The 104,687-nt window shown below is 71.0% G+C and carries 88 protein-coding genes, 1 tRNA gene and 2 pseudogenes; 42 read left to right on the plus strand and 49 right to left on the minus strand.

Going from position 1 to position 104,687, the window contains the following annotated elements; all coding sequences use genetic code 11:
• Positions 1-181: 181 nt before the first annotated feature.
• The 4 genes from ACFY6U_RS28815 to ACFY6U_RS28830 all read left to right on the plus strand — a co-directional run bounded on the left by ACFY6U_RS28815 (position 182) and on the right by ACFY6U_RS28830 (position 4,949).
• Complete coding sequence (locus ACFY6U_RS28815) at positions 182-1,174, plus strand: carbohydrate ABC transporter permease (RefSeq protein ID WP_123976749.1); 993 nt, start codon at positions 182-184, stop codon at positions 1,172-1,174.
• A gap of 14 nt (positions 1,175-1,188) precedes the next feature.
• Positions 1,189-2,109, plus strand: a complete 921-nt coding sequence (locus ACFY6U_RS28820; RefSeq protein ID WP_390042818.1) for a carbohydrate ABC transporter permease — start codon at positions 1,189-1,191, stop codon at positions 2,107-2,109.
• 230 nt (positions 2,110-2,339) lie between these two features.
• Positions 2,340-3,797 carry a GH1 family beta-glucosidase gene (locus ACFY6U_RS28825; RefSeq protein ID WP_390042820.1) on the plus strand — a complete coding sequence of 486 codons (1,458 nt, stop codon included), beginning with the start codon at positions 2,340-2,342 and terminating at the stop codon, positions 3,795-3,797.
• A 96-nt stretch (positions 3,798-3,893) separates the two neighbouring features.
• Positions 3,894-4,949: a LacI family DNA-binding transcriptional regulator gene (locus ACFY6U_RS28830; protein ID WP_390042822.1), complete on the plus strand. Its 1,056-nt coding sequence runs from the start codon at positions 3,894-3,896 to the stop codon at positions 4,947-4,949.
• Between the two features lie 52 nt (positions 4,950-5,001).
• Here ACFY6U_RS28830 and ACFY6U_RS28835 read toward each other — a convergent pair whose 3' ends face one another.
• From ACFY6U_RS28835 to ACFY6U_RS28845, 3 genes are all read right to left on the minus strand, one after another.
• Entirely contained in the window at positions 5,002-6,024 is a 1,023-nt protein-coding gene (locus ACFY6U_RS28835) for a methyltransferase (protein ID WP_390042824.1), read from the minus strand.
• Between the two features lie 57 nt (positions 6,025-6,081).
• Entirely contained in the window at positions 6,082-6,876 is a 795-nt protein-coding gene (locus ACFY6U_RS28840) for an SDR family NAD(P)-dependent oxidoreductase (protein WP_390042826.1), read from the minus strand.
• Positions 6,877-6,970: 94 nt separating this feature from the next.
• On the minus strand, positions 6,971-7,546 hold the full coding sequence (locus ACFY6U_RS28845; RefSeq protein ID WP_390042828.1) for a TetR/AcrR family transcriptional regulator: 576 nt from the start codon (positions 7,544-7,546) through the stop codon (positions 6,971-6,973).
• 118 nt (positions 7,547-7,664) lie between these two features.
• Between ACFY6U_RS28845 and ACFY6U_RS28850 the strand changes: the two genes are divergently transcribed.
• Together ACFY6U_RS28850 and ACFY6U_RS28855 are read left to right on the plus strand one after the other, a co-directional pair.
• Positions 7,665-10,379 (plus strand): AAA family ATPase, encoded by a 2,715-nt coding sequence (locus tag ACFY6U_RS28850; RefSeq protein ID WP_390042829.1) that lies wholly within the window; start codon positions 7,665-7,667, stop codon positions 10,377-10,379.
• A gap of 93 nt (positions 10,380-10,472) precedes the next feature.
• Positions 10,473-13,256, plus strand: a complete 2,784-nt coding sequence (locus ACFY6U_RS28855; protein WP_390042831.1) for an AAA family ATPase — start codon at positions 10,473-10,475, stop codon at positions 13,254-13,256.
• A 269-nt stretch (positions 13,257-13,525) separates the two neighbouring features.
• On the opposite strand, the gene ACFY6U_RS28860 is transcribed toward ACFY6U_RS28855, so the two are convergent.
• From ACFY6U_RS28860 to ACFY6U_RS28885, 6 genes are all read right to left on the minus strand, one after another.
• Positions 13,526-14,359, minus strand: a complete 834-nt coding sequence (locus tag ACFY6U_RS28860; RefSeq protein WP_390042833.1) for an alpha/beta fold hydrolase — start codon at positions 14,357-14,359, stop codon at positions 13,526-13,528.
• A 40-nt stretch (positions 14,360-14,399) separates the two neighbouring features.
• Positions 14,400-14,897, minus strand: coding sequence for a cupin domain-containing protein (locus tag ACFY6U_RS28865; RefSeq protein ID WP_390042835.1), 498 nt, complete (start codon positions 14,895-14,897; stop codon positions 14,400-14,402).
• Positions 14,894-15,883, minus strand: coding sequence for an alpha/beta fold hydrolase (locus ACFY6U_RS28870; protein WP_390042837.1), 990 nt, complete (start codon positions 15,881-15,883; stop codon positions 14,894-14,896). Before ACFY6U_RS28870 ends, ACFY6U_RS28865 begins: the two co-directional genes overlap by 4 nt.
• 71 nt (positions 15,884-15,954) lie before the next feature.
• A complete protein-coding gene (locus ACFY6U_RS28875) occupies positions 15,955-16,782 on the minus strand; it encodes an SDR family NAD(P)-dependent oxidoreductase (RefSeq protein ID WP_390042839.1) in 828 nt (275 codons plus the stop codon).
• Positions 16,779-17,588: an alpha/beta hydrolase gene (locus ACFY6U_RS28880; RefSeq protein WP_351497591.1), complete on the minus strand. Its 810-nt coding sequence runs from the start codon at positions 17,586-17,588 to the stop codon at positions 16,779-16,781. Before ACFY6U_RS28880 ends, ACFY6U_RS28875 begins: the two co-directional genes overlap by 4 nt.
• A gap of 186 nt (positions 17,589-17,774) precedes the next feature.
• Positions 17,775-18,026 (minus strand): hypothetical protein, encoded by a 252-nt coding sequence (locus ACFY6U_RS28885; protein ID WP_390042841.1) that lies wholly within the window; start codon positions 18,024-18,026, stop codon positions 17,775-17,777.
• 401 nt (positions 18,027-18,427) lie between these two features.
• Between ACFY6U_RS28885 and ACFY6U_RS28890 the strand changes: the two genes are divergently transcribed.
• Both ACFY6U_RS28890 and ACFY6U_RS28895 read left to right on the plus strand, forming a co-directional pair.
• Positions 18,428-20,461 (plus strand): hypothetical protein, encoded by a 2,034-nt coding sequence (locus ACFY6U_RS28890; protein ID WP_390042843.1) that lies wholly within the window; start codon positions 18,428-18,430, stop codon positions 20,459-20,461.
• A gap of 1,409 nt (positions 20,462-21,870) precedes the next feature.
• Complete coding sequence (locus tag ACFY6U_RS28895) at positions 21,871-24,699, plus strand: ATP-binding protein (protein ID WP_390042845.1); 2,829 nt, start codon at positions 21,871-21,873, stop codon at positions 24,697-24,699.
• A 37-nt stretch (positions 24,700-24,736) separates the two neighbouring features.
• Here ACFY6U_RS28895 and ACFY6U_RS28900 read toward each other — a convergent pair whose 3' ends face one another.
• On the minus strand, positions 24,737-26,683 hold the full coding sequence (locus ACFY6U_RS28900; RefSeq protein ID WP_390042847.1) for a BTAD domain-containing putative transcriptional regulator: 1,947 nt from the start codon (positions 26,681-26,683) through the stop codon (positions 24,737-24,739).
• Positions 26,684-27,001: 318 nt separating this feature from the next.
• On the opposite strand from ACFY6U_RS28900, the gene ACFY6U_RS28905 reads away from it, so the two are divergent.
• From ACFY6U_RS28905 to ACFY6U_RS28950, 10 genes are all read left to right on the plus strand, one after another.
• Positions 27,002-28,108 (plus strand): radical SAM protein, encoded by a 1,107-nt coding sequence (locus tag ACFY6U_RS28905; RefSeq protein WP_390042849.1) that lies wholly within the window; start codon positions 27,002-27,004, stop codon positions 28,106-28,108.
• 80 nt (positions 28,109-28,188) lie between these two features.
• The gene (locus tag ACFY6U_RS28910; protein WP_390042980.1) at positions 28,189-28,941 is read left to right on the plus strand and encodes an iron-containing redox enzyme family protein; all 753 of its coding nucleotides are present in this window, start codon (positions 28,189-28,191) and stop codon (positions 28,939-28,941) included.
• Positions 28,931-29,146, plus strand: a complete 216-nt coding sequence (locus tag ACFY6U_RS28915; RefSeq protein WP_390042851.1) for an aroma-sacti cluster domain-containing protein — start codon at positions 28,931-28,933, stop codon at positions 29,144-29,146. Before ACFY6U_RS28910 ends, ACFY6U_RS28915 begins: the two co-directional genes overlap by 11 nt.
• A 167-nt stretch (positions 29,147-29,313) precedes the next feature.
• Positions 29,314-32,847 (plus strand): adenylate/guanylate cyclase domain-containing protein, encoded by a 3,534-nt coding sequence (locus tag ACFY6U_RS28920; RefSeq protein ID WP_390042852.1) that lies wholly within the window; start codon positions 29,314-29,316, stop codon positions 32,845-32,847.
• 4 nt (positions 32,848-32,851) lie between these two features.
• Positions 32,852-33,748 carry a S8 family serine peptidase gene (locus ACFY6U_RS28925; protein ID WP_390042854.1) on the plus strand — a complete coding sequence of 299 codons (897 nt, stop codon included), beginning with the start codon at positions 32,852-32,854 and terminating at the stop codon, positions 33,746-33,748.
• The gene (locus ACFY6U_RS28930; RefSeq protein WP_390042856.1) at positions 33,745-34,308 is read left to right on the plus strand and encodes a GAF domain-containing protein; all 564 of its coding nucleotides are present in this window, start codon (positions 33,745-33,747) and stop codon (positions 34,306-34,308) included. Before ACFY6U_RS28925 ends, ACFY6U_RS28930 begins: the two co-directional genes overlap by 4 nt.
• 270 nt (positions 34,309-34,578) lie before the next feature.
• A complete protein-coding gene (locus ACFY6U_RS28935) occupies positions 34,579-34,758 on the plus strand; it encodes a hypothetical protein (RefSeq protein ID WP_390042858.1) in 180 nt (59 codons plus the stop codon).
• Positions 34,759-34,870: 112 nt separating this feature from the next.
• Entirely contained in the window at positions 34,871-35,050 is a 180-nt protein-coding gene (locus ACFY6U_RS28940) for a hypothetical protein (RefSeq protein ID WP_390042860.1), read from the plus strand.
• Positions 35,051-35,211: 161 nt separating this feature from the next.
• Positions 35,212-37,977, plus strand: a complete 2,766-nt coding sequence (locus ACFY6U_RS28945) for a hypothetical protein (protein ID WP_390042862.1) — start codon at positions 35,212-35,214, stop codon at positions 37,975-37,977.
• A 38-nt stretch (positions 37,978-38,015) separates the two neighbouring features.
• Entirely contained in the window at positions 38,016-39,278 is a 1,263-nt protein-coding gene (locus tag ACFY6U_RS28950) for an MFS transporter (RefSeq protein WP_390042863.1), read from the plus strand.
• A 120-nt stretch (positions 39,279-39,398) separates the two neighbouring features.
• Here ACFY6U_RS28950 and ACFY6U_RS28955 read toward each other — a convergent pair whose 3' ends face one another.
• Positions 39,399-39,743, minus strand: coding sequence for a hypothetical protein (locus tag ACFY6U_RS28955; protein ID WP_390042865.1), 345 nt, complete (start codon positions 39,741-39,743; stop codon positions 39,399-39,401).
• A gap of 120 nt (positions 39,744-39,863) precedes the next feature.
• On the opposite strand from ACFY6U_RS28955, the gene ACFY6U_RS28960 reads away from it, so the two are divergent.
• Positions 39,864-40,406, plus strand: a complete 543-nt coding sequence (locus tag ACFY6U_RS28960; protein WP_390042867.1) for a hypothetical protein — start codon at positions 39,864-39,866, stop codon at positions 40,404-40,406.
• 74 nt (positions 40,407-40,480) lie between these two features.
• A complete protein-coding gene (locus ACFY6U_RS28965) occupies positions 40,481-41,263 on the plus strand; it encodes a tetratricopeptide repeat protein (protein WP_390042868.1) in 783 nt (260 codons plus the stop codon).
• Here ACFY6U_RS28965 and ACFY6U_RS28970 read toward each other — a convergent pair.
• The 3 genes and pseudogenes from ACFY6U_RS28970 to ACFY6U_RS28980 form a co-directional block, all read right to left on the minus strand.
• Positions 41,244-41,435 carry a hypothetical protein gene (locus ACFY6U_RS28970; protein ID WP_390042869.1) on the minus strand — a complete coding sequence of 64 codons (192 nt, stop codon included), beginning with the start codon at positions 41,433-41,435 and terminating at the stop codon, positions 41,244-41,246. The genes ACFY6U_RS28965 and ACFY6U_RS28970 overlap by 20 nt on opposite strands.
• Positions 41,436-43,377: 1,942 nt before the next feature.
• Entirely contained in the window at positions 43,378-43,905 is a 528-nt protein-coding gene (locus tag ACFY6U_RS28975) for a hypothetical protein (RefSeq protein WP_390042871.1), read from the minus strand.
• 14 nt (positions 43,906-43,919) lie between these two features.
• A pseudogene (locus tag ACFY6U_RS28980) lies at positions 43,920-44,198 on the minus strand (NucA/NucB deoxyribonuclease domain-containing protein); the annotation flags it as partial.
• 180 nt (positions 44,199-44,378) lie between these two features.
• Between ACFY6U_RS28980 and ACFY6U_RS28985 the strand changes: the two are divergent.
• From ACFY6U_RS28985 to fxlM, 3 genes are all read left to right on the plus strand, one after another.
• Complete coding sequence (locus tag ACFY6U_RS28985) at positions 44,379-45,077, plus strand: phosphotransferase enzyme family protein (protein WP_390042873.1); 699 nt, start codon at positions 44,379-44,381, stop codon at positions 45,075-45,077.
• A gap of 89 nt (positions 45,078-45,166) precedes the next feature.
• Entirely contained in the window at positions 45,167-45,424 is a 258-nt protein-coding gene (locus ACFY6U_RS28990) for a hypothetical protein (RefSeq protein ID WP_390042875.1), read from the plus strand.
• A 122-nt stretch (positions 45,425-45,546) separates the two neighbouring features.
• Positions 45,547-47,880, plus strand: a complete 2,334-nt coding sequence (gene fxlM / locus ACFY6U_RS28995) for a methyltransferase, FxLD system (protein ID WP_390042877.1) — start codon at positions 45,547-45,549, stop codon at positions 47,878-47,880.
• Between the two features lie 522 nt (positions 47,881-48,402).
• Here the strand turns inward: fxlM and ACFY6U_RS29000 are convergent.
• From ACFY6U_RS29000 to ACFY6U_RS29025, 6 genes are all read right to left on the minus strand, one after another.
• Positions 48,403-49,212, minus strand: a complete 810-nt coding sequence (locus ACFY6U_RS29000; protein WP_390042879.1) for a tyrosine-type recombinase/integrase — start codon at positions 49,210-49,212, stop codon at positions 48,403-48,405.
• A gap of 24 nt (positions 49,213-49,236) precedes the next feature.
• Positions 49,237-49,662 (minus strand): hypothetical protein, encoded by a 426-nt coding sequence (locus tag ACFY6U_RS29005; RefSeq protein ID WP_390042881.1) that lies wholly within the window; start codon positions 49,660-49,662, stop codon positions 49,237-49,239.
• Between the two features lie 113 nt (positions 49,663-49,775).
• A tRNA-His gene (locus ACFY6U_RS29010) sits at positions 49,776-49,848 on the minus strand.
• 114 nt (positions 49,849-49,962) lie between these two features.
• Entirely contained in the window at positions 49,963-50,565 is a 603-nt protein-coding gene (gene orn, locus ACFY6U_RS29015) for an oligoribonuclease (RefSeq protein WP_351497616.1), read from the minus strand.
• A 526-nt stretch (positions 50,566-51,091) separates the two neighbouring features.
• Positions 51,092-52,264: a helix-turn-helix domain-containing protein gene (locus ACFY6U_RS29020; RefSeq protein ID WP_390042883.1), complete on the minus strand. Its 1,173-nt coding sequence runs from the start codon at positions 52,262-52,264 to the stop codon at positions 51,092-51,094.
• A gap of 377 nt (positions 52,265-52,641) precedes the next feature.
• The gene (locus ACFY6U_RS29025; protein WP_390042885.1) at positions 52,642-52,962 is read right to left on the minus strand and encodes a hypothetical protein; all 321 of its coding nucleotides are present in this window, start codon (positions 52,960-52,962) and stop codon (positions 52,642-52,644) included.
• Positions 52,963-53,289: 327 nt separating this feature from the next.
• Between ACFY6U_RS29025 and ACFY6U_RS29030 the strand changes: the two genes are divergently transcribed.
• Both ACFY6U_RS29030 and ACFY6U_RS29035 read left to right on the plus strand, forming a co-directional pair.
• Positions 53,290-53,817, plus strand: coding sequence for a universal stress protein (locus ACFY6U_RS29030; RefSeq protein ID WP_123976766.1), 528 nt, complete (start codon positions 53,290-53,292; stop codon positions 53,815-53,817).
• A 154-nt stretch (positions 53,818-53,971) separates the two neighbouring features.
• Entirely contained in the window at positions 53,972-54,538 is a 567-nt protein-coding gene (locus ACFY6U_RS29035) for a GPR1/FUN34/YaaH family transporter (RefSeq protein WP_390042887.1), read from the plus strand.
• Between the two features lie 237 nt (positions 54,539-54,775).
• On the opposite strand, the gene glmS is transcribed toward ACFY6U_RS29035, so the two are convergent.
• Both glmS and ACFY6U_RS29045 read right to left on the minus strand, forming a co-directional pair.
• Positions 54,776-56,593, minus strand: a complete 1,818-nt coding sequence (gene glmS, locus ACFY6U_RS29040) for a glutamine--fructose-6-phosphate transaminase (isomerizing) (RefSeq protein WP_390042889.1) — start codon at positions 56,591-56,593, stop codon at positions 54,776-54,778.
• 30 nt (positions 56,594-56,623) lie between these two features.
• Positions 56,624-56,881, minus strand: a complete 258-nt coding sequence (locus ACFY6U_RS29045) for a hypothetical protein (protein WP_388912219.1) — start codon at positions 56,879-56,881, stop codon at positions 56,624-56,626.
• Positions 56,882-57,046: 165 nt separating this feature from the next.
• Between ACFY6U_RS29045 and ACFY6U_RS29050 the strand changes: the two genes are divergently transcribed.
• Complete coding sequence (locus ACFY6U_RS29050; RefSeq protein ID WP_390042891.1) at positions 57,047-58,612, plus strand: purple acid phosphatase family protein; 1,566 nt, start codon at positions 57,047-57,049, stop codon at positions 58,610-58,612.
• A gap of 17 nt (positions 58,613-58,629) precedes the next feature.
• On the opposite strand, the gene ACFY6U_RS29055 is transcribed toward ACFY6U_RS29050, so the two are convergent.
• The 8 genes from ACFY6U_RS29055 to ACFY6U_RS29090 all read right to left on the minus strand — a co-directional run bounded on the left by ACFY6U_RS29055 (position 58,630) and on the right by ACFY6U_RS29090 (position 67,685).
• Complete coding sequence (locus ACFY6U_RS29055; protein ID WP_390042893.1) at positions 58,630-59,499, minus strand: DUF4429 domain-containing protein; 870 nt, start codon at positions 59,497-59,499, stop codon at positions 58,630-58,632.
• Positions 59,500-59,600: 101 nt separating this feature from the next.
• Entirely contained in the window at positions 59,601-61,370 is a 1,770-nt protein-coding gene (locus ACFY6U_RS29060) for an IucA/IucC family protein (RefSeq protein WP_390042895.1), read from the minus strand.
• Positions 61,367-61,912, minus strand: coding sequence for a GNAT family N-acetyltransferase (locus ACFY6U_RS29065; protein ID WP_390042897.1), 546 nt, complete (start codon positions 61,910-61,912; stop codon positions 61,367-61,369). The genes ACFY6U_RS29060 and ACFY6U_RS29065 overlap by 4 nt, the downstream gene beginning before the upstream one ends.
• Positions 61,909-63,186, minus strand: coding sequence for a lysine N(6)-hydroxylase/L-ornithine N(5)-oxygenase family protein (locus ACFY6U_RS29070; RefSeq protein WP_390042899.1), 1,278 nt, complete (start codon positions 63,184-63,186; stop codon positions 61,909-61,911). Before ACFY6U_RS29070 ends, ACFY6U_RS29065 begins: the two co-directional genes overlap by 4 nt.
• Positions 63,170-64,636 carry a lysine decarboxylase DesA gene (gene desA / locus ACFY6U_RS29075; RefSeq protein WP_390042900.1) on the minus strand — a complete coding sequence of 489 codons (1,467 nt, stop codon included), beginning with the start codon at positions 64,634-64,636 and terminating at the stop codon, positions 63,170-63,172. The genes ACFY6U_RS29070 and desA overlap by 17 nt, the downstream gene beginning before the upstream one ends.
• Before the next feature lie 127 nt (positions 64,637-64,763).
• Positions 64,764-65,636 carry a siderophore-interacting protein gene (locus ACFY6U_RS29080; RefSeq protein ID WP_390042902.1) on the minus strand — a complete coding sequence of 291 codons (873 nt, stop codon included), beginning with the start codon at positions 65,634-65,636 and terminating at the stop codon, positions 64,764-64,766.
• A 50-nt stretch (positions 65,637-65,686) separates the two neighbouring features.
• Positions 65,687-66,733, minus strand: coding sequence for an ABC transporter substrate-binding protein (locus tag ACFY6U_RS29085; RefSeq protein ID WP_390042903.1), 1,047 nt, complete (start codon positions 66,731-66,733; stop codon positions 65,687-65,689).
• Between the two features lie 55 nt (positions 66,734-66,788).
• Positions 66,789-67,685, minus strand: a complete 897-nt coding sequence (locus ACFY6U_RS29090) for a methyltransferase domain-containing protein (RefSeq protein ID WP_390042905.1) — start codon at positions 67,683-67,685, stop codon at positions 66,789-66,791.
• 1,073 nt (positions 67,686-68,758) lie between these two features.
• Between ACFY6U_RS29090 and ACFY6U_RS29095 the strand changes: the two are divergent.
• From ACFY6U_RS29095 to ACFY6U_RS29115, 5 genes and pseudogenes are all read left to right on the plus strand, one after another.
• Positions 68,759-69,362 (plus strand): annotated as a pseudogene (locus ACFY6U_RS29095) (IS630 family transposase); the annotation flags it as partial.
• Positions 69,363-69,383: 21 nt separating this feature from the next.
• Positions 69,384-69,797, plus strand: coding sequence for a cytidine deaminase family protein (locus ACFY6U_RS29100; protein ID WP_390042906.1), 414 nt, complete (start codon positions 69,384-69,386; stop codon positions 69,795-69,797).
• 270 nt (positions 69,798-70,067) lie between these two features.
• Complete coding sequence (locus ACFY6U_RS29105) at positions 70,068-70,565, plus strand: DUF6083 domain-containing protein (protein ID WP_390042908.1); 498 nt, start codon at positions 70,068-70,070, stop codon at positions 70,563-70,565.
• Positions 70,566-70,778: 213 nt separating this feature from the next.
• Positions 70,779-70,949 (plus strand): hypothetical protein, encoded by a 171-nt coding sequence (locus ACFY6U_RS29110; protein WP_390042910.1) that lies wholly within the window; start codon positions 70,779-70,781, stop codon positions 70,947-70,949.
• A gap of 728 nt (positions 70,950-71,677) precedes the next feature.
• Positions 71,678-71,887, plus strand: a complete 210-nt coding sequence (locus tag ACFY6U_RS29115) for a hypothetical protein (protein WP_390042912.1) — start codon at positions 71,678-71,680, stop codon at positions 71,885-71,887.
• 74 nt (positions 71,888-71,961) lie between these two features.
• Here ACFY6U_RS29115 and ACFY6U_RS29120 read toward each other — a convergent pair whose 3' ends face one another.
• The 4 genes from ACFY6U_RS29120 to ACFY6U_RS29135 form a co-directional block, all read right to left on the minus strand.
• Positions 71,962-73,437 (minus strand): sialidase family protein, encoded by a 1,476-nt coding sequence (locus tag ACFY6U_RS29120; RefSeq protein WP_390042913.1) that lies wholly within the window; start codon positions 73,435-73,437, stop codon positions 71,962-71,964.
• Between the two features lie 469 nt (positions 73,438-73,906).
• Positions 73,907-74,113: a hypothetical protein gene (locus ACFY6U_RS29125; protein ID WP_390042915.1), complete on the minus strand. Its 207-nt coding sequence runs from the start codon at positions 74,111-74,113 to the stop codon at positions 73,907-73,909.
• A gap of 162 nt (positions 74,114-74,275) precedes the next feature.
• On the minus strand, positions 74,276-74,551 hold the full coding sequence (locus tag ACFY6U_RS29130; protein WP_390042917.1) for a hypothetical protein: 276 nt from the start codon (positions 74,549-74,551) through the stop codon (positions 74,276-74,278).
• A gap of 666 nt (positions 74,552-75,217) precedes the next feature.
• Positions 75,218-75,886 carry a class I SAM-dependent methyltransferase gene (locus tag ACFY6U_RS29135; protein WP_390042919.1) on the minus strand — a complete coding sequence of 223 codons (669 nt, stop codon included), beginning with the start codon at positions 75,884-75,886 and terminating at the stop codon, positions 75,218-75,220.
• 189 nt (positions 75,887-76,075) lie between these two features.
• Between ACFY6U_RS29135 and ACFY6U_RS29140 the strand changes: the two genes are divergently transcribed.
• On the plus strand, positions 76,076-76,618 hold the full coding sequence (locus ACFY6U_RS29140; RefSeq protein ID WP_390042921.1) for an SUKH-4 family immunity protein: 543 nt from the start codon (positions 76,076-76,078) through the stop codon (positions 76,616-76,618).
• A 149-nt stretch (positions 76,619-76,767) separates the two neighbouring features.
• Here ACFY6U_RS29140 and ACFY6U_RS29145 read toward each other — a convergent pair whose 3' ends face one another.
• Both ACFY6U_RS29145 and ACFY6U_RS29150 read right to left on the minus strand, forming a co-directional pair.
• Positions 76,768-77,298, minus strand: a complete 531-nt coding sequence (locus ACFY6U_RS29145) for a PaaI family thioesterase (RefSeq protein ID WP_390042923.1) — start codon at positions 77,296-77,298, stop codon at positions 76,768-76,770.
• A gap of 52 nt (positions 77,299-77,350) precedes the next feature.
• Positions 77,351-77,857: a winged helix-turn-helix transcriptional regulator gene (locus tag ACFY6U_RS29150; protein WP_390042925.1), complete on the minus strand. Its 507-nt coding sequence runs from the start codon at positions 77,855-77,857 to the stop codon at positions 77,351-77,353.
• A gap of 144 nt (positions 77,858-78,001) precedes the next feature.
• On the opposite strand from ACFY6U_RS29150, the gene ACFY6U_RS29155 reads away from it, so the two are divergent.
• Positions 78,002-79,585, plus strand: coding sequence for an MFS transporter (locus ACFY6U_RS29155; protein WP_390042926.1), 1,584 nt, complete (start codon positions 78,002-78,004; stop codon positions 79,583-79,585).
• Positions 79,586-79,657: 72 nt separating this feature from the next.
• Here ACFY6U_RS29155 and ACFY6U_RS29160 read toward each other — a convergent pair whose 3' ends face one another.
• The 4 genes from ACFY6U_RS29160 to ACFY6U_RS29175 are packed head-to-tail and all read right to left on the minus strand — an operon-like array spanning position 79,658 to position 85,318.
• Entirely contained in the window at positions 79,658-80,818 is a 1,161-nt protein-coding gene (locus ACFY6U_RS29160) for an acyl-CoA dehydrogenase family protein (RefSeq protein ID WP_390042928.1), read from the minus strand.
• A 5-nt stretch (positions 80,819-80,823) separates the two neighbouring features.
• The gene (locus tag ACFY6U_RS29165) at positions 80,824-81,771 is read right to left on the minus strand and encodes a hydroxymethylglutaryl-CoA lyase (RefSeq protein WP_390042930.1); all 948 of its coding nucleotides are present in this window, start codon (positions 81,769-81,771) and stop codon (positions 80,824-80,826) included.
• The gene (locus ACFY6U_RS29170; RefSeq protein WP_390042931.1) at positions 81,768-83,690 is read right to left on the minus strand and encodes an acetyl/propionyl/methylcrotonyl-CoA carboxylase subunit alpha; all 1,923 of its coding nucleotides are present in this window, start codon (positions 83,688-83,690) and stop codon (positions 81,768-81,770) included. The genes ACFY6U_RS29165 and ACFY6U_RS29170 overlap by 4 nt, the downstream gene beginning before the upstream one ends.
• 11 nt (positions 83,691-83,701) lie before the next feature.
• Entirely contained in the window at positions 83,702-85,318 is a 1,617-nt protein-coding gene (locus tag ACFY6U_RS29175; protein WP_390042933.1) for a carboxyl transferase domain-containing protein, read from the minus strand.
• A gap of 86 nt (positions 85,319-85,404) precedes the next feature.
• Between ACFY6U_RS29175 and ACFY6U_RS29180 the strand changes: the two genes are divergently transcribed.
• The 5 genes from ACFY6U_RS29180 to ACFY6U_RS29200 all read left to right on the plus strand — a co-directional run bounded on the left by ACFY6U_RS29180 (position 85,405) and on the right by ACFY6U_RS29200 (position 89,960).
• Positions 85,405-86,004 (plus strand): TetR/AcrR family transcriptional regulator, encoded by a 600-nt coding sequence (locus ACFY6U_RS29180; protein WP_390042935.1) that lies wholly within the window; start codon positions 85,405-85,407, stop codon positions 86,002-86,004.
• A 428-nt stretch (positions 86,005-86,432) separates the two neighbouring features.
• Positions 86,433-87,590, plus strand: a complete 1,158-nt coding sequence (locus ACFY6U_RS29185; RefSeq protein ID WP_294005894.1) for an acyl-CoA dehydrogenase family protein — start codon at positions 86,433-86,435, stop codon at positions 87,588-87,590.
• A gap of 35 nt (positions 87,591-87,625) precedes the next feature.
• Positions 87,626-88,492, plus strand: a complete 867-nt coding sequence (locus ACFY6U_RS29190; protein WP_390042936.1) for an acyl-CoA thioesterase — start codon at positions 87,626-87,628, stop codon at positions 88,490-88,492.
• 9 nt (positions 88,493-88,501) lie between these two features.
• The gene (locus ACFY6U_RS29195) at positions 88,502-89,509 is read left to right on the plus strand and encodes a cation diffusion facilitator family transporter (RefSeq protein ID WP_390042938.1); all 1,008 of its coding nucleotides are present in this window, start codon (positions 88,502-88,504) and stop codon (positions 89,507-89,509) included.
• 124 nt (positions 89,510-89,633) lie between these two features.
• On the plus strand, positions 89,634-89,960 hold the full coding sequence (locus tag ACFY6U_RS29200; RefSeq protein WP_390042940.1) for a hypothetical protein: 327 nt from the start codon (positions 89,634-89,636) through the stop codon (positions 89,958-89,960).
• 97 nt (positions 89,961-90,057) lie between these two features.
• Here ACFY6U_RS29200 and ACFY6U_RS29205 read toward each other — a convergent pair whose 3' ends face one another.
• Complete coding sequence (locus ACFY6U_RS29205; RefSeq protein WP_390042941.1) at positions 90,058-90,846, minus strand: phosphatase; 789 nt, start codon at positions 90,844-90,846, stop codon at positions 90,058-90,060.
• A 65-nt stretch (positions 90,847-90,911) separates the two neighbouring features.
• Positions 90,912-92,462, minus strand: a complete 1,551-nt coding sequence (locus tag ACFY6U_RS29210) for a PucR family transcriptional regulator ligand-binding domain-containing protein (protein WP_390042943.1) — start codon at positions 92,460-92,462, stop codon at positions 90,912-90,914.
• Between the two features lie 123 nt (positions 92,463-92,585).
• Between ACFY6U_RS29210 and ACFY6U_RS29215 the strand changes: the two genes are divergently transcribed.
• The 3 genes from ACFY6U_RS29215 (at position 92,586) to ACFY6U_RS29225 (ending at position 96,770) form a co-directional block, all read left to right on the plus strand.
• Positions 92,586-94,049, plus strand: a complete 1,464-nt coding sequence (locus ACFY6U_RS29215) for a sodium:solute symporter (protein ID WP_351493957.1) — start codon at positions 92,586-92,588, stop codon at positions 94,047-94,049.
• A 67-nt stretch (positions 94,050-94,116) separates the two neighbouring features.
• Complete coding sequence (speB, locus tag ACFY6U_RS29220) at positions 94,117-95,085, plus strand: agmatinase (RefSeq protein ID WP_390042945.1); 969 nt, start codon at positions 94,117-94,119, stop codon at positions 95,083-95,085.
• On the plus strand, positions 95,082-96,770 hold the full coding sequence (locus tag ACFY6U_RS29225; RefSeq protein ID WP_390042947.1) for a thiamine pyrophosphate-binding protein: 1,689 nt from the start codon (positions 95,082-95,084) through the stop codon (positions 96,768-96,770). The genes speB and ACFY6U_RS29225 overlap by 4 nt, the downstream gene beginning before the upstream one ends.
• A 34-nt stretch (positions 96,771-96,804) precedes the next feature.
• Here ACFY6U_RS29225 and ACFY6U_RS29230 read toward each other — a convergent pair whose 3' ends face one another.
• From ACFY6U_RS29230 to ACFY6U_RS29255, 6 genes are all read right to left on the minus strand, one after another.
• A complete protein-coding gene (locus ACFY6U_RS29230) occupies positions 96,805-98,958 on the minus strand; it encodes a trypsin-like serine peptidase (RefSeq protein ID WP_390042948.1) in 2,154 nt (717 codons plus the stop codon).
• A gap of 74 nt (positions 98,959-99,032) precedes the next feature.
• The gene (locus ACFY6U_RS29235; protein WP_390042950.1) at positions 99,033-99,419 is read right to left on the minus strand and encodes a hypothetical protein; all 387 of its coding nucleotides are present in this window, start codon (positions 99,417-99,419) and stop codon (positions 99,033-99,035) included.
• Between the two features lie 67 nt (positions 99,420-99,486).
• On the minus strand, positions 99,487-99,687 hold the full coding sequence (locus tag ACFY6U_RS29240) for a hypothetical protein (protein WP_390042952.1): 201 nt from the start codon (positions 99,685-99,687) through the stop codon (positions 99,487-99,489).
• 51 nt (positions 99,688-99,738) lie between these two features.
• Positions 99,739-99,951 (minus strand): hypothetical protein, encoded by a 213-nt coding sequence (locus ACFY6U_RS29245; RefSeq protein WP_390042954.1) that lies wholly within the window; start codon positions 99,949-99,951, stop codon positions 99,739-99,741.
• Positions 99,952-100,033: 82 nt separating this feature from the next.
• Positions 100,034-100,225: a hypothetical protein gene (locus ACFY6U_RS29250; RefSeq protein ID WP_390042956.1), complete on the minus strand. Its 192-nt coding sequence runs from the start codon at positions 100,223-100,225 to the stop codon at positions 100,034-100,036.
• A 273-nt stretch (positions 100,226-100,498) separates the two neighbouring features.
• On the minus strand, positions 100,499-103,024 hold the full coding sequence (locus ACFY6U_RS29255) for a S8 family serine peptidase (protein ID WP_390042958.1): 2,526 nt from the start codon (positions 103,022-103,024) through the stop codon (positions 100,499-100,501).
• Between the two features lie 279 nt (positions 103,025-103,303).
• Between ACFY6U_RS29255 and ACFY6U_RS29260 the strand changes: the two genes are divergently transcribed.
• Positions 103,304-104,020 carry a BTAD domain-containing putative transcriptional regulator gene (locus ACFY6U_RS29260; RefSeq protein WP_390042982.1) on the plus strand — a complete coding sequence of 239 codons (717 nt, stop codon included), beginning with the start codon at positions 103,304-103,306 and terminating at the stop codon, positions 104,018-104,020.
• Positions 104,021-104,114: 94 nt separating this feature from the next.
• Here ACFY6U_RS29260 and ACFY6U_RS29265 read toward each other — a convergent pair whose 3' ends face one another.
• Positions 104,115-104,471: a peptidase inhibitor family I36 protein gene (locus ACFY6U_RS29265; RefSeq protein WP_351493963.1), complete on the minus strand. Its 357-nt coding sequence runs from the start codon at positions 104,469-104,471 to the stop codon at positions 104,115-104,117.
• Between the last annotated feature and the right edge of the window lie 216 nt (positions 104,472-104,687).

Below are 104,687 nucleotides of genomic sequence, written 5' to 3' on the forward strand. Positions count from 1 at the left end.
GCACCGCGCGCCGTGCCGTACGAGGTTCCGGTGCCCGGCGCGTGGGTAGGGCGCGCCGGACACCGGCGCGCCGCGTCCCCCGGCCGGGTCCGGTGCGGTGTCAGACCCCGACGTCGCCGTCCGGCCCCGCCCTGTCCCGCCCCTGTTCCCCGGCCGAATCCCCCCAGGAAGGAAATCCCCCGTGGCAACGACGACACCCACACGGGGTGCCCCCACCCCGCCCGCCGGCGGCTCCGGTGCCGTGCCGAACGGACGCGGTACCTGGCGCAGCCGGCTGTGGCGCCTCGACGACCTCGCGTCCCCGTACGCGTACATCGCTCCGTTCTTCCTCGTCTTCGGTGCCTTCGGGCTCTACCCGCTCCTCTACACGGGCTGGATCGCCCTGCACCGGGTGGAGATGACGAGCCTCAGCACGTCGGAGTGGGTCGGTTTCGACAACTTCACCAAGATCCTCCAGGACTCGGAGTTCTGGACGGCCGTCACCAACACCTTCCTGATCGGCGTCATCTCGACCGTCCCGCAGCTGCTCGTGGCCCTCGGCCTCGCCCACCTGCTCAACTACAAGCTGCGCGCCAGCACGTTCTGGCGGACGGTCGTGCTCACCCCGTACGCCACCTCGGTGGCGACCGCGGCCCTGGTCTTCGCCCTGGTGTTCCGGGCCGACGGCGGCATCCTCAACTGGGTGCTGCACTTCGTCGGCATCGGCAACACCGACTGGGGCAACGGCGAGTGGACGTCCAAGATCGCCATCTCGGTCATCGTGATCTGGCGCTGGACCGGCTACAACGCGCTGATCTACCTGGCGGCCATGCAGGCCGTGCCGACCGACCTGTACGAGGCCGCCTCCATCGACGGGGCGACGCGCTGGCAGCAGTTCCGCAAGGTGACCATCCCCTCGCTGCGGCCGACGATCCTGTTCACCATCGTCATCTCGACGATCGGCTCCATGCAGCTGTTCGGCGAGCCGCTGCTGCTCCAGGGCGGCACGCTCGGCTCCACCGGCGGCAACGAGCACCAGTACGAAACCCTCAGCATCTACCTCTACAACTACGGCTGGAAGCTGGGGCATCTCGGTCCGGCCGCGGCGGTCGCCTGGGCCATGCTCGCCCTGCTGCTGCTCATCGCCCTGATCAACCTGATCGTCGGCCGGTTCCTGCGCAAGAGCGCGGCCTGACGGGAGCGATATCGATGACCACGACCAGCCCCACCAACACCGCACCGAGCCTCGACCCGGTGCCGCCGGTCGCCTCCCCGGGCAGGAACCGCGTACGACTCAAGCTCGGCGCCGGGCAGCAACTGAAGGGCGGCCCCCTCACCTACCTCGCCCTGGTCGTCGTCGGCCTGGGCTCGGTCTTCCCGCTGTACTGGACGCTGGTGGCCGCCTCGCACGACCAGCAGCGGGTCCTCGACAGCCCACCTCCGCTGCTGCCGGGCGGCAGGCTGTGGAGCAACCTCCAGGACGCCTGGGAACAGGCCCACCTGGGCAAGGCCATCGTCAACAGCGTGATCGTGGCGGGCTGCATCACCGCGGCCACCCTGTTCTTCTGCACCCTGGCCGGCTACGCCTTCGCCAAGATGCGGTTCCGCGGCCGGGGCGCCCTGATGACCGCGGTCATCGCCACCCTGACGATCCCGCCGCAGCTCAGCGTGGTCCCGCTGTTCATGATGATGGCGGACATCGGCTGGGGCGGAAAACTGGAGTCGGTGATCTTCCCGACCCTGGTCGGTGCCTTCGGTGTCTTCTTCATGCGCCAGTACCTGCTGGAGGCCCTGCCCTACGAACTCATCGAGGCGGCCAAGGTGGACGGGGCGACCAACATCCGCATCGTGTGGAACGTGGTCCTGCCCGCGGCCCGGCCCGCGATGATGGTGCTCGGCATGCTCACCTTCGTCCAGGCGTGGAACGACTTCTTCTGGCCCTTCCTCGCCCTGAACCAGGACAACCCCACCCTCCAGGTCGCGCTCGGCCAGCTCAGCGCCTCCTACACCCCCGACCAGAGCATCGTCATGGCCGGCGCGCTGATCAGCACCCTGCCGCTGCTGCTCGTCTTCGTGATCTTCGGCAAGCAGATCGTCGGAGGCATCATGGCGGGCGCCGTCAAGGGCTGACGCCGGGCGGTCCGCCCCACCCGTTTCCGCCGGTCCGCCCCACCGCGTTCCGGCGGTCCGCCCCCGGGCCCGGCGGCGTCCCGCACCGTCCGCCGTCCCGTACGGGTCCGCCCCGGGTGCGGGCCCGTGCCCGCGTGCGACCCGGTCGCCTCCTCGCAGCAAGACCCCTTCTCCGCTTCTCCCCTTCTCCCCTTCCCCCCTTCTCCACGCCACTCCGGGAGCGTTCTCAGATGACCGCCGTACGAACCGAGACCACTGCCCAGTCGGCCTCAGACACCTCCTTCCCGCCCGGCTTCGTCTGGGGGGCCGCCACCGCCGCTTACCAGGTGGAGGGCGCCGCCGCCGAGGACGGTCGTACGCCGTCGATCTGGGACACCTTCAGCCACACCCCCGGGAGGGTCCGCAACGGCGACACCGGTGACATCGCCGCCGACCACTACCACCGGTACAAGGACGACGTGGCGCTGATGAAGGACCTCGGCCTCAAGGCCTACCGGTTCTCCGTCTCCTGGTCCCGGGTGCAGCCCACCGGACGCGGGCCCGCGGTCGAGCGCGGCCTCGACTTCTACCGGCGGCTCACCGACGAACTCCTCGAAGCGGGCATCGCCCCGGTCGCCACCCTCTACCACTGGGACCTGCCGCAGGAACTGGAGGACGCGGGCGGCTGGCCGCAGCGGGACACCGCGCACCGCTTCGCCGACTACGCCGAGATCATGGCCCGGGCCCTCGGGGACCGCGTCGGGGTGTGGACCACCCTCAACGAGCCCTGGTGCAGCGCCTTCCTGGGGTACGGCTCCGGCGTGCACGCCCCGGGGCACACCGACCCGGCCGCCACCCTGCGCGCCGCGCACCACCTCAACCTGGCCCACGGGCTGGCGATCGGGGCGCTGCGGGAGAACCTGCCGTCGACCGCGCAGACCTCCATCACCCTCAACCTGCACCAGGTGCGCCCGCTGACCGACAGCGCCGCGGACGCCGAGGCGGCCCGGCGTATCGACGCGGTCGGCAACCGGATCTTCACCGGCCCGATCCTGGACGGCGCCTACCCCGAGGACCTGCTCGCCGACACCGCGCACCTCGTGGACTGGGCGGAGCTGGTGCACGACGGCGACCTGGCCGAGATCTCCCGCCCGATCGACCTGCTCGGCGTCAACTACTACTCGCCGACCGTGGTCTCCGCGGCCGTCGAGGGCGGCGCCGGCACCCGCAACGACGGCCACGGCGCGAGCGACCACTCCCCGTGGACGGGCGCCGACGACGTCACCTTCCATCTGGCCAACGACCAGCTCACCGCGATGAACTGGGCCATCGACGCGAGCGGACTGCACACTCTGCTGACCGGCCTGGCGGCCTCGCACCCGGGGCTGCCGCTGATGGTCACCGAGAACGGCGCCGCCTTCGACGACTACGTCTCGCCCGAGGGCCGGGTGAACGACCCGCAGCGGATCGCCTACCTCCACTCCCACCTGGACGCCGTCCGGCAGGCCGTCGCCGACGGAGCGGACGTGCGCGGCTACTTCCTGTGGTCGCTGCTGGACAACTTCGAGTGGTCCTACGGCTACTCCAAGCGCTTCGGCGCCGTCTACGTCGACTACGGCACCCAGCGCCGCATCCCCAAGGCGAGCGCACACTGGTACGCGGAGGTGATCCGCCGGAACGCGCTGCCGAGCGCCGGTGAGCAGGGCTGACCCGGTACGGCCCCGGGGGCGTGACGGGGCCCGGAGCGGCCGGGTCCCGGCTGTTACATTTCCTGGCCTGAGGGCTGCGAACGGAAGGCGGCGACCATGACGGTCAAGGGCGAGCGGGGCCGGGGCACTCGGCGGCCGACCCTGGAGGAGGTCGCCGCCCGGGCCGGCGTGGGCCGCGGCACGGTGTCGCGCGTGATCAACGGCTCGCCCCGGGTCAGCGACGCGACCCGCGCGGCGGTGGAGGCGGCCGTCAACGAACTCGGCTACGTCCCCAACACCGCCGCCCGCGCGCTGGCCGCCAACCGCACGGACGCGATCGCGCTGGTCGTTCCCGAGCCGGAGACCCGGTTCTTCGCGGAGCCGTACTTCTCCGACATGCTCAGCGGCGTCGGCGCCGAACTCTCGGAAACCGAGATGCAGTTGCTGCTGATCTTCGCGGGCAGCGACCGCGAGCGGCGCCGGCTCGCGCAGTACCTGGCCGCGCACCGGGTGGACGGGGTGCTGCTGGTGTCCGTGCACGCCGACGACCCGCTGCCCGACCTGCTCGCCCAGCTGGAGATCCCGGCCGTGATCAGCGGCCCCCGCTCGGCGGAGGAGACGCTGACCTCGGTGGACTCCGACAACTACGGCGGCGCCCGGTCGGCCGTGGAGCACCTGCTGACCCGCGGCCGCCGCACGATCGCCCACATCACCGGCCGGCTCGACGTGTACGGAGCCCAGCGCCGCGTCGACGGCTACCGCGACGCCCTGCGCGACGCGGGCCGTGCCGCGGACGAACTCCTCATCGAACCGGGCGACTTCACCGAGGAGGGCGGCCGGCGGGCGATGGCCCGGCTGCTGGAGCGCGAGCCCGGCCTCGACGCCGTGTTCGCCGGCTCCGACGTGATGGCGGCGGGCGCCCGCCAGGTGCTGCGGGTGGCGGGCCGCCGCATCCCCGAGGACGTGGCGCTGGTCGGGTACGACGACTCGGCCATCGCGCGTCACATGGACCCGCCGCTCACCAGCGTCCGGCAGCCGATCGAGGAGATGGGCCGCGCGATGATCGACCTGCTGCTGGCCGAGATCGCCGACCGGCGTCCGGCCGCCGCCCGGGGGCTGGAGCGCCGGCACGCGGTACTGCCGACGGCGCTGGTGGCCCGGGCGTCCTCCTAGTTCTCCGGGCTTTCAGGGTTCTCCGGGCTTTCAGGGTTCTCCGGGAGGCGGGTCACTTGGTGGCGTAGGCGGCGGTGTAGCCGCCGACGAGGGGACGGGCCTCCACCTTGGCGAAGCCGGCGGCCCGGAGCCACTCGGTGACGTCCGCGACCGTGTACTCGGATCCGCCCTCGGTGTCGATGAGCATGTTGAGCGACAGCACCAGGCCGTAGGTGTGGTGGCGCCGCTCGTCGTCGATCATCGCGTCGTAGACGATGAGAGTGCCGCCCTCGGGCAGCGCGTCGTAGGCCTTCCGGAGCAGGAACCGGCGCTGTTCCAGGTTCCAGTCGTGGAGGATCTGCCCCATGACGTAGACGTCGGCCGCGGGCAGCGGGTCGGAGAAGAAGTCCCCGCCGTGGAAGGTGAGGCGGTCGGTCAGGCCGTGGGCGGCGACGAACTCGTCGAACACCGGGCCGACGGGGGGAAGTTCGAAGACGCCTCCGGTGATGTCGGGGTGGGAGCGCAGGACGGCGGCGGGCACGGCGCCGAGGGCTCCGCCGAGGTCGACGACGTGGCGGCGGCCGGTCCAGTCGAAGTCCGCGGCCAGCGCGGCGGCGAGGGGGGTGCTGACGCCGTTCATGCCGTTGAGGAAGGCGCGCCAGGCGACCGGGTCCTGGCTGAGCGTGGCGAAGAACGGGGCGCCGCTGTGCGCTACCTCGTTCTGGAGGGTGCCGGTCCGCAGCGCGTCGGTGAGGTTGTTCCAGAAGCCGAAGAGACGGGAGTTGGCCATCTCGAGGATGCCGCCCACGTACGACGGCTTGGCCCGGTCCAGGAACACGTCCGCGGCGGGGGTGTTGCGGTAGGTGCCGTCCTCGTCGCGGGTCAGCACGTCGAGCGAGACCAGGGCGTCGAGGAAGTCCGTGGCGGATCTGGGGTGCAGGCCCACCTCGGAGGCGAGGGACTCGCGGTCGCGGCCGCCGCCGGCCAGCGCGGTGAAGACTCCCAGCTCCACCGCGCTCAGCAGTGTCTTGGAGGCCATGAAGCCGAGGCCGAGCCGAAGAAGCGGCTCAGGGGTGATCGGGGCGTCGATCGACATTTCTTTTCTCCACTCGGATGTGAAGTCGGACCTTGAACGGCAGGTGACGTGCGGGTCTCAGAGCGTCTTGGTCTGGCCGCCGTCGACGAGGGTCTCGGTGCCGGTGATGTTGGCGGCCAGAGGGGAGGCGAGGAACAGGGTCAGGTCGGCGATCTCGTGCGCCTCGCTGATCCGCCCGGACGTGATCCCCATGCTCTGCGGCACGATGACGTCCAGCGCCTCCTGTGCGGTGGTCCCGGCTGCCGCGGCGGTGGCGTCGGCGAAGCCGCCCGGCGCGGTCCAGAACGGCGTGCGGACCGGGCCCGGAGCGATGGCGTTGACGCGCACGCCCTGCGGCGCGAACTCCTCGGACAGGGACTTGTTCAGGTTGGTCAGCGCCGCCTTGGCCGCCGAGTAGTCGACCACCATGGGGAAGGGCAGCCGGGCGTTGATCGAGCTGATGTTCACGATGGCCGCGTCACCCGCCGCGATCAGGTGGGGGAGGGCGGCGCGGGTGGTGCGGACGGCGCTGAAGAAGGTCAGGTCGAAGATCCGCTGCCAGTCGGCGTCGTCGACCTTGAGGAACGACTCGCGGGGTTCGGCGGCGCCGACGTTGTTGACCAGGATGTCCAGGCGCTGGTGGCGCTCCACGGCCTGCTGGATCAGGGACTCCGCGCCCGCCGTGGTGGACAGGTCGACCGGCACGAACGTGACGTCGTGGCCGGCCGCCAGGGCGTCCAGTTCGGGGGTGGAGGTGCGGCTGCCGGCCACGACCTTGACGCCTTCGCGGACCAGCTTCTCGACCACGGCCAGGCCGATGCCCTTGCTGGCTCCGGTGACGACGGCGACCTTGTCCTCGAGGTGCAGTTCCATGACGGTTCCTTTCTGGATTGATCAATACATAATTACGGTATGACTTCCCGCGAGTGGGGGTGCGGGTGCGGCGATTCGGGGTCGCCTGTGGCGGTCAGTCCAGTGCGCGCATCGCCACGGACAGGGCGTCCTCCGCGAACTCCCTCCCCGTGCGCGCCTGGCCGACTATGCGGATCCCCTGGATGAAGGTGGTGAGGAACCGCGCCAGTTCCCGCGGATCCTTGTCGGGGGAGAGCTCGCCCCGCGCCTGCGCCTGCTCCAGGGCTCCGGCGAGGAAGGACTCGACCTGCCGGACGGCGATGGTGACGCGGTCCGCCGCCGAAGGCTGCTCACCGCACTGTGTGGAGGCGCTGACCACGAGGCAGCCGCGCGTGGGTTCGGCCAGGTCCGCCTCGATCATGGAGGTGAGCACCTTGCGGACCGCGGGCCGGATCCCGGTCGTCCCGTCCAGGGTCTCCTGCAGGTCGCTGCCCTGGAGGGAGGTGTAGCGCTCCAGGCAGCGGACGTAGAGCTGTTCCTTCGAGCCGAAGGCCGCGTAGAAGCTGCCGCTGCCGATGGACAGCTCCTGCAGCAGGTCCTGCAGGGACGTCTCGGCGTAGCCGCGGCGCCAGAACAGGTCCATGGCGCGGTCTGTCGCCTTGTCGACGTCGAATTCCCTGGTGCGTGCCATGCGGCAAGAGTAGCCCACTTTGTGGAATAGTCAATCCACAATGAGAGGGCCGGTCGCGGGGCAGTACCCTGAGCTTCCAGACAGACCGAGTCCGGGGGACCCGGCTGATGGGGGGAACGTGGAGCTCGTCGGTCGGGACGATCAGCTGGATCTGCTGCGCCGGCTGCTGGCCGAGCCGCGGAGCCACGGGAGCGCGGTGCTGGTCCGCGGGGCCCCCGGCATCGGGAAGACGGCGTTGCTCGCCGAGACCGCCGCCCTCGCCGAGGGGCTCGGCCACCGGGTCCTGCGCACCAGCGGTGCCGAGGCCGAGAGCGACATCCCCTACGCCGGTCTGCAGCTCGTCCTGCGCCCGCTGGCCGCGGAGGCCGCCGAGCTCGCCGTCCCGCACCGGCAGGCGCTGGACACCGCCCTCGGGCATGCCGAGGCCGGTGTGCCCGACGTCTTCCTGGTCGGCCTGGCGGTCCTCAACCTCCTGGCCGACGCGGCCGCCCTCGCGCCGGTACTGCTCCTGGTCGACGACGCCCAGTGGCTCGACGACGCCACCGCCAGCGTCCTGGCCTTCGTGGCGCGCCGGGTCGGTACGGAGCCGGTGGTCATCGTGGGAGCCGCACGCGAGGGCTACCGGTCGCGCCTGAACTCCGACGAACTCACCTCCGTGACCCTGGGGCCGCTCACGGACGGCCAGGCCGCGCAACTCCTCGCGGACCGCGCTCCGGACCTGCGGCCGACCGCGCATCGCCGGCTGCTGGCCGAGGCCGCCGGGAACCCCCTGGCCCTGACCGAACTCTCCCGCACACTCGGCGCGTCGGCCGATCCGCACATGTCCCAGCTGCCGCTCACCGAGCGGCTCGAACGGGCCTTCACCGACCGCCTGGAGACCCTGCCCGACATCACCCGCAGTCTGCTGCGGATCGCGGCCCTCAACGACAGCTCGTCGCTCCCCGAGACCTACCGTGCGACCCGGCTGTTCACCGGCGCCACGGCCGGACCCGCGGAACTCGACCCGGCCGTGCGCGCCCGGCTCGTCCAAGTCGTCGGCAACGACATCAGGTTCGGGCATCCGCTGATGCGGTCGGCGATCCACCAGACCATGCCCACCGGCGTCCGCCACGCCGCACACGCCGCGCTCGCCGCCGTGCTCTGGGAACACCCCGACCGGCAGCTGCGTCACCGCGCCGCCGCGGCCGACGACCCGGACGAGACGGTCGCCGCCGCGTTGGAGGACGCCGCTCACCGGGCCGCACACCGTGGCGGCATCGCGGCGGCCGTCACGGCCCTCGAACAGGCCGCCGCACTCAGCGAGGAAGCCGACCGCCGAGCCGAACGGCTGCTGCGCGCAGCCGACTTCGCCGTCGAACTCGGCCGGCCCGAGACCGTGACCCGGCTGCTGGACCAGGCGCTCACCGGACCGCTGTCGCGACGGCAGCACGCCACGGTCGTCTGGCTGCGCGGCAGCTTCGACGAGGGACTGCACAGCCATGCGTCGGGCGCCAACTCCCTGACGGCCCTCGCCGAGGAGATGGCCGCGGAGGACCGTGCGCTGGCGCTGCGGATCCTGTGGAGCGCGGCACAGCTGTGCTTCTGGTCCGACCCGGGCCCGCAGGGCCGCTCCACGGTCCTGCGGGCCGTGGAGCGGATGGAGCTCGACGAACTCGACCCGTGGCGACTGGCCATCTGCGCCTACGCCGCACCGGTCGACCGCGGCACCTTCGTCCTGGAGCGCGCCCGGCACGTCGCCCTGAAGGAGGGCGACGACGGCCGCGCCTACCGCATGCTCAGCACCGCCGCGCTCCTCGTCGGCGGCTTCGACCTGGCGCGGGCGTTCTCGGCGGCCGGCGGCGCCCCGCTGCGTGCCCAGGGACGCCTGGGGCTGCTGGCCCGGACGGTCGGCGCGGACGCGTGGAGCGCTCTCGTGGTCGGCGACCTCGGCGCGGCGATCGCCGCGACCGAGGAGTCACGAAGGCTGGCGCGCGAGACCTGCCAGACGATGATGTACGCGCTGATGACCGCCACCGCCGCCAAGCTGGCCGCATTGCGCGGTGAGGTGGATTCCGCCCTGGCGCTGGCCGAGGAGGCGGAGGAGATCGGGCTGCCGGCCGGGGCCCGTCCGGTGCTGGCCACCGCGTCGATGGCGCGCGGGCTGGCCGCGCTGGGCGCGGGCCGGTTCGAGGAGGCCTTCGGCCAGTTCCGCCGGCTGCACGATCCGGCGGATCCCGCGTTCCAGGTCGCCCTGCGGCTGACGGCCGTGGGCGACCTCGTCGACGCGGCGACGCACTGCGGGCGGCCGGACGCCGTGCTCCCGGTCGTGACGGAGCTGGAGGAGGTCGCGACGGTGACCTCCGCGCCGGTGCTGCACGCCGAACTGCGTCTGGTCCGGGCACTGCTGGCCGCCGACGAGGACGCCGACCCGCTGTTCGCGGACGCGCTCGACGCCGACCTCGGCGCCTGGCCGCTGATCAGGGCCCGTACCCACCTGGCCTACGGCGAATGGCTGCGGCGCCGGCGGCGCAGTGTCGAGTCCCGCGACCACCTCCGCGCCGCCCGCGACATGTTCGACGCGCTCGGCGCGATCCCCTGGGGGGAGCGGGCCCGCCGGGAGCTGCGCGCGGCGGGCGAGACCAGCCGCCGCCGGGCCCCGGACGCCCGGGACCGGCTGACCGCCCACGAACTGCAGATCGTCCAGCTCGCCGCCGAGGGCCTGACGAACCGCGAGATAGGCCAGCGGCTCTACCTCTCGCACCGTACCGTCAGCTCGCATCTCCACCGGATCTTCCCCAAGCTGGGCGTGGCCTCGCGCGCCGAACTGCGGACGGTGGTCAGCGCCCTGCGGTGACCGGCACACCACCGTCACATGACGCTCGCTTCCGCCGGCGCGGTGCTCCTAGCGTCCCCATGTCAGGACAGCGACAAGCAGGGGAGCGGTCCCATGAGGGGGAACGGCGTCCAGCACGCATCCGGGCTGCCGATCGTCGGCCGTCATATCGAACGCGAGGCCATCGGGCGACTGCTCGACGCGGTACGCGACGGCCTCAGCGGAGTCCTGGTGCTGACCGGCGAACCCGGGATCGGCAAGACCCGGCTGCTGGAGTACGCCGCGGACCGGGCCGCGGAGCTCCGCGTGGTCCGGCTGACCGCGGCCGAGACCGAGACCGGTCTCGGCTACGGCGCGCTGCACCGGTTGCTGCGGCCGTTCCTGAACGGTACGGATCGGCTGCCCGGGCCGCAGCGGGCCGCGCTGGACGCGGCCATGGGCCTCGCGCCGGGGCCGCCCGCGGACCGCTACCTGGTCGGGATGGCGACACTGACGCTGCTCTCCGAGGCCGCCGCCGACCAGCCGCTGCTGTTCCTGCTCGACGACGCGCAGTGGCTGGACCGGGAGTCGGCCGAGGCGCTCGCGTTCCTCGCCCGCCGGCTGCACGCCGACTCCCTGGGCCTGATCATCGCCGTCCGTGACGGGCTCGCGGACAACGGCCTCTTCGACGCGCTGGACGTGCACTCCCTGACCGGTCTGCCCGAGCCGGAGGCCAGGGTCCTGCTCTCCTCCGTCGCCCGGCGGGTGGACGCGGACGTGGCCGGCCGGATCGTCACCGGCACCGGCGGCAATCCGCTCGCGCTGCTGGAGCTCGCCGACGCCCTGGCTGCCGAACAGCTGTCCGGGGTCGCCCCGCTGCCCGATCCGCTGCCGGTGAGCCGGCTCCTCGAGGACCACTTCCAGCGCCTGGTCCGAGCCCTGCCGGCCGAGACCGCAACCCTGTTGCTGCTGCTCGCGGCCGCCCCCTCGGACGACACGGGGATGATGTGGCGGGCCGCCGGGCGCCTGGGCCTGTCCGCCCGCGCCGTCCAGCCCGCGGCCGCCGTGGGAGTCCTCGGCCGGGACATGCCTCCCGCCTTCCGGCATCCCCTGATCCGCTCGACGGTCTACGCCGCGGCCGAACCCGGCGAGCGCCGCCGGGTGCACGCGGCACTGGCCGCCGCCTGCGACCCCGTCCGGGACGCCGACCGCCGCGCCTGGCACCGGGCGGAGGCCGCCGAGGGCGTGGACGACGGCGTCGCCGACGACCTGGCGGCCGCCTCCGAGCGGGCCCGCGCCCGCGGCGGCTACTCCCAGCAGGCCCTGTTCCTGTCGCGTGCCGCCCATTTCACCGGCGCCCCGGAGAAACGGGCCGTGCGGCTGCTCGACGCGGCCCAGGCCCATCTGATGTCCGGTGACGCGCCGGCGGCGGGGACCGCGCTGGACCTGGCCGTCGCCGGCGTCCGCGGCCCGGCGATGCGCACGCGCGAACTGCGGATCCGGGCGACCGTGCTGATGTTCCAGGTGGTCGTCGCCGACGTCCCGGCGATGCTGATGGACGCCGTGACCCGGCTCGGTACCCGGGACCCGCGGCTGACCTGGGAACTGCTCCGGGAGGCGCTGCACGCCGCGCTGGTCGCCCACGACACGGTGCGGGGCACGTCGCTGACCGAGGTCGCGGCGGCCGCCGTCGCCGCGCGGCGCGACCCGGACCTCGTCGTACGCGGCCGCGACCTGCTGATGGAGGGGCTGGCCCGCCGTGTGGCCATGGGCTACGAGCACAGCGCGCCGGTGCTGCGTACCGCCATGGACCTGCTGTCGGGCGGTGGCGGGACCGGGGACGCGAACAGTCCGTTCGCGGTGATGGTGGCCATGGCCTGCGACGATCTGTGGGACGTCGAGGCCAGGCGCCGAGTCGCCGACCGGCTGGCGGCGACGGACCGCGCCGGGGGCGCGCTGTACGCGCTCAGCATGTCGCTGCTCGTCCAGGCGCACTACGAACTCTGGGACGGACGCCTCAAGCAGGCGGAGGTCCGCTACGCCGAGTTCGACGACATCGTGGCCGACACCGGCTTCCCCGGCGGCGGAGACCTCAACCGGATCCGGCTGTTCGCCCTGACCGGCCGGGAGGCCGAACTACGGGCCGCGGTAGCGCGGATCACGGAGATGCGGAGCATGGGCCACGGCCTGCTCCGGTTGCTGGCGCAGCACGCGCTGACCCTGTTCGAGCTGGGGCGGGGCCGCTACGGGCAGGCGATGACGCACGCGCTGGAGGTCTTCGAGGCGGACCCCCCGGCCTGCGGCAACCTCGTGCTGCCGCTGATCGTCGAGGCCGGCGTCCGCACCGGCGACCGGGACAGCGCGGACCGGGCCCTGGCCCGGCTGGAGGAACGCGCCCCGCTCGCCGGTACTCCCTGGGCGCTGGGGACACTGGCCCTCGGCCGGGCGCTGACGGCGGACGGCGACGACGCCGAGAAGTTCTACCAGGAGTCGGTCGAACTGCTGGGGCAGGGTCCGCTGGGCCTGGAACTGGCCCGGTCCCGGCTGCTGTTCGGCGAGTGGCTGCGCCGCCGCAAGCGACGTTCCGATGCCCGGAGGCAGTTGCGCGCCGCGTACGAGAGCTTCGACGCCTTCGGCGCGGTGCCGTACGCCGAGCGGGCCCGGATCGAGTTGCTGGCCACCGGCGAGAAGGCCCGCAGGCGGACCGAGGAGACCAGGTTCGATCTCACCCCGCGGGAACGGCAGGTGGCCGCCATGGCCGCCTCGGGGCTGACCAACGGGGAGATAGCGGCGCGGCTGTTCGTCACCGCCTCGACCGTCGAGTTCCATCTGAACAAGGTGTTCCGCAAGCTCGGCATCACCTCCCGGAAGCAGATCCCGCGCGCGATCGGCGAACCCGGCCCGGAGACCGGGGGGTGACCCCGTGGGAACCGGTCCGGGCGGCCGCCGTCTCGGCCGCGACGCAGGGAGGCGACGCCGGGTCCGGTGGGGAGCCGGGAGCGACGGGAGCCGACGGCCCGGCGGATCAGGGCGCGGGAAAGCGGCTGCGGCGTACGGCACCTCGCCGAGTGCGTGGCGAGCCGGCGCGCAGGGGTGCCGGGCCGGTCCCGGTGCGGGTCACCGGCGGGACGCGTGAGGGCCCGCACCGCATCGCGGTCCGGGCCCTCGGCGGTGGCGGAGCCGGGCGGCTACTTGGCCAGGAAGGCCAGCAGCGCGGCGTTCACCTCCTCGGCGTGCGTCCAGAGCAGGCCGTGCGGGGCGCCCTCGATCTCGACGTACTCGGCCGAGGGCAGCAGCGCGTGGAAGGGCCGCCCGGTGGCGTCGACCGGCAGGATCCGGTCGGCCGTGCCGTGCAGGATCAGCGTCGGTACGTCGATCCTGGCGACGTCGGCGCGGAAGTCGGTGATCCAGGTGGGCACGCAGGCCACCGACGCGTACGCGGACGCGCCCGCCGCCACGTTCCAGCTCGCCCGCACGGCCTCTTCGCTGATCCGGCTGCCGAGCGTCTCGTCGAGGTTGTAGAACGCCTCGTAGAAGCCGGTGAAGTAGGCGTAGCGGTCCTTCGTGACCGCCTCCAGGATGCCGTCGAACACGGACTGGTCGACGCCGCCCGGGTTGTCGTCGGTCCTGACCAGGAAGGGTTCGAGGGAGGCGAGGAAGGCGGCCTTGGCGACGCGCCGCGAGCCGTACGTCCCCAGGTAGCGGCCGACTTCCCCGGTGCCCATGGAGAACCCGACCAGTACCGCGTCGGTGAGGTCCAGCTCGGTCAGCACCGCGTCGAGGTCGGCGGCGAAGGTGTCGTAGTCGTAGCCCGTGGTCGGCTGCGACGAGCGGCCGAAGCCGCGCCGGTCGTAGGTGACGACCCGGTGGCCCGCGTCGAGCAGGGCCGGGAGCTGCTTCTCCCACGAGTGGCCGTCCAGCGGGTAGCCGTGGATCAGTACGACGGGCTGCCCGCTCCCGTGGTCCTCGTAGTACAGCTCGATGTCGGCGGAGTTCTCCTGGCCGACGGTGATGTACGGCATGTCGGTTTCCCTTCGTGTGCTCGGTGGGCCGGCGGGTGACTCACAAGGACGGCGGCGGGCCGGTGACGCGCAGGTGGAAGGCCTCGGCGGAGGCCACGACCGCCGCGATGTCGAACTCCGGCGGCAGGTCCCCGGCCTCGGCCACCGGGGTGCCGTTGGCCCGGAAGTACTCCTCGATGCAGGCCGGGCTGAACAGCACCGCTATCCGCGCCCCCTCGGGCGAGCGCACCAGGTAGCTGTGCGGCACCCCGCGCGGCCCGTACGCGACCTGCCCGGGCACCAGGTCGTGGCGTTGGTCGCCGACGAAGAACGTCACCTCGCCGTCGAGGACGAACCAGACCTCCTCCTCGTCCTCGTGGACGTGGTGCGGGGGTGCGTGGCCGGCCGGGTCGGCGAACTCCATCAGGCTGAGGCGGTTGTCGGTCGCGGTACCGGGGAGCAGGATCCTGGCCTGGCCGCCGAGGAACCAGAAGGGTTCGCGCTCGGGCGTCGGGCCGAAGGTCGGGAAGAAGCCGGTCGTTTTCGCTCCCGAGGTCATCGGGGGCCGTCCAGGAAGCGCAGCAGCATGTCGGTCATCTCTTTCGGGTGCTCCTCGTAGATCCAGTGGCCGGAGTCGGGGACGACGGCCGGGGTGACGTGGGTGGCGTAGCGGCGCACCTGCTTCGCGACCGACGAACCGAGGCTGCCGTCGGCGCCGATCGCGAGGACCGGCATGGTCAGGCGGTTCTTCCGGAACCGCGCGTTGTCGGCGATGTCCTGCGGGAACGCCCGGAACCAGGCGAAGCTCGCCTCCAGATGGGCGTAGTCGCGCAGGTAGGAGGCGAAGACCTGGAGGTCGTCCGGGGTGAGGGCGTCCTTGTGCACGGCAAGGCCCTGCATGAAGCCGGTCGTCCAGGTCAGCTCGCGGCCCCGGACCAGGCTCTCCGGGAGGCCGGTCCGCAAGGAGAAGAAGCCGAAGTGCCATGCGCCGGGGCCCTGGGCCGTCAGCGCCGGGTGCTGGTAGATGTCCGGGTCCGGGATCGGGGCCTCGCTGAGCACGAGCTTCCCGACGCTGTGCGGGTACTGCGCGGCGTAGGCGTACGCGACCATCGTGCCGATGTCGTGGCCGACGACGTCCACGTCCTGGTCCTTGCCGAGCGACACCAGGAGCGCGTGCAGCTCGGCGGCCATGGTCTTCTTGTCGTAGCCGGACGCCGGGGCGTCACTGCGGCCCGCGCCGGGCAGGTCCGGCGCGATGACGGTGTAGTGCCTGGCGAGCGCGGGCATGATGCCGTGCCACTCGTACCAGGTCTGCGGGTAGCCGTGGATCAGGACCAGGGTCGGGCCGTGGCCGCCGATCACGTAGTTGATGCCGATCCCGGCGACCCGGGTCCTGTGTTCACTGAAGCCGGCGGGAATCCGCTCGCCGGGCGACGGCGCCGACTTGTCGGAGGCCGAGGCCGTGAGGGTGGTCGGGCCGAGGCCGACGGCCACGGCGAAGACCGCGGCCACCAGGCGGCGGGATCTGGGCAGGCGGAATCTCACGGATCTCTCCAAGCGACACGAGGGGAAGTGAGGCGCGGCGGGCCGGGCGCCCGCCGTGCCGTGACGGCCGGTCAGAGAGAGTCGACCAGGCCGCCGTCGACGACGAAGTCGGCGCCGGTGATGTTCGCCGCCCGGGGGCCGGCGAGGTAGACCACCAGATCGGCCACCTCGGACGGCCGGGTGAAGCGGCCGGTCACCGACTGGTCCGCCGCGCCACGGGCCACCTCCCGGGGGTCGACGCCCCGGGACCGGCCGACCGTGGCGGCGACACCGCCGGCGCCCTGCCACAGCGCCGTCTCCACCGGGCCGGGACCGATGGTGTTCACCCGCACACCGCGTGGCCCCACTTCCTTGGACAGGGCCTTGCAGAAGTTGGTCAGCGCCGCCTTCGCCGCGCCGTAGTCGATGACCAGCGGGTCCGGCAGCCGGGCGTTGACCGAGGAGACGGTGACGATGCGTCCCGCGCCGGTGGCGAGCAGGTGCGGCAGCGCGGCCCGGGTGGTACGGACGGCGGCCATGAGGTTGACGGTGAACGTCCACTCCCAGTCCTCGTCCGTCACGCCCAGGAAGCCGTCGACCCGCGGCCGCACCGCACCGACGTTGTTCACCAGGACGTCGACACCGCCATGGAGCGCCACGGCCTCGGCGACCAGCGCGGCCGGACCGTCGGGCGTCGCGAGGTCGACCTCCACGACGGTGAGCTCGGCCCCCTGCTTCACGTGCTGGTCGAGGGCGTCGGTGCGTTCCCTCGAACCCGCGACGACGCGGGCGCCGGCGGCGAGGAAGGCCTCGACGACGGCCAGTCCGATGCCGCGCCCGGCGCCGGTGACCACGACGGTCCGCCCGGCCAGGCCCGCGTCGCCGGCGGACGTCCCGGCGGCCTGGGGACCGGAGTTCACCGCCCGGCCTCCAGGCCCTGCCGCCGCAGCCAGGTGAGCACGGTGTCCGCGACCTCGCGCCAGCCGCCGTCGATCGTCAACGAGTGCCCCCGGTCGGGGAAGTTGATGATGTCGGTGACCGCCTCGGAGTGCCGGTACTGCTTGAGGGTGGCCCGGGTGACGACCTCGGGCACCGTGTGGTCCTTGCCGCCGGAGATGAGCAGCAGCGGGCCGCGTCCGCTGTTGTCCGTGTCGACCTTCGCCGGGGAGTGGGGGTTGAAGTTGGCGGAGGCGGCCTCGTACAGCGGCTTGCCCGGCGCGGGGATGGTCCAGCGCTCGTACAGGGCCGCCGATTCCTCCTCGGCTACGGCGTTGCCGAACGCGAACCGGAACTGCTCCGCGGTCAGGGAGACCGACCGGCGCTTGTTGGCCGGGTTCTTGAAGACCGGGAGCGTCGCCTTCAACGCGGACAGCGGCAGCGGCAACACACCCTTGATCTGCGCGGCGTCGATCGCGACCGCCGCGGCTGCGCGGTCCTGGCCGAGCAGCTTCTGCGCGATCATCCCGCCGAACGAGTGGCCGATCACGACGGGCCGCACGGGCAGGGCCTCGATCAGGGCCGCGTAGTGCTCGACGACGTCGTCGATGCCGTGGCCGGCGATGCTCTCGGGGTTCTGGCGCGCGTCCTCGACGGTGTCGGGGTCGCCCGGCCACCCGGGCGCGGACGGGTCGTAGCCCTCGGCGCGGAACAGCTCGATCCACGGCTGCCAGGAGGTGCTGTGCAGCCAGAGCCCGTGGATGAAGACCACGGGAAGGGGGACGGTCATGGCTGGGCCTCTCTTGTCGGTGTCCTGACCCGCATGCGCACACGAAACCGGGAACCCCGGTGCTCTCGCACCGGGGAGGCACCCCAGTGCTTCAGGACAGGGCTTCAGGACAGGGCTTCAGGGCAGTGCTTCAGAGCCAGCGGTTCAGGGCCGGTCGTTCAGGGCCGGTCGTTCAGGGCCGGTCGTTCAGGGATGGATGCCGAACGGCCCGAGGACACCCGCGTCGATCCGCAGGGACTCCAGCAGCGTCCACGCGTTGTCCCGCGTGCAGACGTCGGCGGCGACGAGCGCGGCGGCGGCCGGGACGGCGAGCGCCCCGGCGGCGCCCTTGAGGAATCCGCGGCGGCCGGAGGCCGGAGTTCGGAAGGCATGGAGGGGTGGTCGCCTTTCGGCTGGGGGGACGAAGGCGGCGATCGCCGACCCCTCCCAGGACAGCACCCCCCGAGCGACGTTCGCACTGGGGCTCCACCCCAGTCGAACAGACCCCCACCCCCCCAAACCCCTTGATGCACGGGGAAGTTGAGGATCGGCGGCACGGATGACCGGAAGTGGCCGAGTCGACATGAGACGTAAAGAAACTTCACAGGAAACCCAAAGAATCACTCACGCTGGAAACGCATCTCGGCGCACATGACTCGAAAACGGGCTGTAGGCGGCCGCTTCGCGATCAATTGGTGATGCACCGCCCACATACCGGCCTTCAGAATGCACAGCGGCGCGGACCCACCGGGGGGACCGCCTCTGTCCCGGGAAGGATCCCGACCTCCATGTCCGTCTTTCGCTTAGCCATGCCCGTTTTCAGACGTCCCGCGTCAAGGCCGTTCGCCGCCGTCATGGTCGTGGCCACGGCCCTTGCGGCCGGATCACTGACGGCGCCGGCCCACGCGGCGTCCGGCACCCCGGCCCCACCACGCCGTGCCGCGTCGCACAGCACTCTCTCTCAGCCCACCGCCCGACCGACCTGTGCGGTCAACGACGCCGACGGCTGCCTGAACAACACCGCCACCAGCACCTTCACCACCACGACCGGCCCTGCCGACGCCGACGGCTCCGGCGACAGCATCGACGCCGCCGACCTGACGGGCACAGCGGGCTGGCAGAGCGGCGGCACCGTGACCGTCGACGGCGCCACCATCACGCTGCCGCAGTTCGGCACCGGCACCTACGACAACATGCTGGCCTCAGGCCAGACCCTCACCCTGCCGGGCGGCAGCGTGGTCGACACCGGCGATGCCGTGGTCTTCCTCGCCTTCGCCACCGGCGACGCGGTCAAAGGCGCCTCCGGCACCATCACCTACGCCGGGAACAACTGCCTGAACCCGGACGGCGACCCCGCCGAACAGGACTATGTTCTGGACACCGTGCCGGACTGGCTCTCCGGTCCGCCCGCCGCGGCCTCGATCACCCTGGCCCACGAGAATCACAGCAACAACACCCAGACCAGCCCGAGTTCCGGCCCCAAGGTCTACGCCGTCAGCGTTCCGCTGGCCTGCCCCGGCTCGGTCGTCAGCAGCATCTCCCTGCCGCTGGTGAACAACGGCGTCCAGGCCGGGCGGCCCGCCCTGCACATCCTCGGGCTGGGCCTACGGCCGACGACCGCCACCGGCAGCGGACCCACTGCCCGGCACTGGGTCGGCACCTGGGCCTCGGTCCAGGACACCGGCAGAGTGCGGTTGTCCGACGACAGCACAGCCACCGTCGACGACCAGACGCTCCGTATCCCGGCCCATGTCAGCATCGGCACCGACAGCGCAAACGGGGTGCGAGTCCACCTGTCCAATGCGACGGGCGCCACCCCGGTGACCTTCGACGCGGCCTCCGTCGCCCTTCAGGACACCGTCACAGGCGGCGCCACCGCGGCGGCGGCTCCGACGGCGCTGACCTTCGACGGTTCCCCGTCCGTCACCATCCCCGCAGGCGCCGACGCCGTCAGCGACCCAGTCGCCCTGACCGTCCAGCAGCAGGCGACCGTACTGGTCAGCTTGCGGGTGCACGGCTCGGTGTCCGCCATGCCCGGTCACTCCGTGGCCCGTACTCCCGTCTGGGTCAGCGACCCCGCCGACCGCACCGGTGACACGGCCGCCGCCCACTACACGCAGACCACTTACACCGGTCTGCCGTACCTCTCGGGTATCGACGTCACCACCTCCACCGCAAGGCCCACCGGCTCGCTGGTCCTCTACGGAGACCAGAGCGTCAACGGGGACACCGCAAGCGCAGACGGCCGGCATCACCTGAGCGACGCGATCACCGACGCTCTGGTCGACGATCCGCACGGGAACGCCTCCGTGGCCTACGGCGTGCTCAACGCGGGCACCAGCACCAACCTGCTTCCGCAGATCACCGACAGCACCGTTCCGAGGAACGCGCTCAACCCCCAGGACCGGGACGTGCCGGCCCAGGGCAACGTGCGTACCGTCCTCATCTCCCTCGGCGCCGACGACCTGCTGAACTGCGCCGGCAACGCCGACACCTGCGCCACCGAAGTGGAGAGAGGACTGGCCTCCCTCGACACCCGGCTGAGTTCGTACTACACCGACGACAGCCAGATCTACGTCGACCAGCAGCCGGTCACCCAGAACTCCGGCATCACCGTCTACCTCGCCACCATCCCGCCGTTCACCGCCGCCCACCCCGGCACCGCGACCCAGGAGGCCGCCCGGGAGCAGGTCAACAACTACCTGCTCGACGATTACCCGGGCCGGCTCATCGACCTTGCCGCCGCGGTCTCCACCGACGGCACCGCCACATCCTCGACCGTCAAGGCCGCCGACCTCTCGGACGGCAACCCGTCCGACGCGTACTACGCCGACCTTGCCGGCCGATACGTCGACGACGTCGACTCCGGCACGCTCATCTACCCGCCCGACTGATTCCAGCAGGCCTCGGACAACGAAAGAGGCCGATGACCTGTGACTACAGATCATCGGCCTCTGACCGAAGGGTGAGTGACGGGACTCGAACCTGCTTCGTATCGCTATCGTGACCTGCACCCTTTCTGTACGCGCGGATAAATCCGTGCATACGGGTGGCGGGTGATGACGTTGGATGACGCTGTGTGGCATCCGGTTTGACCATGGTCAAACGCTCCACCATCCCGGCGCCGAGATCGTCCTCGGCCTCCAGCTCAAGCAGGTCGCGACCAGGGCACTGGCCAACCGGGCGACGCAGGGTTATGCCGTCACCGACGTCATTTGGGTGACGCTGCTGGACACCACGATCGAGCCGTTGCGGGCTTGGCGTAAGACTGGGAGGCCGGGCCCCGGTGCCGGGCCTGGACATCAGCGGCCATGGCGGAAACGAAGGGGATGTCGGGCGGCTCCGATCAGACCTTTACGTAACTGCGGCCGTTCAGCTCGAAGTCGTGAGCCGGGAGTTCGTGTTCTGTCGGGAGGCGAGGAAGCCGAAGGAGGGGGTGCGGTTCGCGGTAACCGTCCTGTTGTGGGTGGCGGTGACGCGGGAGCCGCTTGGGTGAACCCGGCGTCCCGCATCTCGCCTGCCTTCTGGCTGTCCCGGAACGACCAGGCGACGTGTCAGTCGTCCAGGGCCCGTACGGCGGTACGGGGCACCGACGGAAGTGCTTGATCAGAGGGGGCGCTTGTAGGGGACCTGCAGCGACTTTCGCTCGTCCGCCCGACCGGCTGACAGCTTTGCTGGCAGCGCAGCGCCGGTCTCGCTGGAAGGCGGGTGGCAGCCTCGCCGGTGGACAGACGCCTTTGGCCGGCGCATCACGAAGGAGCATGTGTCAACCTTTTACACGTGCTCTGATCAGGTAAAATTTCACCGGACAACGTGGCGAGGCATCAGGCGGCATGATCGCTCGTGGTCTCGTAATGCGTAGGTCTCGGGTTCCAATCCCGAGGGCGACTCACTCTAAGCCCCAGGTCAGGTATCTGATCTGAGGTTTTCTGTCATTTGTGCTGTCTCGGGGCTCGGTTCCTGCATTCATTGGGCGATTCCACAGCAACTTCAAGCCAGACGGACTTCCGGGCATGGAAGCGAATGAGACAGACGGCTGAGCATCCGCCCTGGAGACCGTCATTCGCCGCCTATGGGATGAAGGCCGCCAAAGCAGGGCGGGGGCGAGAGTCGTATGTGGAGTTCGACCTGCATAAACGCCCTCCCAAGGTTCGGCGGCCCGTCGGGCGTCGCGGTGGCCGGACGGGAGTGCTTGTGGCGTGTTATTCCCTGTTAATACCCTGTGGGTTGTCATGCCTCGACATTCCTTGCTTGGGTATGCCTGATCAAGATCATGGTCGGTACTGGGGAGGAACGAGCCGTGATGCCCGGAAGATCGGACGACCTGCCCGGCAGAGGTGAGGAACTGACTCGGATGCGTGCGCTGCTCGCACCCGACCGGGGCCCCGTCTTCGTGGTGGTGACGGGTGAGCCCGGGATCGGCAAGTCCCGGCTGTGCGCGGCGTTCGAGGCGGCGGCGACGGGCACGGGCGTTCCGGTGCTGACCGGCCGGGCCACCGAACTGGAGTGCGGTGCCCCGTGGGCGCTGTTCCGGCACGTCCTCGACGACGCGGTGGACCTGGACTGGAGCGGCGGCTCCGCGGAATCGGCCCGGCGACTGCGGGCGCTGTCGGCCACGCTCAGCCGCCAGGACCCGGACTCCCTCTCTGTCATGGGTGTCGAACGGCACCGCGTGCACCGGGCGGGACGGGCGCTGTTGGAGGCCGCGGCCACGCCGTCGGGGCTGCTGCTGGTCTTCGACGACCTGCACTGGGCCGACACGGCGTCCGTGGAGTTCATCGACTATCTCGTCCGGCACCCCACGCGTCGCGTGGTCACGGTCCTTGTCGCCCGCACCGGGCGGCTGCCCACGCTGCTGGAGCGCTCGTTGGACAGTGCCGCCACCCTCGTCGAACGCATGCCGCTCGGGTCGCTGTCCCTCGACGACGCGGGGCTGCTGTTACCGGACGCCTCGCCTGCCTACCAGCGCAAACTGTACGAGATCGGTGGCGGCAATCCGCTGCACCTGGAGATCCTCGGCCGGCTCCCTGCGCACGAGGTCGAGGAACTGCGCGGTGCGTCCGCCGCCGTGGGCGGCGACCGGACCGGTCTCGCTCCGCTGATCTCCCGGGAGTTGAGGGATCTTCCCGAGCCCCTCTTCACCGTCGTGCGCGCGGCCGCGGTCACCGCGGACACCTTAGACACGGCCACCGTGGCGTCGGTGGCCGAACTGCCGCAGGAGGCGGTCGGCGTGGCGCTCGACGCGCTCGTGGACCGGGACGTGCTGCGGGCCCCCGAGGGACGGATCGAGTTCCGCCACCCCCTGGTACGAGCCGCCGCGTACCGGCTCGCGGGCCCGTTGTGGCGGAGCGCCGCCCACCAGCGGGCGGCCGAGCACCTCGCCAGGGAGGGGGCCCCGCCCTCCGTCCGCGCTGAGCATCTGCGGCACGGGCTGCGCCGAGGCGACACCGTGGGCGCCGCACTGCTCGCCGAGGCCGCCACCAGATTGGCCGACATGGCGCCCGCCGACGCCGCACGCTGGCTGCGCGCGGCACTCGACGCAACACAGGATGGCGCCGACCCCGACGGGCAGCGCGCCGAATGGCGGCTGACGATGGCCAAGACCCTCACCGTGTCCGGTCAGTTCGACGAAGCCAGGACGGTGCTGCACGAACTCGCCGCGAGCGGCGACACCGCGTGCCGCCACCGGGCGCTGGAACTGCTGGCCGCCAGCGAGCGGGCACTCGGCCGGTTCGCGGAGGTCCGGGCCCGGCTCGGCGCCGAACTGGCCGCCCCCGACACGGCACCGGACGGCCTGCGGACCCCGCTCCTCGTCGAACTCGCCGCCACCGACATGCTCAGCGGCCAGTGGGACAGCGGCGCACAGCAGGCCGCCGAGGCCCTGCGCCTCGCCGGTCCGGGCGACCGGTCCGGGATCGCCGTCGTCGCCCGGACCCTGCTGGCCGTGGCCGAGCTGTACCGTTGCCGGTTCAGTTCCGGATACCGGCTGCTGGACCAGGCCCGCTGGCACGTCGACGGGCTCACCGACCTCGAACTCCGGGACGACATAGGTCTCCTGCCGCCCCTCGCCTGGGCCGAGTTCCTTGTCGACGACCACGAGGACGCGCTGCGCCACGTCGAACGCGGTATGGACATCGCCCGCCGTTACGGGCGCAGCCACGTCGTGCCCCAGATGTATGTCGTACGGTCGGTCGTGCACGCCCGCATGGGGCTCGTCCCGCTCGCGCTCGTCGACGCCGAGGACGGAGAGGAGATCGCCCGCCACCTCGGAAGCGCCGAAATGCACGGCTTCGTCCTCGCGGTCAAGGCGCTGCCGTTGCTGTGGCACTCGGGCCCCGAGGAGGCGGTGACGCTCGCCGCCCGTATCAGGGATCGCCATCCGTTGCGTTCGGCGTGGTGGCGGAACATCGCCGACCGGTCGCTGGCCGACATGTACTTCCAGGCCGGCCGTCCCGCCGAGTGCCGCGCGCTGCTCGCGGCACGGCCCGACTCCGGCCCGGTCGGCCTCGGGCCGCACGCCCCCTCCCTGTACGCGGTGCGCGCGGAAGCCGAGGTCGCGTGCGGGGACCGGGCGGCCGGACGGGAGTGGTACGAGCGGGCGGCCGAGGCGGCCGCCTCGGGCGCGCCCCGCGCCCAGTACGGTTCCGTGGTCCGCGCCCGCGCCACGCTCCTGCTCGCGGAGAACCGGTTGGAGGACGCGCGTGACGAGGCGTACGTCGCCGTCGAGCACTTCCGGGCCGCCGCGCTCCCTGTCGACGAGGGCTTCGCCCGGCTGCTCACCGCCAGGATTCTCACGGCCCTCGGTGACGCCCACGGGGCCGACGAGGAACTGGGCCGCGCCCGGCGGCTGTTCACCGGCTGCGACGCGCCATGGCTGGTGCGGGCCGTGGGCCGTGAGCAGCGGCGGGCGGGGGCCCAGCGGCCCCGCACCAGACCGGCGGGCCTCACCGCCCGGGAACGGCAGATCGCCGAGCTGGTCGCCCGCGGTCTCACCAGTCCGCAGATAGCCGAACAGCTCTTCCTCAGCGTCCGCACCGTCGAGTCCCATCTCGCCCGTGTCTTCCACAAGGCCGGGGTGACGGGGCGGGTGGCGCTGGCCCGCAAGATCGCCGAGGAGGGGCTGCCGGAGTGAGGGACGCGGCCCGGGGCCCCGTCGCACGGACCCGGCCTCACCGAGGGTCCGCGGGTAAGTACCCCCGGGACGACCGGCTGTTCGAGAGGCTCGGACCGGGCGCCTGTTCGCGGACGAACAGACGCAGCAGACGCGGGAGTTCGTACGGTTCGTACCGTTCACCCTGATCACCGTGGTTGCTCTGTGCACTTCGCTCCCCCGGTCCGCCGTGGGCCAGCACCTCGTCGTCCGGCACGCCGATCGCTCCGGCCTCCACCATGTGCTCCAACGTCCGGTACAGCCGCGCTCCGTCGACCCCGAGCACGCTCCGCGCGTCCGCCGGAGTGAACACCGGCGACGGCAGCGACGCCAGCTGGCGCACCATGTCCCGCACGGGCCCCGGCAGACCGTCCCACCAGTCGGCCAGCCTCGGCCGTACGGCGGTGTCCCCCACCGACAGCTCGTCGAGCGCCGTACGGGGATCGGCCAGTCGGGCCGCGTACCGCTCCGACGGCAGATGACGCAGCACGGCCAGCTTCGTACCGGCCACCCGCAGGGCCAGCGGTAGCAGCCCGGTCGCGGTGGCGATCCGCTCCGCCGTCCGGTCGGCGGCCAGCCGCTCCGGCCCGGCGAACCGGACCAGCAGCTCCACCCCCTCGCGCAGGGTGAGCGGCGGGACGTCCACCCGGTGGTCGGCCTCCTCAAGCCCCGCCAGTCGGGTCCGGGCGGTCACCAGCACCGAGCTGCGATCGGTGCCGGGCAGCAGCGCCCGTACGCACGCCTCGTCCGGCGCGTCGTCGAGGACCAGCAGCGGCCGGCGGTCCGCGACCCAGCGACGCCAGTGGGTCCAGGATTCGGGTTCGCGGCCCGTGTCGGGCAGGCCCGCGGCACGCGCGAGTTCGGCGATCACATCGGCGGCCGGGCGTGGTGTGCCGTCGTTCGCACGCAGCCGGACCAGGAAGCGTCCTTCGGGAAAGCGTTCACCGAGACCGTGGGCCAGGTGTACCGCCAGCGCGCTCTTGCCGATCCCGGCGGGACCGGTCAGGACCACCAGCCGCCCCGGGCCGTCGGGGCGGCCCAGCAGCCCCGACAGGTCGTCGAGGAGGCCGGCGCGGCCGGTGAAGTTCGCCGTCTCGCGGGGAAGTAGATGGTGGCCCTCCGGACCCCTTCGCCCGGCGCGCCCGGCCCCGGTGGGGGCGGGGCCCGCGTGGTCCTCGCCGACCAGCAGCGACTGGTAGCGCGCCGCCAGGGCCCCGCTCGGCCGCAGTCCCAGATCGCGCGCCATCAGCTGCCGGAACTCCTCGTACGCGGCGAAGGCCTCCGTCTGCCGTCCGGTCCGGTACAGGGCCGTCAACTGGGCGGCGCGCAGCCGTTCCCGGAACGGGTGTTCCGCCACGAGGGCGTCCACCGTCTCGCCCACGGGCCCCGCGTCGCCCGCCGCGAGCTGCGCCTCCGCCCAGTCCTCCCAGGCCGTGAGATAGCGCAGCGTCATGCGCTCCGCCTCGTCACCGATGACACCCGTGGCGGCCAGGTCGGACAGCAACGGCCCCCGCCACAGGTCCAGCGCCTCGCGCAGCATCAGCGCGGCGTCGGCGGACGCCGAGGCTAATGCGGCCCGTCGGCCCGCCCGTACCAGCTCGTCGAACCTGAGCGAGTCGAGTTCCGCCGGGTCGGCCCGCAGCACATAGCCGCCGCGGTCATGGACGATGCGCTCGGCGCCGCCCGGGGCGTCCCGGTCGGCGGCGTTCAGCAGTTTGCGCAGCGCGGACACATAGACCTGGATGTTCTTGCGCGCGGTGCGGGGAGGTCGCCGGTCCCACAGTGCCTCGGCCAGCAGATCGGCTGCGACGGCCGACCCGGCGCGGCACAGCAGCACGGCCAGCACCAGCCGCTGTTTGTGCGGTCCGAGGGGCAGGGGACGGCCGTCGGCCTCCACCGTCAGCGGTCCGAGGACACGGAACCGCAGCCGGGACGCTCGGCCGGGGTGAACGGAACCGGTGAACATCCGCGTCCTTCCCGAGGGGGTGGGCGGGTGAGGCCCGGGATCTGCGCGATGCCTGAGTGCGCAGTCTGCGTGCATCCCGACTGTCCCGGACAACCGCCCGGCGAACATCCGTAGGACCACGCAAAACTCATCCGCTGTCCACAGGACGCCTGATGCCCCTCCCGGACGCCGCCAGAACCCGGCGACCTGGGGGTTTACCGCTATCGAAGCGGTGGTCAACCGGGAAGCAACCGGGCACGGGGAAGGTGGTCGCCCGACGACCGTCGGCGGCGGGAGCGAGCCGGGAGCCCGCGCCGATCAGCGGAGGTGGTGAGACGCATGGAACTGGGCGAACTGCTCGGGCTGCGTCCGGTGCCCTGTGCCGGACTGCTGATGACCCTCACCCGCCGCTGCCCGCTGAGCTGCGCCCACTGCTCCACCTCCGCCACCCTGTCCGGCGAGGAGCCGGGCGCCCTCGGCCTGAGACGGTTCACCCGTTCCCTCACCGCGGACGACCGGCCCGACGTGGTGATGTTCACCGGGGGCGAACCGCTGCTCCGCCCCCGGCTGGTCACCGAACTGGCCGCCGTGGTACGGGCGGTGGGCGCGCGGAGCGCACTGCTCAGCGGGATGTTCTTCGCCCGGGGCGGTGGTGGCCTTCCGGCGCCGATCCGCACCGCGATCACCGCCGTCGACCACTTCTCGGCGAGTCTGGACGCCTTCCACGAACGGGAGGTGAGCCGCGCCGACGTCTTTGTCGCCGTACGCCGGGTGCTTGACCACGGGGTCCCCGCCAGCTTCCACGTCACCGGCCTCGGGTCGGCCGATCCATACCTGGCCGATGTCGTCGCCGATGTCCGCAGGACCTTCGGCGACCGGGTGCCGATGCTCGTCAACGAGGTACGGGCCGTGGGGCGGGCCGTGGGATGGGCGGCGCCCGGCCGGGTGGTGGAGGGGCGGGCGACGGAGGCGGTGGCGCCCTGCACGATGGCTGCCTGGCCGGTGGTCGCCTTCGACGGCACCGTGGTCGCCTGCTGCAACCAGGACGTGGTGGACCGCCGCCCCGTACCGGCCCATCTGAGGCTCGGGCACGTGGCGACGGACGACTGGGCGGCCGTACGGACCCGGGCGCTGGGGTCGCCCGAGCTGAGGATGATCCGGGCGACCGGGCCCGATTACCTGTACGCGCGCTACGGATCGGGTCCGCCGCAGAGTGCCCGAGGCGCGGAGTCGTACTGCACCGGCTGCCGGCTGCTCGGGGAACGCCCGGCCGTGGCCGACGCCGTCCGGCGGGTCGGGGCGAGCCCGGTCGGCGTCCTGCTGGACCACGAGGCGGCCCGTCGCCAGACGGCGGACGGGCCCGTCGCCCTGGTCCGCCGGTGGGGCTGCTCCGGGTACGCCCCGCTGGTCGCCCCGGCGCCGACGGTACGGCAGGACGCGCGATGAGGCGCCCGACCGCCACCGGGCCGGACCGCCCGAGCGCGGCGAGGGGTGCGGTGGCACCCGGTGCCGTGTCCTCCGGCGTGATGCCGTCCGGACCCGTGTCATCCGGATCTGTGCCGTCCGGACCCGTGCCGTCCGGTGCCGCGCGCCGGCTGCGTGCCAAGCTCGCCCTCGCCGACCCCGTACTGCGTGCCTCGTTGGCGGACCTCTGGCGGCCGTTCGGACTGGCGGACGGGGCGGGGGTGGTGCCGGGGGCGGCGCGGCGCTATCTGCGGTACCTGGGCGCCATGCACGAGATGGTCCGGGCCTCCGTGCCGTTGATGGAACGGGCCCTGTCGCGGTGCGAACTCCACGCCCCGGACGACGCCCTGGGCGAGCCCCTCGCCCGCTACCTCGCCGTCCACATCGACGAGGAGCGCCATCACGACGACTGGCTGCTGGAGGACCTGGCGGCGGCGGGTGGACCGCTGGAGCCTCCGGTCCCCTCGGCCGATGTCGCCGCGCTGGTGGGGGCGCAGTACTACTGGATCGAACACCGTCATCCGGTGTGTCTGCTGGGCTACATGACGGTGCTGGAGGGGCATGCTCCCGCGCCGTGGCTGGCGGACCGGCTCGCCGAACGCACCGGGCTGCCGTACGACGCGTTCCGCACCGTACGCCACCACGCCGTGCTCGACACCGGGCACAGCGAGGAACTCGACCGCCTCGTGGACCGGTTGCCGCTCGACGCGGCGCAGGAGGCCGCCGTGGCGGTGAGCGCCCTGTACACCGTGACCGGGGTGGCCGGAGTCCTCACCCGTATCACCACCGAACGAGGAGCCCCCGATGGCCGCTGAGTACGACGACCCCGCGCGTGACGTCCTCACCGTTCTGGAAGCCGCTGGTTTCACGATCGGCACGCTGCCCGACGAGCAGCAGGAGGTGTTCCGCTCGCTCACACCCGAGGAGGTCGCCCTGCTGGTCGACATCAAGGGACGGCTCGACGAGGCGGAACCGGAGGTACAGGCCCACGGGGTGGTGGCGGGCGGGGCGCTGTTCTGAACGGCCCCGGGACCGACCGGAGTTGTACGTGAGCGGCCTTCTGTGTGAGCGGCCTCGGCCGGGCCGGTGAGGACACGGGCATGAACGAGCCACTTGGTACCAGCGAGCCCCACCGCGTGGACGAGGAGACGGCATGAACGGCGACACGGCATGAACAGTGACACGGCATGAACGGCGACACGGGAACGCACTGCGCCGGGTGCCGTACCCGGCTGTCCGCCGGGGCGCGATTCTGCTCCGGCTGCGGGCTGCCCTGCGCCCAGGACGCCGGGCCGGGCGGCCAGCCCGTCGAGGAACGCAGGGTCGTCAGCGTCGTCTTCTGCGACCTCGTCGGTTCCACCGCGCTGTCCGGGCGACTTGATCCGGAGACCCTGCGTTCCGTCACGCTGCGCTACTTCGATCTGATGCGGCACCAGATCGAGGCGCACGGCGGCACCGTGGAGAAATTCATCGGAGACGCCGTGATGGCGGTCTTCGGGGTGCCGGTCATGCACGAGGACGACGCCCGGCGCGCCGCGGCGGCGGCCCTGGACATGGTCGACGCCCTGGAGGAGCTGAACGCGGACCTCACCCGGGCGCCGGGGGTACGGCTGGATGTGCGGATCGGCGTCAACACCGGTGAAGCGGTGGCCAGTTCGGATGCGTCCGCCCGGCAGGCCCTGGTCTCCGGCGAGGTCGTCAACGTGGCCGCCCGGCTGGAGCAGAACGCCGCCGCCGGCGAGATCCTCATCGGTCCGCTGACCCTGCGGGCGATCGGCCCCGCGGCGGTGGTCGAGGAGGCCGGACCGCTCCTGCTCAAGGGCAAGACCGACCCGGTGACCGCGCATCGACTGCTGGCCGTCGTCGACCACGACCCCGAACACCTTCGCCGCTTCGACATCCCCTTCGTCGGCCGTGAGCCCGAACTGGCCGAACTGCGTCTGGTGCTGGACAAGACGAACGACGGCCGAGGCTGCCACCTGGTCACCGTGTACGGCGAGGCCGGCATCGGCAAGACCCGTCTGATCCGGGAGTGGCTCCACCGGGAGCACGCCGACGGCACCGGCGGCCCGGGTGCGGACCGCCTGGCCTTCGTGGGTGCGGACCCCGCGGCTTTCGTCGCGGCGGGTACCGGGCGGCCGGGCATGGCTCGGCCCCGTCCCGTGTACGGGGCCGGACGCTGTCGGCCCTACGGTGACGCCGGGAGCCTCGCGCCGCTGGCCGAGGCGCTGCGCTCGCTGCTGGACCGGGCCGGTGGGGTCACCGGGCCCGGTGGCCTCGACGGATTCGGGGAGGACGAACGGGCGGAGGCGGCCGAGGCGCTGGCGTCGCTGGAGGCCGGAGTGCTACGGGACGGCACGCCCAGCCCCTCCTTCGACGAGACCTGTGCTGCGCTGGCCGGCCTGCTCGGCGCACTGGCCTCGCGGCTGCCGCTGGTGCTGGTGCTGGACGACTGCCACTGGGCGGACGCCCTGTTGCTGGAAGCGCTGGACCGGCTGGTGGAGGATCTCGACCACGCGGCCGTGATGGTGGTCTGTGTCGCCCGCCCCGAACTGCTGGACGTCAGGCCGGACTGGGGGAGCGGGCGGCTGAAGTCGGTCTCGCTGATGCTCTCCGGGTTCTCGGCGCGGGAGTCGGCCACGTTCGCGGCCGGGCTGGCGGAGGTCGGAGCCCACGCTGCGGACACCCTCCCCGCGCACGTCATGGAACGGGCCGAGGGTAACCCATTCCACCTGGAACAACTGCTGGCCCTGCGCGCCGAGGGCGGAGCCGCCGACGAACTGCCGCCCACGGTCCAGGCCCTGCTGGGCGCCCGTATCGACGCCCTGGAGCAGACCGAACGCGGCACCCTCGACCTGGCCTCCGTCGTAGGCCGGGAGTTCCGCACGGACCAGGTGGCCGACCTGGCCGCCGCGGGCGAGGACGGCACGGGACCGGAGACGGTGCGTTCCGCCGTGCGCGGCCTGACCCGACGCCGACTGGTGACGCCGGCTCCGCGCCGTCCCGGCGCCGGCGCGCTCGTCCGCTTCAGCAGCGGCCTGGTCCAGGAAGTCGTCTACCAGGCGATGGCCAAGCGGGTCCGGGCCGACCGCCACGAGCACGCGGCCGACCTCCCGGCCACCCGTCAGGCCGGCGACGCGGCGGTCGGGTTCCACCTGGAACGCGCCCACCGCTACCGCGGCGACCTCGGCCTGTTCGACGAGCACACCGAGCGGCTGCGCCACCGCGCCGCACAGTCGCTGGCCGCCGCCGGCGCCGGCGCGCTCGCCCGCGCCGACCTCTCGCGTGCCGAGGACCTGCTGACCCGGGCAACGGCCCTGGCCCGCCCCGGCGAGTCCACCTGGCCCGACGCCGCCCGCCGGCTCGCCGAGGCCCGGCTCGCCCTCGGCCGACCGGCAGAGGCCCGCGTGCTGCTCCTGCGGGTCCTCACCGCGGCCACCGCCTCCGGTGACCGGCTGGCCCGGGCCCACGCCTGTCTGACGCTCGCCACGGTGGATCCGACCGCCGGCCCGGCCCACCTCCGGACCGCCGAAACCGTCGAAACCGCCGACCCTGGGCTCCTCGACACGGCCCTCCACCCCGCCCCCGCCGTTTCCCCGGCGGCTCCGGCGGACTCCGCGGCTCCGGCAGCCGCTGGGCCCGCCGTGTCCCCGGCCGACGTGGCCGCCGCCGTACTCCCCGTCTTCGAAGCGGCCGACGACGCGCTCGGGCTCGCCCGTGCCCAGCTTCGCCTCGCTCAGGGAGAGCAGGCGAGGGGGCGGCACGCCGCGGCTGAGCAGCTGCTCAGCCGGGCACTCGCCGACGCCGTACGGGCCGACGCCGAACCGGAACGGGCGGCGGCGCTCGGCGCGTTGGGTGTGTCGCTGTGGCTGGGACCGGAGACCGTACCCTCGGCCGTCGAGCGCTGCCGCACCCTGCTGGCGGAGCACGCCGGGGAACGCCGCACCGTACGGGTGACACTCAACTGTCCCCTCGCGGTACTGCTCGCGCTGCGCCAGCGGTTCGCGGAGGCGCGTGAGTGCCTGGCGGTGGCCGAACGGTTCGCGCGGGACCTGGGTTTCGCCGAGGCCGCCGTGTTCCTGCCGTTCTTCTCCGCCGCGGTGGAGACACTGGCCGGCCAGCCGGACCGGGCGGAGGCGTCCCTGCGGGAGGCCGAACGCTCCTGCCGGGCGGCGGGGGAGGACGGCCTGCCCGCACCCATGGCCCGCGAACTGGCCCGGCTGCTGGTTGCCCGTGGTGCCCGCCGCGAGGCGCTGGGGCGTATCGAACCGGCCGACGCCGACCTGCCGTCGTCCGAGGCGGCCGACCGTGACGGTCTGCTGGCCGTGATCGCGGCGCTGGACGGCGAGTTCACCGAGGCCGAACGGCTGGCCGACCGCGCCACGGCTCACGCCACCCGCACCGACTCGCCGATCGTACGGGCCGTCGCCCTGACCGACCGGGCGCGTACGCAGTTGCTGCTCGGCCGTCCGGACCCGGCCGCCGCCGCTGCCCGTGAGGCCGGGCACCTGTTCGCCGCCAAGGGACATCTTCCGGGTGTGGCCCAGGCGGCGGAGCTGACCCGAAGGGCCGCGCGCGCGGAGCCGACGGACACCCGTCCGGCGCCTTCCCCGTCGTCCGGGACACGAGAACCCGGGCCGTGGTCGCCGGCCCCGCGCCCATCCGACGTGCGGTCACCCGATACGGGGCGGCCGACGAGCGAGGAAGACCTGGAGGAATGACCGAATGAGTACGGCACCGTCCGCGTGGGACTCCGCACTCACCTGGAGCCTGCGTGGCCGCGGCCCCGGCGACATCCCGGTGACCGCGCACGGCGACACCGTCACGCCGGAGTGGGCCTGGGGCGGCGCGACCGGCCGGGGCGTACGGGTCTGTGTGGTGGACAGCGGAGTCGAGCGTGACCATCCGCAGGTCGGGCCGGTGGACGGCTCGTATGTCGTGGTCAAGGGCGACCACGGCATCCGGGTGGAGGAGACGGACACCGGCGACACCTGCGGCCACGGCACCGCCTGTGCCGGCATCATCCGCCGAGCCGCGGCCGGCTGCGAGATCCACAGCGTGCGCGTGCTCGGCGAGCGGTTCTCCGGCACCGGAGACGTCCTGCTGGCGGGGCTGCGCTGGGCCATCGAGCAACGCTTCGACGTCGTCAACATGAGCCTGTCCACCACCCGCCCCCGTTTCGTCGAGACGCTCCACGCACTGGCCGACGACGCGTACTTCGCCGGTACGGCCATCGTCGCCTCGGCCCACAACAGCCTGGTGGAGTCCTTCCCCTGGCGGTTCTCCTCGGTGATCTCGGTGGGCAGCCACCAGGAGGACGATCCGCGGCTGCACCTGTACAACCCCAGCCCGCCGGTGGAGTTCTTCGCCGCCGGACAGAACGTGACCGTTCCCTGGCTGAACGGGGCCACGATCCGTACCACCGGCAACAGCTTCGCCACGCCGTACATCGCCGGACTGTGTGCCCTCATCCGCTCCAAGCACCCGCAGCTGACGGTCTTCCAGCTCAAGAACATCCTCTACCTGACCGCGGCCAACGTCCGTACGGAGTCCTCGCCCCTGTCCGCGCCGCCGTCGCCCCTGCCCGTACCGACGGCCGAGCCCTTGGAGACGCATTCATGAAACAGCCAACCGGCTCGGACGACGACGTCGCCCGCGAACTCCTCCAGTCGGTCGTCGCCACGGCCCAGGCCATCTTCGGAGCCGAGGCCAGCTCCATCTTCCTGCTCGACGAGGCCGCCGACGAGCTGGTCTTCGAGGCGGTCTCGGGGCAGGGCGAGGAGTTCCTCGTCGGCACCCGCTTCCCCGCCGGACGCGGCATCGCCGGCTGGGTGGCGACATCGGGGGAACCGGTGATCGTCGACGACCTCACCCGGAACGGATCCTTCGCCCGCGACCTCGCCGAGTCCACGCGCTATGTCCCCGACGCGTTGATGGCGGTCCCGCTGGTCCACGGTTCACGGGTACTCGGCGTGCTGGAGGTCCTCGACCCCGTCCCGCAGAGCCGGTCCAGCCTCGGCGAACTGGACCTGCTGGCTCTGTTCGCCAGACAGGCCGCCGTCGCCCTGCGTGTGGTCCTCGACCGCCGTGACGCCGGTACGCCCCGGCTGGGGGGCCAGGGCCGCGCGGAGAGCCTGCGCATGGTCGAGGCACTGCGAGAACTGCTGCTCGAAGCCCGATGATGCGAAAGCCCACCGCCCTGCCGCCCCACTGCCGTACCGGCCCACCGCCCCGCTGAAGCCGCTCACGCCCGCTGACGCAGACCCAGGACAGCCCCGGTGGAGAACCCCCGCGTTCTCCACCGGGGCTTTTCGCAGCTCGCGCACGGCCGTGGATACCGGCCCCATACCGTCGCCAAACCGTCCCCGAACCCCTCCTCCCTACCGTCAGGACATCGGAACACCTTCCGTACCCCCCTCCGCCGTGAACCGGCACCGACGAAGGAGACGCTCATGTCCGACATCACCGAGCCCACCCCGGACGAGACCCCGGCCGTCGTCGAGGACACCGAGGAGGACGAGGTCGAGGCGCACGGTGTGAAGAACCTGCAGGACCTGGAGCCGAGCGACCCCGGTGTGTCCGGCGACGGCGGCGGCGCCGGCACCAGCAACGCCAGCCTGCTCGCCTGCTGAACCCGAACCCGAACCCGTCCCCAACCCGCGCGCACGGCACCGGCTTGGCCCCGAGCCGTGACGGTCCGGGCGAAGCCGCACCGCGCATCACCCACCTGAGAAGGAGACGCTCATGTCCGACATCACCGAGCCCACCCCGGACGGGACCCCGGCCGTCGTCGAGGACACCGAGGAGGACGAGGTCGAGGCGCACGGTGTGAAGAACCTGCAGGACCTGGAGCCGAGCGACCCCGGTGTGTCCGGCGACGGCGGCGGCGCCGGCACCAGCAACGCCAGTCTCACTCTCTGCTGACACACCGCCTCGAACGGCCCCGCCGCACTCTGGGCGGCGGGGCCGCACCCGGTGAGGCACGCCGTCCACCGGCGTGCCTCGCCCCCTTCATGCCCTGCTCCCACCCACCGGTCCCACCCCTGCCGGACCACCCGAGTCCGGCGTCCGCCCCTGGAGTTGCCATGCAGAAGGACGTGACCTCGTTCTGTCTTGTCGACGCCGACTTCTACGCGCCGGTGGAGGACGCGCCGGGCGCCGTCGATCTCGGTGAGCTCTATCGGCCCAGTCGCGTGCCCGAGGGGTGGCGTGCGGTCGAGTCCGGCATCTGGACGATGTGGCATCGCACGGGGCTCGGCGGTGTCGAGGACGGCTGGAAGATCCATGTCTCGGCCCGGCCCGACCGACCAGGCCAGGTCCTCGACATCGTCGCGGATGTGTGCTTCGCCGAGGACGTGCCCTTCAAGCACATGTCCTCCTGGTTCTTCTACCAGTGGATGCACCACAAGCACGCGTCCCGCCCCCAGGGCGGCAAGTTCACCGCTCTCTACCCGAAGGACGTGGCACAGGCCCGCCACCTCATGGAGCGGCTGGCCGCGGAACTGGGCGCCGAGGAGGGCCCGGACATCCTCACGGACCGACGCTTCGGACGCTCACGGGTCGTGCACTACCGCTACGGAGCCTTCGTGTTCCGCCATCGGATCCAGGCGGACGGCACCCGCACACCGCTGATGCGGGACGCGGCCGGCCGGCTCGTGGACGACCGCCGGGGCATCGGCTTCCGCCTGCCCGAGGGCATGGCCGACCCCTTCGCGCGCCCCGCACCGGCGAGCCCCCCCGCCACCACCCCCGCCGAGCCCGAGGAACCCGCCAAACCTCCCCGGCACGCCGGGCACGCCGGGCCCGCCGACGCGCCCGCCCCGCAGCAGCCTCCGACCGGCGCGCCCCTCGTCGGCGGCTTCCGCTTCGAGGAGGCGATACAGCACCGCAACGGCGGCGGAACCTACCGTGCCCGGGACGAGGCCACCGGCCGTGCGGTGTTCGTGAAGGAGGCGAGAGCACACACCGGCGTCAGAGAGGACGGGGCCACCGCCGCCGAGCAGCTGGACACCGAGTGGGAGACCCTGCGGACCCTGCACCGACTCGCCCCGGGCCTCGCCCCCGAACCGGTCGCCCGCTTCCGGGCGTGGGAGAACGAGTTCATGGTGACCGAGTTCATCGCGGGCAGGCCGCTGCACACCTGGATGGTCGCCAACAACCCGCTGCTGTGGGCCGGTGGCGCGACACCGGACGACCTCATCGCGTACTACGGCCGCTGCGAGCGTGTACTGGCCGCGATCGACACGGTCTTCGCCCGGCTGCACGCCCTCGGCCTCGTCTTCGTGGACGTCAGCCCCGGCAACGTACTCGTCGGGGACGACGACTCGGTCAGGCTCATCGACTTCGAGGCCACCCATCGCCTCGGCACCCCCTTCGTCCTGATCGGCACCGCGGGCTACTCCCCGCCGGCCCACCTCGTCGGCGACGACCTCTCCGTCTACGACGACTACGGCACGGCCGCCCTTGCCCTCCTCCTGCTGGGTCCGTTCCACCAGCCCGCCCGACGCAACCCCGACTCCCTGGCGCATCTGCGGCACGCCCTGGCCGAGCGGGGCCCGGTCCCGGCGGACCTGTGGAAGCGGGCCACCCGTTTCCACCGCCCTGGCGCCGACCCGGTCCTCCCGACCCCCGAACAGGTCGCCGCCGACCCCGTCCCCCACCTCGCCGACCTGCGCGACCGGGTCGCGGACGCCCTCGTCGCCATGGCCGACCCCGACCACCCGGCCCGGACGTTCCCCACGATCAAGGAGGGCTATGTCACCAACACCCTCTGCGTGGCGTACGGAACGGCGGGCGTCGTCCACGCCCTGAGCCGTGCGGGCCGTACGCTCCCCGACGGTGTACTGGACCGCCTGCGCCGCGACGCGCTCGCCACCGCGGACGAACTGGCACCTGGCTTCTACGTCGGCCTCGCCGGCATCGCCCGGGTGCTGGCCGACCACGGCCTGCTCCAGGAAGCGACCGACCTGCTGACCACGGCCGACAGCCACCCGCTCACCACCGCCTGCGCGACCCTCTCCGGCGGCCTCGCCGGTGTCGCCCTCGCCCATCTGGCCCTGCACGACCACACCCGTGACGCACACCACCTCGACCGCGCCCTCGCCCTGACCGCGGCCCTGCCCGACGCCGACGACACGCTGACCCCCCTGCTCGGTCCGGACGACGCCACCGGTCTGCTGCACGGCAGGACCGGCATCGCCCTGCTGCTCCACCGACTCGCCGCCGTCACCGGTGACCGGGCCCTGCTGGTTCGCGGTGTGCGTCTCCTGCACAGCGAACTCGACCGCGCCACCGACCCGGAGGGCGCTGCCCTGACCTTCCCGATCTCCGGCACCGACCGCCGCAGCCTGCCGTACCTCTACTGCGGCTCGGCCGGTACGTCGTACACGGTCACCAAGTACCTGGGCGTCCTCGACGACGAGCGGCTGGCCGAGGCCCAGCCCCGTCTGCTGGCCCCGCTCGGCCACGCGCACGCGGCCATGAGCGGCCTCTTCCAGGGGCTTTCGGGCATCGGGCTGGCGCTCGCGGAGCACGCGGAAGCGACCGGTGACGCCACCAGCCGCCGCCGGGCGCTGGACGTGGCCCGTCGACTGTTCTTGCACGCGGTCCCGCACCCCACCGGCGTCCGCTTCCTCGGCGACCAGTCCTTCCGCTTCAGCGCCGACCTGTTCAGCGGTTCGGCCGGCGTACTGCTCTTCCTGGACCAGCTGCTGAATCCGCGCCCCGACGCCGTCTTCGCCCTCGACGCCCTGACGGCCGAAGCGTCCGGCCGGATCCCCCCGAGGCCCGCTACCCCGGGTGCACGGGCGTCCGCCCCGGGACCGGACGTGTACGTCCGCACCCCGGCCTGATCCGCGACCGTCCCGCTCCCCACCCCGGAAGGAATGCCGTGCGACGCGATCTCACCCTCTACTGGTGGGGGCAGACCACCACAGCCTTCGGTTCCGTGTTCACGGCCATCGCGGTCCCCGTCGTGGCGGTCGTCCAGCTGGGGGCCTCGCCCGGCTGGCTGGGGGTGATCACGGCGGCGGGCATCGTTCCGGTCCTGCTGCTGGGCCTCCCGGCCGGCGCCCTCGCGGACCGGATCACCCGCCCCCGCCGCACGCTGGTCGCCCTGGACGTGGTGTCGGCGGTCGCGGTCGGCACGGTGGCGCTGGGCCTGACCACGGACATCGTGACAATCGGCTGGCTGGTCGCCCTGGGTGTCGTCCAGGGCGGCCTCTCCGTGTTCACCGGCTCCCTCTACTTCGTCCATCTCACCGAACTGGTCGGCAAGGACGGAATCGGCCGCGCCAGGGCCCGGCTCCAGGCAGGCCAGTACGGTGCCTCCCTCGTGGGCCGTTCGCTGGCGGGGCCCGCCGTGGCCCTCTTCGGGGGCGAGGCGGCGCTGGGCGTGGACGCGGTGAGCTTCGCCCTGAGTGCCCTGGCGCTGAGGGCCATGCACTCCCCGGACCATGCCCGGAGAACCGCCGGACCCACGCCGTCCGCCGGGCTGCCGACGGGTGTGGTGGGGGGCCTGCGCTTCCTCTTCGCCCACCCCTATCATCGGGCCCTGCTCGCCTTCGTCCTCTCCTCGGCGGTCGGTCTGACCGGTATGAACGCGCTCACCGGCCCGTTCCTGCTGCTGGTCCTCGGCCTGCCGACGGAGGCGTACGGACTCGTCTTCGCGCTGTCGGGTGCGATGGGACTGGCCGGTTCGGCAGTGGCCGGCCGGATCCTTGGCCCGGACCGCGACACCCACCGGATCACGGTGATCACCTTCGCGGCGGGCATGGCCTGCACCCTGCTGCTGCCGCTCGCCACGGGCCCCCTCGTCCTGGCGGGCCTGTGCGCGGCCCTGGGCATCGGTCTGCCGGTCCTCTTCGGCGCGATCGCCAACGTGGCGCTGAGCGCGGCGGTCGTCGCCGATATCCCCGAACACCTGCTGGGCCGCGCGATGGCCGGCCTGCAGGTCCTCATGGCGGCGGCCGGTGTGGCCGGCGCCCTGGCCGGCGGTGCCCTCGGTGACTGGGTCGGCGTGCGCCCGGCCCTCTGGCTGCTGGCCCTTGTCATGCTGACCGCCATGGTCCTGGCCGCCCCGCTCGCCCTGCGCGCCGCGCTCCGGCAGGCGACCACCGTCGCAGCGGCGGACGAGACTCTGGACCCGGCGTGACCCGACGTCTGCCCGGCCGGGGGTGACAGGGGGTTACGGCGGCCGGTCCGCCCTGTGACCGAGGCCGGATCGCGGGACCACTGGAGCCGGGAACGGACCGGATGCGGCTGCCGTCGCCGATCACCCCGCTCGTGCTCGAAGGACGACAACCTTCGCGCCCTCCGGAACCATTTCACCGATCTCACCGATCTCACCGATCTCACCGGTCCCTCCGGCCCCGCCGAGAACTCCATGCGGCGTGCGCCCGAACGGGCCCGGGACGGTGTCGCGCAGCGGCGTCTCCTCGTCGCACTCCTGCGGCGGCGCCCCACGGAACGGACCGATGCGGACCAGGTCCTGCCGGTCCATCCCCACGGCGTTCAGTTCCGCGGCCGCCCGGCGCACCTTGCCCTCCGGGGCGCACCACTGGCCGCCGCCCACCCTCACCGTCGGCACCACCTGGCCGCCGAGCAGGACGTACTTCACCCGGGCACGGGCAGGAGAGCGGGTGAATGCCCCAGCAGCCGTCAGCACAGCGCTCTTGGCGGTCAGATCGACCCACAGAGTGTCCGCGGCACCCAGATCCGGGCCGGCGCTGTCATCTCGATGCTGGACCCGACCGGGTTCATCGGTGGAGCCAACTGCATCCAGAACCCGTCCAAGCTCGGCTGTGGGTTTGCGCTGGCCGGTGCCGTGCCGATATTCGGCAAGGGGTTCAAGGGTGGCAAGGTCCTGCTGGAGGGTATCGACGGACTGGACAACCTTCCCAAGAAGCTGCCCGGCGAACTGGATTTCCCCGCCTTTCCTGAAGGGAAGACCGCAGCTTATTCCGACGGCAACTACACCCTCAGCGGCTACGGTGAACTCGCACCCGACGGTTTCGCCCGCGCCGATGTCGGGGAAGTCGGCACCCTCTTCGACATGCAGAAGCGCCACCCGTTCTTCATGGACAACGCAGCCGGCGACGGTGCCTACTACCTCAGTCACGCGGAGAAGCAGGCGGTCACGCTGAGCCCGGGAAGCCCAGTGGTGGTGACGAAGCCCATGTGCGACAACTGTTTCCAAGGATTCACAGACCTCGCTCGTGATACGGGACAGTCGCAATGGGTACTTGATCCGAGCGGACTGTACGTATTCAGACCACAGTGATAACTCAATAGATGAGGGCGTGTTCGTGCTACAATTCGCGAACACGTCTTTCTCTCTTTCATCTTGGAGCTGTAGTGGATCGCGCCGACAGGAAGAAGCTCTTGGAGCAAGCTCGTGAGGCGGTCCGAGGAATGAGATCCCATAACGCTGAGGCGGCCAAGCGTCTGCAGCAGCTGTACCCTGAAGTACGCCAAGTCGCGGACTCGGGTGACCCCGATTTTCAGGAATTGATCGGCGGCATCGCGCTTGAATATATGAAGGAGTACGAAGCCGCGCGCTGGTACTTCGGACAGGCCGCGAAGGCGGGGAATGCCGCAGCGCTACGCGGGCTCGGGTACATGCTGCTCCGAGGCCTGGGTGGTAATAAGAACCCCGAGAAGGCCGTAGAACTGTTCCAGGTAGCCGCTGATGAGGGTGACAGTGCGGCGCAGTACAACCTGGGTGCGATGTACCTCAGGGGAGATGTGGTGCCGAAGTCCCGGGACAAGGCCCTCCAGTACCTCGAAGCAGCGTCAGGGGCCGGAGAGGGCACGGCCTCCTGGCAACTCGGAGACATCAAGCTGGCTGAGCGGGACTACAAGGCGGCACGACGCTACATGGAACTGTCGGTCGATCAGGGCGCGTACGTCGGCCTCAAGGAACTCGCCCCGATGTGCCGTGACGGCGTCGGTGGAGACGTCGACCTGGTCCGAGCCCTCGGCTGTTTCCTGAAACTCCTGGATATCGGGGACGGTGACGGTATGCACGAGGCACACCAGATGGCGGATCGGATGACCGACGAGGAAATCAGGGAAGCCGCTGCCTGGGCGAATCGTGACGCTGAGGGTGAGTCCCTCATCAGGCGGGCTCGCCGTTGAGGTGGCAGGGGTCCCACGGGACAACGTACAGGTGGTGGCCGTCGCCCGCCACCACCTGTACCGCGGCGGCGCTCTGGGCGGCTTGGTCGCCGAGGTAGGCGTCGACGTCATGGATCTTGATGATGCTGCGGTCGCGCCGCGCGGTGACGCTGTATTCGGCGAGGAGCGTCATGAGAAATCTTTCTGCCAGTCGGTGATCTTGACGTAGGGTCCTCACCGCCTCAGCTCGGTACGGGTGCCGGCGCTGACGCTCGCTCAGGTGAGGTGCCACCGCTCTCAGCTTCGTCCGCAACGGACCGATCAACTCATCGAAACGCCCTATGCCACACGTGAAACGAGTCGAAGTACCGGAAGCGACCCGTAGTTCGAGGGCCCCGGTGCCTCCTCAGAACAGTTCTAGATCCTCGCTGCTGGTGTCCGCGGCGACTGGCCGGGGCTGGGCGGGGAGGCCGTCCAGGCGGTCAGGACCGGCCGCGGCGGCTACGGCGGGGGCCGTCTCGGCCGGCCAGGCACGAAACCGCTCGGCGGCTTCGCGGTAGGGGACTTGTGCCAGGACGCGGTGCTCGTCGTCTGCCGATCGTCGGCGTCTCGGGCCTGCCGGGGGTGGGAGGGCGGCTCGGTGACGGCTGCGCTTCGCCGGCGGGTCCGCGCGGCTTGCACCCGTTGCCTTTCGGCGTGCTCGGCCGCGTCGAGCAGCCTGACTGCAGCGCGCGGCAGCCACCATGTGCGCTGCGTCCCGTCGCGGGTCTGCTCCACGAGCATCTGTCGCCAGTCGATTCCCCGTCAGGTGGTGCGGCCGGCCGACTTCACGTCGTGCTGCCTGCGCAGGGCCGCGCAGCGCCTGCAGTTCCCCTATGATGCGCTGGCGCCAACGCAGCGGAGCCTCCTCGTCGCACTCCTGCCTCGGCGTCCCACGGAACGGACCGATGCGGACCAGGTCCTGCCGGTCCATCCCCACCGCATTGAGTTCCGCGGCCGCCCGGCGCACCTCACCCTCCGGGACACTCCACTGACCGTCGCTCGCCTCACCGTCGCCACCACATGGCCGCCGAGCAGGACGTGTCCCGCCCGGGCACAGGCAGGGGAGCGGGTGAATGCCCTGGAAGCCGTCGGCACAGTGCTGTCGGCCGTCAGATCGACCCACAGGGCGTCCGCGGCACTCAGGGTGATCAGGCCGTCCGTGCGGCCGGGCATGACACGCTCTGACATAGCGACAGGCTAACGGCCTGCAACGAGCCAAGGAGCCTCCAAGCGGCTCGGTTGGCGCGGGCCGCCGACATTCCTGTCGACCGCAGCCTTGGTGGCTTGGCCGCCCTCCTCGCGTCCTTCGTCCCTGATCAGGATCCCGTCACTCACCGGCGGACCGATGCACAGAAACCGCACAGTCTGCGACTGGCTGCATGCTTTACGTGATATTCCGTACGGACTTACGGCTATCGCTTCTTTCCGGGCGACTTGAATCCCGGGTGTATGGGCCGTAGTGCGGCCGTGGCCAAACGCTAAACAGGCCCCTGGCCCGCGTTTCCGCAGGCCAGGGGCCTCTCTTTCAAGGGTGAGTGACGGGACTCGAACCTGTTTCGTATCCCTATCGTGACCTGCGGCTTTGCTGAACAGGTGGGCAAATACGGGCATACGGGTGACGGGTGATGACGCTGTGCGGCATCCGGTTTGGCCATGGCCAAACGCTCCCCTTGAGGATGATGGGGGGCGTGCAGCGCGGGGTTCGTGCCCTCGCGGGCTGCGCGCCGTATAGGGCGGTCCTGCCTTCCTGGCGGCCCTTCGTGCTTCCGGCGCCGTCCGCACGGTGAAGCCGATCCCTTTTGCCGTCCTCGCTGAAGACTTCCTCTCCGCAGCCGTCGCGCGCGCCGTCTCCGGGATGCGCGTCTCCGCGGCCGCTGACATGGATCACGACCGTCATCTGGCACGACGGGAGAACAGGAGCGACGTACGCGATCCGCCACTCGGCGGCGGCGGTACTCCCGGCCACTCAACTCGGGCAGTGACGACGGGCACCCGAACCCCGTCCGCCGAATCTGTGTCCGCATGCGTCAAGCAGTTGCCTGACCTGGCGTGCCTCTTCGCGAAGAGTCCCGGTGCACGACAAACGCGGGCTGTCAGTCGTCATCCTCGTCGTCCGGTTCGGATTCCCGGACGAAGGCCAGGTCGAGTACGTAGCGTTCGTCGACCGGGCATCGGTCCCAGGCCTGCCGGATCAGTTCGGGGGTCCAGTCCTCGTCGATCCTGCTCAGGGTGTCGTCGTAGTAGGCGGAGGCCGCTGCTCGTCCGGCCCACCACGCGTAGCCCTCGTACACGCCCGGCCGGGGCAGGGTCATCTCGCCCGCCGGGCCAAGGGTGAGCTGGTTGACGACGAGGGTGCCGGTCTCGGACTCGATGCTGACCGGGACGTGCCCTTCGGCGTCGGCAGAGGGCTTGGGTGGTGTGTCCCAGACGCGGATGGTGACGCGCACCTTGATGTCCGCCTGCAGACTGAGGAGGAACAGGTGGTAGCCGTTGCCGGCTACCACCTGTTCCTCCGCGGCTTCCATGGCTGCCTCGTCACCGAGATAGGCGTCGGCGTCGTAGACCTCGACAACTCGGCGGTCGGGGCTTGCGGTGACGGTGTACTCGGCGAGGAGCGCCATGGGGAACCTCTCTGTCAGTCGGTGATCTTCACGTAGAAGGCGTCGCCGTCCAGGACCCGGTTGGTGGTGTACATCGCGTCGAGCCGGCCACCGCCGGCCCGGTTGTCCTTGCCGTCGATCAGGCGGACGGAATAGCGATTGTCACCCTTGGTCGAGCCTTCCTTGGTGCTGGCGAAGGGGTACTCGTCGCATTCAAGCCCGCTTCCGGTGTAGTCGCCCCACACCTTCTTGCACTCCTTGATGGACTTGGTGCGATTCGCATCCTGCTTGTCCTTGTCGACCAGCCGGTGAAGCGGATCCTTCTCTCCCGGAACGGTCTTGCCCGTGAAGGACGGGAACGTCCGTTCCGGGCGCTTCGGGTGCTGGTCGCTGCCGGGCGGTCAGCCAGTCCCCGGCGAGAGCCTGGACGGGGCGATCGCTTTCTCCGTCCTCTCGGCCCACCGTCCTTCCGCATACGGAAACCGGTGATCTGTATGGCCGAAGCGGACTGGAGGCAGACCCTGACCACCGAAGTGCTGGCCACCCGTTACGGAGTGGTGGCCGAGGTCATCGAACCCGTGCACATGGGCACGGACACGATCAACCGACGGGTCCTTACGGACGACGGGCTGCGTCTGTTCGTCAAGCAGTACCCCTTGACGGCCGACCTGGACGCAGCCCGGGAAGCCTGGGCCATGTCGGAGTACTGTCGGGCCGCGAAGCTCCCGGTCCCGAGGGTGTGGCCCGACATGGACGACAACCTGGTGACCATCGCGAGAGGCAGCGCGTGGGCCGTTGTCGACGAAGCTCCCGGCCGCGTGAACATGTCGGCGATGGCAGTCCCCCTCGCCGAGAACATCGGTGTCGTCATGGGCCGGATGCACCGTGTGCTCGCCGCGTATCCGTTGCCTGGGCGATTGCAGCACACCCGTTGGCGGACTGAGTCCGTCGACGACGCGGTGGCGAGGTGCGACGCCGTGATCGTCAGGGCTGTCCGCGAGGGCCACCACGATCTGGACCAACTGGGCGCCGACATCGAACAGCGGCGTGAGGACCTGCGTGGCCAGGTCCCCCGGTTGCGGGACCGGTTGCCCGGGATACTGGTGGAGCAGGCCCTGCACGCCGATCTCAGCCGCACCAACCTCATCACCTCGCCGATTCCCTCACCGGCGTCATCGACTTCCGTTGCCTGACCGCCTCGCCGGCCTGGGAGCTGGGGCGGGCCGCGTTCGATCCGCGCACCGTCGCTACGAGCACCGACTGGACGACCTGCGCCCTCGCCATGGTCGGTGCCTATCGTGAGGAGCATCCCGGTCTCCCCGCGCAAGAGGTGCGGTCCTGCGCCCGGATCGCGTTGCTGTACATGCTGTTCAGCCTCTACGGCGCCACCACCACTGAGTACGGCCTGCCCTGGGCGGCGGAGACGGACCTGCAACGGCACTGGAGTGAGCGTCAGATCGCGGTCCGTCGTCTGCTCGCGAATCTTGAGGATCTCGAAGAGGCGCTGATCGACGTCGCGGCCAGCGGAGGTACGCCGTGACCATCCGATACGTGACCATCCGATATCCGCTGTGACCGACGAACGGGAACCGTCGAATGCGAACTGCGCGCGCTTCGCACGGAAGCCATCAATCTGCCCCGATCTCAGACTAGGAACCTCCAGTGGCCTACACCACGCCCCATGAGTGGGATTCTCACTACGCGAACGGCAAGACCTTCCGGCCACTCGGCGACGCCGAGCGTCGGCTGCTGGCCGAGCACGCCCCTGCTCCCGACCAGGGCCTTGCTCTGGACGTGGGCTGCGGCCTGGGCGAACTCGCCCGCCACCTCGCCGACACCGGCTACACGGTCGACGCCATCGACTTCGCCCCCGCCGCCCTCACCCACGCCCCCACGACCCCGGCGGTCACCTACCTGGTGCACGACATCGAACGCGACGGCACCGACGGACTGCCCCACCCCGCGTACGACCTGATCACGATCCGCCTCGCCTGGGCCTTCATCCGCGACCGCACCCGCGTGATGAACCGGCTGCGCGAACGGCTGCGCCCCGACGGCACCCTCGTCGTCATCACCCCCACCACCACGAACGTGCCCGACGACCGGCGCGACATCGCCCTCGACGAGGACGAACTCGGCCTCCTGTGCGAGGGATGGCGCTTCGCCGAACGGCACGACGCCGACGGGCTCGCCTTCATCGTCCTGCGCGGCCCCGCCCCGGGCCACGTCACCTGTACCGGGAAGAACGAGCCCTCCGCGCACGCACTGACGGGCGCGGGTGTCGTCGTCACCGACACCGCGGGACGGATCCTGCTCGGCTGGTCGAGGCGGCGCGGGGTGTGGGAGCTGCCAGGCGGGAAGAACGACGCCGACGAGGACTTCCTCACCACCGCCGTGCGGGAGCTGCGGGAGGAAACCGGCCTCACGGCCGACCCGGGAAGTGCCCGGCTGCTGGCCCTGCTGATGGACTCCACGCACGGCATCCCGCGGATGACGGCCGCGGTCCGCATCACCTCCTACTCCGGCGAACCGGCCGTCACCGAGCCCCACTTGACCAGCCGCTGGGAATGGCACGAGGTCACGGACCTGCCCCATCTCGACCAACCGCTGTTCACGCCGAGCGCGCACGTCATCGACACCGTGTGGCCCGGCCTGCTGACCGGACTGCCGCCTGTGCACCGCTACCCGATCACTCCCGCAACCATCTCCGAGGCCGCCCAAGAGGCCGGGGAAGCGGCTGAGTTGCGCCAGACGATGGCCGACCGGCTGATCGAGGAGGGCGACATGGACGCGGGCAGCATGATCGAGGCCGCCATCCGGCACGTCCCTCGCCACCGCTTCCTGCCTGATGTCCCTCTGGCCGACGCCTACGACGCCAAGAAGGCCCCCGTCACCAGGCAGCCCCCTGACGGGAAGACCACCAGCAGTGTCTCGGCTCCCTGGCTGCAGGCGGTCATGCTGCGCGATGCCGCCCTTCAGCCCGGCGACACCGTGATCGAGATCGGCTCGGGCGGCTACAACGCCGCCCTCCTCAAGGAGCTGGCCGGCCCGCACGGCACGGTGATCACCATCGACATCGACCCATACGTCACCGACCGCGCCCGTCGCTTCCTCGACGACACCGGATACGACCAGGTCCGCGTCCATCTCGGCGACGGTGAACAGGCACCCGCGAATCTCGCCGCACCGGGCAGCGTGGACGCCGTCGTCGTCACCGTCGAAGCCCGCGACGTCCCGCCAGCCTGGATCAACTGCCTCACCGAGGGCGGCCGCCTCGTCGTCCCACTCCGCATCCACGGCTACACCTGGTCCATCGCCTTCACCAAACGCGACGGCCTGCTGATCGCCGATCGCTTCGAGGTGTGCGGGTTCGTCCCCCTCCAGGGCCCCGGCCACCGCCCGGACCACACTGTCGAGCTGCGCGGCGGCGAGATCACCGTACGTTTCGCCGACGGCACTCCCACCGACACCAGCCGCCTCGAAGCCGCTTTCGACATGCCCCGCACCGAGCGGTGGACCGGCGTCACCATCCCCGGCCAGGTGCCCTTCGACAAGCTCATGCTGTGGCTGGTCACCCACCTCGACACCGGGTTCGCACGGCTGTCCGTCGACAAGGCCCTCGACACCGGCGTACTCCAACCCCCCAAGGGCTCGGACGCCGCCACCCTCGTCCGCGGCGACTCCCTCGCCCACCTGCTGCATCGCAAGATCAGCGACGACAGCGACGGGCTCTGGGAGTTCGGCGTCCACGCCTACGGCCCCCAAGCAGACGACCTGGCCGATGTGATGGCCGGCCTCGTCACGGCCTGGGACCACACCGCCCGCGACAGCACCCCCACGCTCACCATCCACACCGCCCGCGCCCACTACCCCGTCGAGTCAAACCAGCGCGTGATCAGGAAGCCCCACGCGGACCTCGTGTTCGCCTGGGAATCGTCCGGCCCCGCGACCGCTGATGCAGCGGGCTGTCAGCCCGTGGGGGAGAGCGTCTCGTGACGCCGGCGGCCATGAACGCCAGGGAGGTCATGGGCCCCCGCAGGAGAAGGCCGGCGACGTCGCCAGCCGCGTATGGAGCGTCACGTGCGCAGGGGTGGACAGGTGATCGCCCTGTTCACGGACGTGCGCGGGCGTGTCCTAGTGCGGTTGGTCCACTAACGGGACGTCCGGCTGCCACCCAGTGGCGAGACGCCGATGAGTACCCCAGTCGGCTGCTCAGAGCTTCATGGTTGGTCGGTGAACAGAGAGAATAGTGTCGGTATTCGTCCGGTTTCAGCGCCGAGCTGGTCGTACTACGGTGGCACGCGTGGACTGGGGGACGCTGCTGGGCACGGTCGTTGGTGCCGTCTTAGGGATCGGCTCGACCTGGATCGCCGACCGCACACGATCCCGTCGTGAACAAGGGCCGTACTCGCCCTCCACTGGCGACGTCCAGCTGAGGTTGGAAAAGCCTCAGCATCTGCGTAGCCAAGCGTGGCTGTCGGGGTGCCCGCACCGTCACGAGGGCACCGCCGACTTCGCTCAGGCGCCTACCAGCCGCAGGCCGCGGGCGGCGGTCGGGCGGCCACTCATAGCGGCCTGAACGGCGGCGCTGATGTCGGAGTCCAGGGAGCGGACCAGGTGGCCGTATCGGTCGATGGTGGTCTCGATCGACTCGTGGCCGAGGCGGGCCTGGATGGCGGGCAGGGGGATGTTCGCGGCCAATAGCCAGGCCACATGGCTGTGGCGGAGGTCGTGGATGCGCGGTCGGCGTGGCAGGCCCGCGTCGACCGCGGCGGCAACTGCGGGTTTCCACTTCCTGTTGTAGAAGTTGTAGTGCCTCCACGCCCTGCCCGTCGTCGTCCGGAAGACGAAGGAGTCGGGAGGCATTCCGTCCGTCAGGCGCCTGACCATGTCGACCTGAGCCGGTGCCAGTGCCACGAGGCGGCGCGCCTTCCTGGTCTTCGGGGGCCCGAGGAAGAAGGAGCTCTCCGAGCCCCTTGGAGCCCTCTTCCACGCCCTTTGGACGCTTGCGGTGGGTACGGGGCCGCCGAGCTTGAGGTCCTGCACCTGGAGGGCCGAGGCCTCGCCCCAGCGCATGCCCGTTCCGACCAGCCAGTCGGCGAGGCCCTGGGCGTCCTCGTCGGTGACGTGACGACGGATCAGCTGGTACTCGTCCTGCTCCAGGAAGACCATCTCCTCGACGATCTCGTCGTCGGCTCGAGGCAGCCGGGTGCCGACGCAGCAGTTTTTCGTCCTCAGCGGGGGGTCGGCCTCGATCGCGGCCTGGACGACGTACCACAGGAGACCGTGCCGGTTGGCTATGGACTTGGGGGCGGCAGGTCGTCGCATCCACCGCCCGGTCTCCGGATCCTGCTAGCCGGCCTCCTGGAGGCGGATCCAGTCCTGCACGTCGTCCGCCGTGATGTTGCCGATGGTGGCAGGCATGACCAGCCCCGCCCGCGTTGTGTGCACGAAGAGCGAGACATGGCGGTCCACTTCGCGGAGGTAGTCGTCACGGGTCCGTTTGTCGATGCCGGTGAGACGCTCCACGTAGCGGCGTGACCATTCGACGAGCAGTACGTCGTCGGGGTCATGCTCGGGTTCGACAAAGCCCTGGCCGGGGACCCAGCCGTAGGGCCACTGCTGGCCGTGGGCGTCGACGAGCTTCTTGAAGGCTTCTGCCTCGGCCAGTTCCCCGAACCTCTCGGACTCCCACGAACCGCCGCGCCCTCCCTGGAGCCAGCGGACCTGGAAACTCGCCGTGCCGTCCTTGCGGATCCGATTCCTGGTGGTCGCCATGGGACCGGACAGTAGATCGAAAATCCGGCCGCGTTTGGCCGCCGTTTGGCCAAGGCGGGAGACCGAAAGGCCCCTGACCCGCGTTTCCGCAGGCCAGAGGCCTCTCTTTCAAGGGTGAGTGACGGGACTCGAACCCGCGACATCCTGGACCACAACCAGGTGCTCTACCAGCTGAGCTACACCCACCACGACCGGCGGTGACTTTGTGGTTTCTCCGACCGGCCGAGAAAAAGTGTACAGGGTCCGAAGGGGTGCTCGCGCACGGCTTTCCGGGAGCCGCCTGCGGGGCCTCCCGGGGGGCTATTCCGCAGGCAGGACGTGCTTGGCCGCGATGGTCCGCGCGGTGTCCGAGTCCGGGCCGGGCTGCGGTACGAAGATGGCCTCGCGGTAGTAGCGCAGTTCGGCGATCGACTCGCGGATGTCGGCGAGGGCGCGGTGGTTGCCGTTCTTCTCCGGGCTGTTGAAGTAGGCCCGCGGGTACCAGCGCCGGGCCAGCTCCTTGACGCTGGACACGTCGACGATCCGGTAGTGGAGGTATCCCTCCAGGGCCGCCATGTCCCGGGCGAGGAAGCCGCGGTCGGTGCCGACGGAATTTCCGCACAGCGGGGCCTTGCCGGGTTCCTTCACGTGTTCCCGTACGTAGGCCAGGACCTGCTCCTCGGCCTCGGCGAGCGTCGTGCCGCCGGCCAGCTCGTCGAGCAGGCCGGACGTGGTGTGCATCTGCCGCACCACCTCCGGCATCGTCTCCAGTGCCTTGGCCGGCGGACGGATGACGATGTCCACGCCCTCGCCGAGCACGTTCAGCTCGGAGTCGGTGACCAGTGCAGCCACCTCGATGAGCGCGTCGTCGGACAGCGAGAGGCCGGTCATCTCGCAGTCGATCCACACCATGCGATCGTTCATGCGACCACCCTAAAGCTGACGTCGGCATTTGGGTGCCCCCGGTGCAACGCCGACGTCTGCGGGGGCTGCCGCCCCCGCACCCCCGCATCATCGGCCTGCGGCCTCGTCCTCAATCGCCGGACGGGCTGGGTGGGTGGCTGCGCGCTGGTGTCGTCTAGCGCCGGACGGCGTGGGTGGGTGGCTGCGCGTCGGTGTCGTCAAGCGCCGGACGGGGTGAGACGGCAGCTGAGCGCCGTTGCTCTCGGGACCGGTGGTCGGGAGGGGGCGGCTGGGTGCCGTTGTCTTCGGGTGTGCCGCTTTGTCCTGTCGGCGCAGGTGCCCGGGTGTCCGGGTGGCTGGGAGGGTGCGGCTGGAAGCCGTCGTCCTTGGTCTCGCCCCTTTGGTCCGCCGAGGCGGGTGGAAGGGGCGGCCGAGCGCCGTGGGCTTCTCGCCTCGCTTTTTGTCCCACCGAGTCGGGTGGTGGGTGGGCGAGGCGGCCGGGGGCCGGGGCCGCCCACCCGAGGGTTCGGGTGGGCGGGCCGGCGGGTCAGCTGCCGGTGCGGGGGCCAGGGAGGCTGGCCGAGAGGCCCACCGTGGCTGTCCTGCGGGTCTGCATCGGCAGTACGCCCTCGGGGTACGGGACCGCGAGCGGGCCCGTGGTCGGCAGCGGGGCCGGTTCCGGGGTGTCGGGGCGGTCGGACTGCGGGCGGCGTGCCCGGTAGGCCGCCCGGTACGCCGCCGGGGACGAACCCAGCTGGCGGCGGAAGTGGCCGCGCAGGGCGACGGGGGAGCGGAAGCCGCAGCGGCCCGCCACCTCGTCCACCGAGTAGTCCGACGTCTCCAGGAGGCGCTGGGCCTGGAGGACCCGTTGCGTGATCAGCCACTGGAGCGGGGCCGACCCGGTCAGGGAGCGGAAGCGGCGGTCGAAGGTGCGGCGCGACATGTACGCGCGCGCCGCCAGCGTCTCCACGTCGAACTGCTCGTGGAGGTGCTCCAGCGCCCAGGCGACGACCTCGGCGAGCGGGTCGGCGCCGATCTCCTCTGGTAAAGATCGATCGAGGTAGCGCTCCTGACCGCCCGAGCGGCGCGGCGGGACCACCAGGCGGCGGGCGAGCGCGCCGGCCGCCTCGTTGCCGTGGTCCGTCCGCACGATGTGGAGACAGAGATCGATTCCGGCCGCCGTACCGGCGGAGGTGAGGACGTCGCCGTCGTCCACGAACAGTTCCCGTGGGTCGACGTGCACCGACGGATAGCGCTTGGCCAGCGTCGGCGCGTACATCCAGTGGGTGGTGGCCGGGCGGCCGTCCAGCAGGCCTGCGGCGGCCAGCACGAACGCGCCCGTGCACAGCCCGACGATGCGGGCCCCCTCCTCATGGGCGCGGCGCAGCGCGTCCAGTGCCTCTTCCGGTGGCGGCGCGGTGATCGAGCGCCAGGCCGGTACGACGACCGTGCCGGCGCGTGAGATCGCTTCCAGGCCATGCGGCGCAGTGAGTTCCAGGCCCCCTGTGGTCCGCAGCGGGCCTTCCTCGCCACCGCACACCAGCAGTCGGTAGCGCGGTACGCCGGCGTCCTGGCGGTCTATCCCGAACACCGACAGCGGTATGGAACTCTCGAAGATGGGGCCGCCGCTGAACAGCAGCACCGCGACGATCTCCTTGCGGCGTCGCCCGGACAGTTTCCGGGCCGCGGCTTCCGGCGCGGCAGTGGAGTCGTGGCTCATCCTGCTAAGCCCCCCTCGGTGGTCGCGGCTCCTCGGTTGTGTCGCTCCTGCACGTTTCCCCTCGGTCCTGCACGAGTCCCCCGCCGTAAGACGTCAAGATCGAATCTACTGGTTTCCGCGGTCTCGCGTTGACCAGTTCGACACGCCGTCGATTGTCGACATGGCAACTTGGCGTGAAGCATTCGATCACGAAGGGTTGCACTCACGGGCCGTGCAGGGAAGTGCGCCTCGTCGCAGTGGCCAAACCGCGTAGGGTGCGGAGGGTCCTGCAGACCCTTTCCGTGCAGGTGGAACGGGGGTTGGGGGGTGGTTGGCGCCCCTCCTGCACAGGTCCGCCAAGTTGGCTGAAAAGAAGCGTTGGCGTGCGCGGAAACCGGTCAGTCGACCGGTGTACTGCTCCGGGTGTGACGTCCGCCTCCCCGGGCCGCCGTCCCGCGCTCGGCGCCGAGCCGCGCACCGAGCTCCGAGCGGCGCAGCAGGAAGCGGCATACGGTGGTGACGGCGGCGAGGCCGAGGGCGGTGCCGGCCGCGCCGGCCGGCGAGGTGCCGTACCAGAGGAGCACGACGGGGACGAGTGTGCAGGAGAACGCGGCCCAGCGGACCACGTCTCCGGCGGCGTCCGGGGCGCGGCGTGGGCCGGGGGAGCTGCGTGGGCCGGGGGCGCGGCGTGGATTGGGGGCGCGGTGCGGTCCGGACATGGTTGTACTCCCTCGTGACGCACTCGTACCGGGATCAACGCGCGTTCGAGCGGTCGGTCACCGTGCGTGGCCCCGCTGCTGTCCGAATCCTGTGCAAACCGCCTGTACGGGGCAGCAACCATTGCGTTACGGGCGCGGCTCGTGCATGCTCCCTGGAACCCCTAACCGACTCCGGGGAAGGTCCCCTACGGAGAGTGCGCGGGATCTGGGCTGAGGAGGCGTGCCGCCGTACCCTTGGGGGTATGGGGTTGGGAAGATGTTTCCCGGACACAAGCTCGCCGCACACTGTCGTCCCTCCCACACAAGGATCACAACGCCGAGACAGCCATGGCCGGTCACGAATTCTTCGATCCAGCGGACCGCAAGCGGCCGGTCGCCGACCCTACGGCGGCCGATGCCCTGGCGGCGGAAGAGGCACGCCCTTCCTGCGATCCCGCCTTCAAGCACGGAGTGGTGGTCGGCTTCGACGGCTCCACCTCCAGTGAGCGCGCCCTCGCCTATGCGATCGGCATGGCACACCGCTCCCGTGCAGGGCTGATCATCGTCCACGTCGCCAACCGACTGCCGACCACCGTGTGGGCCGGCTGCGAGCCACCCGTCTTCGTCGACGTTCCGGACCACCGGACGGAGGTGCTCGGGCTGGAGCTCGCCTGCGCCGAGTACCTGGCCGAGGTGCCCTGGATCCTCGTCGAGCGCGGCGGTGACATCTGCCACGAACTCGAAGAGGTGGGGCGGGAGTACGAGGCCGACGCGATCGTCGTGGGGTCGACCCACGGGATCGTCGGGCGAATCTTCGGCTCCGTCGCCGGGCGGCTCGCCAAGCGGGCCAAGCGCCCTGTCGTTGTCATTCCGTAACTCCGCGTTATCCCAGGTGAGATGCGCCGTGGGAACGGTCCGGCTCTCTTTGTGCAGCGCCTGAAATTCCTGGCGTGCAGAGGTGTTTGTGCCCTTGTGAAGGGCATATATCGGTCACCGCGCACAACTGCACAAGGCATGAAGGGAGCCCGCCGTGGACAACGACGTCTCTGCGGGAAGCGGAACCACCACCGTGGCCGGTCGACTCGCCCTGGGAATCACCCTGTTGGCGTTCGGACTCGGCACCACCGGTGTCATCGACAACGTCACCACCTCTGACGCCGTGTCAATCGCCCACTACGTGGGCGGAGTCGCCCTCTTCCTGGTCGGCCTGCTGGCCTTCCGCGACCGTGACGCCGCGAACGGTACGGGCTATGTGGCCCTCGGCGCGCTCTGGTTCACCTGGGCCGTCTCGTCCGGCGGCCATTCGTCGGCCAACGGGGCCGGGCTCTTCCTGCTCCTCTTCGCCCTCGTGGCCCTGTCGTTGACCCTCGCGGGCGGCGACCAGCTCGGACAGGCCATGCACGGGCTGCTGTTCCTGGCGATGCTCGTGCTCGCCGTCGCGCAGTTCGCCGACAGCTCGTCACTGACCAAGGTCGGCGGCTGGGTTGCGGTGACGGCGGGGGCGGTGGCCTGGTACGCCGCGACGGCCGCGCTCGCGCACTGGCCGACGGTGCTGCCGGGGCGGGCTGCCGGTCGGGGGGTGACGGCCCACGGCTGATATGGCAGCCGACGCCGGGGAGTTGGGCTACCCCGGCGATCCAATGAACGGACCCCCCGTGGTTTGGTGGCACACGTGGGGGTCCGTTCGGTTTCGTCGGCCCGTGCGGGTGCGTGGGGGCGGGCCGCGCAGTTCCCCGCGCCCCTGAAGGGGCGCTCGCCCCTGGTCTTTTAGGGGCGCGGGGAACTGCGCGAGCAACCCCCACGCACCCGCACAGTCAACGCGACCGGATGACCCCTACTCCACCGTCACCGACTTGGCCAGGTTCCGGGGCTTGTCGATGTCCCGGCCCAGCGCCTTCGCCGTGTGGTAGGCGAGGAGCTGGAGCGGGATGCCCATCAGGATCGGGTCGAGTTCGTCCTCGTTCTTCGGGACGACGATCGTGCGGTCCGCCTTCTCCTGGTGCTGGTGGGCCACCGCCAGGATCTTGCCGCTGCGGGCCTTGATCTCCTCCAGGGCCGCGCGGTTCTTCTCCAGGAGGTCGTCGTCGGGGACGATCGCCACCGTCGGGAGGGCCGGCTCGATGAGGGCCAGCGGGCCGTGCTTGAGCTCGGACGCCGGGTACGCCTCCGCGTGGATGTAGGAGACCTCCTTGAGCTTCAGGGAGGCCTCCCGGGCCACCGGGTAGCCCCGGACGCGGCCGATGAAGAGCATCGAGCGGGCCTCGGCGTACTCCGCGGCCATCTTCTCGATCTCCGCCTCCTGGGCGAGGATCTCCGAGATCTGGGCCGGCAGCTTGCGCAGGCCCTCGATGATCCGCTTGCCGTCGCGGACCGAGAGGTCGCGGATGCGGCCGAGGTGCAGCGCCAACAACGCGAACGCGACCGTTGTGTTCGTGAAGCACTTGGTGGACACCACGCAGACCTCCGGGCCCGCGTGCACGTACGTCCCGCCGTCCGCCTCCCGCGCGATCGCCGAGCCCACCACGTTCACCACACCCAGCACCCGCGCGCCCTTGCGCTTCAGCTCCTGGACGGCGGCGAGCACGTCGTACGTCTCACCGGACTGGGAGACGGCGATGTACAGGGTGTCGGGGTCGACCACCGGGTTGCGGTAGCGAAACTCCGACGCCGGCTCGGCGTCGGCGGGGATGCGGGCCAGCTCCTCGATCATCTGGGCGCCGATCATGCCCGCGTGGTACGACGTGCCGCAGCCGAGGATCTTCACGCGGCGCACGGCGCGCGCGTCGCGGGCGTCGAGGTTGAGGCCGCCGAGGTGCACGGTGGAGAAACGGTCGTCGATGCGGCCGCGCAGCACGCGGTCGACCGCGTCGGGCTGCTCGAAGATCTCCTTGTGCATGTAGGTGTCGTGGCCGCCCATGTCGTACGACTCGGCCTCCCACTCCACGGTGGTCGGCTCGGCCGTCGTCCGGGTGCCCTCGGTGGTGTAGGTGCGGAAGTCGTCGGCCTTGAGGGTGGCCATCTCGCCGTCGTCGAGGGTCACTATCTGGCGGGTGTGGGTGACCAGGGCCGCGATGTCGGAGGCGACGAACATCTCCTTGTCGCCGATGCCGAGGACGACCGGGGAGCCGTTGCGGGCGACCACGATCCGCTCGGGGAAGTCGGCGTGCATGACCGCGATGCCGTAGGTGCCCTCGATCAGGCGCAGCGCCTGGCGGACCTTCTCCTCCAGGGTCTCCGCCTGGGAGCGGGCGATCAGGTGGGTGAGGACCTCGGTGTCGGTCTCCGAGAGGAACACCACACCGTCCGCCTCCAGCTTGCGGCGCAGCTCGGCGGCGTTGTCGATGATGCCGTTGTGGACGACGGCGACCTTCTGGTCCGCCGACATGTGCGGGTGGGCGTTCACGTCGGAGGGGGCGCCGTGGGTGGCCCAGCGGGTGTGGGCGATGCCGGTGGTGCCCTTGAACCGCGCCGGGACCTTGGTCTCCAGGTCGCGGACCCGGCCCTTGGCCTTCACCATCTTCAGGCCGGCCGTCTTCGGCGCGGAGACGACGATGCCCGCCGAGTCGTAACCGCGGTATTCCAGCCGCTGGAGACCTTCAAGGAGGAGGGGGGCGACGTCGCGCTTACCGATGTATCCGACAATTCCGCACATATATAGGTGTTCCGTATCCCTAAGCCGTAGTCATCCGTAGACCATGCGACGCAGCTGCCGGAGGGTGAGCTCCGGCGGGGCGACCGCCCTGTACTTCAGATCCGCCGCGATCCGGTCGAAGATCTCCGCGTTGACCAGGCCTTCGGCCTGGAGCTCGCGGTGGCGGCGACGGACGTAGTCCGCGGTCGTCTCGTCGAAGTAGGCGAGCACGTCCTGGATCACCCGCAGCGCCTCGCCCCGGCTCAGGGGCGAGGACCGCATCAGATGATCAACGAGTTCGTCGTGCACCCGGTAGATCCTCGGGTACCGGCGCCGGTTTCGCAAGAATCCTGCCCGATTCCGGGCAACAGACTGTTGAATCTCTTATGGGGTGCTGTTCGCAGCCTGTCCATCCTGTGTCTTGCGCCACGTTGCTTGTGGAGACGATTTTCAGACGCCATGGACATTCCTCGTATGGGCGTACCCGATGAGCTCGCCGACCGCATGAGCATGGCCGAGCAGCACGAGTACCTCCGCGCCAAGTTCTCCCGGCGCTCCATGATCAGAGGCGGCGCCGTCACGCTCGGCACCGTCACGGGCGGCTCGTTCGTCCTGGGCGGCACCGCCCAGGCCGCCGTCCCGACCCAGTCCTCCGCCCCCGCCACCCAGTACGTCGACGGCGCCTACGTCGCCCCGTTCGGCCGCCACCTCGCCTTCGGCGACGACGCCAGCACGGAGATGACGATCTCCTGGCAGGTCCCGGTCGCGGTCAAGAAGCCCTTCGTCCGCATCGGCACCCACGCCTCGCACCTCTCGGTCAAGATCGACGCCGAGATCCGCACCCTGTACACCCCGGCCGGCATCGGCGCCAGCGGCGACCACACCCAGTACTACGTGCACGCCAAGCTGGCCAACCTCAAGCCCGGCCGCACCTACTTCTACGGCGTCGGCCACGACGGCTTCGACCCGGCCTCGCCGCAGTTCGCCGGCACCATAGGCACCTTCACCACCGCGCCCCGCAACAAGCAGCCGTTCACCTTCACGGCCTTCGGCGACCAGGGCGTCAGCTACCACGCCCTGGCCAACGACAGCCTGATCCTCGGCCAGAACCCCAGCTTCCACCTGCACGCCGGTGACATCGCCTACGCCGACCCGGCCGGCCAGGGCAAGACCTCGGACACGGTCTTCGACTCCCGCACCTGGGACCAGTTCCTGGCCCAGACCGAGTCGGTCGCCAAGTCCGTGCCGTGGATGGTGTCGTACGGCAACCACGACATGGAGGCCTGGTACTCGCCGAACGGCTACGGCGGCGAGGAGGCCCGCTTCACCCTGCCCGACAACGGGCCGGACAAGAAGAACCTGCCGGGCGTCTATTCCTTCGTCCACGGCAACACGGCGATCATCTCGCTCGACCCGAACGACGTCTCCTTCGAGATCCCGGCGAACCTGGGCATCTCGGGCGGCACCCAGACCACGTGGTTCGAGGCGCAGCTGAAGAAGTTCCGCGCCTCGAAGGACATCGACTTCATCGTCGTGTTCTTCCACCACTGCGCCTACTGCACCTCCACGGCGCACGCCTCGGAGGGGGGCGTGCGACAGGAGTGGGTGCCGCTGTTCGAGAAGTACACGGTGGACCTGGTCATCAACGGCCACAACCACCAGTACGAGCGCACCGACGTCATCAAGGGCAACACCGTCGTCAAGAAGCTCCCGATCGGCGAGACGGCCTACTCCGAGACCGAGGGTGTCGTCTACGTCACCGCGGGCGCGGCCGGCCGCAGCCTCTACGCGTTCACCGCCCCGGACTCCTACGAGGGCCACCTGAACGAGGTCGACTCGGTCGCCTCCTTCATCAACACCAAGGACGGCAAGGTCAACGAGACCGTCACCTGGTCCCGGGTGCGCTACCTCAACTACTCCTTCCTGCGCGTCGACGTCGAGCCCGCCCCGCGCGGCCAGTACGCCAAGCTGAAGGTGTCGGGCATCGCCGAGACCGGCGACCGCATCGACCACTTCACGGTGGCGCGCAAGGCCAAGTAAGGCTCCGCAGGCGGTCCTCACAAGCGTTTGAGGACCGCCTGTTTGGCCAGCGTGAACTCCTCGTCCGTGAGCACCCCCTCGCGATGCAGCTCACCCAGCTCGCGGAGCCGGCGCAGCAACGCGTCGTGATCGGCCTCGGACGCCCCGGGCGCCCCCGGCTCCCCGGACGCCTCCGGGACGACGGCCGCCGACGGATGCGGCAGCCGCGCCTGCACCGCCGCCGCGACCAGCGCCATCAGCGGATCCCGCCTGAACCCCCACAGCTCCACCGCGTTCGGGTCGTACTTGGCCCGCTCCCGGGCCGGCGCACCGGTCACCCGGAACCGCAGATGGCCGTTCTCCAGCCCGGCGGACGGCTGCCACTCCACGCCGAGGATGTCCGCCAGGGCCAGCGTGCGCGGACCAGCGGCGGCCTTGACGTCCTCCGTCTTCCAGTTCCACTCCAGGCGCACCCGCTCCCCGTCGAACGACGCCGTGCCGTCCCCGGCGGAGACCGACAGCGGCAGCGGCGGCCCCGGCAGCAGGTACTCGCGCACCGGCGTACCCGGCACCTGCTCCAGGAGCAGCGCGTCGCGCACCTCGTCCGTGAAGTACTCGGCGACCCCGTACCGGTCCGGCTCGACGGTCAGCCGGTAGGGATCGTGGGGTTCGGCGAGGCGGCCCCCGGTGGCGTGCAGCAGCGGATCGGCGCCGTCCCGCAGCCGCAGCCTCAGCCGCCCCTGCCGGCGGCCCTGCTCGAACGAGATCCCCGCCAGCGCGCCCAGCGGGACGACCAGTTCACCCAGGGCCCGTCGCAGCACCCCGACGTTCTTGTCCCGCCCGGGAGTCAGCCGCAGCGCGGCGCCGTCGAAGGCCCAAGTGCCGTCTTTCTGGATGATTTCCGCCACGGCAGGATTGTTCCACCGGAGCACCGGAAGGCGGTCTCGCCCCGTCCCGGTCGCCGGCGGGCCCCCCGGGGACCGTACCCGGGGGAGCCCGCCGGCCTGGATCAGAACCCCGCTACGGGATTCTTCAGGGTTCCGACCAGCTGGAGGGCGCCCGACGGGTCCGCCAGGTCCACCATCTGCCGGTTGTCGCGCAGCTGGAGCCGGTTGAGGCAGGACAGGGCGAACTCGGGCGCGAACATGTCGTACTGCGCGAACCTGTCGGCGAGTTCGGGAGCCGACTTCTGGTATTCGCGGGTGACCTCGGCGACCGTCCGCCAGAAGTCGTCCTCCGCCAGGACGCCCTCGGCCGCGAGGTTCGCGGCGAGGAAGCGGAAGAAGCAGTCGAAGACGTCCGTGAAGATCGAGAGGAGCTTCTTCTCCTCCGGGACGTCGACGCGCAGCCGCTCCACCGCCGGCGGCAGCACCGCGTCCGGGTCCATGACCGCGATCTCCTCGGCGATGTCCTTGTAGACCGCCCGCCGCACCACACCGTCCGCCAGGACCAGGATGACGTTCTCGCCGTGCGGCATGAAGACCAGGTCGTAGGCGTAGAAGCTGTGCAAGAGCGGCGTGAAGTAGGCCCGGAGGTAGGCGCGCAGCCACTCCCGCGCCGGCAGCCCGCTCCGCTCGATCAGCGCGGCCGCGAAGGAGGCGCCCTCGTGGTCCACGTGGAGCAGGGAGGCCATGGTCGCCAGGGACTCGCCCTCCCGGAGGGAGGCGACCGGGCTCTCCCGCCACAGCGCGGCCAGCATCTTCCGGTACGGCGAGTACCGGTCGGTGGCCTTCTCGTACTCCAGGTGCCGGTAGCCGACGGCCGCCCGCTCCCGGATGATCGACAGGCCGGTGGACCTGAGCACCGGGTCGTTGTCGATGAGCTGGGCCAGCCAGTCGTTGATGGCCGGGGTGGCCTCCATGTAGGCGGCCGAGAGCCCGCGCATGAAGCCCATGTTGAGGACCGAGAGAGCGGTCTTGACGTAGTGCTTCCCGGGGTGCGAGCGGTTGAAGAAGGTCCGGATGGACTGCTGGGCCAGGTACTCGTCGTCGCCCTCGCCCAGGCAGACGAGGTGTTCGCGGGCGACCTCGGCGGCGAAGGTGACGGTGAGCTTGTTCCACCACTGCCAGGGGTGGACCGGGATCAGCAGGTAGTCGGCGGGGTCCAGGCCCCGGTCGCGCAGGACGCCGTCGAACCGCTCGACGGTCGCCGCGCCCAACTCGTCCCGTACGAACGACTCGTACTCGATCCCCACCCCCGCCGTGAACGCGGCCCGCGACCGGTGGGCCGCCAGCCACACCAGCCTCACCGGGCTCGCGGTCTCGGGGGCGTACGACAGGTACTCGTGGACACCGAAGCCGAGCCGTCCGTTGTTGGCGACGAAGCAGGGGTGGCCCTCGGTCATCCCGGTCTCGATGGCCTGGAAGCCGCTGCTGACGAGCTCGGCGACCGGGACCTGGGGCTTGGTGAGCTTGTAGCAGGTGCCGGAGAGGGTGGCGGAGATCTCCTCCAGGTAGACCGGCAGGATCTCGTCGCTCAGGCCCAGCGACTTCTGCAGCTCGATGAAGAAGTCCAGCGCCGCCAACGGCAGTTCGGCGCCGTCGCGGGTACGGGAGATGGAGCCGGCGTCCACCTGCCAGTGGTCCAGGGCGCGGCGGACGGCGGTGAAGCGGTAGCGGGTGAGCCCGTCGTCGCTGCGGACGACGTACGACGTCCCGTCCGGCTCCGGGGTGATCAGGCGCTCGTGGGCGAACTCGGCGAGCGCCTTGCGTATCAGCAGCCGGTTGGCCTTCTCCCAGCGCTCGGGGGAGAGGTGGGCCACGGCGTCGGCGAGGGTCATACGGCGGCCACCGCCCTCTCGAACCGCTCCCGGGTGCAGTAGCTCAGCAACGCCTTCTTCTCCGGCTTCTGGATCTCCCGTACGGGCACGAACCCGACGGCCTCGTTCAGCGCGTGCACGGCCTTGTTGCCGACGTCCGGCTCGACGACGATCCGGCGGGTCGCCGGGTCCTCGAAGAGACGGGCCACCACGGCCGTGATGACGGCCTTCGTGAAGCCGTGCACCGGGGTGTCCGTGGCGGGGGTGAGGAAGTGCATCCCGACGTCGCCGGGCTCGGGCTCGTACAGCCCGACCAGCTCGCGGTGGACGGGGTCGTAGTACTCCATGAGGAAGGCGGGCCGGCCGTCCTCGCCGAGGCCGAGCAGCGCGTGGTGGTGCTCGTCGGCGGCGATCTCCGTGTACGCCCGCTCGACGTCCTCCAGTTTCGCGTCCTGCATCATCCAGTAGGCCGCCTTGGGGTGGGTGACCCAGCGGTGCACCAGCTCGGCGTCCCGGAGGGGGGCGAGGGCGCGGAAGGCGAAAGTCGTCGTCATCGTGGTCATACCGCGAACTCCTGGAAGGCGATCGTCTTCTCCACCGGGTAGTACTCCGAGCCGAGCAGCTCGCGGATGATGTACGCGTTCCGGTAGGGGCCCATGCCCAGGTCGGGGCTGGTGATGCTGTGGGTGTGGACGCCGGCGTTCTGCAGGAAGACGCCCCGGCCGGTGACGTCGATCGCGTAGTTGCGGGCCACGTCGAAGTTCCCGTGCGTGTCGTAGCGCAGCCGGTCGCGGACGGGCCTGAGGAACTCGGGCTCGGCGTACCGGTAGCCGGTGGCCAGGACCAGGCCCTGGGTCTCGATCTCGTAGTCCTTGCCCTGCTCCTCCTGGCGCAGCTTCAGCGTGTACGTGCCGTTGTCGTAGGCGGCTGCCCGCAAGGAGGAGTTGGTCAGCAGTCTGGTGGGGACCGGGCCGCCGAGGTTCTTCTGGTAGAGCAGGTCGAAGATCTCGTTGATCAGGTCGCCGTCGATGCCCTTGAAGAGGCCCTTCTGCTCGGCGGTGAGCCGGTAGCGGGTCGCCTCGGGCAGCGCGTGGTAGTAGTCGACGTACTCCGGGCTGGTCATCTCCAGGGTGAGCTTGGTGTATTCGAGCGGGAAGAACCGGGGGGAGCGGGTCACCCAGTTCAGCCGGTAGCCGTGGACGTCGATCTCGCCGAGCAGGTCCTGGTAGATCTCGGCGGCGGACTGACCGCTGCCGACCAGCGTGATCGACTCCTTGGACTGGAGTTCCTGCTTGTGCCGCAGGTAGCGCGAGTTGTGGATGAAGTCGCCGCCCAGGCCCCGGCACGCCTCGGGGATGTGCGGCGGGGTGCCGGTGCCGAGGACCAGGTGTCGGGCGCGGTAGGTCTCCCCGGCGGCCGTCGTCACGACGTAGACGTCGTCCTCGTACCGGACCTGCGTCACCGTCGTACCGAAGCGGACGTTGGTCAGCCGGTGCGCCGCCCAGCGGCAGTAGTCGTCGTACTCGACCCGCAGCGGATAGAAGTTCTCGCGGATGTAGAACGGGTACAGCCGGCCCTTCTCCTTCAGGTAGTTGAGGAAGGAGTAGGGGGACGTCGGGTCGGCGAGGGTGACCAGGTCCGACATGAACGGGGTCTGGAGGTGGGCGCCGTCCAGGAACATGCCGGCGTGCCACTCGAAGTCGGGCTTCGAGTCCAGGAAGACGCCGTCCAGTTCGGCGATCGGCTCGGTCAGGCAGGCGAGGCCGAGGTTGAAGGGCCCGAGCCCGATGCCCACGAAGTCATAGGTCTTGGACGGGTGTTCAGGACGCGCGGTCAAGGGAGTCTCCCAGGTACTGCTCGGCGTGGCCGGCGATCAGGTCGAGGACGGCGGCGATGTCGGCCGTCGTGGTCTCGGGGTTGAGCAGGGTGAACTTCAGGTAGTGGCGGCCGCCGACCTTGGTGCCCGCGACCACCGCGTCGCCGGAGGCGAACAGGGCCTTGCGGGCGTACAGGTTGGCGCGGTCGATCTCGGCCGGGTCGGTGACGGACGCCGGGATGTAGCGGAAGACGAGGGTGGAGAGGGACGGCTCGACGACGACGTCGTAGCGCGGGTCGGCCGCGAGCAGCTTCCAGCCCTCCTCGGCCAGCTCGCAGACCTCGTCGAAGAGTTCGCCGATGCCGTCGGCGCCCATGGTGCGCAGGGTCATCCACAGCTTGAGGGCGTCGAAGCGGCGGGTGGTCTGGAGGGACTTGTCGACCTGGTTGGGGATGCGTTCGGTGGCCATGCGGCGGGGGTTGAGGTAGTCCGCGTGGTAGGTGACATGGCACAGGGTCGAGGCGTCCCGGACCAACACCGCGGACGAGCTCACCGGCTGGAAGAAGGACTTGTGGTAGTCGACGGTGACCGAGTCGGCGCGCTCGATGCCCGCGAGCCGGTCCCGGTGCTTCAGGGAGGCGAGCAGCCCGCAGCCGTAGGCCGCGTCGACGTGCATCCACACGCCGTACTGCTCGCACAGCCCGGCGATCTCGGGGAGCGGGTCGATGGAGCCGAAGTCGGTGGTGCCGGCGGTGGCGACGACCGCCATGGGCACCAGGCCGTCGTTCTCGCACCGCTCCAGCTCGCGGGCGAGGGCGACGGTCTGCATCCGCTTGTCGGCGCCGACGGGGACGGGGACCACCGCGTCCTGGCCGAGGCCGAGCAGTTTCGCCGACTTCTTCACGCTGAAGTGGCTGACTTCGGAGGCGAAGATGCGCAGTTTGCCCAGGCTGACCGTCCCTTCCCACCCTCCCGGCCCTGGCTTCGCCTCCTCCCTGGCCAGCAGCAGCGCCTGGAGGTTGGACTGGGTGCCGCCGGAGGTGAACACGCCGTCGGCCGCGTCCCCGAAGCCGATGCGGGCGGTCGTCCAGTCGATCAGTTTCCGCTCGATGAGGGTGCCGCCGGCCGACTGGTCCCAGGTGTCCAGGGAGGAGTTGACGGCGGAGAGCACCGCCTCGCCGAGCACCGCCGGGATGACCACCGGGCAGTTGAGGTGGGCGAGGTAGCGGGGGTGGTGGAAGTAGACGGCGTCCCGGAGGTAGACGTCCTCCAGCTCGTCCAGGACCGCGGTGGTGTCGTGCAGCGGCCGGTCGAGGTCGATGCCGTCGATGCGGGGGGAGAGGGCGTCGACGGTGATCCCCGTGAACGGACGGTCGGTGGTGGCGAGTTTGGCCGCCACCCGCTCTACTCCTTCGGTCACGGAGCGGCGGTACTGCTCCGCTGTGAGGTCATTGAGCAGGTGCGAGCGCATGAGGGGGTCCTCCGGGACGATCCGTGCGGGGGAGGGGAGCGATCGGCTCCACTTAGGTTAGCCTAACCTAAGTGGAGCGAGTGAAGTGCTGCCCCTCCCGTGACGGCCGTCACGTCGGCAGTCGCAACTACTCGCCGCCTGCCCGGAGCTGCTCCTCCGTCAGGCCCTTTCGCCAGTACCCGACGAAGGTGACCCGGCGCCGGTCGATCCCGCGCTCGCCGACGAGGTGCCGGCGCAGCTCCTTCACCCGCCCCGACTCTCCGGCGATCCAGGCGTACGGGCGTGCACAGGAGGGGAGTTGTGCGGCGCGGAGCTCCGCCACGGCGTCGCGGCCGCCCACCAGCCAGGTGATCTCCGCGTCCGCCTCCGTGGCCACGTCCTGGACGTCCCCGGCGTGCGGCACCTCCAGCCAGGCGCGTACGCGGGTGCCGGCGGGCAGCGATTCGAGGATGGCGGTCGCGGCCGGTACGGCGGTCTCGTCGCCCCAGACCAGCACCAGGTCGGTGTCCTCGGGCGGCCGGCAGCGGATCGCCCGGTTGTCGGCGACCGCCGGGCCGAGGAGGACGACCCGGTCCCCGGCGCACGCCCGTGCCGCCCAGCGGGACGCGGGCCCGGCGGGGGTGGCCGCGCCCGGCTCGATCCCGTGCAGCACGAAGTCGATGTCGATCTCGTCGGGGTCCCGGCGCAGCGCCCGCAGCGTGTACGACCGCATCACGGCCCTTACGTCGTCGGGCAGTTCGCGCCAGCCCTGCCACCACCCTCCCCCACTCTCGGCTTCGCTCGAGCGGGGGGACCCCCATCCGAGCTCGACGGGCACCGCCGGCTCGGTCTGCCCCTCGGCCGGGATGAACAGGGAGAGCGACTGGTCGCGCCCGTGGGAGTGGAAGTGCGCCAGGTCGGCACCGGCGAAGGTGACCCGGACCAGAGACGGACCGAGCCGCCTCGTCCGCACGACCTGGAGGGAGAAGAAACGGAACGGGGCGGCTACGGCCGTCGTCATATGAGCTCCTGGGACTCAGGAAGTTGTATGGGCGTGCTGCTTCGTGCAGGTCAGCTGACCTTCTTCGCCGTCTCGATCGCCTTGGCGAGGTTCTCCACCATCGCGACGCACTTGTCGTAGGAGAAGATCGGCTCGGGGGAGCGGGCGATGACCTGCCCGGCCTTCACCGCGGGGAGCTTCTTCCAGGTGGCCTGGGTGATGTCGGCGGGCTGGATGGTCGCCGTACGGTCGTCCATCATGATGATGTCGGCCTTGTACTTGTCGACGTTCTCCCAGCTCAGCGACTCGTACCAGCCGCCGCTCGCCTTCAGTACGGACGCCGAGGGCTCGACGAGGTTCACGCCGAGGGCCTTGAAGTACTCCAGGTCCACGGAGAGGTTGGAGCCGGAGACGTAGAACAGGTCCTGGGCGGCGGAACCGGCCATCACCGTGATGCCGGGGTGCGCCTTGGCGGCGGCGCGCAGCCGGGACGACGCCTCCTCGAACCGCTTCTTCGCGTCGGTCGCCTTGCTCGCCGTCATGTCCGCGCCGAGCGACTCGGCGAGCGCCCAGACGCGCTGCAGCGGGACGGTCAGCTGACGGTCGTAGGCCGAGATGCCGACGCTCGGGGCGAGCTTGGCGATCTTGTCCTTGGAGTCGTCCGGGACGTACCAGAGGGTGCCGGCGCCGTCGAACATGGTGGTGATGAGAACGTCCGGCGCCAGCGCCGCGTACTTCTCGACGTTGAACTGCCCCCACTCGTTGCCGAGAACGGTCAGCTTGCTGATGTCCATGTCGCCGGCCTGGACATCGGCCTTGCCGGCCTTGGTCCTGGTCGGCCCGAAGACGCCCTTGACGCCGATGCCGTAGTCGTACAGCGCGGCGGCGAGGCCGACGAACGCGACGATGTTCGCGGGGGCCTTGTCCAGCTTCACCGTGGTCCCCCGGTCGTCCTTGAACGTCCAGGGACCGGACTTGGCGGCCGTCGTCTCCTTGTCGGAGGAGTCACCGCTCTTGTCGTCGTCACCGCAGGCGGCAAGCACGGCGCCGAGACCGAGGGCACCACCGGCGGCGAGGATGCCACGGCGGGTGAGGTGGGCTGCTCTGGCGTTGGGCATAGGTGTGGCTGCTTTCGGACGTGCGGGAACACCGCCGGACGGGATGAAGATTAGGTTAGCCTAACCTCAGATCATGTCCAGGCCCGGCCTCTCGGTGCTCCGTCCGGGGCCGGTAGGCGGTGGCCAGCACGGAGACGGTGATCCGGTCGGGCAGGAGGCTGGCGCCGCTCATGTCCGCGCGGCTCACGTGGCGTGCACTCGGCGTCATCGCCAGCAGGTCGAGGGCCTCCTTCCCGGCCGGGGTCGCGAGGTACTCCACCTCCTCGGTGGCGGCGACGGCGAAGAACGGATCCAGTGCCCGGTGCAGGCGCTGCTCCTTGGCCGGGTCGATCGTCACCATCGCGGGCACCCGCTCGCGCAGCTCGGCCAGGTGGCGCCCGGTGGGGCGGACCACGACCAACCGGCCGGTCGGGCGCAGGACCCGGTGGAACTCGGCCGGGTTGCGCGGGGCGAACACGTCCAGCACGACGTCGGCCGCCGCGGTGGCCAGCGGAAAGGGACGGAAGACGTCCCAGGCCGCCGCGGCGGCACGGGCATGGGCCCGGGCCGCCGAGCGCAGCGCACGCACCGATGTGTCCAGACCCAGACCCCGGGAGCCGGGCAGTTGGTCGAGAACACCGGCCAGGTAGTAGCCCGTGCCGCAGCCCACGTCCAGCACCGTGGCCCGCTCGGGCGCGGCCGCGGCCGCCAGACGCGCCACGACGTCACGGATGGGCGCGTAGCCGCCGGTGGACAGGAACCGCTCCCGGGCCTGCACCATGACCGCGTCGTCGCCGCTGGTGGCTCGGGTGCCCGTCAGCAGGCCGGCGTAGCCGTGGCGGGCGATGTCGAAGGTGTGGCCCGCCGGGCAGCGCAGCGCGTTGCCGTCGGGGTACAGGCGGTACGTGCGGCACGTCGGGCAGCACAGCAGGTCGAGGGAGAGTTCGAGGGCAGGGGGAAGCGACACGGGCACGAGGCACTCCTGGCGACGGTGGAAGGAGAAGGGCCGTGCCTGCGTGCGCACGCAGAAGGCTGCCGCCGTGGAGAGGAACGGGCAGTGACAGCAACGTGGTTCACACAGCAGGCACACCAACGAGAGCGACGCCGACCGGCATCGCCCTCAATGCCTTCCGGTCACAGGAAGCAGTGGTGCGGGGTGCTCAGGAATGCCACGCCACGAGTTTACGGGCGCCGAGCAGGGCCCGGGCCGGGCGAAGCCGAGAGACCGCTGCCGAAGTCCCAGAACTTGTGACCGCCGATGAGACGTAAAACGTGCGCACTGCGGTGAAGTCTGCTGACGCCGGCGAAGCCACTGTTCAGCTGTCCGTCCAGGGCGGGGCTGTAACGGGCCCGGGACGACCGCGGCTCCCCAGGCCCAGAGCTTCAGTCGGATGCCCGGTGCGGCCGTCGCTGCTCGCCGTTCAAAGCGTTGCTGATCTCCCGAAGGCGCCTCTCCGGCAGAGCAAAGGCGTTGCAGGGGTTTCGGTAGGAGTGCCCGCCGTCGTTGATCCAGACGGTGTCCGCCAGCCTCCAGTAGGCAGGCTCCCACTGCCCCTGGTTTTCCAGCGGCATCCCCGCTACTTCGGTGGGCTCTTCAATCAAGGTGAGAGCGGCAAGCGCGGCAGTGAGGGGTACAGCAGCGTCGTCGGGGAGCCGCGCATCACCGAGGGTCGGGAAGAGCAACAGGAGGCGAGCGTCGGCATCGCCAACCCCCTCTGGTGCCGGCTGTCGCGCAGCGGACAGCAGTTCCGGCCAGGCCGTGCCGGGCCCATGAAGTGGCCGTCGTCCACCGCGAGAGTCTCTGCTGCGGGCCAGGCCGGATGATGTATCAGGTAGTCCACTCCCCGGTCCCCGTCGAGGTTGCGGTAGACGACACAGAGGGGGTGGCCGGACTACAGGGGCACCCTGAACACGGGCCACTCGTGGGCGGCGGAGAGCACTCGGTGCAGCTCCATGGCCGCGTCCCAGTCGGCACCGAACGCAGCTCGCTGCACGTCCTCACCGCGCAAACAGGTACCGAGGTGCACTGGCCAGAACAACGGCGATGACGACGAGGTCATACCCAAGGAAGACGAGCCCGAAGTCGTCTTCTGCCTGGACGAGTTCGGTTCGCTCAATCTCCAGCCTCACCCCGGTCGGCAGCGGGCCGAGCGCGGCGGCAGGCACAAGGACCCCGACCGGGAACCGGCTCCGCCGACGCGCGGCCTGCACCCGCCCGCACGGAGTCAGGCACCTGTTGGCCGCCCACGACCTGGGCAGGGACAAGCTCTACGGCCACATCAAGACGAAGAAGAAGCGGACAAGGCTTCTGGAGTTCTGCAGCTACCTGCGCAGTCTCTACCCGCCCAGGATTCGTATCGCGATCGTGCTCGACAACTCCTCCCCGCGCCTGACCACCGAGAAGGACACCCGGGCCGGCGACCGGGCCAAGGCCAATGACGTCGAATTCGCCTGCACGCCGACCAATAGCTCGTGGCCGAACCGGATCGAGGCCCAGTTCACCGCCCTGCGCTCCTTCACGCTGGACGGCACCGACCACGGCAGCCACAAGGAACAAGGCAGCGTGATCCGCCGCTACATCATCTGGCGGAACAAGCACACCGCCGATATTCGCTTGCACGCCATCGTCACTCAGGTCAACGTCGCCTGACACCTGACGAAGGCAGAGAAGATGACCACGCAGACCCACCCCGTCGACCACGAACTCATCCAGGCCGCGGCGCACGTCGCGCGCACTCGCTGCCGCGGCGACAACCACACCATGGCGGCCGCGGCCCGCACCCGGGACGGCCGGATCGTCACGGCGGTGAACGCCTACCACTTCACGGGAGGCCCCTGCGCCGAGCTGGTCGTGATTGGCGCGGCAGCCGCCCAGGGCGCCTACGAACTGGACACGATTGTCGCTGTGGGCGACCGCGACCGGGGGGTTGTCCCGCCGTGCGGCCGGTGCCGTCAGGTCCTTCTCGACTACTTTCCCGCCCTCCGGGTCATCGTCGGCGAAGGCAACCACCTCCGAACCGTCCTTGTCACCGACTTGCTGCCTGAAAGCTACGTCTGGGCCGATCACCAGCTCGACGCCGAGTAGACCGCGCCACTCAGCACGAGCCGGCACCGCCCGCCGGCGACAGCGCGAGCATTGCTCGATACGGCACCAGGCCGCTGAACGACACATGCCGGGCGGATCGCACTGACTCAGGGACCGCCGAGCCCACCTCCTTCTGCGGGACGGCGCCTCAGGGGCGCCGTCCCAGGTCGAGCCCATCGCCGCGCCGAGGCTCACCTGCTCTCCTGATCGTCAAATGCGGCCAAATCGCGCCCTACTACGAATTGCTCAGAATCGCTCACACTCGGATACATGGGGGCGAGCGACGATCGCGACGAGCACTTATGCCAGCGCTGCGGGGAGGACGGACCGACGGTCCGTAGCCGAGGGCGCATTGATCTCATGGCTGTACTGTGCGACGGCTGTTGGAATCGGCTCGCCAACGAAATGGCGGAGCAAGAGGGCGCAACAGCGCCACCTCGACACGAGTTCGACCCCGACGATGTGACGTTTGTGGAGCCGCCGACTTGCCGTCTGTGCGGGGCTGATGTGCGGGTCTATCCCACTGTCTACGACCGATGGGTCCACCTGGCCATGACGGACCTACCGGCCAAGGACGTCCCCCGGCCTTTCCGGTGGCGGCTGGTGAAGGTCACGCCCCCTCACTCGCCCGTCGTGATCGACATCGTGGCTGTCCGAGTGCGCGGCATTGATCCGGTACCCGGTGAGCTGGTGACGCCGGCTCATCAGTTCCTGTGCGCTGCGCCGCAGGCCGTGCGATCGGTTGTCAAGAGGTCGCTCGATCGCTGACACCAGCGGGCGGCGTCGAGCCGCTTTCCCGGCGAAGTGCAGGGCCCGGAGGGTGCCGCGATCGACCTGATGGATGGCGCCCCGCTGACGTGCATCAGGGCGATCAAGGTTTGCCCCATGGTTTGAGCAGGTGTGGAGATTCCCCCTGGAAGATCCCGTGACTTACGATCACGCCCTGGATCACCGGGAAGTCATCGCAGCCAGGGGGGCATCATGGACTTCTTTATCGGCATCCTTCTGATCATTTTTGTGGCACCGCTGGTCGGGATCATAGGCCGGCGGGTCGAGAACGCTGGTCGCGAAGGCTTGGGTAAAACACTCTCTATCGGTGGATACCTGCTGGTGCTCGGAACCGCCGGATGGTTGATCATCCGTAGCTTCTGACTTCGAGTGGCAACGTCCTGGCGTGGATGCGCGCGGTACAGCACTGAAGTACACCAACCGCAGCCGTCGTCCGTGCCCGGCAGTGCTCATCAAGGGCGCGAGCGAACCTCTGCAGCAGGCGCCATGAGCCGTGGGGATCGACGTGGAACTGCACTCAGCACCGCGCGTAACCGGCGCAAGTCTCGAGCGACGCTGCTGTTGCCGACGAGCAGGACGACACCGATTCCACGGCGGTGCCGGACAGGGTCCTGTGGCGCGCACTGCAGGGTGATCCCGGAGCGCGGGAGGAGCTGTCGGCCATGCTGTCCGCTCCGGCTGGGGGCGCGGTCGCCATCACGGCATCGGGTCAGCGGGCGATTCGCCGCGCAGCGTACAGGTACCGCGACCACCGGTGACGGTCACACCCCCCACGGCCGTGACCGAGAGACGACGCCGTACCCGAGCCGCAAGTCGAGGAGTCCGGGCGGGGGGCGACAGCGGCGCGGTAGATCGGTACCGGTGACACGGGGATGTGCTGCCCTGGGAAGCCCCGCAGGGGGCTGGCGAGCAGTCGGGGCCCGCGATCCCGCATGGTCTCTTCGTTCCAGGGCCTGTCTGACGGGGCGCGTCACCGGCCCCGCGCCCGACAGCTCTGTCACCCGAATGGCCCAACGTGACGTGCCACCCACATGGGTGAAGATCAAGCTGGCTAGTGCCCCAACCGAGGCAATCCGTGAAAGGCGAACCACATGCGCATTCGACGAATCCTCGGCGCCGTCATCGCCACGGCAGCCCTCGCCGGACTCGGCCTGACAGGCGCCGCCACCGCCACCGCCGCCACCGCACAGGGTGCCCCGTCCTACGTCACCCCTTCCCAGTGCAAGCAGGGCGGTGGAACGCCCGATCTGGCGGACAACCTCTGCAAGGGCGGTACGTACGACGGGGAGCAGGTCGACTGAACCTCACAAGGCGCCCCGCAGCCACGCGCCGCGGGGCGCTCCCGTTGGCGGTCGGCCGACGGCGTCCGCGTCGGTCAGCGGGTGCGGAGACTGCCGGTGTACACGTCCGTACGGTTCTGCGGTGCGCCGGAGTTGGTCTCGGTGAGTACCGCCCGTACCCCCTCGCCGTCTGCCGCCAGGCCTTGGTAGTCGCCGAGGAAGTAGCCCCCGGCGTACGGCGCCCGCAGCCAGTCGAAGACCCGCGAGATCCGGCGTTCGGTCCGGAGCCTCGGGTCTCCGTGCTGCAGCGTGGCCAGTTGGTAGGCGGTGGGCAGGGTGGTGGTGTTGCCGGGCCTGAGGAAGCGCAGGTCGTAGTAGGTGAGCGCGACCGTGCCCCGCTCGGCGACCGCGATCGACGGTGAGAAGGCCGGAACGCCCTTGGGGCTGATCAGCTCCGGGGTCCCCCAGGTGCGTCCGCCGTCGGTGGACCGCACGAGCTGGACGGAGTCGAACTTTCCACCCGAGAAGTCCGAGCCCTCGTAGGCCATGTACAGCGTGCCCGTCCCGGGGTCGACGGCCGGACTCGGCAGGGTGGACCCGGCGCGCAGCGGTGTGGCGGGGTCGTTCGGGTCGACCTCCGGTACGGAGGTGTCCCGGGCCACGGTGACCGGGGCGCTCCAGGTCTCTCCGGCGTCGGTCGAGGTGACCACCTCGTAGCGGGCTTCGACGACGGTGCTCAGATCGTCGGAGAGGGTGATCCGGTCGAAGAAGTCGTACAGGATGCCGGTGCGCCGGTCGGCGACGATCAGATGGCCGATGGTCTGGGTGTCCGGCACGGTGCTGGTGTCGACGAACGGACGGGCCCTGCTCCAGGTGCGGCCGCCGTCGCGGGTGAGGGAGATGTAGCCGGGACCGTCGAGGGAGCTGGGGCCGGGCGGGTCGTTGTCGAGGCGGTCCCAGACCTGGTAGGCGGTGCCCTTGCGGACCGGGTCGGCGGTGAGCGAGGGCTTGTCGTTGAAGAACGGCTGCTCGTCGACGTGCGTGGTGGTGAGGTTCCGCCAAGTGCGGCCGCCGTCGCGGGAGGTGACGGCCAGGAGGGCGCTGCGCGTGCTCTTCGTGAAGTCGACGCCCTCCCCGCCGGCGTAGACCGTGCCGTCCGGTCCGGTGCTCACCCAGGGGTCGGAGGCCCGTTCGTAGTCCGCGCCGCCGGGGGCGCACAGGCTGAACGGCAGCGTGCTCCGGTGGAAGGTGTGGCCGTCCGTGGTCCAGCCGGCCGCCAGGCCACGGGCGGCGCCGTCGTTCCAGCGGTCCTGCTGGAACACGGTGACCACGCGCCCGGGGTCGTGCGGATCGACGGACAGGTACGGCTCGACCTCGGTGCCCGGGTAGACGATGCTGTCGGGGGACCTCGCTCCGATGGTGCACGTCGCGTACGGGTCGCCGTGGGACACCTTGACCAGCAGTGGTGTGCCGTCGGGGTTCCGGTCTGCCGTGGCGGGAGCCGCGCCGGTGGCCGTGACGAGCAGGAGCGCGGCGGTGGTGACGGCGGTCAGGGGCAGGACGACGCGCATGCGGGATCTCCTCCGGGCCTGTCGGCCGGGGTACGGGACCGCCGTCATCGGGGCGGCCTGGGGCGCGGAGGCGTACCGGAACGCGAGGGTGGGCGACTCCGTTGGTCCTTTTCGGCGTTGCAGCCGGTGCCCTTGATGGGCCGAACGACGGAGTCGTCCCCGGGGTCGTCGAGAGCACGGCGGAGCCGACCGGCGGGTGCGGGTGCACCGTGCCGGTCGGCTCCTTGGCCGTGCCCGTTCTTCTGCGCCTGTTCAGGTCCTGCCGAGTGTCAACGACGCTCGTGGTCCGTACAGCAGGGCAGTCCGAATCAATACAGCTGGGACATGCGGACGACCTCGGCGGTCGCTGTATGACGACATGGCCGAGGCCGTTCAGGACGGCGTCGAGCGCGGTGTTCGGGACGGCCCGGACCGTCCCGAAGCGGTGACGGCCTTGGCTTCGGGACGGTCCCGGCCGGGCGCAGGCCGGTCAGGTGATCGCCTGCGCGGTCCCGTCGGGCAGTGCGCAGACGTAGCCGGAGTAGGGGCGGGCGACGATCTGTCCGCCGACGGCTGTGCAGTCGTCTCTGGAGATGTTCGGAGACGAGGCGGCCCCGGCGCTGACGGCGCCGACGGCGCTCACGCCGGCCAGGGTTGCCGCGGCCAGGGCGAGGCCCAGGATCCTGCGCATGCGCATGACTTCCTCCTCCTCTCAGGCGCCTTCGTTCGCCCTTCGGGACGGACAAGTCTCAAGACGACGGCGCCCTCTCACCCAGCATGGGCGCTCCGCATGAGCCCTGCGAGACGAGACGAGACGAGGTGAGACGGGGTGGGGCGAGGCTGGGCGCCGCGCGGTCCGCTAGCGCGGTTCGTGGGCCGCCGCCCGGCAGGCGGCGGTCGCGGCGCCGCCCGCCACTCCGGCCCCGGTCAGCCCGCTCACACAACTCTGCAGGTCTCCGACCACGCCACGGCTGCAGGCCGCTGTGACGGAGTCGGAAACGGTGGCACCGGCCAGTTCGGCCATCTTCGTGCAGGCGGGGATGTCCGCCCGGGCCGCGGGAGCGGCGAGGACCGCGCCACCGAGGGTGAGGGTCAGGCCGGTGAGGGCACCGGCGATACGGGTCGACGTGCGCATGGGACGCACCTGCCTTCCGGGTCGGTCGCGCGGCCCTGGTCCCGGCGGGCCGGAGCCACGCGGTGAGGCCGCCCGGCGACGCTCGGTGAGTGCTGCGGCGGCCGGCAGGCTCACAGAGCAGACTGACCGCACGCTTCTGCGGCGCATCCATATGAGCCGCACCGGGACATCGTCGCCGGGCCGGAGGAGAGGGCCCCGGCCGCGGATGAGACGCACTCGGACCCTCCGCTCGCGGGCCCCTCTCTCCAGCGTCGCATCCTCTCCCTCGCCCGTCCTGGGCAACCGGGGGGCTGCCGTGCCGAGTAACCGCGACTGCGCACAGCGCGATAGCCGGCGCGTCCGCCGACCAGGTGGATACGACGACCCATCCCCCCGCCCGGCCTGTCCTCTTCCCGGCACGGGCCCGCTTCCGCATGACCTCAACGGCCGCTTGGACCGCGGCCGATACTCCGGATCCGTAGCCCTCATCACCACGCCACCAACGCACGTACGGTGCCCGACCGGCGCAGCGTACCGACTGGCCGTGAGTCGGACGTCGTCCCGGACAAGTCATGCCTGGTCGACTACGTACACCGGGCCCTCAGGGGTGTCCGAACGGAAAACAGCGGTAGGCGTCAGGCGGAGTCCCGGCAGCGGATCCTGTGCCGCTCCGCTTCCTGGTGATCATCAGCCGGGGCGCTTGGCCATGACGACCAGACCGGGCCCGCTGTACTCCTCCGGGGGGAGTCGCAGTTCGGCGACCGGGTTCAGGCCGGCTTGCTCGATCAGTTCGACGAGTTGTTCCGGCCGCCACTTGTGTGTCGTCCAACGGACGGGTACGCCTCCGTATGCCTCGGTGCGCACCGCGTCCTCGTCACCGACGTGTGTTCCGGTGATGAAGTGTCCGCCTGGCTTCAACGCGCGCGCGAACACGGTGAGGACCTGGGGAAGGACGTGCCGGGGGAGGTTGAAAAGTGACCACCAGCCGAGCACGCCGCCCAAAGACGCTTCACCGAGGTCGAGTTCGGTGGCGGAAGCGACAGCGAAGCGGCACTCCGGATGAAGCCGGCGCGCGTTCTCGATCATGCGAGGAGAGAGATCCACCCCGGACACATCGAGTCCGCGTTCGGCGAGGTAGGCGGTCACCGTTCCGGGCCCGCAGCCGACGTCGAGGACGGGCCCAAGCCCGCGCACGGTGTCGGCGAAGGCGTCGATCGACGCCTTGAGCCATGGATGCCTACGGATGTCGCCGACTCCCGTCGTCACGACCATGTGGGCGTAGTTGTCGGCTACCCGGTCGTAGGACTCACGTACGACGTCGAGATCGGCCGGGCGGTCCACAGGGTGTGTGCGCATCAGCCAACGATATGGCTGCACGGGGGACTTGGGGCCGCCTCCGGGCAGAACCTCCCGGGCCACCGCGTGGCCGCTCAGGGGGTATCGATCGCCCTGGCACACCGGTCCGCCGCGACCGTGCCTGTGGACAACGTCCGGCCCCGGCCTCGGTAGGGTCCGCATCGCAGCCGGCCGCGGAAGGACTCTCACATGCCGACGTTCGACGAGCTCACCGCCTGGGCCGGCACCGGGAACGTTGCAAGGGCAGCCTCGGCAGTCGTGTCGGGCTGGCAGATCCCCGAGGAGCAGAAGGCACTGCTCGTCGATGTCGGGATCCCTGTCGTCGACCAGTTGATCGAGTACGTGTCGTTCCAGGTGGAGGCAGCTCCCACACTGCAGACGTCGGCTCGGGGGTCGCTCTACCTACTCACCCGGAATCGCCATGGCGGCCTCGTGCCGGGACTGCAATGGTCGTTCGGCGTCGAACCCGGCACGGGGACGGTCTACTACGTCCTTCCTCAGGGCGAGGCATGGTTCGCCAACTCATCCATCGACCTGTGGCTGCGGACCCTGCACCACTACGGCCTGCACGTCAGCGAGTCCGAGATCCTCAGCGATCCGGATGAGCGCGAGGACGAGGCCCTGGCCGAGCTCAGCATGCTCGCTGACGAACTCAAGAAGATCGATCCGCCTGCCTTTGACGGCTACCACGGTTTCATCTGGGCCGAGTTCCTCGACCGCTGGCTCTGGTAGATGCCCGAGCGGCTCGCGACTACGCGACACCTCGACGTGCGAGCCCACCAGTCCCGAGGGCCGTCCTGCCCGCAGCACATGATGTCGGTCTGCAGCATCGAGAGCACCGGATGCCCGACCCTCCCACGGACCGGCGCCGTTTCCCAGGCTCATGCGTCCTGGCGGCCCCCGATCGGAAAGAGCATGCAGCTGCTGGTGGCATGGGCCAGCAACCGGTCCTCGGAGTCGCGGAGTTCCGCCTGGGCGAGGGCGGTGCGGCGGCCGCTGTTGAGGACGGTGCCGATGGCGCGGATCTTGCCGGTGCCGACGGTGACCGGGCGCAGGAACTTCAGGGTCAGGTCGATCGAGGTGTACCCGGTGCCCTGGGGCAGCACGGACTGCACCGCGCAGCCGGCCGCGGAGTCGAGGAGCGTGGCGTACACGCCGCCGTGGACGCTGCCTATCGGGTTGTAGTGCTCCTCGCCCGGCACCAGTGCGAAGACCGCCCGGCCGTACTCGGCCTCCTCCAGGGTGAATCCCAGGGCGGCGGCGACCGGCGGGGCGGGCAGGCGGTCGGCCAGGATCTCGCGGAGGAAGCCGAGGCCGCTGTGGTGCGGGACGGCGCCGGCGGAGACGGCGGGGTCTCCCCAGCTGAACGTGCGTGACCTGGTCCCCTGGCCGGGGTGGAAGTCGAGCGTCAAGGCAACTCCTCGTGGTGGGTGATCGCGGACGCCGTGGTCGTCCCGCGGCGTCTCAGTCGCCGCCGGATTCGGGGCTGTCCGGGCCGACGCGGATGAGACCCGGGCCGGCGTCGACGAACGACTCCCCGAGCCGTACGTCGTGGCCGTCGTCGCAGCGCATCACCGCGTGCACCGCGGCGCCGCAGTCCCGGTGGCGTACGGCCAGCGGGGGCCCCTGTTCGTCCGTGGCCCAGGTGTCGCCCCACTGCCGCAACGCCGTGAGGACGGGCAGGAAGCCCCGCCCCTTCTCGGTCAGTTGGTAGGCGTAGCGGGTCCGCTGGCCGGGTTCCCGGTAGGGCACGCGTTCCAGGAGCCCGGCGGCGGTCAGCTCCTTCAGGCGCGCCGAGGCGGCGGGTTCGCCGATGCCCACCCGCCTGGCGAAGTCGTCGAACCGGCGGGTGCCGAAGAACGCCTCGCGCATGATCAGCAATGCCGTCCTGTTGCCGGCGATCTCCAGGGTCCGGGCGACGGAGCAGTTGGCCATGGACCAGGCGTCCCGTTCCCGCAGCAGGTCCGTCATCTCTCCACCCTCCGCCTGACTTGCCTCATGCGAAGTCAGCCTATAGCGTCACAGCTGACTTACCCAATCGTAAGTTAGCTCGGGTCTCCGACGTCGCCCCACGCCCCCGCCCGCCACCCGCAGCTCGGCTGAGACGAGGACACGATGGTTTCCACCCCTTCGCCCGCCCCGGGCCGACTCAGGCCGGCCGACCGGCAACCCGGTGACCGGCTCACCTCCCGCCGGCCCTCCCGGCGCGCGGCGGCCGTCACCCTCGTCGCGATGTGCCTGGGCGCCATGACGACCTTCCTGCTGATCACCGCATCGGTGTCGGCACTGTCGGCCATCCAGGACGACCTGCACGTCTCCCCGACCGGCCTCGTCTGGATCCCCTCCGCGTACACCCTGCTCGTGGCCAGCCTGGTGATGTCCGCGGGCACCATCGGCAACCTCTACGGCCGCAAGCGCGCCTTCCTCGCCGGCGCCGCGGTCATGATCATCGGGTCGCTCACCGTCTACGCCGCGGGTTCGACCGGAGGCGTCATCGCCGGCCAGCTCGTCTCCGGCCTCGGCGGCGCCCTCATCCTGCCCAACAGCCTGGCCGTCCTGGGGGCGGCCTTCCCGGACCCCCACCGGCGCACCGAGGTCGTCACGGCCTGGGCGGCCGCCTCCGGTATCGGGCTCGCCGCCGGCCCGCTCATCGCGGGTACCCTGCTGGACCACTTCCACTGGAACACGGTCTTCCTGTCGACCGCCGCCCTCGCGGTCGTCACCATGGCCGCCGCCGTCTTCGTCGCCGAGTCACGCGGCCCCGCCGGCAAGCTCGACGTCCCCGGCCAGATCCTGGCCGCCCTGGGCATCGCCGCCCTCGTCTACGCCCTCATCGAAGGCGGCCACGACGGCTACACCAGCCCCCGGATCCTGACCGCCTGGGTCGTCGCGGCCGTGGCCCTGAGCGGCTTCGTCCTCGCTGAGCGGGCCGCCCGCACCCCCATGCTGGACATGAGCCTGTTCCGGTCGGCGTCGTTCAGCGCCGTCATGTTCGTCGCGGCCGTCTCCCTGTTCGGCTTCACCGGGGTGGCCATCCTCTCGGTGCTCTTCTACGAGCGCGTCCAGCAGCTCTCCGCCCTGGACGTGGGCTGGCGGCTGCTGGCCTTCTTCGGCGTCTACGTCGTCGTCGCCTACGCGACCGGACGGGTGATCCGCCGAACCGGCTTCAAGCTCCCGCTCACCCTGGGCTTCCTCGTCGGAGCCGCCGCCACGGCCGGGTTCACCACGCTGGAGCCGACCACCCCCTACGCCCGGGTGTGGTGGCTGTACGTGCTCTTCGGCGCCGCATCCGGGATGGTGGCCGCGCCGAGCACCGCCGCCGCGCTGGTCAGCGTCTCCCACGAGCGCGCCGGCATGGCCTCCGGAGCCGTCAACGCGTTCCGGCAGATCGGGTCCGTCACCGGCTCCGCCCTCCTCGGCGCCCTGCTCGCGAGCCGGCTCCGGTCCCGGCTGCCCGACCGGCTCGACGCGCACCACGTCCCCCGGGCGGTCCGGCCCGCCGTCGAGCACGCCGTCTCCACGGGCACCGGCGGTCACGGAACGACCCCGCCGAACGTGACCGCCGCGGTCGGCGACGCCTTCACCTCCGGCGTCCACCTCGGCATGGCCGTCGTCGCCGCCGTGTTCCTGTGTGCGGCCCTGGCCTCGGCCCTGCTGGTACGCAACCGGCCGCACCACACCACTGCCACGACGAACTGACGCGCCACGCGGATCCGCCCGCGGGCGTGCTCCGGCACCGAGGCCTGCCGGAGCCCACACCGCCGGCCGGCCTCAGCTCACCAGCCCCAACTCCCGTGCGATGAGCATCCGCTGCACCTCGCTCGTGCCCTCGCCGATCTCCAGGATCTTGGAGTCGCGCCACATGCGGGCCACCGGGTACTCGTTCATGAAGCCGTAGCCGCCGTGGACCTGGGTGGCGTCGCGGGCGTTGTCCACGGCGACGGTGGAGGAGTACAGCTTGGCGAGGGCCGCCTCCTTCTTGAAGGGCTCGCCCGCCACCAGGCGGGAGGCCGCGTCCCGCCAGGCGAGGCGGGCCGTGTGGGCCTTCATCTCCATGTCGGCGATCTTGAACTGGATGGCCTGGTTGGAGCCGATGGGGCGGCCGAAGGCGTGGCGTTCCTTCGCGTACTTGACCGACTCGTCGACGCAGCCCTGGGCCAGGCCGGTCGCCAGGGCCGCGATGGCGATGCGGCCCTCGTCGAGGATGCGGAGGAACTGGGCGTAGCCGCGGCCCTCCTCGCCGAGCAGGTTGGCGGCGGGGACCCGGACGTCGGCGAAGGACAGCTCCCGGGTGTCGGAGGCGTTCCAGCCGACCTTGGAGTAGGGGGCGGCGACGGTGAAGCCCGGGGTGCCGGAGGGGACGATGATCGACGAGATCAGCGGCTTGCCGTCCGGCTTGCGGCCGGTCACCGCGGTGACGGTGACCAGGCCCGTGATGTCCGTCCCGGAGTTGGTGATGAAGCACTTGCTGCCGTTGATCACCCATTCGTCGGTGGCGGGATCCAGGCGGGCGGTCGTACGCGTGGCGCCGGCGTCGCTGCCGCCGTCGGGCTCGGTGAGGCCGAAGGCGCCGAGGATCTCGCCGGAGCAGAGCCGCGGCAGCCACTCCTGCTTCTGCTCGGGCGTGCCGAAAAGGTGGAGGGGCATGGCGCCCAGCGAGACCCCGGCTTCGAGCGTGATCGCCACCGACGAGTCGACCCGGGCCAGCTCCTCCAGGGCGATGCCGAGGGCCAGGTAGTCGCCGCCCATGCCGCCGTACTCCTCGGGGAAGGGCAGGCCGAACAGGCCCATGCGGCCCATCTCGCGGACGATCTCGTACGGGAACTCGTGCCGCTCGTAGAAGTCGCCGATCTTCGGCGCCACGACGTCGTGCGCGAACTCCTCCACCGTGCGGCGGAGTTCTTCCAGTTCGGGGGAGAGGCGGTGGTCCATGGTCGTCACTCCTGGTGGGAGAGGGCGCGGACGGTACGGGACGGGCTGGGTCGGCCCAGTTGTTCGGCCATCCACACGCTGGTGGCGGTGAGTCTGCCGAGGTCGACTCCGGTCTCGATGCCGAGGCCCTGGAGCATCCAGACCAGGTCCTCGGTGGCGAGGTTGCCGGTGGCGGACTTGGCGTACGGGCAGCCGCCGAGCCCGCCGGCGGACGCGTCGACCGTCGTCACGCCGTGTTCCAGGGCCGCGTAGGTGTTGGCGAGCGCCTGGCCGTAGGTGTCGTGGAAGTGCACGCCGATGACGTTCGTCGGCACGCCCTCCTCGTTGAGCAGGGAGAGTAGTTCGAGGACGTGGCCGGGGGTGGCCACGCCGATCGTGTCGCCGAGGCTCAGCTCGTCGCAGCCCATGTCGCGCAGCGCCTTGCAGACCCGGACCACCTGGTGGAACGGGACGGCGCCCTCCCAGGGGTCGCCGAAGCACATCGAGACATAGCCGCGGACGTGCACGTCCGCGTCCTTCGCCTGCCGGACGACCGGGTCGAAGACGGCCAGGGACTCGTCCAGCGAGCGGTTGAGGTTGGCCCTGGCGAAGGACTCGGTGGCGCTGGCGAAGACGGCGACCCGGCGGGCGCCCAGGGCCAGGGCCCGGTCCAGGCCCCGCTGGTTGGGGACGAGGACGGGGAGGGCGACCCCCGGGAGATCCGCGAGCCGGGGGAACAGGTCCTCCGCGTCCGCCAGTTGGGGCACCCACTTGGGGTGGACGAAGCTGGTCGCCTCGATCGTCGTCAGGCCGGCGTCGGCCAGGCGGTGGACGAACTCGGCCTTCACCGACGTCGGTACGGCCGTCTTCTCGTTCTGCAGGCCGTCGCGCGCGCCGACCTCGTGGATCCGGACCCGGGCGGGCAGATCCGTGGCCGGTACGACCATGGGGAGGGCGCTCTCCGGGGCGGTCATGCCGTCTCCTCCTCGTGCGGGGCGATCACGGCCAGCACCTGGTCCATGGCGACCGTGGCGCCGGGCTTCACGTCGAGTTCGGCGACCGTGCCGGCGTGCGGGGCGGAGATGACGTGCTCCATCTTCATCGCCTCCACCACCAGCAGGCTCTGCCCGGCGGTCACCTCGTCCCCGACGGCGACCTTCACCACGGTCACGGTGCCGGGCATGGGCGCGGTGAGCGAGTCGGCGCCGGCGTGCGCGGTGCGGTTCAGCGAGGCGGCGACCGGGTCGTGGTCGCGGACCTGCCAGGCGTCGCCGTCCCGCCCGATCCAGTCGGCGGCGCGGTGGAAGGTGTGGCGGACGCCGTCCAGGGTGACGGACACGCGGTCGGCGGTGACGGTGTGCGTGCCGTGCGGGGTGTACTCCACCGGCTCCTGCACCCGGAGGTGGAAGCCGACGGACCTCGGGGTACCGCCGAGGCGCCAGCCGCTGGGCACGGAGAAGGGGTCCGTCCAGCGCCCCTCCGCCGCGACCGGCCGCAGCGCCTCCAGCCGTACGGCCGCCGCCGCCTCGTACACCTCCTCCGGTACGTCCGCGGTGACCAGGTCGTCCACCACCCGCTCGACCAGGCCGGTGTCCAACTCGCCTGCCACCACCGCCGGATGGGCAAGGAGGCGGCGTAGGAACCCGGCATTGGTCTGCACGCCCAGGGTGACCGTCTCCGCGAGGGCCCCGCGCAGCTTCCGGAGCGCGGTCTCCCGGTCCGGGCCGTACGCGATCACCTTGGACAGCATCGGGTCGTACAGGCTGCCGACCTCGGTGCCCTCGCTGAGCCCGGAGTCGGTGCGGACGCCGTCCCCGGAGGGCTCGTTCAGCAGGAGGACCGTGCCGCCGGTCGGCAGGAAGCCGCGCGCCGGGTCCTCGGCACAGATCCGGGCCTCCACCGCGTGCCCGGTCAGCCGGACGTCCTCCTGCGCGAACCCGAGCCGCTCCCCGGCCGCCACCCGCAGTTGCCACTCCACCAGGTCGAGTCCGGTGACCAGCTCGGTGACCGGGTGCTCCACCTGGAGGCGGGTGTTCATCTCCATGAAGTAGTACGAGGAAGGGTCGCCGCCCGGCACGATGAACTCCACCGTGCCCGCGCCGACGTACCCGCAGGAGCGCGCCGCCTGCACCGCGGCCTCGCCCATCGCCGCCCGGGTCGCCTCGTCCAGCAGGACCGACGGCGCCTCCTCGATCACCTTCTGGTGCCGGCGCTGGAGCGAGCACTCGCGCTCGCCGAGGTGGACGACGTTGCCGTGGCCGTCGGCCAGGACCTGGATCTCGATGTGCCGGGGGCGGTCGATCCACCGCTCGACGAGGAGGGTGTCGTCGCCGAAGGAGGCGCGGGCCTCGCGGCGGGCGGCGGCGATCTCCTCGTCGAGGAGGGTCAGGTCCCGGACCAGCCGCATGCCCTTGCCGCCGCCGCCCGCGGACGGCTTGAGCAGGACGGGTGCCCCCAACGCGCGGGCGGCGTCCGCGAGTTCGGGATCACGGCCGCCGGGCACCACCGGCACCCCGGCCGCGCTCACCGTCTCCTTCGCCCGGATCTTGTCGCCCATCAGCGCGATCGCGTCGGCCGGCGGGCCGATGAAGACCAGCCCGGCCTCCTCACAGGCCCGCGCGAAGCCCGCGTTCTCGGCGAGGAAGCCGTACCCGGGGTGGACCGCCCGGGCGCCGCTCGACCGGGCGGCCGCCAGCAGCCGCTCCACCGACAGATAGCTCTCGCCCGCCGGCGCCGGACCGAGCCGGACCGCCGTGTCGGCCTCCCGGACGTGTCGCGCGTCCGCGTCGGCGTCGGAGTACACGGCCACCGAGCGCACGCCCAGCGACCGCAGCGTACGGATGACCCGGACGGCGATCTCGCCCCGGTTGGCCACGAGTACGGTGTCGAACACGAGTCCCCTCCTCACATCCGGAAGACGCCGAACTGGGGGTCACCCAGCGGCGCGTTGCCACAGGCCGTCAGGGCCAGTCCCAGCACCTGCCGGGTGTCGAGGGGGTCGATGACCCCGTCGTCCCAGAGCCGGGCGGTCGCGTAGTAGGCGTTGCCCTGGCGCTCGTACTGGGCGCGGACGGGCGCCTTGAAGGCCTCCTCGTCCTCGGCCGGCCAGGACTCTCCCCGTGTCTCCAGCTGGTCCCGCTTGACCGTGGCCAGCACGCTGGCGGCCTGCTCGCCGCCCATCACCGAGATCTTGGCGTTGGGCCACATCCACAGGAAGCGGGGGGAGTAGGCCCGGCCGCACATGGAGTAGTTCCCGGCGCCGTACGACCCGCCGACCACCACCGTCAGCTTCGGCACGCGCGTGCACGCCACCGCCGTGACCATCTTCGCGCCGTGCTTGGCGATGCCGCCGGCCTCGTAGTCCTTGCCGACCATGAAGCCGGAGATGTTCTGCAGGAAGACGAGCGGGATGCCGCGCTGGTCGCACAGCTCGATGAAGTGGGCGCCCTTCTGGGCGGACTCGGAGAAGAGGATGCCGTTGTTGGCGACGATGCCGACCGGGTGGCCGTGGATGCGGGCGAAGCCGGTGACCAGGGTCTGCCCGAACTCGGCCTTGAACTCGGCGAACCGGGAGCCGTCGACGACCCTGGCGATGATCTCGCGGACGTCGTAGGGGGTGCGGGAGTCGACGGGGACGGCGCCGTAGAGGCCGTAGGGGTCGGCCTTCGGTTCGGCGACCGCGGTGACCTCCCAGGGGAGGGCGCGCCGGGCGGGCAGGGTCGCGGCGATGTTCCGTACGATCCGCAGCGCGTGCGCGTCGTCCTCGGCGAGGTGGTCGGTGACGCCGGAGACCCGGGAGTGGACCTCGCCGCCGCCCAGCTCCTCGGCGGTCACGACCTCACCGGTGGCGGCCTTCACCAGCGGGGGCCCGCCGAGGAAGATCGTGCCCTGGTTCCGGACGATGACCGCCTCGTCGCTCATCGCGGGGACGTACGCCCCGCCTGCCGTGCAGGACCCGAGCACGGCCGCGATCTGCGGGATGCCCGCACCCGACATCCGGGCCTGGTTGTAGAAGATCCGCCCGAAGTGGTCGCGGTCCGGGAAGACCTCGTCCTGCATGGGGAGGAAGGCGCCGCCGGAGTCGACCAGATACACGCACGGCAGCCGGTTGTCGAGGGCCACCTCCTGCGCCCGCAGGTGCTTCTTCACGGTCATCGGGTAGTAGGTGCCGCCCTTGACCGTGGCGTCGTTGGCGACGATCACGCACTCGCGCCCGCTGACCCGGCCGATCCCGGCGATCACGCCGGCCGCCGGGGCCGCCCCGTCGTACATCCCGTCGGCGGCCAGGGGGGCCAGCTCCAGGAACGGCGACCCCGGATCGAGCAGGGTGTCCACCCGGTCCCTCGGCAGCAGCTTGCCGCGTGCGGTGTGCCGGGCCCGCGCCTTCTCGCCGCCGCCCAGCGCGGCCGCGGCGAGCTTGGCGCGCAGCTCCTCCACGAGGACGCGGTGCGCCTCCTCGTTGGCCCGAAAGGCCTCCGACGCGGGGTCCGCCGCGCTCGTCAGCTCCGGTGCCTGGTCCATGCCGCGATCCCCTCGCCTTGTTAATGAGCGTTAACGCATCGCCTTCAGGTTAACGACCGCTAACCTCCCTGTCTAGAATTGCCTTCATGGTCACGAGAACCGACGCCCCGACCCGTCGCGAGCAGATCCTCAAGGAGGCCGCCAGGCTCTTCGCCGAGCGCGGTTTCCACGGCGTCGGCGTGGACGAGATAGGGGCCGCGGTCGGCATCAGCGGGCCCGGTCTCTACCGGCACTTCGCGGGCAAGGACGCGATGCTCGCGGAGCTGCTGGTGGGGATCAGCGGGCAGCTGCTGACGGGGGCCAAGCTCCGCCTGGCGGAGGCCGACGGGGACACCGCGCCCTCGGCGGTCCTGGACTCCCTCATCGAGGGCCACATCGACTTCGCCCTTGACGACCGTCCACTGATCACCCTGCACGACCGCGAGCTGGACCGCTTGCGCGACAGCGACCGCAAGCTGGTGCGGCAGCTCCAGCGGCAGTACGTCGAACTGTGGGTGGAGGTGGTCCGCGGCGTCTACCCGGCGCTCCCGGAGCCCGCGGCCCGCTCGGCGGTCCACTCGGTCTTCGGCCTCCTGAACTCCACCCCGCATTTGGGCCGACCGGGTTCCCTGCCAAGCCGCGGGGCCACGGCGGTCCTCCTGCACCGGATGGCGAGGGGCGCCTTCGGCGCGGCGGCGGAGGAGTGACGGCGCCTTTCCGCCCCTGCTCTGCTCCGGCGTGCCCACCCTGTGTCTGCTCCTGCTGTGCCTGTCCTGCGGTGTTCGCCCCGCCGCGCCTCGCCCCGCCGCGCCTGCCTTCGCGACTGCCTGCCCCACCGTGCTCGCTCCCCCCGAATCCGCCGCGCCGTCGCGGCGGGACTTGTTCGGGGGCTTCTCGTCGGCAGGCCGTGCAGGCGCGGTGGCAGGGGTTCCGCCCAGGGGCACCAGCGGTCCCGCGGTGCGCGGGGGTCCTGGGCGGTGGCGCGTTCACGTGCCGGGGGCGGAGGTCTGTCGTCAGGCGTGACGAGCGTTACCCCCTCGGCGCGCTTCCCGCCCTGGACCCGTCGCCCTACCCACCGGTACCTTGGAGTCTGAGCAAGCGCTTAGACATGCCGAAGTCCCTGGAGGTGGCGGCCGTGCGCCGTACGTTGTTCGACGAGGATCACGAGGCGTTCCGGGAGACCATCCGCGCCTTCATCGAGGCCGAGGTCGTACCGGTGTACGACGAGTGGTTCGCCGCCGGCCAGGCCCCCCGTGACTTCTACTACAAGCTCGCCGAGCTCGGCGTCTTCGGCATCCGTGTCGACGAGGAGTACGGCGGCGCCGGCATCGACTCCTACAAGTTCGAGGCCGTCCTGTACGAGGAGACCGCCCGCGCGGGCGTCGCCTTCGGCGGCTCCGGAGTGCACGTGCTGCTCGGCCTGCCCTACATAAAGCTGCTGGCGACGGACGAGCAGAAGAAGCGCTACCTGCCGAAGTTCGTCTCCGGCGAGGAGATGTGGGCCATCGCGATGACCGAGCCGGGCACCGGCTCCGACCTCGCGGGCATGAAGACCACCGCCAAGCTCAGCGAGGACGGCACGCACTACGTCCTCAACGGCGCCAAGACCTTCATCACCGGCGGTGTGCACGCCGACCGCATGATCGTCTGCGCCCGTACCTCCGCGCCCACCAAGGAGGACCGCCGCCACGGCATCTCCCTGTTCGTGGTGGACACCAAGGCCGAGGGCTACTCGGTCGGCCGCAAGCTCGACAAGCTCGGCCTGAAGACCTCCGACACCGCCGAGCTGGCGTTCGTCGACGTCAAGGTCCCCGTCGAGGACCTCCTCGGCGAGGAGAACAAGGGCTTCTACTACCTCGGCCACAACCTCGCCTCCGAGCGCTGGGGCATCGCCTTCGGCGCCTACGCCCAGGCCAAGGCCGCCGTCCGGTTCGCCAAGCAGTACGTGCAGGAGCGCGTCGTCTTCGGCCAGCCCGTCGCCGCCTTCCAGAACACCAAGTTCGAGCTGGCCGCCTGCCAGGCCGAGGTGGACGCCGCCGAGGCCGTCGTGGACCGCGCCACCGAGGCCCTCGACGCCGGTGAGCTGACCCCGGCCGAGGCCGCCAGCGCCAAGCTGTTCACCACCGAGGTCGCGCACCGCGTGATCGACCGCTGCCTCCAGCTGCACGGCGGCTACGGCTTCATGAACGAGTACCCCATCGCCCGCCTGTACGCGGACAACCGCGTCAACCGCATCTACGGCGGCACCAGTGAGATCATGAAGACGATCATCGCGAAGGACATGGGCCTGTAGGACCACCGCAACAACCCGCCAGTAGAAAAGGTGCCATGAACCAGGCACTAAGTGATCTCCTCGATCTGCTCGACCTGGAGCAGATCGAGGAGAACATCTTCCGCGGCCAGTCCCGGTCCGCCGTCGTCCCGCGCGTCTTCGGCGGACAGGTCGCGGCACAGGCGCTGGTCGCCGCCGGGCGCACCGTCCCGGCGGACCGGCACGCCCACTCGCTGCACGCGTACTTCCTGCGCCCCGGCGACCCGGGCGCCCCCATCGTCTACACCGTCGAGCGCATCCGCGACGGCCGCTCCTTCACCACCCGGCGCGCGGTCGCCGTCCAGCACGGCCGGCCGATCTTCGCCCTGTCGGCCTCCTTCCAGCTCGACGAGGGGGGCCTCGACCACCAGGCCCCGATGCCCGCCGCCCCCGACCCGGCGACCCTGCCCACCTCGGCGGACCGCTTCCGCGACTACGACCACCTCGACCCCGCTGTCGTGGAGAAGTTCATCGAGGCCCGCGAGGCGATCGACCTGCGCTACGTCGAGGAGCCGCCGTTCGGCAAGTACGGCGAGCCGCGCGAGCCGCACAGCCAGGTGTGGTTCCGCACCAACGGCAAGCTCGCCGACGACCCCCTCCTGCACGTCGTCCTCGCGACCTACGTCTCCGACATGACCCTCCTCGACTCCGTCCTGCTCGCACACGGCCGCGGCGGCTGGGCGGTCGGGGACGTGGTGGGCGCCTCGCTCGACCACGCCATGTGGTTCCACCGGCCGTTCCGCGCCGACGAGTGGCTGCTCTACGACCAGGAGTCGCCGTCCGCACACGGCGGCCGTGGCCTCGGCCAGGCCCGGATCTACACCCAGGACGGTTCACTCGCCATTTCCGTGATCCAGGAGGGTGTGGTCCGCGTCCCCAGGTAGAACGGGGGCATGGCCCAAGCCGAACACCTCGAACAGACCCGGCAGGGCGGCGGCGAGAGCACCGTCACGGTGATCGTCGCCGCCGTCGCCAACCTCGGGATCGCGCTCGCCAAGGCGGTCGCCGGAGTCGTCAGCGGCTCCAGCGCGATGCTCTCCGAGGCGGCGCACTCGTTCGCCGACACCGTCACTGAGCTGCTGCTCCTCACCGCCCTCAAGCGCAGCGGGAAGCCGGCCGACGAGGAGCACCCGCTGGGCTACGGCCCCGAGCGGTACATCTGGGCCATGCTCGCCGCCGTCGCCACCTTCGTCGGCGGCGCGGTCTTCTCCCTCTACGACGGCATCCACACCCTGGCCGTGGGGGAGAAGCCGGGCGATCCGCTGCTGTCGTACATCGTGCTCGCCATCGCCTTCGTGCTGGAGGGCTTCTCGCTGCGGACCGGGCTGCGGCAGGCGCGCGGCGAGGCGGCCCGCTTCAAGGCGCCGTTCAAGCTGTACCTCCGGCACACCTCCGACACCGCCGTGAAGGCCGTGGTGATGGAGGACTCGGCCGCGCTCGTCGGGCTGGTGCTCGCGGCCGGCGGCCTGTTCGGCGGCCAGCTGACCGGCTCCGGCGTCTGGGACGGCCTCGCCTCCCTCCTCATCGGCCTGCTCCTGCTGTACGTCGCGTGGGTGCTGGGCCGGTCGAACGCCGAGCTCCTCATCGGGCGGCCGCTGCCGAAGCCCGTGCGGGAGCGGATCCGCGCCGAGCTGCTGGAGTCCGAGCACATCGTGGCCGTACTGGAGCTGACCACGCTGGTGCAGGGCCCGGACGAGGCGCTGGTCGCCGCCAAGGTGGACTTCCGGGACGTGTCCACGGCGGCCGAGATCGAGTGGGCCTGCGAGCGGGCCGAGCAGCGGCTGCGGGCCGCGTTCCCCGCGATCGGCCGGGTGTACCTGGACCCCACTCCGGGGCCGGCTCAGGAGACCGCTTCTGGGGCGGCTTCGAGGCCGGTGAGCTCGGACGATCACGGACGGTGACCGCCCCGACGTGCCGTCGCCTTTATACCGAATTAAGCTCTATGAGTGAAATGCCGCACAGTGCATGTGCCGCATAGCGGACGTGCCGCGTAGCGGACGTGAGTCCGGCAGAAAGGTATTTCCCATGCGAGTACAGCGCGCGAGGCGCATCGCCGCGATATCCGCCGCCGGCCTGCTGCTGGCCGGTGGAGCCGCGGTCGGCGCCGCGGGCACCGCCTCGGCGGCCCCCGCCTCCACTCACCAGTCCGTCGTCACCGGCGGCGGCGGCTTCGGCGGCTGCAACGGCTTCCGGGGCGGCGGGTACAACAACTGCCGTTACGGTTACGGCAACTTCGGGTACGGGTTCTACCCCGCCACCGTCGCCGTCGTCCCCGTAGTGGTCGTCCCCACCGTCGGCGTCGCCGGGTACGGCGGCTTCGGCGGCTTCGGCTTCGGCGGCCTCGGGTTCTGAGCGACCAGCGACAGGAGACCGGGACAGGGTCTCATCCAGGGTCTAGGGCCAGGCCACGATGTGCGGCTCCCGCAGCCGGGGGCCGCACATCGGCGGGTCAGGCCAGTCCCGCCCCGGCCAGCAGGTACGCGGTCATCGGGTCGTAGTACCGCGGGCTGAGCACATGGTCGTCGAGCGGTACGGCCACCTGGAGGGTGCCCTCCGCCTCGGCGAGGAACAGCGCCGGGTCGTTGCAGTCCGCGTACCCGACCGAGTCCAGGCCCACCTGCGCCGCGTAGCCGGCCCAGCCGTGGTCGGCGACGACGAGGTCGGGCTGTGGCCGCCCCTCGCGCTCCAGTCCGCCGAGGATCGCCTTCATCGGCTCCCCGGAGTGCGTGTGCCACAGGGTCGCCCCGTGTTCGAGGACGGCCACGTCCGCGAACTGCATGACGTACCCCTCGTCCGTCTGCAGCCCGTCCGGGATGACCACGATCTCGCAGCCGGCGGTGCGCAGGGCAGCCGCGGTCGCCCGGTGCACGTCCAGCAGACCGCCCGGGTGACCGGTCGCGAACAGCACCCGCTGCCGCCCCTCGGCCGCCTTGCGCAGCCGCGCCGCCAGCCGGTCCAGGCCGTCCACGGTCAGCTCGGGGTCGATGGTGTCCTGGCCGTACCGGTACTCGGGGTCGTCGTTCACCCCGACCCGCTCGGCCATCACGGCCAGCACGTCCTGCTCGTCGGTCCAGCGGTCGCCGAGCTCCAGCCCCAGCCACCAGTTGCGCTCGCCGTTGGCCAGCTTGCGGTAGTGGAGCAGGTTGTTCTCGCGGGGTGTGGCGACGTCGCCCGCGATACGGGTCTTCACAAGGTGCTCTACGAGCTCGGCGCGGCTGGGCGTCCCGGGTATCGGCATGGCTCCATTGTGGGGCAGGGCGTTGTGCGTTCGCCCTGCGTATCGCCCGCTGGGACGTGCGTCACTCACTCCTGCCGGAGGGCGAACCAGAGCTCCATCCGTACGTCGGGATCGTCGAGTTCGGCGTGGAGGAGCTCCGAGGAGCGGGCGATGCGTTGCCGCACGGTGTTGCGGTGGACGGACAGGGCGACCGCCGTACGGTCCCAACTGCCGTGCAGCGACAGCCAGGTGCGCAGGGTCTCGACGAGGGCGGGGTGCGCCGAGAGGGGGCCGAGGAGGGCGCGGGCGTGGGCCTCGGCTTCTTCTTTCGGGACGAGTTCGGCGAGGCCGGGGCGGCCGCCGTGGCTCAGCAGCGGGGTGCGGGTCGCTCGGGCGCGGGCGAGGGCGCGGGCCGCTTGTGCGGCTGCGGCCGACAGGTGCTGTGCGGGTGCGGGGGAGCTGACGCCGAGGGTCCAGCCGGGCTGCGGCTGAGGTGTTCGGTCGGCGGGGACCAGGACTTGGACGATCTCCCCTACGGGGTCGATGAGGGGCGAGCCGAGTGCGGCGCCGAGGGCGGTGGCGGCCAGGAGGTCCGGCGGCTGCGGGTGGGGTGTGGCTGGTCGCGCCCCGCGGCGGAGCCGCATATCGACAGGGCCCCGCGCCCCTGAAAGAAGGTCGGGACGGGCGCGTTGGTCATTTCTGCAGGCATGCACGACGAACCAGGTGTCGCCCCTGTCGAGCAGTGGGGCCACCTCCTCCGCCGTGCCGCCGAGCAGGAGTCGTACGAGTGCTGAGGTGCGGGCCGCGCCCGAGCCGCTCTGCCGCTCGCCGGTGAGGAGGGTGAGCAGGACCGTGGCCACCGAGGCGATGGTGTGGTCGCCCGGTTCGCGGCTCGGTGTGGCCACGCCGAGTGCGAAGCCGGTGCTGAGGGTGTAGGCCGCGAGATGGGTGCCGGCGGTGGCGTGGGTGGCGGAGGTGGGGGTGCCGGGGCCGGACGGTCGTACGACCTCCGCGAGCTCGGCGAGTGCGTCGCGGACCGGCGCCTCCGGCTCCCGGCCCGCCGACGCGATCTCCGTGCCTTCCGGTCCGTGCAGGGCCGTCCAGCCGCCGAGCCGGGTGGCGAGCTGGCGGAGCACCGCGGGGACCGGGTCCGGGCGGGCCGCGGCCGCGGCCAGGCTCTGCTGGGCCTCCGTGACGCGGCGCAGTTCGGCCAGGCGGGCCTGTGCCAGCAGCTGCCAGACCGCGCGGGCGACGGCGGTGAAGGGGGTCTGCGGCGGGACCTCGACGAGCGGGAGGCCGTAGCCGTCGCAGGCCTCGATCAGGGCGCGCGGGACCGTGTCGTGCACGGGGACCAGCCCGAAGCCGAGGGCGGCGCCGCCCGCCGCGACGATCCGGGAGACGTAGTCGTCGAAATAGGTGCCCGAGCCCGCCGCGTCCGGGATGTGCACCCCGGCCGTCAGCAGCAGCTCGCCGCCCAGCAGGTACGGGTACGGGTCGGCCATCTCCGAGGTGTGCGCCGCGTGGATGACCAGGGAGGGGCCGGACGGCCCGGCGATCTGGCGCAGGGCGAGGTCCTCGCGGGCCAGGAGGGCGGCGAGGGGCACGGGTGGCGTGGGGGGAACCGTGGGGTCCGGCATGGTGTGCGTTTCCTCCATCCCGTACGGCTCGAATGGATGAAACGTACACTTCGCAGCCGCTTTCCGGCCACCTACTGTCGATGCACGTCACCCGCCGGCGAGACCCCACCGAAGGAGGGCCCTGTGGCCGTCGACTACACCGTGATCGTCCTGTACCTGGCCGGCATGCTGGCCATGGGCTGGTGGGGCATGCGCCGTGCCAGGTCGAAGAGCGAGTTCCTGGTCGCCGGGCGCCGGCTCGGGCCCGCCATGTACTCCGGCACCATGGCCGCGATCGTCCTCGGCGGCGCGTCCACCATCGGTGGCGTGGGACTGGGGTACCAGTACGGGCTGTCCGGCGCGTGGATGGTCTTCACGATCGGGCTGGGGCTGCTCGCCCTCTCCGTCTTCTTCTCGGCCCGGATCGCCCGCCTCAAGGTCTACACCGTCTCCGAGATGCTGGATCTGCGGTACGGCGGCCGGGCGGGCGTGATCTCGGGTGTCGTGATGTGGGCGTACACGCTCATGCTCGCCGTCACCTCGACCATCGCGTACGCCACGATCTTCGACGTCCTCTTCGACATGAACCGGACCGTCGCGATCGTCATCGGCGGTTCGATCGTCGTCGCCTACTCGACGCTCGGCGGCATGTGGTCGATCACGCTGACGGACATGGTCCAGTTCGTGGTGAAGACGATCGGCGTGCTGCTGCTCCTGCTCCCGATCGCCGTCGTGAAGGCCGGCGGCTTCAGCGAGATGAAGGCGAAGCTGCCGACCACGTACTTCGACCCGCTGGGCATCGGCGGCGAGACGATCTTCACCTACGTGCTGATCTACACCTTCGGCATGCTCATCGGGCAGGACATCTGGCAGCGGGTCTTCACGGCGCGCGGCGACCGGACGGCGAAGTGGGGCGGCACGGTGGCCGGCACGTACTGCCTGGTCTACGCCCTCGCCGGGGCGGTGATCGGGACGGCGGCCAAGGTGCTGTACCCGAAGCTGGGCAGCCCGGACGACGCCTTCGCGACCATCGTCAAGGACGAACTCCCCGTCGGCGTCCGGGGGCTGGTGCTGGCCGCCGCCCTCGCGGCCGTGATGTCGACCTCCTCCGGCGCGCTGATCGCCTGCGCGACCGTCGCCAACAACGACATCTGGTCGCGGTTGCGGGGGCGGGCCGGGTCCGGTGGACGGGATCACGACGAGGTGCGGGGCAACCGGGTCTTCATCCTGCTCATGGGGCTCGGGGTGATCGGCACGGCCATAGCCCTCAACGACGTGGTCGAGGCGCTGACCGTGGCGTACAACCTGCTCGTCGGCGGCCTCCTCGTCCCGATCCTCGGCGGGCTGCTGTGGAAGCGCGGCACGGTCCAGGGCGCCCTCGCCGCCGTGACCGTCGGCGGCCTCGCGGTGATCGGCCTGATGGCGGGCTACGGCATCCTCGCCAACGAACCCGTCTACTACGGCCTCCTCTCCTCCCTCGTCGCGTACGTCGCCGTCTCCCTGGTGACGAAGCCGACCGACGCGGCCGTGCTGGCGAACTGGCGGGAACGGCTCGCGGGCCGCGGTGGCCCCGAACTCGTGTCCGAGCCGGTCCCGGCCCACCAGTAGAGTCGTAGCCGGAAGCAGTGCATAGCGGTACGTACGCGACGAAGCGCAGGAAGAAGGCAGCACCCTCATGAGCAGCAACGAGACGCCCCGCGGCCCCGTCGACTCCTCCCGTACACCGCGGTACGCCGGTCCCGCGACCTTCGCCCGGCTGCCCCGGCTCGACGAGGTCGGCCGCGCCGACGTCGCCGTGGTGGGCGTGCCGTTCGACTCGGGCGTCTCGTACCGGCCCGGCGCCCGCTTCGGCGGCAACGCCATCCGCGAGGCGTCCCGGCTGCTGCGCCCCTACAACCCGGCGCAGGACGCTTCTCCGTTCGCCCTCGCCCAGGTCGCGGACGGCGGCGACATCGCCGTCAACCCCTTCAACATCAACGAGGCGGTCGAGACGATCGAGGCCGCCGCCGACGACCTCCTCGGCACCGGCGCCCGCCTGATGACCCTGGGCGGCGACCACACCATCGCGCTGCCCCTGCTGCGGTCGGTCGCGAAGCGGCACGGCCCGGTCGCCCTCCTCCACTTCGACGCCCACCTCGACACCTGGGACACCTACTTCGGCGCCGAGTACACGCACGGCACCCCGTTCCGCCGGGCGGTGGAGGAGGGCATCCTGGACACCTCGGCCCTCTCGCACGTCGGCACCCGCGGCCCGCTCTACGGCAAGCAGGACCTGACCGACGACGAGAAGATGGGCTTCGGCATCGTGACCTCGGCGGACATCTACCGCCGGGGCGCCGACGAGGTGGCCGACCAGCTGCGGCAGCGCATCGGCGACCGCCCCCTCTACATCTCGATCGACATCGACTGTCTGGACCCCGCCCACGCCCCGGGCACCGGCACCCCCGAGGCGGGTGGTATGACGTCCAGGGAGCTGCTGGAGATCCTGCGCGGCCTGGCCGCGTGCAACCTCGTCTCGGCGGACGTCGTCGAGGTGGCCCCCGCGTACGACCACGCCGAGATCACCTCGGTGGCGGCCTCGCACACGGCGTACGAACTGACCACGATCATGACCCGACAGATTGCCGAGGCGCGCTCCAAGTGACCCACGACCACGACCTGGTGCTCCGCCCGACCGAGGCGCAGACGGCCGCAGCCCTCAACCCGCCCGCCGGCCGCAACGGCGGAGACCTGGTCGTGGAGACCCTGGCCGGGCTCGGCGCGACCACCGTCTTCGGGCTGCCCGGCCAGCACGCCCTCGGCATGTTCGACGCCCTGCGCCGCTCCGCCCTGCGCTATGTCGGCCTGCGGGTGGAGAACAACGCGGGCTTCGCGGCGGACGCGTACGGCAGGATCACCGGCGAGGCGGCCCCGCTGCTCCTTTCCACCGGCCCCGGTGCGCTGACCTCGCTGGCCGCGCTGCACGAGGCGGCCTCCGCCTCCGCGCCCGTCCTCGCGATCAGCAGCCAGATCCCCACCGCGGGCCTGGGCGGCGGCCGTCACGGCTACCTGCACGAACTCCCGGACCAGGCGGCCTCCTTCCGGGGCGTGGTGAAGTCGGTCCACACCGTCCGCACCCAGTCGCAGATCCCGTCCGCGCTCGCGGCGGCCTGGAAGTCGGCGCTGACCGCCCCGCACGGCCCGGTGTGGGTGGAGATCCCGCAGGACGTGCTGCTCGCCGAGACGTCCGTCCCGGTGGTGACGGCGGTCGACGCGACCCCCGACGAACTCCCCCCGCGCCCCGAACTGACCGCCGTGGCGGCCGACCTGCTGTCCCGGGCCGCCCGCCCGGCGGTCATCGCGGGCGGCGGGGTCGTACGGTCGGACGCCGCGGGGAAGCTGCGGCAGCTGGCGGAGACGCTGAACGCCCCGGTCGTCACCACCTACGGCGGCAAGGGCGCGTTCCCCTGGCACCACCCGCTGTCCCTCCAGTCCTGGCTGGAGGACCGCCACACCACGGACTTCCTGGAGGACGCCGACGTCCTTCTCGTGGTCGGCTCGGGCCTGGGCGAACTCTCCTCCAACTACCACACGTTCAAGCCGCGCGGCCGGGTGATCCAGATCGAGGCGGACCTCGGCAAACTGGAGTCCAACCACCCGGCGCTGGGCATCCACGCGGACGCGCGGCTCGCACTCCAGGCGCTCCTCGAGACGGTGACCCCGCGTGCGGACGACCAGGCGGCGGACCGGGTACGAGACCTGCTCTCGCGCGTCTCGGAGCGCATCACCGCCCAGGAACTCACCCTGGAACAGGAGGTGCTGGCGTCCGTCCGCCGCGCCCTCCCCGCCGGCTCCCCGTCCTTCTGGGACATGACGATCCTGGCGTACTGGGCCTGGTCGGCCTTCGACGCCCATGCCCCGAACCTCATGCACTCCGCGCAGGGCGCCGGCGGCCTCGGCTACGGCTTCCCGGCGGCCCTCGGCGCGGCCGCCGCCGACCCGACCCGCCCGGTCCTCGCGGTCTCCGGCGACGGCGGCGCCCTCTACTCCATCGCCGAACTGGCGACGGCACGCCAGCACGACCTCCCGGTCACCTGGCTGATCGTCGACGACGGCGGCTACGGCATCCTCCGCGAGTACATGACCGACGCCTTCGGCAAGCCCACGGCGACGGAACTGTCCCGCCCCGACTACGTGGCGCTCGCCGAGTCCTTCGGGGTGCCGGGGGTGCGGACGACCCCGGAGAACCTGGAGACGGACCTGGCCAAGGCCCTGGCCACGCCGGGCCCCTCGGTGGTCGTGCTCCCGGCGCTGCTGCGGATGTTCGCGCCGACGCATCTGGGGGACTAGCGGCGACACAGCAGGCCTCGGTCCTGCCCCGCTGTCAGGAGAGCGCCTGGCCGATGGGCCCGGCGACGGTCGCGTGGGCGAGATACTCGGTGACGTTGTGCGCCCTGCCCTGCGCGTTGGTGACGCCCGGCTGGGAGAGCTCGCCCCACCGCGGATCGCCGAGCGGGCAGCCGATGGCGACCGCGTCCGTCGGGCACCAGGCGTTCACCCATCGGTCCACCCCCGGCGGCGGGTGGGGTGCGCCGGTCAGGAGTCGGCTGTTGACCGCGTCCATGCCCAGCGGGCTGCCCAGTGTGACGAGCAGGACGCGGTCGATTCCGTTCGACAACCGGTCGAGCAGATCCATGCCGACCACGGTTCCGAGACTGTGCGTGACCAGAATCAGTTCATCGTGGTCCGGCATCGTGCCGAGCACCGTGTCCAGCACGGCGTCGCGGACACCGGGGACGCTCAGGTACCGGCTCACGTCGCCGAAGACGGTGGCGATGGTCCACTCGTCGACGTCGGTACTCGCCGCCAGCCAGGTGAGAGCGCGATGGAACGTCCCCACCAGCTGGTCGAGTCCTTCCGAGGCCGCGGGCACCCCCTCCGTAGGGTCCGCCTCCTCCTGCATGCCGACCTTGACCGCGGCTTCGCGGAGCAGCTGGCCGTACGCGTCGGAATCCCGGGTCGACTCGGCGGTGAGCCTTCCCACCGCCTCGGCGGCCGACGGGGCGGACGCTCCGTCGAGCAGCGCGGCGGCCGCGGCGACGGCGGTTTCCCCGCCCGTGCGTTCGGCGAGCCGGTCGCCGTAGTAGGGGAACCAGATGTCGGCGGGCTCGACCGTGGCCCGGCCGGCCCGGGTGAGGCCGTTGTTCAGCCCCGCCGCCCATTCGCGGCGCAGTGCTTCGGGATCTTTCCCCTGCTGGCCTCTGCCGTGCAGGAAGACCATGTTGCGGTGGCCGCCGAAGGCGCCGGGCCGACCGCGCAGTCCGGCGCGAGGGCGCACTGCAGCCAGAGCTGCGGTGGGCGCCGTCGGTCCGGTGGTGGGCGTCGCGGCCTCGGCCGAGGTACGGAGCGGCAGCGGTCCGCTCCACAAGGACCCGTCCGGTGCGATCGGCATGCCATCGGGGGCCAGTTGACTGCCCAGACCTGACTCCGGCCCCATGTCCGACAGCAGAGCGTGCTCGGCGGGGGCCGGCCGCAGGGCTGCCAGGTGGCGCAGCACGGAACTGATGCGGACTCCCTCGTTGGCGACCCAGGAGACGGCGTCGTCTCCGTCGCTCGGCTGCCAGACCTTGCCGTCCTTGCGCAGCACGTGCCCCTGCGGATCGGTCTCGGGCACCCCGCTGTGGTGCAGGGCCACGACCTCCCACTGGTCGTTGAAGACCGGAGAGCCGGAGTTTCCCGGTTCGGTGTCGGTCTGGTACTGCAGGAAGTCGTCCAGCCGCACCAGGAGCTTGTTGTCGCGGAGGGCGATCTCTTTCAGACGGCCGTTCGGATGCCCCACGATGTTCACCAGCTCGCCGACCACCAACTTGCCGGTCTGGACACTGAGCCGGTTCCAGCCGAAGACGTCACCCGGCAGGGCTTTCCCGTCGACCGGGGCGACTGCCACCAGGGCGAAGTCCAACGGCTCGTGCGCGACGAACAGCGTGCCGGGGTCGAACTCCGTACGGACGGCCGTGTCGGGCACGTTGTCGGCGGTGACCTGGGCATTGAACTCGACGAAGCAGGACCGGGCGGAGTCCGTGTCGGGCAGCACATGGTGATTGGTCAGCAACAGCCGAGGCGACACCAGAAAGCCCGTGCCGAGAGGCAGTTCGCGGCCGTTGCTGCGCAGGGAGATCCGGGCCACCGTGGCGGCAGCGCGGGTCCCACGGGGCAGAAAGCTCACGGCCTGCAGTTCGTTGGACAGGCCGATGATCCGTTCGTGGACCTGGGGCAGCTCCAGGGGGTCGGCGCGGACGCCGGCGACGGCAGCGGCGGGCGGTATGCCGCTTCTGGTGAGGATCCGTTCGGCACGGGCGGCCAGAGCCTGGACCGTGTCGGGGTACGGCACCCCCTGGGCGGTCTGTGCTTGGGCACGCTCCCGTGCCCCGGCCGACTGCCGATAGCGCTGCGCCGCGGCCATGGCGTGCTGCTGCCGCAGGTCGTGCGGAGTCCCGCCCAAGGCCGCGTCCGTTGCCGACGTGTCCACTGTGGCCATGGTTCCCACCTCTTCACGATGTCTCGCGGATTGCGCTGCGGAGCAGGGAGTGCGCCGGGGCACGGTGCGGCACCTCAGACGCTGCCGTCCCACTCACAGGGGCCGTCCGCGTCCGGCGGGCAGTGCCAGCCGCGCGAGTCCCGGTCGGTGAGTGGAGCGGGGTCTCCGGCGTCGGAGCCGTACCCCTCGGAGGGCGGCGGCTCGTCCAGGAACTCACCCTGCTCGCCTGGCTTGCCCACTACGTCGTACACGCCAGACTTTTGCAGATACGGCTGGTAGAGCCCCACCCCGCGCTTGACGGCATCTCCCTGGATAGGGAGGTCGTGCTGCACGCCGGGCGCTGTCGTGGGCTCGTCGTCCCTGCCCTGGGCGCGCGGGGCGGCGGTCTCGCCCGGGGCGGCGGAGCGGTTGGCCGCACCACGGTGGGCCCGCGGCTTCTTCTGGTTGGGCGCGTCATTCATCCTGGTCTCCTTTCAGCGCCGCCGTACCGGCGGCGGGCCGGGTCGGCCGCGCCGCCGGCCTGCGGTCTCAGCCCGCCAGCGCGCCGATCGCCTTGCCGGCCAGGCTGAGCAGGGGCAGGAAGCCGAAGTCGGCCTCGACGCCGCTGATGTCGCCCTCTGACCCCTGACCCGCGGCGGGGCTACGGTCGACAGCGGGCGCCTGGAAAGGCGTCCGCAGCGCGGTGACCGGTTCCGTGCCTTGGTCTCGCGGTGTGAATTCGTTGTTCATGGCGATGTCCTTTCCGCGTCCTTGCCGCGCGGTAATGCCCGCGCGCCGGACCTAGAGCACGGCGTCCAGCGCGCCCTTGGCCGCGTGGCCCAGAGCCCGCCAGGGGATGTCCGACCAGCTCAGGTTGGCCTCGATGCCGTCGGTGTCGCCGCGGTCGCCGCGCGCGGCGGCAGGGTTCCGGTCGACGGCGGGTGTCTGATAGGGCGTCCGCAGCGCCGTGGCCGGTGCCGGGGCGCTCCTACGACGCGTGATCTTCTCCGTCATGTCGGTGTCCTTTCGGTTCCGGCCGTCGGTGGCGGTGCGGGCGGCCCCGCCACCGACGGCCGAGGTGCCGGGGCGAGCCGCCTCAGAACAGGACCTTCGCCACCGTGCCCAGGATGTCGCCGAGGTTGATGTTTGCCTCGACGCCGTTCGCGTCGGCTCCGTCGGAGCCTCGCGGTGTGGTGGGGGCGCGGTCGATCGCAGGCGTCTGGAACGGCGTCTGCAGTGCCGCGAGCCGCGGGGACTTCTCCTCACGGGTGAATGTCGTGTCGTTCATCCTTCTCTCCTTTCACCTCTGCGATGGCCCGGCGAACGGTTGCCGCCGGACGTCTGACCGCTCAGCCGCTCTGCAGGGCCCGGCACATACTGCGGGCGGGGCCGGGCAGGTCCGCGCAGGCCGACCTGGCCGCTTCCGCGCCGCGGGCCGTGTCCTGGTCGCCCGGTGCCGTACCCGGGCCGCGGTGAACCGGTGGAACCTGGACGGGAGCGGTGAGTCGTGGACTGTCCGTCTTCCTGTGCATGACGTCTCCCTGGTGTGCGGGACGGGCGGTCAGTAGCCGCCGATGAAGTGGTGAACGGGTGCGAGAGTCACGGGGAGCTCGTCGCTGACGTCGCAGGTGAACAACAGCGACACGTTCGCCCTGCGGTCGTTCTCCGGGTCGAAGAAGGTGAAGACGACGTCCTGGCAGTCGGAACCTGTACGGCAGAACGGGCTCTTGGACACTCTGATGGTGTCCAGGGCGTAGGGGTGGTTGGACCCGTTGCCCGGGTGGTCCGCGAGGCGGTTCGGGGCAACGACGTCCCCGATCTCTTTTCCGACGAGGAAGGCGTTGGTGGCCGCGAAGTTGAGCGCGCGGTCCGCGGAGCTCTGCCCGAGGTTGCGGAACTGGTAGTAGATCTTGTCCAGGACGGCGAAGAGTATGCGCCGCAGCGCCTCCGGGTCGAGGGCCTGCCCCTTGGGGAGCGGGTCCAGCGGGTCCTTCGTGAGGACCGCCACCAGGTTCTCGACGAAGACGTTCTCGTTCCAGGTGTAGAGCCCGCGGCTCTTCACCTCGATCACCGGGACGACCTGGCCGGAGAACAGGCGCACCGTCCGGCCGGTCAGGACGCCCGGTATGGAGACCCGTGAGACGTAGGCATCGGTCTTCTTGTCCTGGATCTGGCCGACGATCGCGTCCCGGAAGGTCCGGTAGACGGTGGAGACCGGTGGGTACGACAGGGCTTCGACCAGGTCCGCCAACGCGGTGCCCTGCTCACTGACGGCCTTCTCGGCGTTGCCGCGCACCGTGTCGGGCGCTGCCGTGCGATCGCTGATGATCGGTTTGGTCCAGTCCATGCCCGCCGATGCCTCCGCCTCGAGGGCATAGATCGGAGTGGCGTCCATGTTCAGCGTCCAGGTGAGCTTGTCGGACGCCCAGGGGTTCTTCGCCAGGTAGTCGTGCACCTGCCGGGGGTCGTAGACGTTCGGAGGGAGCTCTTGCTCCGGGTGGCCGTCCCCCGGCGGGATTGTCACGACGGGCATCTGCTGGCGGAAGCTGTCCCGGCGGGCCTCGGTCTGGTAGTCGAAGCCGATCGTGCCGATCGCGAAGATCAGCTGACGTCCCTCGGCGCTCGGCGTGGTGCCCGCGCTCGGACGTCCGCCGCAGGTGCCGCCGCAGTCCGGGCAGGAGGGGCGCACCCCCTGTTCCACCGGGGCGGCCGCGATCGGTGCGGGGGCCGCGGCAGGAGGCGGTGGGGCCTGCTGTGGTGCGGACTGGGCCGCCGCCTGGGCCGCCGCCTGGGGTATCGGCTGTGTCATGGGCTGTGCCGTCGGCTGCCCGGGATACCCCGCGGTCTCCGTGCCGGCCTGCCGGAAACCCTGCGGCAGGGAGCCGGGCTCGGGCGGTGGCGCCGGCAGGGCCTGGCCGGGCGCTTCGGCCGGCGGCGGAGCCATGGCCGGGGCCGTCTGGGGCATCGGCGGGAGCGTCGGTGCCGGGTTCGACGCGGTGGAGGGGGTTGCGCCGGTGTCAGAGGGCAGGGCCGCGGCGGCGGACATGCTCTCCGCGGTTTCGCCGGCGTGCGCGTGTACGGCGTTCGTGTCCATGACGATGGCTCTTCCTTTCGATTCGGCGGGTGTCGCTCGCGGCGTCAAGGGCTCGCCTGCGATGTTGGCGGGGACGCCCCGCGTCGCCTGGGAGACGACCGGGCTCCCCTTGCTGATCAGGTCGAAGGCCTGCGCGGTGTTGAGACGGCCACCGAGGAGCCGACGGCACCGCGGCGCGTCGTCCGGGCCGCACGGCGGACGGTCCGCGGCAGCGAGGATGGCGCGGCCGGCGGCGAGCGGGTCGGGCTTGCTGCCCTCGGCGATCTGCCGGGCCACGAGCAGTGCGGCGACACCGGTGACGACCGGAGTGGCGAAGCTGGTGCCGGTCAGTGCCACGACTTGGCCGCCGGGGGCTGCGCCCGCGATGTCCCGGCCGGGGGCCAGGACGCCGTTGGCGCGGTAGGCGGCCCCCCAGTTGTTGATGTCCAAGGCGTCGCCGTGGCCGTCGGTCGCTCCGACGGCGAGTACGGACGGCGTGGCGGCCGGAGCCTGCAGACAGTCGCACCCGTCGTTGCCGACCGCCGCGACCACGAGGACCCCGCTGTCCTCGCAGAGGCGCAGCGCCCGCGCCAGCATGGCCTCGGCCCTGCCGTCCGCGCTCCGTTCACCGCCACTGATGTTGATGACGTGCGCACCCGCCTCCACGGCCTGTTCGACGGCCCGCGCGAGGTCGAGTTGGGGCACCCGGGACGGACGTCCGTCCGGGGAGTCCCGGAACACCGGCAGGAGGAGGCCGCGGCAGCGCGGCACGAGTCCGGCCACCGGCGATCCGGGCTGTCCGAAGAGAAGGCTGGTGACATGCGTGCCGTGCAACGACATGGAACCGGTGCCGCCGGCGTCCGTCACCAGAGTCGTCAGCCGCTTGAGATCCGCTCCCGCGAAACACGGATGCGTGAAGTCGACCGGGCCGTCGAGCACGGCGACACGGACCGCCGGGTCGCCGAGGAGCGTGGCTTCCCCAGGCAGTCCACCTAGTACCGACCGGACGTCCATCCGAGCCTCCGTTTCCCGGCTGCTGTGCCCTTCCGGATACACGCCAGGTTTCCCACACCGGCGTTCCTGAGTTATTCCAGGGAATGTGCGAATTTCATTCGGGGGGCGTCTCGGATGCGTTTCCGGATCGTTTAAGGTGTATTTTTTATATGTTGGAATTTCATTCTTCTACTCCTGAGGGGTCGTTTTGTTGAATGTTGTGCAGATGAGGGTGTGCCTGGTCCGATGGGGGGACACGGGTTGCAGTCGAAAAACGCGGCCAGCACAGTGTTGGTTGTGATGAACTCAGTGCGGCTCGAAATCCTGGGCTCATTCGAATTAATCCGCGGCGGGCGAAGGGTCGCCGTCCCGGCGGGCGCTCAGCGGCTGTTCGCCCTTCTGGCGGTGCACGGTGACGGCATTCACCGGAGGGCCGCCGCCGAGCGGCTTTGGCCGGAGTGCCTGCCGATGCGGGCGGCGGCCAATCTCAGATCGGCACTGTGTCAGTGCCGGAAGTCGGGTCCGAGGGCCGTTGTGGAGAGCGAGGGGCAGCGCCTCGCGATCTCGCCGTGCCTTTCCGTCGACTATCGCGATGCCTGGCGGTCGGCCTGCCGGCTCCTGGAGGACGACAGAGGGGCGGAAGCGGATCTCGACGACCTCGATCGGCTCGTCGCCCATCTGGTCCGGCCGCTCCTGCTGGGCTGGGACGACGAATGGCTGGCACTCGAACGTGAACGGTGGGACCAGATGCGTCTTTACGCGCTGGAGCGCCTGGCCCAGCACTTCCTCGCGGTCGGTCGGTACCTGGCGGCGCATCAGGCGGCGCTGGCCGCCACCGCGGTCGATCCCTACCGTGAGACCGCTCATCGCATCGCCATCGAGGTTCACGCGGCTGAGGGCAACATCGCCTGTGCGGTCAAGCACTACCTGGACTACCGAGGGCTCCTGCAAAGGGAGTTGAGGGTGTCGCCCTCCTCCCGTATGACCGAACTGATACGGGGCCTGACCACCGCCTAGCCGTTCGGCTCGGCCCGCGAAGGCCGACGCCGGGAGCGGGCGTCCGAGGGTGACCCGTCGTGCGGTGGGTCACCCGGGACAGGGGAAACAGGGCTCAGCAGGCCCCCGCCCCCACCCCGTCGATCCGCCCCCCGAAGTCGCCGCGGTACTGGGAGCGCCAGTCGCCGTTGAAGACGTCGCGCTTCTCGGTCGGCGACCAGTTGACGAAGCAGGCGCGGGTGGAGGCGACGAAGGAGCCGACGTTGTCGTGGAGGTTCGGCGGCATGTCGCGGTAGCCGCTGCGGGCCGTCCACTCCCAGTAGTCGCCGCCGAAGCCCTCGCCGCTCCAGAAGCAGACGGAGCCGTCGGGACAGGACGGGGCGGCGGCCGCGTGTGCGGAGGCGCTCTGGGCGGGGACGACGAGTGCGGTCAGGGCGAGGGCGGCGGCGAGGGACCAGGTGCGCAGCTTCACGGGACTCTCCGGAAAAGGGAGTTGGGGACGCCTCGGCGGAACTGCCGGGGCGCCCCCATGCTGCGGGGCGATCATGCGGACACGCCCGAGTCCAAGATCGACTTCACCTGTGTGAGGGAAGTAGGGTCCGTCTTCAAAGATCGCTAGATGGTGGATCATGGTGGCGTGGTACGTCGTCATGAACTCACTGAGCAGGAGTGGGAGTTACTCGCTCCA

This window comes from Streptomyces sp. NPDC013157 (genome assembly GCF_042899865.1).
Classification (GTDB): Bacteria; Actinomycetota; Actinomycetes; order Streptomycetales; family Streptomycetaceae; genus Streptomyces.

Bases quoted from the DNA above. Each gene is read 5' to 3' on its own strand.
- ACFY6U_RS29110 (WP_390042910.1), top strand. From the start codon at position 70,779: ATGGACTTCTTTATCGGCATCCTTCTGATCATTTTTGTGGCACCGCTG.
- ACFY6U_RS29205 (WP_390042941.1), bottom strand. From the start codon at position 90,846: ATGCCGATACCCGGGACGCCCAGCCGCGCCGAGCTCGTAGAGCACCTT.
- ACFY6U_RS29085 (WP_390042903.1), bottom strand. From the start codon at position 66,733: ATGCCCAACGCCAGAGCAGCCCACCTCACCCGCCGTGGCATCCTCGCC.
- ACFY6U_RS28915 (WP_390042851.1), top strand. From the start codon at position 28,931: ATGGCCGCTGAGTACGACGACCCCGCGCGTGACGTCCTCACCGTTCTG.
- ACFY6U_RS29200 (WP_390042940.1), top strand. From the start codon at position 89,634: ATGCGAGTACAGCGCGCGAGGCGCATCGCCGCGATATCCGCCGCCGGC.
- ACFY6U_RS28900 (WP_390042847.1), bottom strand. From the start codon at position 26,683: ATGTTCACCGGTTCCGTTCACCCCGGCCGAGCGTCCCGGCTGCGGTTC.
- ACFY6U_RS28910 (WP_390042980.1), top strand. From the start codon at position 28,189: ATGCCGTCCGGACCCGTGTCATCCGGATCTGTGCCGTCCGGACCCGTG.
- glmS (WP_390042889.1), bottom strand. From the start codon at position 56,593: ATGTGCGGAATTGTCGGATACATCGGTAAGCGCGACGTCGCCCCCCTC.
- ACFY6U_RS29135 (WP_390042919.1), bottom strand. From the start codon at position 75,886: ATGCGCACACACCCTGTGGACCGCCCGGCCGATCTCGACGTCGTACGT.
- ACFY6U_RS29120 (WP_390042913.1), bottom strand. From the start codon at position 73,437: ATGCGCGTCGTCCTGCCCCTGACCGCCGTCACCACCGCCGCGCTCCTG.
- ACFY6U_RS28930 (WP_390042856.1), top strand. From the start codon at position 33,745: ATGAAACAGCCAACCGGCTCGGACGACGACGTCGCCCGCGAACTCCTC.
- ACFY6U_RS29180 (WP_390042935.1), top strand. From the start codon at position 85,405: ATGGTCACGAGAACCGACGCCCCGACCCGTCGCGAGCAGATCCTCAAG.
- ACFY6U_RS28920 (WP_390042852.1), top strand. From the start codon at position 29,314: ATGAACGGCGACACGGGAACGCACTGCGCCGGGTGCCGTACCCGGCTG.
- ACFY6U_RS29005 (WP_390042881.1), bottom strand. From the start codon at position 49,662: ATGGCGACCACCAGGAATCGGATCCGCAAGGACGGCACGGCGAGTTTC.
- ACFY6U_RS28820 (WP_390042818.1), top strand. From the start codon at position 1,189: ATGACCACGACCAGCCCCACCAACACCGCACCGAGCCTCGACCCGGTG.
- ACFY6U_RS29100 (WP_390042906.1), top strand. From the start codon at position 69,384: ATGACCACGCAGACCCACCCCGTCGACCACGAACTCATCCAGGCCGCG.
- ACFY6U_RS29060 (WP_390042895.1), bottom strand. From the start codon at position 61,370: ATGACCCTCGCCGACGCCGTGGCCCACCTCTCCCCCGAGCGCTGGGAG.
- ACFY6U_RS28825 (WP_390042820.1), top strand. From the start codon at position 2,340: ATGACCGCCGTACGAACCGAGACCACTGCCCAGTCGGCCTCAGACACC.
- ACFY6U_RS28925 (WP_390042854.1), top strand. From the start codon at position 32,852: ATGAGTACGGCACCGTCCGCGTGGGACTCCGCACTCACCTGGAGCCTG.
- ACFY6U_RS28845 (WP_390042828.1), bottom strand. From the start codon at position 7,546: ATGGCACGCACCAGGGAATTCGACGTCGACAAGGCGACAGACCGCGCC.
- ACFY6U_RS28855 (WP_390042831.1), top strand. From the start codon at position 10,473: ATGAGGGGGAACGGCGTCCAGCACGCATCCGGGCTGCCGATCGTCGGC.
- ACFY6U_RS28970 (WP_390042869.1), bottom strand. From the start codon at position 41,435: ATGACGCTCCTCGCCGAATACAGCGTCACCGCGCGGCGCGACCGCAGC.
- ACFY6U_RS29250 (WP_390042956.1), bottom strand. From the start codon at position 100,225: ATGAACGACACGACATTCACCCGTGAGGAGAAGTCCCCGCGGCTCGCG.
- ACFY6U_RS29140 (WP_390042921.1), top strand. From the start codon at position 76,076: ATGCCGACGTTCGACGAGCTCACCGCCTGGGCCGGCACCGGGAACGTT.
- ACFY6U_RS29020 (WP_390042883.1), bottom strand. From the start codon at position 52,264: ATGAGCCACGACTCCACTGCCGCGCCGGAAGCCGCGGCCCGGAAACTG.
- ACFY6U_RS29025 (WP_390042885.1), bottom strand. From the start codon at position 52,962: ATGTCCGGACCGCACCGCGCCCCCAATCCACGCCGCGCCCCCGGCCCA.
- ACFY6U_RS28895 (WP_390042845.1), top strand. From the start codon at position 21,871: ATGCCCGGAAGATCGGACGACCTGCCCGGCAGAGGTGAGGAACTGACT.
- ACFY6U_RS29210 (WP_390042943.1), bottom strand. From the start codon at position 92,462: ATGCCGGACCCCACGGTTCCCCCCACGCCACCCGTGCCCCTCGCCGCC.
- ACFY6U_RS28830 (WP_390042822.1), top strand. From the start codon at position 3,894: ATGACGGTCAAGGGCGAGCGGGGCCGGGGCACTCGGCGGCCGACCCTG.
- ACFY6U_RS29000 (WP_390042879.1), bottom strand. From the start codon at position 49,212: ATGCGACGACCTGCCGCCCCCAAGTCCATAGCCAACCGGCACGGTCTC.
- ACFY6U_RS28960 (WP_390042867.1), top strand. From the start codon at position 39,864: ATGCTGGACCCGACCGGGTTCATCGGTGGAGCCAACTGCATCCAGAAC.
- ACFY6U_RS28840 (WP_390042826.1), bottom strand. From the start codon at position 6,876: ATGGAACTGCACCTCGAGGACAAGGTCGCCGTCGTCACCGGAGCCAGC.
- ACFY6U_RS29230 (WP_390042948.1), bottom strand. From the start codon at position 98,958: ATGGCCACAGTGGACACGTCGGCAACGGACGCGGCCTTGGGCGGGACT.
- ACFY6U_RS29125 (WP_390042915.1), bottom strand. From the start codon at position 74,113: ATGCGCATGCGCAGGATCCTGGGCCTCGCCCTGGCCGCGGCAACCCTG.
- ACFY6U_RS29195 (WP_390042938.1), top strand. From the start codon at position 88,502: ATGGCCCAAGCCGAACACCTCGAACAGACCCGGCAGGGCGGCGGCGAG.
- ACFY6U_RS29130 (WP_390042917.1), bottom strand. From the start codon at position 74,551: ATGCGCACGTCGACCCGTATCGCCGGTGCCCTCACCGGCCTGACCCTC.
- ACFY6U_RS28905 (WP_390042849.1), top strand. From the start codon at position 27,002: ATGGAACTGGGCGAACTGCTCGGGCTGCGTCCGGTGCCCTGTGCCGGA.
- ACFY6U_RS29160 (WP_390042928.1), bottom strand. From the start codon at position 80,818: ATGGACCACCGCCTCTCCCCCGAACTGGAAGAACTCCGCCGCACGGTG.
- ACFY6U_RS29175 (WP_390042933.1), bottom strand. From the start codon at position 85,318: ATGGACCAGGCACCGGAGCTGACGAGCGCGGCGGACCCCGCGTCGGAG.
- ACFY6U_RS28935 (WP_390042858.1), top strand. From the start codon at position 34,579: ATGTCCGACATCACCGAGCCCACCCCGGACGAGACCCCGGCCGTCGTC.
- ACFY6U_RS28835 (WP_390042824.1), bottom strand. From the start codon at position 6,024: ATGTCGATCGACGCCCCGATCACCCCTGAGCCGCTTCTTCGGCTCGGC.
- speB (WP_390042945.1), top strand. From the start codon at position 94,117: ATGAGCAGCAACGAGACGCCCCGCGGCCCCGTCGACTCCTCCCGTACA.
- ACFY6U_RS29190 (WP_390042936.1), top strand. From the start codon at position 87,626: ATGAACCAGGCACTAAGTGATCTCCTCGATCTGCTCGACCTGGAGCAG.
- ACFY6U_RS29115 (WP_390042912.1), top strand. From the start codon at position 71,678: ATGCGCATTCGACGAATCCTCGGCGCCGTCATCGCCACGGCAGCCCTC.
- ACFY6U_RS28985 (WP_390042873.1), top strand. From the start codon at position 44,379: ATGGCCGAAGCGGACTGGAGGCAGACCCTGACCACCGAAGTGCTGGCC.
- orn (WP_351497616.1), bottom strand. From the start codon at position 50,565: ATGAACGATCGCATGGTGTGGATCGACTGCGAGATGACCGGCCTCTCG.
- ACFY6U_RS29155 (WP_390042926.1), top strand. From the start codon at position 78,002: ATGGTTTCCACCCCTTCGCCCGCCCCGGGCCGACTCAGGCCGGCCGAC.
- ACFY6U_RS29240 (WP_390042952.1), bottom strand. From the start codon at position 99,687: ATGAACAACGAATTCACACCGCGAGACCAAGGCACGGAACCGGTCACC.
- ACFY6U_RS29065 (WP_390042897.1), bottom strand. From the start codon at position 61,912: ATGACCACGATGACGACGACTTTCGCCTTCCGCGCCCTCGCCCCCCTC.
- ACFY6U_RS28860 (WP_390042833.1), bottom strand. From the start codon at position 14,359: ATGCCGTACATCACCGTCGGCCAGGAGAACTCCGCCGACATCGAGCTG.
- ACFY6U_RS29030 (WP_123976766.1), top strand. From the start codon at position 53,290: ATGGCCGGTCACGAATTCTTCGATCCAGCGGACCGCAAGCGGCCGGTC.
- ACFY6U_RS29235 (WP_390042950.1), bottom strand. From the start codon at position 99,419: ATGAATGACGCGCCCAACCAGAAGAAGCCGCGGGCCCACCGTGGTGCG.
- ACFY6U_RS29105 (WP_390042908.1), top strand. From the start codon at position 70,068: ATGGGGGCGAGCGACGATCGCGACGAGCACTTATGCCAGCGCTGCGGG.
- ACFY6U_RS28880 (WP_351497591.1), bottom strand. From the start codon at position 17,588: ATGACCGTCCCCCTTCCCGTGGTCTTCATCCACGGGCTCTGGCTGCAC.
- desA (WP_390042900.1), bottom strand. From the start codon at position 64,636: ATGCGCTCGCACCTGCTCAATGACCTCACAGCGGAGCAGTACCGCCGC.
- ACFY6U_RS29260 (WP_390042982.1), top strand. From the start codon at position 103,304: ATGAACTCAGTGCGGCTCGAAATCCTGGGCTCATTCGAATTAATCCGC.
- ACFY6U_RS29080 (WP_390042902.1), bottom strand. From the start codon at position 65,636: ATGACGACGGCCGTAGCCGCCCCGTTCCGTTTCTTCTCCCTCCAGGTC.
- ACFY6U_RS28940 (WP_390042860.1), top strand. From the start codon at position 34,871: ATGTCCGACATCACCGAGCCCACCCCGGACGGGACCCCGGCCGTCGTC.
- ACFY6U_RS28975 (WP_390042871.1), bottom strand. From the start codon at position 43,905: ATGGCGCTCCTCGCCGAGTACACCGTCACCGCAAGCCCCGACCGCCGA.
- ACFY6U_RS28990 (WP_390042875.1), top strand. From the start codon at position 45,167: ATGGTCGGTGCCTATCGTGAGGAGCATCCCGGTCTCCCCGCGCAAGAG.
- ACFY6U_RS28945 (WP_390042862.1), top strand. From the start codon at position 35,212: ATGCAGAAGGACGTGACCTCGTTCTGTCTTGTCGACGCCGACTTCTAC.
- ACFY6U_RS29165 (WP_390042930.1), bottom strand. From the start codon at position 81,771: ATGACCGCCCCGGAGAGCGCCCTCCCCATGGTCGTACCGGCCACGGAT.
- ACFY6U_RS29150 (WP_390042925.1), bottom strand. From the start codon at position 77,857: ATGACGGACCTGCTGCGGGAACGGGACGCCTGGTCCATGGCCAACTGC.
- ACFY6U_RS29245 (WP_390042954.1), bottom strand. From the start codon at position 99,951: ATGACGGAGAAGATCACGCGTCGTAGGAGCGCCCCGGCACCGGCCACG.
- ACFY6U_RS28865 (WP_390042835.1), bottom strand. From the start codon at position 14,897: ATGACCTCGGGAGCGAAAACGACCGGCTTCTTCCCGACCTTCGGCCCG.
- ACFY6U_RS29050 (WP_390042891.1), top strand. From the start codon at position 57,047: ATGGGCGTACCCGATGAGCTCGCCGACCGCATGAGCATGGCCGAGCAG.
- ACFY6U_RS29255 (WP_390042958.1), bottom strand. From the start codon at position 103,024: ATGGACGTCCGGTCGGTACTAGGTGGACTGCCTGGGGAAGCCACGCTC.